Raw genomic sequence first — 114920 nt, forward strand, 5'->3', positions numbered from 1 at the left:
ATCGAGTCCGTCGCCGACGCAGAGGCGTTTTGGGAGCAAACCGGCGGCCAGGTCTGCTTGAAAGCAACCCGCGGGGGTTACGACGGCCACGGCGTGTGGTTCCCGTCCTCCCGCGAAGAGTGCGCCGCGCTGGTGGAAGACCTGCTGGGCCGCGACCTGCCGCTGATGGCGGAAAAGAAGGTGGCGTTCACCCGCGAGCTCTCCGCGATGGTGGCGCGCAACCGCTCCGGCGAGGTGCGCGCCTGGCCGGTGGTGGAGTCCCGCCAAGACGGAGGCATCTGCCGCGTCGCCATCGCCCCAGCGCCGGGGATGTCGCCGGAGCTTGCGCAGCGCTGCCAGGACCTCGCTGTGCGTGTGGCGGAGGGCCTCGGCGTCACCGGCGTGCTCGCCGTAGAGCTGTTCGAGTACGACGGCGAAAATGGCCCGGAAGTCTCCGTCAACGAGCTGGCCATGCGCCCCCACAACACCGGCCACTGGACCCAAAATGGGTGTGTGACCTCGCAGTTCGAGCAGCACCTTCGCGCGGTGCTGGATTGGCCGTTGGGCGGCGTCGACACGCTCGCGCCCGCGACGGTAATGGTGAACACGCTCGGCGGCGAGGAAGACCCGGACACCCCAATGGCGGAGCGTGTGGTGGAAGTGATGCGCAAGTACCCGCAGGCCAAGGTGCACCTCTACGGCAAGGACCACCGCCCCGGGCGCAAAATGGGCCACGTCAACGTGACCGCGGACAGCGTCGACGAGGCGCTTGCCGTCGCGGAAGACGCAGCGCACTACATCATCCACGCAACCTGGAAGGACTAACGCTATGGCGCAACCTGCTGTCGGCATCATCATGGGCTCGGACTCGGACTGGGACACTGTCGCCCCGGCCGCGGAGATCCTCGCCGAGTTCGGCATCGCGTTCGAGGTGGGCGTGGTTTCCGCGCACCGCACGCCGGACAAGATGCTGGCGTACGCCAAGGAAGCGCACACCCGCGACCTGCAGGTGATCATCGCCTGCGCCGGCGGCGCCGCACACCTGCCGGGCATGGTGGCCGCGGCGACCCCGCTGCCGGTGATCGGCATCCCGCGGGCCCTGGACACGCTCGACGGATTGGATTCACTGCTGTCCATCGTGCAGATGCCGGGTGGTGTGCCGGTGGCCACCGTATCTATCGGTGGCGCGAAGAACGCTGGGTTGCTTGCCGCGCGCATCATCGGCGCCGCCGACCCGTCTGTGCAGCGCGCGATGGTGGCCTACCAAGCGCGCATGGCGCAGGAAGTGGAGCGCAAGGACGAGGCGCTGCGCCGGCGTCAGATGGGTGAGTAACCCGATCGTCGTCTTGGGCGCGCGGGTGATCGACGGGCGCCCGTCCCGCATGCTCGAAAGCCGCCTGTGCGTGGCCCTCGAGGCGTGGGAGGCGGATCCTCGGCCGATCGTCGTCTCCGGCTACGGGGAGGCCGGCGTGATGGCCGCGTGGTTGGTGGCCCATGGGGTGCCGGAAACGTCGGTGGTGGCGGAGCCGTACGCGCGGTCCACCAACGAAAACTTGGAGCGCTCCCGGGCGTTGTTCCCCGGGGCGGGGCACTTAACGGTCGTTACCAGCGGGTTTCACGTTCCGCGCACGCGGGTGTGGGCCTGGCACCTGAGTATTCCGGTGCGGATGGTGGCGGCGCCGACCCCGAAGACATCGCGCACGAAAAACCTGTTGCGCGAAGTAGTGGCGCTGCCGCATTCCGTGACGCGGGTGGTGTGGCGTCGTGTCGTGCGCCGCGTTGTTGGCCGGTAGTAGCGTGCGGTGGCCACGGCGGTTGGCGCCTACTGGTTGTCGATGAAGCGGGTGACCTTTTCCGTTTCTGCGATCTCCTGCAGGCGCTCGGCAGAGACGAGACCTGCCACAACAACGACGGAACCGCCCGCGGCGATCGGCGCCAATACGGAGGCGGAAAATTCCTCGGTGCTGTGCCAGTCCTGCACCAGGTAGCGCTCGGCTCCGACGCCTGGCTCGGTGAACGTGGCGAGCGCGGGTGAGTCGCCGAAGTAGGCGTCGCCGTAGAACCGGACGGTGGGGCCGAAATCCACGGTGCCCACCGGCAATTCGCCGCCGGCTTCAACCACCCCGCGGCCAAACGGGTCGTCCGAGACAACAACGCAGTCCGGAACCTCGGCCCACTGGGCGGCGCGCTCGACCGTGGTGAAGACGACGTCAGGGGAGGGCTCGGAGGAGGGGGTGCCGAAGGCGTCGATACGCGGGGTGCGCGACGAGTTCACGGCGCCGATGGCGATGACCGCGGCTTGCCAGGACACGGGAAGGTCGATGGCGACTTGGCCGCCGGGGGCGAGGTCAAACTCCTCGTCCAACATGTTGGCGACTTTGCTGGCCCAGTTGTCCAGAGTCTGCGCCGAGAAATCCATGCGAACGCCGCGCGAGTCGTCGTAGACGGTCAAGCGCGGCGAGGATGGATCGGTCTGCAGCAACGGTGCGAGCATGCTCATGCCCGCCCAGTGTAGGCACTACAGGAAGATTGCCGAGCCGGGGCCGAGCGGTAGATCGAAGATGTACCAGATGAACAGCAAGATGGCCCATGAGATCCAGAACGGGATGACAAAGACGATCAAGCGCGACATCAAGGTGCCCAGGCCGGCCCTCGGCTCGTAGCGACGCAGCAGGGTGAGGATCACGATGATGTACGGGTTCAGCGGGGTGATGATCTGGGTGGCGGAGTCGCCAACGCGGAATGCGGCCTGGGTGAACGACGGCTCGAAACCGATGAGCGCGAACATGGGCACGAACACCGACGCCATGAGCGTCCACATCGAGGAGCCGGAGATGATCAGCAGGTTCAGGCAGGACGCGAGGATGATGAACGCCAGGATGGCGGCGAAGCCGGTGATGCCCGCCGATTCCAGGAGGGCTGCTCCCTTGACAGCCGAGAAGGTGCCGATGCCGGACCAGCTAAACAGCGAGATGAACTGGCCGAGGATGAACGCCAGCACCAGGAAGCCGACCATGTCGCCCATGGCCTTGGTCATCATGTCCACGATGTCTTTGATGCTGTTTACCGTGCCCGCAGCCTTGCCGTAGGCGATGCCGAGTACCAAAAAGTAGGTGAAGACGATGAAGACGATCGACTGCAGCAGCGGGGACTTCGGCAGGAACGCGCCTACCTCGTTGCGCCAGGGTGAATCCGGCACCAGCACCGCGACGAGGATGGCCACAGTGACGATGATTGTGGCGATGCCGGCCCACTTCAGGCCGCGGAGCTCCTTGTCGGTCAGGTCAACGGAAATTTCGTTGCCGTCGGCATCGCGGTTCATGCCGTCGTCGCCTTCGACCATGTCCTGTGGCACGTTGAGTTTGTGCATGCGAGGTTCGAGCACCTTATCGATGATTAGGCCGCAGATCAGGCCCAGCACGATGGAGGCGGCGATGTTGAAGTAGTAGTTCGAGATCGGGTTGACCTCGGTGGCGTCCATGTTCGGCAGGGTTTCCATCACGGCGTTGGTGATGCCAGCGAACAGGGCGTCGAGCGAGGTGGGCACGAGCGCGGTGGAGTAGCCGGCGCCCACGGCTGCGAAGCCACCGAGCAGGCCCGCGACCGGGTGGCGTCCGGCGGCCTTGAACACCATGGCGGCCAGTGGCGGGATGACCACGAAAGCGGCGTCCGCCATGATCGATCCGGTCACGCCGATCAGGCCGACCGCGTAGGGCAGGATCGAGCGGTTCGCAGATCCGAACAGTTTTCGGATTAGTGCGGAGAGCATGCCGGAGCGCTCGGAGACGCCAACGGCGAGCATGATCGGCAGCACAGTGACCAAGGGTGGGAAGCCGAGGTAGTTCTCACCGAGGGTGGTGGTGAACCAGGCAAGACCTTCACCGGTGAAGAAGCCCTTGATCACAACCTTTTCGTCCTCACCGGGAACTTCGACCTCGGCGCCGAAGTACGCCATCACCGTTGAGACGACGGCCGTAAACAGGAACAGGATGAGGAACAGGGTGAAGGGCTCGGGCAGTTTGTTGCCCACCGCTTCCACGCCGCCGAGGATGCGGTCCAAGGCGGTTTTCTTCTCCGGCGGGCTGCCGTCAGCGCTGGTGTCGGGGTCTTTTGTGCTGGTCGTGGTGGGCGCTCCGGTATCCCGTTCAGGGCTCCGGCTGTCGCCTTCGCGTGTGATCTTCGGCGTGCTCATGTATCTATGTTGTACCAGTCACACTTTGCGTGCACTAGGGTTTAGAAGAAATGCCATTCGAGCGACAGAAAATATGACAGAACGGAGAGTGAGCCCCGTGCATCCCACCCGCCCGACCGAACCGACCCCGCCGAACCCGGCGTTTCTTAACCGCATGGACGCGATTGTCGACGAGCAAATCGGCGCCGCAGCCCCCGAATTCGCCGTAGAGTCGGGGTATCCGGAACGCGAAGCAGTCTGGGCAGGCGTGGAAAAGCGGGTCAGCATCGCGCGGGCGGATCTGGAGCACATCATGCGCGACGTGCACGCCAATCCGGAGGAGGCGTTTAAAGAGTTCCATGCTCAGCAGGTCATTGCGGAGGTGCTGGAAACACACGGCTTCGAGGTCATGCGCGGCGCCCACGGTGTGGACACCGCGCTGCGGGCGCAGTGGCAAAGCGACGACTTCGACCCGGCAGTGCATCCCACCGTCGCGGTGATGTCCGAGTACGACGCGCTACCCGGCATCGGGCATGCCTGCGGCCACAACGTGATCGCGGCGTCCGGTGTGGGTGGCTTTCTCGGCGCAGTCGGCTCCGGTTCCGGCCGCATCGTCTTTCTTGGCACGCCGGCCGAGGAGGGGCACACCGGCAAGGAGTACATGATACGGGTCGGCATGCTCGAAGGTGTGGACTGCGCTGTGATGATCCACCCGTTTAGCTACGACCTTGTTTCCCACGCTTGGACGGGGCGGCGCTCGCTCACGGCCACATTTTCAGGTGTCGCCGCGCACGCGTCGATGCAGCCGTACATGGGCCGCAACGCGCTAGACGCCGCGACGCTCGCGTACCAGGCGTTCGGGCTTCTGCGTCAGCAAATGCCTCCGTCGGACCGTCTGCACGCGATTATCGCCGACGGCGGGGCGCGCGCCTCGATCATCCCGGAAGAAGCGACGCTGAACATCTATGTTCGCTCTCTCTACACCGACACGTTGATGGATCTGAGCAAGCGTATCGACGACATCCTCACCGGCGCGGCCCTTATGACTGGTACTGGCGTGGAGGTGGACTGGGACAACCACCCGATGTCGCTTCCGGTGCGTAACAACGAAACCCTGGCTGCGCGCTGGGGTGCCACCCAGCAGGCCCGCGGTCGCCGGGTGCTGCCCGGCGGTATCCTGCCGGACTCGCAGGCGGCATCGACGGACTTCGGCAACGTCTCCCAACTCGTGCCGGGCATCCACCCGTTGCTGAAGATCGCCCCGGAGGGCACCGCGCTGCACACCGTTGCTTTCGCCGACGCCGCGGTCACTCCGGCAGCGCTCGACGGGGTGGTGGACTCGGCGGTGGGCCTTGGCCAAGTCATCGCGGATGTACTCAATGATCCGCAATTGCTTGCCGACGCCCGGGCCGAGTTCGACGCCGCCGGGGGAGCAGTCTCCGTGGAGGCGTTGTTGGCCGAAGCGGAGGACACTACTGAGCAAGCATGATGGACGCGCCCGGGCCCAGCGGTAGGTCGAACTGGTACCAAATGAACAGCAGCGTCAGCCAGAACAGCCAGAACGCCACCGAGAACACGATGAGACGCGACATGAGCGTACCGATGCCGGCCTTGGGCTCGTACCGGCGCAGCTGGGTGAGGATGACGATGAGGTACGGGTTGAGCGGGGTGATGATCTGCGTGGCGGAGTCGCCCACGCGGTACGCGGCCTGAACAAACGCGGGGTCGAAACCGATCAGCGCGAACATGGGCACGAAGACCGCGGCCATCAGCGTCCACAGGGCCGAACCGGAGATGATGAGCATGTTCAGGGAGGACGCGAGGATGACAAACGCCAGGATGGCGCCGAATCCGCCGATGCCAGCGGATTCGAGTGCCTGCGCGCCCTTCACCGCCGTCCAGGTGCCGATGCCGGACCAGTTGAACAGCGCGATGAACTGGCCGAGGATGAACGCGAGGACGAGGAAGCCGGTCATCTCCTTGATGGCGGAACCCATCATCTCGGTGACGTCGGGAACGCTCTTCACCGTGCCGGCTGCGATGCCGTACACCAAGCCCATCACCACGAAGTAGAGCACCACGATAAACACGGTGGACTCCATCAGCGGCGACTCCGGCAGGAAGTTGCCCTCCTCGTTGCGCCACGGTGAGCCGGGCACCAGCACGGCGATTGTTCCAACGATGGTGAGCAGCAGCGTCGCCCACAGCGTGGCGGTCAGGCCGCGCTTTTCAGCCGGAGTGAGCTCCGCAGTGATTTCGTTGCCGTCGATATCGAGGTCAGGCGCGTCCTGCCCCTCGGCGACCTCGGTGGGCACGCCTAGCTTGTTCAGGCGCGGCTCAAGCACTTTGTCGATGATGAAGCCCGCCAGGAAGCCGAGGATGGAGGCGGAGGCGATGTTGAACCAGTAGTTGGAAACAACGGTGACCTCGTTGGCTTCAAGGCTGGGGAGGGCCTCCATGACGGAGTTGGTGATGCCGGCGAACAGGGCATCGAGTGAGCCGGGCAAGATCGAGGTGGCGTAGCCGGCGCCGACGGAGGCGAAACCGCCGAGGAGGCCGGCAACAGGGTGGCGTCCCGCGGCCTTGAACACCATGGCTGCCAGCGGAGGGATGACGATGAAGGCGGGGTCAGCGATCAAGGACGCGGACACGCCGATCACGCCCACCGCGTACGGCAGAACGGATGCGTTGGCGGAGCCGAACAACCGGCGGATTAACGCCGAGAGCATGCCGGAACGCTCCGCGATACCCACCGCGAGGATGATGGGCAACACGTAGACCAGCGGCGGGAATCCTACATAGTTCTTACCCAGGTTGACGGTGAACCAGGCCAGTCCCTCTTTGGTGAAGAAGCCGTGGATGGGCCGGACCTCGTCCGAACCCGGGACCTGCACCTGCGCCCCGGACCACGCCATGATCGTGGAGACGACAGCGGTGAGAAGGAAAAGGATGAGGAAAAGGGTGAACGGCTCGGGGAGCTTGTTGCCCACCGTTTCAATGCCGTTGAGGACGCGGTCTGCCGCGCCTGTTTTCTTTGGTGGGTCAGTGTCTTTTGTCGGCTTAGGCCGCGTTGATGGGGTCATGCACTACGGTTCTACCGCAGCGCATGTATAAATTCCCCCCAAATGAGAAAAATACCGTGAAATATATTCATGTGAGGGAGAGTGGGGTGCTGCACCCGACCTGGGCCTAGTTCACACACCGCGGGGTGTCGCCGTCAGCAGTGATCTCCGGGGCAGCCTGCGTGGCGCCGAAGTCCTCGCCCGGCGTGCCCACGGGAGCCTCCGTGTCCGTCTCCTCCGCAGAGAGCATGCCTGGCCCGGCGTAGTCTTCGGCCACAACCACGACGAGTGCGTCCTGGTCCAACGTGGCGTTTGCTACCACGGGCACCCCGCCAAGCAGGCGCGCAAGCTCCTGAGCGGCCGGGTCCTCGGGGGCGGGAGCGACCACCTGGCTCTGGGAGTACAGGCCCTCCATCGCGTTGGCGACCTCGTCCACGGTGATGCCGTCCTTGCTCAGTTCCTGCCCCACGCGGCCGGCCTGGCCCGGGACGCCACCGGCGTTGAGCACGGTCACCTGGCGGCCGCGCAGCGCGGGCGCGTCCGCGGTGGGGGAAGAGGACGTCTCGGTGTCCTTGCTCTCGTCCGCAGTGTCTTTCGCGTCCTCTGCGGGCTGCACAATGTCCCCCATGAAACGCTGCACCTGGGCAACATCGACGGTCACGATGGACTCTCCGTAGTCGCCAACGCCGTTGACCGAGGTGACCGGGATGGTGGTGAAGGTGACGTTGTCCCCGGCGAGGCCCGAAAGCTGCTGCGCGAAGCGGACGACGTCCCAGTCCTTGTCCAAAGTGACGGAGCGCTCCGCCGCATTGGACAATTCGCGCAGACGCGACGGGTTGGTCAGCGTGCCCGCGGAGAGCACGTTGCGCACCAGCGACGCCATGAACACCTGCTGGCGGACAATGCGGTCGAGATCGCCGCGCGGAAGATCGTGCCGCTGCCGGACGAACGACAGCGCCTGCGTGCCGTTCAGGGTTTGCACGCCGGCGGGGAAGCGGGCGCCAGAGAGCGGCTCGTCCACGGCCTCGTTCAAACACACGGTCACGCCGCCGACGGCGTCGGTGAGCAGGACGAAACCGAGCAGGCCGACCTGCGCGAAGTGGTCCACCTGGACCCCGGTGAGGTCCGCGACCGCGTCGATCAGGCCCTCCTGACCAGCGCGGGCGACTTGCTGCTCCAGTTCCTGCCCCTCGGGCATCCCCTCTTCCTCAACCAGCTCTTCGCGCTTGTCGGCGGCGTACGCCCCGTAGACACCGTTGATTTTGAGGTTGCCGTAGGTCTCGTCGTGGACGTATGTGTCGCGCGGGATGGAGACTGCGGTTGCCTTGGAGCCGTCTTCCGGGATGCGGACGACCATGATCGTGTCAGTGTTGATTTCGCCGTCGGCCACGCCAGCGTTCAGGCGCTCAAGCTCTTCCTCGCTCAGCGGGTTGCCTTGCGCATCCGTGCGTGAGTCCGAGCCGACAAGCAGGATGTCCACTGCGCCGTCGAGCGCGTCGTCCTTGCCCTTGGCCCGTCCCACATCGAGTTCGGAGGCAGATAACTGCCCGCCGAGGCGGCCGACGGCGAAGTAGCCGATACCGGACAGCGCGATCGCGGCGGCGGAAAGTGCAGCGAGTACCCCTTTGACCACCGGGTGGCCGGACTGCGACACGTCGCGGGTTCGCGACGGTGCCGCCTGGATGTCGCGGGCGCGCCGGCTGGGGTCAGTCACGCGGGGAAGTATACGACATCCCGCCACCACTCCCGATCGAGCGCTGTGCCGTACACCGGTTCCGTCCGTTTTGGTGGGTATGATCCCAGCCATTGTGAACGCAGACTATCCCAACGCAACGGCATCTGGCGCGCCGCTGGCCGTGGTCACGGTGACCTACTCGCCCGGCGAGCACTTGGCGCACCTCATTGCCTCGCTGGACGCCGCGACGACACAGCCGGTCCACCTCATCTGCGCAGACAACGGCTCCACCGATGGGGTGCCGCAGCGCACAGCTGCGTCGCACGACAACGTCGAGTTTCTCCCCACCGGGGGAAACGTCGGCTACGGAGCCGCCATCAACGCGGCAGCAGCGTCGCTGGCGCAGCGCCGTCGCACCGGTGCAATCCGAGACGACTACTTCCTCATCGTCAACCCCGACGTCCAGTTCGCACCCGGGAGCATCGATGAGCTACTCCACTGCATCGACGCCGCCCCACAGGCAGGAGCGGCGGGTCCGCGGATCGAGGAAGCGGACGGATCGACCTACCCCAGCGCGCGTGAGGTCCCAGGTCTGGCCACCGGCATCGGCCATGCGTTGCTCTACGGCATTTGGCCCGGCAACCCGTTCTCCCGCGCGTACCGGGCGAATGCCAACATGCACGAGCAGCGCACCGCCGGGTGGCTTTCCGGCGCATGCTTGCTGGTGCGCTGGGACGCGTTCGACGCCATCGGCGGATTCGACGAGCGCTACTTCATGTACCTGGAAGACATCGATTTCGGCGACCGCCTTGCGCGCGCAGGGTGGGAGAACCTCTACTGCCCGTCGGCAGTCATCCACCACGACCAAGGCCACGTGGCTGGCAAGTTTCGCCGTGTGACGGTGCCGGCGCACCACAGGTCCGCCTACCGCTTTCAACGCGACAGGCACCCCCACGCATGGCAAGCACCTCTGCGGTGGACGTTGTGGCTGGGGCTTCAGGCGCGGGGCGCGATCCAGCTCGGGCTGCGCGCGCCGCGCCGGGCAGCCGGTACGTAAATACACCCGAAACGAATCCCACCAATAAGAAAAGGACAGGTTATGGCAACTTCGCAGCAGGGCGGCGCCCCGCAGGAAGCCGACGAGGCGGTCATCGAGATGGACGCGGTGATCTTGGTGGGCGGGCGCGGTACGCGGCTGCGCCCGCTCACGGTGTCCACCCCGAAGCCGATGCTGCCCACGGCCGGACACCCCTTCTTGGCGCACCTGCTTGCGCGTATCCGTGAGGCGGGCATGCGCCACGTCGTGCTGGGAACCTCGTACAAGGCTGAGGTGTTCGAAGAGTACTTCGGCGACGGCGCCGCGTACGGCCTGGAAATCGAGTACGTGGTTGAAGAGGAGGCGCTGGGCACCGGCGGCGCGATCCGTAACGTCTACGACAAGCTGCGTTACGACAACGCCATGGTGTTCAACGGCGACGTGCTTTCCGGTGCGGACCTGTCGGCGATTGCCGCCACACACGTGGAAAAAGACGCCGACGTGACCTTGCACCTGGTGCGCGTGCCGGACCCGCGCGCGTTCGGCTCCGTGCCCACCGATGAGGACGGCAACGTGTTGGCGTTCTTGGAGAAGACCGAGGACCCGCCGACCGACCAGATCAACGCCGGCTGCTACGTGTTTAAGCGTTCGGTGATCGAGAACATCCCGGCCGGGCGCGTGGTGTCTGTCGAGCGCGAGACGTTTCCGGGTCTGCTCTCGGCGGGCGCGAAGGTGGCCGGCCACGTGGACTCGTCCTACTGGCGCGACATGGGCCGCCCCGACGATTTCGTGCAGGGTTCCTCGGACGTGGTGCGCGGCATTGCGTACTCGCCGCTGCTCCAGGGGCGCACGGGCGAATCGCTTGTCGACGACTCCGCGGGCGTCGCACACGGCGTGATTCTCATGGGCGGCACTGCTGTGGGCCGTGGTTGCGAGATCGGTGCCGGGTCGCGGGTGGACGACTCCGTGATCTTTGACGGCGTCACCATCGAGCCGGGCGCAATGGTGCGCAACTCCATCATTGCCTCGGGCGCCACTATCGGGGCGAACGCACGCATCACCGACAGCGTTATCGGCGAGGGCGCGCGAATCGGCGCCCGGTGCGAGCTGCAGGCGGGGATGCGCGTGTGGCCGGGCGTGGAGATCCCGGACTCGGGAGTGCGTTTCTCCTCAGACGCGTAAGCGACACGCCGAAACCCGGGATTAGTTGCTGAAATTCCGCCTGCCACTACATGTAGTACCCCCTCGCTTCACCCCCAGCAGCGCGCACGTGTGACAGATGTGACTCGTGTGACGAGCGACGTGGGAAATGCGGGGCGCGTTCCCACGAGAGGGAGATTCTGGTTGCGGCTATTTAGTGCTGCAGTGTGTAATCACAGCAGTGTCATCCGCAGTGCCCGCTCGGCGGGAGGTGCGGGCACCACTCTTTTACGTCCGACAAGCAACTAAGGAAGGTGATGGCGTGGAAAACCAGGCAGACGCCATCCTCCGTGGCGCAGCCGCAGGAGGGATGACCCTCGACGAGTTGTTCGGCGCCGTCGAGCAGGAGTGGCAGGACCAGGCGCTGTGCGCCCAAACCGACCCGGAAGCGTTTTTCCCCGAAAAAGGCGGTTCCACCCGCGAGGCCAAACGGATTTGCCAAGCCTGCGCGGTTCGGGACGAGTGCTTGGAGTACGCGCTCGAACACGACGAGCGCTTCGGTATCTGGGGTGGGCTTTCGGACCGGGAGCGCCGTCGCCTGAAAAAGCAGCTCGGCTAACCGGCCCGACTCGGCACGGCCTACCAAGGAAAGTCTGGATCGATTGTCCGCGGGTCGAGGTTGAGGTAGTTCGCCACCAGAGCGGTCAGAACCCATGTGATGAGTTCTGACCGCTCTTGCGTGTGTGCACTGCGGTGCTCGATGGGCATGCGGAACACCACAAGGCGCGCACGCGTCGGGTTGCCCCGCTTGTCTACGCCAGCTTGAAGCACCCTCCCCAGGGGCACCGGGCCATCGGCGATGATTTCGTCCGGCAGGACTGTCATGTCTGGGCTGAGCCGCATGCGCGGCACCGTGTCCACCGCCAAATCGACCCCGGCAAGCTCGTTGAAGAATTGGTTGTGCAGTGGCGCGTACGCGTCGAGGACGAGCTGGTCAAAGGCGTCCGCGCGCGTGCGGTAGCGCGGCACGCCCACCGGTAAGACGGGCCCGCGCACGCCTCTGCCGTGCCGGTTGCGGGCCGGTTGAACATGCGAGGGGCCGGTCGATGTCATGAGTGGCAAGCCTATTGCCCGGGCGCCCGGGGGTGGCGTGGGCGCGCCGCGTCGCACTGCCGAAATCTCAACATGGGGTTTAGACTTGGCGCCGTGAATGTTTACCGTCGTTGTTGCCGCCCAGGGTGCGGTCGGCCCGCTGTGGCGACGCTGATTTACGCGTACGCGGACTCGACGGCAGTAGTTGGCCCGCTCGCACCCGCCCCGGACCCTCACGCGTGGGATCTGTGCGAGCGCCACTCCGCGCATATCACCGCTCCAGTGGGGTGGGAGCTGGTGCGCGTAGAGCATGTAGAGCTTGATGGTGACGACGCGGACACCGCGGACGACACGGAAACCACTGACATCACCGCGCTCGCTGAGGCGGTGCGCGAGGCGGGGCGAGTGACTACCGGGTTGGTAGAAAGCGGACAGGATCCGATCGAGTATTCGGCGGACAAAGACTTCAACAACCCGGACACCTCCAACCACCCGGTGCACCGCACCAAGCGCGTGGAGGAGCAGATCGCGGCGCACAAAGCCGCCCGCCGCTCTCATCTGCGAGTCGTGCCTGATCCGGAGCGCGAAGACTAGGGCGAGGCACCAGGCACGTCGGAGGGGCGGGATAAGATGGCGCGCATGGCTATTGAGCACACAACGGACACGCTGAAAAGCGTTATTAAGGCGTACGACATCCGCGGCGTCGTGGGGGAGACCATCGACGAAGACTTTGTCCGCACCGCCGGAGCGGCCTTCGCCAGCATCCTGCGCGGCGAGGGGGAAGACCGCATTGCAGTCGGCCACGACATGCGCCCGTCGTCGCCCGCGTTGTCCGAAGCGTTCGCCGAAGGTGCTGCTAGCCAGGGCGTGAATGTGACGCTTCTGGGGCTGACGTCCACCGACGAGCTCTACTTTGTCGCCGGGACCCAGCGCTGTGCAGGCGCGATGTTCACGGCCTCCCACAACCCGGCGAAGTACAACGGCATCAAGCTCTGCCGCGCGGGCGCCGCCCCGGTGTCCACGGACACAGGCCTGAGCGACATCGCCCGCATGCTCGTCGAAGGGGTGCCGGAGTACGCGGGGGAACCTGGGGTCGTCGAGAAGCGCGACGCCCTCGACGAATACGCCACCTATCTGCGCGAGCTGGTACCGGTTCCGACGCGCCGCAAGCTCGTAGTAGCGGTCGATGCCGCGAACGGCATGGCCGGCATGACTGTGCCGGCGGTGCTCGGCGATTTGAGCAACGTGGATATCCGCCCGTTGTACTTCGAGCTCGACGGGACCTTCCCCAACCACGAAGCGAACCCGCTAGACCCGAAGAACCTGGTGGACCTGCAACGCTTCACCGTCGAGCAAGGCGCGGACATCGGCTTGGCCTTCGACGGCGACGCGGACCGCTGCTTCGTGGTGGATGAGCGAGGCGAAGCCGTTTCCCCGTCCGCTATCACCGCGCTGATTGCCTCCCGCGTGCTCGCGGATAACCCGGGAGCGACCGTCATCCACAACCTGATCACCTCGAAGACCGTTCCCGAGGTCATTGGGGAGCAGGGCGGCAAGGCCGTGCGCACGCGCGTGGGCCACTCGTACATCAAGGCGCAGATGGCGGAGCATTCCGCGTTGTTCGGCGGGGAGCACTCCGCGCACTACTACTTCGCCGAGTTCTTCAACGCGGACTCCGGCCTTGTTGCTGCGCTGCACGTGCTCGCCGCGTTGGCGGAGCAAGACGCGCCGCTGAGCGAAATGATGGCCGCCTACGACCGCTACGCTGCTTCCGGAGAGATCAACTCCGAGGTGGCCGACCAAGCTGCGGCGACCCAGCGTGTGGTGGACGCGTTCCGCGACCGCGCCGACTCCGTGGACACCCTCGATGGCGTCACTATCCAGCTGCGGAACTCGAAAGCGTGGTTCAACGTGCGCGCCTCCAATACCGAGCCCCTGCTGCGGCTCAACGCAGAGGCGCCCACGCGCGCAGAGGTTGACGCCCTTACTGAGGAAATCCTCGGCATCATCCGCGCCTGAGGTACCGCGCGTAGGCTCGCGCGGTATGAGCGGAATTTCCAGGGAAGAGGCCCTCTTTTTCGATGTCGCGCACGAAGGCGCCCAAATCCGCGCGGTGGGCCAGGCGGCAGAGCCGCTGGCGGCGCTGACAGGCCTGCAGCCGCGCAGCGTGGTCGTGCTAGCTACGGACTCGATCGCCGCAGCTGCAGCGCGTGCGCTCTGCGACTTCGCCAGCCCGCTCGAGATGCCGGTGGTCGTTGCCGATGTCCTTCCCGCCTATGTCGGCCCGCTCGATGTCGTTGTGGTCGTGGGCGACAACGCCGGACGCGACGAGGACCTGCGTGCGCTGGTCACGGCCGCCGATCGCGGCGCGGAGACGATCCTCGCTGGACCCGCGCAGGGGCCGTTGCTTGACGACGCACCACAGGCCACCACCGTGATCCCCGCGCTGCCCGCCGTGGCGGGCACGTCCGCCCTTCGCACCTGCGCCGTTGTCGGCGCTGTGCTGGCGGTGTTGCGCCATCCCGCAGCAGAAGTCGCAGAACGCTTCGACGCCATCGCGTCGGAGGTGGACGTGGAGTTGGAGGCCGCATCCCCGCAGCGCGACGCCGCAGTCAACCCGGCACGTGCGCTGTGTGGCCACGCCGACGGCGGCCGAGTGTTGCACACCGGTTTCGGTCGCGCGGGCAGCGCTGTCGCGGGACTGGCGGCGGCGCTGTGGTCGGTAAACGGCATCCCATCCGCGGCGGTGGATGCTGCCGAGCTGCCGGGCGCCGTTGAGCGTGCTCAACAGGCTCATCCGGCGCCGGCCGCGGACGACATCTTCTACGACCCCTACATTGACGGACCCTCGGAACTGGTAGGTTTGACAACCGTTGTTTGGTCCTGCGAGGTCGCCGATCCGGTGGCTTCGGCAGGTAGCCGGGTAGAGGCCGTGGAGACGGACTCCACCGACGTCGCTGCTCGCGCGGCCCGTCTGGTGGCCCGAGCGTACGCTGCGACGGCGCTTTCAGCGGACACGGCCGATACAGCCGACGCGGCCCAGTAGTAGAAGGAGAGTCATGGAGCACCTCGAAGGAGCTCTGCGCCCCTACGCCTGGGGCTCGCACACGTTGCTCGCAGACCTTCGCGGCGAGCCATCGCCGAGCCCGCAGCCGCAGGCGGAGCTGTGGTTCGGTGCGCACCCCGCGGCCCCGGCGACCGTGGCAGGTACCGGCTTGGACGAGATCATCGCCGCCGATCCGGCTGCGGAGCTCGGTTCCCGTGTGCGCGCCGCGTACGGTGATCAGCTGCCGTTTCTGGTCAAACTCCTCGCCGCAGACGCGCCCTTGAGTATCCAGGCGCACCCGTCGCGCGAACAGGCGGAAGAGGGTTTTGACCGCGAGAACGCGCAGGGGATCGCGCTAAATAGCCCGGACCGGAACTACAAGGACCCGAACCCGAAGCCGGAGCTGATTGTCGCTCTCACCCCGTTTCGCGCGCTTGCCGGCTTCCGCCCAGTGGCTGACACGGCTGCGTATTTTCGGGCGCTCGCCTGCCCGGAACTCGACCGCTACGCCGCGTTGCTGCCCACGGACAGCGACGGCGATCTCCGCGCGCTGTTTACCACCCTGATCTCGCTGCCAGTGCAGTCCCGGGTGGAACTGATAGAGGCGGTTGAGGGCTCGGCTCGCGCGCTCGTCTCGCATGGGGAGCACCCCGACTGGATGGTAGAGGCCGCAGCGCTCTACCTCGAGCTCAACGAGGCGTACCCGGGCGACGTTGGAGTCCTTGCAGCGCTACTGCTCAACCTGGTCACGCTCGCGCCGGGTGAGGCTGCGTTCCTGCGTGCGGGCCAACTCCACGCCTACCTGTCGGGCCTCGGGGTGGAGGTCATGGCGAGCTCCGACAACGTCCTGCGGGGCGGTTTGACCACCAAGCACGTTGACGTGCCAGAGCTCGTGCGCGTTCTGGATTTCACGACGCTTGAGAACCCGCGGGCCGAACAAGCTGCGCGCGGCGGCGGTGTTGAGTTCCAGATGCCGGTGGACAATTTCGTGGTGAGCATGCACGAGCTCGCCAGCGGTGAGGCCCTCACTATTGATAAGGACGGCCCGGCGATCGTGCTATGCACCGCTGGGCAGGTCGTGGATGGGGGGTTCACCCTTACCCAGGGCAACGCTGCTTGGGTGCCCGCGAGCGACGGTGCAGTGCGCCTCTCCGCCTCCGGGAACGCCCAAGTCTTTGTGGCGACGGTGTAGCCGGCTACTGCGTCGCCGTGCCGTCAAAGCCATCGATGACGCCGCGGGCCGTCGCAGCCTGCGTTTCGCGCGGGTAGCCAGCGACGTCTTCTTTACCCGCCACACGCGCCGGCGCTGAGCTGGTTGGTTGCTCGGCGGGGAGGGAGGACGGCGCCTGAGGCGCAGCGGGGGAGTTGGCCCCATCCTGGTGTGCTTCCTGCGTGGCGTCCGGCGCGGGCTCGGCTCCCGGATCCGGCGCGGAAGGAAGGACCGGCTCCCCCGCCTCGGACGGCTGTGTTGCCGAGCTTTCTGGTGCGGGCGTTGCGGGCGCTGCTGGCTTGGTCGCGCTGGGCAGGGCCCCGCCACTCGGCGTCTGCGGGGAAGTGGTCTGCGCGCTCGGTCGTCCGTCGGCGGGCGCCGGCTCCGCGGTAGGACGGGTGCCTCCCTGGACAGCGGTGGGCCGGGCCGGGGACGGGACGATGTTGGACGGCCGGTACACGCGGGAGGACTGGCCCGATCGCGGCGCCCGCGTCACTACGGCGTGCGGCGGCAGGTAGGGGTCGCTCGCCGCGTTGTAGTCCGACGGCGCGGATGCGGCAGTTCTCCCCGCTTCACCTGTGTCTGCCGGCTTACTGTCATGCTGGCGGCTGGTGCGAGAGTCGTCGTCGCTGCCCTGGTCGTCTGACTCGGATGGCGTCGTTTCGGCGGGCGACGCGGACGTCGAGCTCGGTTCCGCGGTCCCGGCCGCTTCGGCTGTGAATCCGGCACGGTTGTTTTGCCCCGGCGCGGAGGTGGCCCAGACGGTGACTCCGACGAGGGCTGCCAGCAATACGCCTGCGCCGAGAAACACGGCCACTCGGCGTGCGGTCCTTTCCACTGTCCCCTCCTCCCGCAGATCGCGTCCGACGTGCGTTGCATTACAACTTGGTAACGTTTCGCCTACAGCTCCGTTTATATCACGCAATCGGAGAATGCGGAACCCCGCGTAACCCCGCGGAATCCGCCGGTCGCGCGTTGTCGTGCCCCCCGGGGCGGGATATGCCGTATATAGATGGGGACAACACTTTGTGCGGGCGTTTGCTCGCGCACCATGTACGGAAGGAGCGTCGCAGTGAGTACTTGGGACGAGCAGATTTTCACGGTCGACACCAACACGGACTTCCTCGACGAGCTGGTTGACCTCGATTTTGAGGAGATCTTCGAGGCGGTCCGCGACGCCGTGCTGCTGGCAGCCAAGCAGGACGACCCCACCGAAGATGACCTGCTCAACGGCCAGGCTGCAGCGACCATCGCTGCGATCTGGGCTGGTGCGCCGTTTTCTGCCGGTGAGATCGCGGAGGCGTATCCGTTTTTCCGCCGCCGTCCGGACGAGATGGACGAGCAGCTCGTGGAGTCCGCCGCTGCGGTGCTCGAGGAGGCTAACACGGACGCGGACCTGGAGCAGTTCCTCGAGGCGCTGGCGTAACCGCATGATTGTTGCAGTCGAAGGCATTGACGGGGCGGGCAAGCACACACTGGTTGCGGCCGTGAAGGAACGGTTCGGCGCGGAGACGCTCGCGTTTCCCCGCTACGACGAATCCGTGCACGCGCAGCTTGCCAGTGACGCGTTGCACGGCCGGATGGGCGATCTGGCGGATTCCGCGTTCGGAATGGCCACGCTGTTCGCTCTGGACAGGCATGGGGCGAAACAGCTTCTCGACGGCTTCGCCGGCGCCACCGACAAGATCATCGTTCTGGACCGCTATGTGGCCTCCAACGCCGCCTACACGCGCGCGCGTACTGGGGACCCGGCTGCCGTGCGGTGGGTGCACGACCTCGAATTCGGCAAGCTCCAGCTGCCCCAGCCGGACATGCAGGTGCTGGTGGATACCCCGCCGGACGTCGCCCGCGACCGAGCCGCAGCCCGCGAGGAGCGCGACGCGTCGCGCACCCGCGACCGCTATGAACGCGACGAGGCACTGCAGGTTGCCACGTTCGAGGCGTACGCGGAGCTGGCGGAGGCGAACTGGGCGAGCCGGTGGATCCGCGCGTCGGATCCGGCGGTTATCATGCAGGAAATGAGCGAGCTGGTGCACGAGCCAGGCAGTGGCATGCAGTAAGGAGGACCCATGGCCCCGAAGATCCTTGTGGTGGATGATGATCCGGCGATCAACGAGATGTTGACCATTGTGCTGGAGGCCGAGGGCTTTCAGACCAGTTCTGTCACCGACGGGGCGGAAGCTGTGCAGACGTTCCGCTCCTTCAGCCCAGACCTCATCCTGCTGGACTTGATGCTGCCGGGCATGAACGGCATCGACATCTGCCGCGAGATCCGGAAAGAGTCCGCCGTGCCGATTGTCATGCTGACCGCCAAGACGGACACCGTGGACGTGGTGCTCGGTCTGGAATCGGGCGCGGACGACTACATCACCAAGCCCTTCAAGCCGAAGGAGCTCGTTGCCCGCATCCGTGCCCGCCTGCGCCGCACGGATGAGACCCCGGCGGATGTGCTTGAGGTGGGTGATCTGACGGTAGACGTGCCGCAGCACACCGTCACGCGCGGCAGCCAGGAAATCCAACTGACTCCGCTGGAGTTCGACCTGTTGGTCGAGATGGCGCGCAAGCCCAACCAGGTGCACTCCCGCGAGGAGCTGCTGGAATCCGTGTGGGGCTACCGCAACGCGTCCGATACCCGCCTGGTCAACGTGCACGTGCAGCGGCTGCGCTCGAAGATCGAGCACGACCCGGAGAACCCGGAGATCATCCTCACCGTCCGAGGCGTGGGCTATAAGACCGGTAAGGCGGAGGTGTAACACCTGGACGCCATACGTCGCGGCCGCGACCGGGTGCGGCACGCCTGGTCTACTCGGCTGCAGGTGCGCTTCGTCGGCACTGTACTGCTTGTCTCCACGGTCGTGATGTCCGTGCTCGGCTTGGCGCTCGCCTCGGTGGTGACCGACCGCATTACCGCGGCGAAGGTCGAGACGGCCAGCGTGGAGATCGAGCGGGCTCGAGCCACCGTGGAGTACCAGCTCGCCAACTCCGGGTCGTCGGCGTCGCTGCAGGCCCGGTTGAACGCTGCGCGCGCCGGGTTAACGCAGCGTGCCCAGGAAAGCGGCGACTCGGCGAGCTTCTACGAGCCCGTGCTGATGGTGGAGGCCGCCAATGGCTCGGTGACGTCGTCGCCCGAGGCGTACCAGATTCCCCAGCGGCTGGGGGATTACGTCATGGACGGCAACGTGGCCTACCAGTTCGCCGCGGTTGAGCGCCCGGACGGCTCGGCGTACGACGCGTTGATTGTCGGCACCCCGACCAACTCGGACATTCCCAACCTGCGCCTGTACTTGGTCATGAACATGGAGAGCGAGGCCTCCACGGTTGCGCTTATGCGCGGCATTTTGGCCTCTGCCGCGGTGATTGTGGTGGTCCTTCTGATGGGCATCTCGTGGCTGGCCTCGCAGCAGATCGTCGCGCCGGTGCGCTCGGCGTCGCGGACCGCGCAACGCTTCGCCTCCGGCCACCTCCGTGAGCGCATGCCGGTGGACGGTGAGGACGAGATGGCCGTTCTCGCCATGTCCTTCAACGACATGGCGGATGCGTTGAGCAAGCAGATCAGCAACTTGGAGGAGTACGGCTCACTGCAGCGCCAGTTCACTTCGGATGTCTCCCACGAGCTCCGCACGCCGCTGACAACGGTGCGCATGGCCGCGGACATGATTGCCGCGAACGAGGATTCCCTGGAGCCGGCGACGAGGCGGGCGTCAGAGCTGATGATTAGTGAGCTGGACCGCTTCGAAGCCCTGCTCAACGACCTGCTCGAGATTTCGCGCCACGACGCGGGTGTCGCCGAGCTGTCCACGGCAAGCGTGGACGCGCGGCAGCCGGTTGAATCCGCGTGGCAGCAAACGCACCACTTGGCGGAGGAGCTCGACGTGGACGTCGTCTTCGACATGCCGGACGAGCCACAGACGCTGGAAGGCGACGCCCGCCGCATCGAGCGGATCGTGCGCAACCTCATCGCCAACGCCATCGACCACTCCGAGGGCAACCCGGTCACCGTGCGCATGCGCTCCAACGAGGAGGCCGTGGCCATCACCGTGACCGACCGGGGCGTGGGCTTGAAGCCGGGGGAGGACGAGCTGGTGTTCAACCGTTTCTGGCGCGCGGACAAGTCCCGCAAGCGCCACTCCGGGGGCACCGGCCTCGGCCTAGCCATTGCGCGGGAGGATGCGCAGCTGCACGGCGGTGTGCTGGACGCGGCCGGCGAATTCGGCGTGGGTTCGCAGTTCCGTCTGGTGCTGCCGCGCACCCTGGAAGCCGGCTTCACGCAGTCCCCGCTGCCGCTGGAGCCACCGCGAGTGGAGCTCGCCCAGGCGACCGAGGTTGCGCAGGGTGGTGGGCAGCCGGAGGACGTCGATACGCAAGTGCCCCAGGAGGACACAGATGCACGCACGTAAACTGCTCGCCTGCGTGACGGTGGCGGCGACCGCGACGCTTTCCGGGTGCGCGTCGTTGCCGACGAACTCCGCGCCGCACGTCATCCGTTCCTTCAACCCCGTGGAGACGGAGACCCAGGCCGCGGGCCCGGAAAAAGACCAGGCGCCGGACCTGCTCCTCCGGGACTTCTACGCCGCTTCCGCCAGGCCCGACGCGGACTACGAGGCGGCGCGCGCCTACCTCACCGACGGCGCGTCGGCGGCCTGGGATCCCAGCGGGCAGAAGCTCGTGGTGGACAGCATCGGCATGACCACCCTCCCGGGGTCGCCGGTGGGTCAGCGCAGCTATTCGGTGCACGGGTCCGTGGTGGGCTCGGTGCGCCAAGGCGGTTCGTACACGCCGGAGCGCGGCACGTACGAGGCCACCATCGACATGGAGATGGTTGACGGGCAGTGGCGGATTTCCTCGCTGCCGGAGGGCGTCGTCCTCGAGCGCACCGAGCTACGCAACCAGTACCAGCCGTACAACTTGTACTTCTTCGACGAGGATGACCGGGAGCTGGTCACGGACCGTCGGTGGGTGCATTCGCAGCGGGAAACCCTGGCCAGCGACTTGATCGGGCTGCTCATGGAAGGCCCGTCGAAGCGCTTGCTCCCGGCGCTGACAAGCTCGTTGCCGTCTAGCGCCTCCTACACCGGCGAGCAAGACGGGGCCTACACGTTCACCGGTTTCGCGGGGGTGAGTGAGGATGAGCGCGCCCGCTTTGCCGCGCAGGTGGTCTGGACGCTCGCGACCGCGGGTGTGACCGGCCCCTACACGCTGGAGGCGGACGGGCAGCCGCTTCTCGACGGCGCCACGGACCTGGACACCGATGACTTCATCGCGGCCAGCCCGCTTGTGGAAACCGTCGGCGAAACCACGCTGTACGCCCTGGCCGGGGGCAAAGTAGTGCGTGTGGACGAGCGGTCGACGCAGCCGGTCGAAGGCGCGCTCGGAAGCGCAGACGACGTGACCGCGGTGGACATTGCCGGCGGCGAGTGGGCCGCGATCTTTGGCAAACCGGGAGACGGCGCGGACGACGTGTTCCGCATAGGAATGCTCGGGGGCACCGGGGAAGAGGTCATGCGCGCCGGGACGTTTACCCGCCCCACCTTCGAGCCGGCTGCCTCCGCGGTGTGGACGGTTGCCGACGGCACCCGCGTTCTACGTACCGTCGAATCTGCGGCAACCGGCACACTGACAACCGGTGAGGTGGAGGTGGAGCTGCCCGAGGGGGTGGACGGCAACATTTCGGTGCTGCGCCTGTCGCGCACAGGCACGCGGGTGGTCATGGTGATCGACGGCAGCCTCTACACCGGCATTGTGCGGCGGGAGGCCTCCGGCGAGCGATCCGTTGTCAACATCTACGAATACGCGCACGAGTTGGACGGCAGCGTCATCTCCGCGGAGTGGCGCCCGGACGGGTCCCTGTTGGTGGGCACCACCACGTCCACTCCGGTCATGCGTGTGGAGCAGGATGGGTCCTCCATGACAGCCATGTCCTCAGGCAACATTTCGGCGCCGGTGGTGGCGGTGGCGGCCTCGCCGAGCACGCTCTATGTCACCGACGCCAACGCGCTGCTGCAGGTACCGGCCTCCGGGGCGGACAATCCCATTTGGCGCGAGGTGCCCGGTCTGGAAGGTGTGCGGGCGCTGCCGATCACCTCGCGCTAGAGTTGCCATCCGAGAGGGGGAGCGGATGGGGGATGTGTTGGCGCAGATGGGGGAGCTTATCCTGCCGCAGGCGTGCGCGGGGTGCCGTCGGCCGGGTCACCTCCTGTGCCCCGCGTGCCGGTTAGGTCTCGCCGCGCCGCCGCAGCGGGTTTTTCCGAAGACCGCGCCGCACGTGCCGGTCTTTGCCCTCGGGCCGTACGCCGACCCCCACCGCGGCGTCATCCTGGCTATGAAGGAGCGCAACCACGTGGCGGTGCGCCGCCACGTCGGTGCCGTCCTGAATGCCGCACTGAGCTATCTGGAAGCGCGCGGCGATATCCCGTGTGGCACCGTTCTCGTTCCCGCCCCCACCCGGGCCCGTTCCGCCCGCGCCCGTGGCGGCGACCCGGTGGAGCAGGTGTGCCGGGCAAGCGGGAGGCGCGTGGCGCCGGTGCTGGCCCTCGACCCACACACCGCCGACCAGGCGGGGCTGGACGAGGCCGGGCGCCGGTTGAACCTTGCGGGGCGGGTGCGCATAAACGGGGTGCCTGCGGGGCGGATTGTGGTGGTGGACGACGTAGTGACAACCGGCGCGACGCTGCAGGCAAGCACCGCGCTGCTCATTTCGCGCGGCGCGGACGTGGCGGCGTGCGTCACCCTGTGCGCCGCCTAAGCAGCGGCGTAATGATTCACTGAAACGCCTGAAATTGGTCATAACCAGTTATACGGTGGAAGTGGACGCAGTTCCTACTACCGCAAGGGAGGACGCAGATGACTTCTGCAGACCGCAACCAGACCACCGCGCCGGCCGCCCCGAGCCAGGGGGAGGTGCTCAGCCCGGAAGCCCGAGTGACCATCACCGGGCGAAACGTGGAGGTTCCGGAGCACTTCCAGGAACGGGTCAACAGCAAGCTGGCCAAGATTGAAAAGCTGGACCCCACGTTGACGTCGTTCCACGTGGAGTTGCAGCACGAGCCGAACCCCCGGCGCGAATCGGAGGCGGAACGCATCCAGATCACGGCGACGGGATCCGGCCACCTTGCCCGCGCTGAATCGAAGCAGGAAAACTTCTACGCGGCGCTCGAGGCCGCAGTAGACAAGCTGGAGCGCTCTCTGCGCAAGGTCAAGGCCCGGCGCAACATTGCGCTATCCGGCCACCGCGCTCCGAAGGGCGCCGGCGTGTTGGCTGCCGAGATGGAGGCGGGTGCGAAGGCCGCCCAGCAGCGCGCTGCGGACCAGACAGGAAAATACGACGTGGACCCGTACGAGGGCCAGGTCGACGACGTGGTCCCGGGGCAGATCGTGCGCTCCAAGGTGCATCCCAACACCCCGCGCAGCGTGGACGACGCGCTCAGCGAGATGGAGCTGGTCGGGCACGATTTCTACCTCTTCATCAACGAGGAGACCAACCGTCCGGCTGTGGTGTACCGCCGTCACGCGTACGACTACGGATTGATTGAGCTCGCGCCGGAGGGCGAGACCGACTAGCCCCGGCGTGTATTGCCCGCGCCGCCCCAGATTTTCCCGGGCGGGGCGGGCAATCGTGCGTTGGTACGGGTTCTGCTGTGAGGTGCCTTAGAGGTTGTTCCCACCGGCGCTGACGTGCGTACAATGGCCCGTTGTACCACTTTGGCCCTGTCAACCAGTAGTAAAGGACTTTGCACACGTGTTTGGACTGTCAAAGCTGCTCCGTGCCGGCGAGGGGCGCACCGTCAAGCGTCTCGCAAAAATTGCCGATGAGGTAATGGCGCTTGACGAGGAGTACTCCGCGCTGACCGACGAGGAGCTCAGGGCCAAGACTGCCGAGTTCAAGGGCCAACTGGAAGGTGGCGCAGGCCTCGACGACATCCTGCTCGACGCGTTTGCCACCGCCAGAGAAGCGTCGTGGCGCGTGCTGGGCCAGAAGCACTACAAGGTGCAGATCATGGGTGGTGCCGCCCTGCACTTCGGCAACGTCGCCGAGATGAAGACGGGTGAAGGCAAGACCCTGACCTCGGTGCTGCCGGCTTACCTCAACGGGCTGTCCGGCAAAGGCGTGCACATTGTCACCGTCAACGACTACTTGGCCAAGCGCGACGCGGAGATGATGGGCCGTGTGCACCACTTCCTGGGCTTAGAGGTGGGCGTGATCCTGTCGGAGATGCGCCCGGCGGAGCGCAAGAAGGCGTACGACGCCGACATCACGTACGGCACCAACAACGAGCTCGGCTTCGACTACTTGCGCGACAACATGACGCGCTCGGTTAACGACATTGTGCAGCGCGGCCACAACTACGCAATCGTGGACGAGGTGGACTCCATCCTCATCGACGAGGCGCGTACGCCGTTGATCATCTCCGGTCCGGTGGACGGTTCGAGCCAGTTTTACACCGTGTTCGCGCAGCTTGCCCCGCGTATGCGCGAGGGCATCCACTACGAGGTGGACCAGCGCAAGCGCACGGTGGGCATCTCCGAGGAGGGCGTCGAGTTCGTCGAGGACCAGCTGGGCATTGACAACCTCTACGCGCCGGAGCACTCCCAGCTGGTCAGCTACCTCAACAACGCCATCAAGGCGAAAGAGCTCTTCGAGCGCGACAAGGACTACATCATCCGCCAGGGCGAGGTCATGATCGTGGACGGCTTCACCGGCCGTGTGCTGCCGGGGCGCCGCTACAACGAGGGCATGCACCAGGCCATCGAGGCCAAGGAGCAGGTGGAGATCAAAAACGAGAACCAGACGCTGGCCACGGTGACCCTGCAAAACTACTTCCGCCTCTACGACAAGCTATCCGGCATGACCGGCACCGCGGAGACCGAGGCGGCGGAGCTGCACCAGATTTACAAGATGGACGTCGTGCAAATCCCGCCGAACCGCCCGAACCAGCGCACGGACCGCGACGACCTGATTTACAAGACCCAGGAGGCTAAGTTCGCGGCTGTAGCGGATGACATCGCGGAGCACGTTGCGAAGGGCCAGCCGGTGCTCGTGGGCACCACCTCGGTCGAGCGCTCGGAGTACCTGTCCCAGCTGCTCACGCGCAAGGGCGTGGAGCACAACGTGCTCAACGCAAAGCACCACGAGGAAGAGGGCCGCATCATCGCCGAGGCGGGCCTGCCCGGCAAGGTGACCGTCTCCACCAACATGGCCGGTCGCGGCACCGACATCGTGCTCGGCGGTAACCCCGAGGTCCTCCTGGACGCGAAGCTGCAGGCGCAGGGCCTGGACCCGTTCGAGGACGAGGAGCGCTACCAGGAGGCGTGGAACGAGAAGCTGCCGATTGCCAAGGAGCGCTCGCAGCAGCTTGGCGACGAGGTGCGCGAGGCCGGCGGCCTGTACGTCATCGGTACTGAGCGCCACGAGTCGCGCCGCATTGACAACCAGCTGCGCGGCCGCTCCGGCCGCCAGGGCGACCCGGGCGAATCCCGCTTCTACCTCTCCATGCGCGATGAGCTGATGGTCCGTTTCGTCGGCCAGTCCATGGAGAACATGATGAACCGCCTCAACGTGCCGGACGATGTGCCGATTGAGGCGAAGATGGTCTCCAACGCCATCAAGGGCGCGCAGTCCCAGGTGGAAAACCAGAACTTCGAGATGCGCAAGAACGTGCTGAAGTACGACGAGGTGCTCAACGAGCAGCGCAAGGTGGTCTACCGCGAGCGCCAGGAGATCTTGGGGTCACGCGACATCGCCGGCCAGGTGCGCCGCATGATCGAGTCCACCATCGGCGCGTACGTGGACGGCGCGACCGCTGAGGGGTACGTCGAGGATTGGGACCTCGACGACCTGTGGAACGCGCTTGATTCCCTCTACGGCCCTAAGGTGAGCGCGCAGGAACTCATTGACGGCGACGAGTACGGGTCGCCGGGCGAGCTCACTTCGGGCCAGCTGCGCCAGGCACTTATCGACGACGCTAACGCCCAGTACGACAGCCTGGAGGAGCGCATCACGTCCATCGGCGGCGAAGACCAGATGCGCAACCTTGAGCGGATGGTCATCTTGCCCATCATCGACACGAAGTGGCGCGAACACCTCTACGAGATGGACTACCTCAAAGAGGGCATCGGCCTGCGCGCGATGGCGCAGCGCGACCCGCTGGTGGAGTACCAGAAGGAGGGCGGCGACATGTTCAACGCGATGAACGAGGCCGTCCAGGAGGAAACCGTGCGCCAGCTGTTTGCCATGCGCAAGCAGTTCGAGGACCAGGATTCCGCGGCTGTATCTTCGAGCTAGAGCACCTTGAACGAGACGAGCCTGCCCCCGTCGATCTTGGCGGCGTAGGCCCGCCTGGTGCCGTCGGCAGCCTGGACCGTACCGAAGAATTCGCCGCCCTCGCGTGTGTGGCAGGTGAGCACTTTTACCTTGCCCGCGGCGGTGGTGGCGCCTTTTTGAGAAGCGGCCAGTGCGGAGGCGCGTTGTCTCGCCCGGATGTGTGCCCGCACGGCAGGGGCAAACCGCCACGCCATCATCGACGGTTGCCGGCCCTTCCCTAAGGCTGCGGAAAGCGCCTCGACAACGACGGGCTCCACGTCCCGCCGCGGACTGTGCGGGCTGGGGCAGGGGGACGCGGGTGCGGGGGCCGACGGCGACCGGCCGCGGCTCGACGGCGGTACGAGAATCTGGACGTGCCGGTGCCCTGGGGCGGTGTAGTACATGTGGGGTGATCTCCCTCGCGTCATGCGGTGATGCCAGATGGAGGGGGACGGTGTGGCTGCGGGGTGGGTATCATTGTCCACGTTTGCAGCCGCCCGTGTAAAGGGCGTGCTCATTTAAGTGCACATCCGAAGAGCAACAAACGAAAGAGGGGTCCCGTGCAGGGCTTGATCATCGACTACGCAGGCGTGTTGGACACCGGTGCAGAGGACGAGAAGCGCTGGAAAACCCTCATCGCGGCGGTAAAGGAAAAGGACATCGCCGTAGGCATCCTCTCCAACGAGGAGGGCGACGGCGAGGCTGCAGAGAAGATCCGCGAGTGGGAGTTCAACGGCGTGGTGGATGCCGTTGTGCTCTCAGGCGAGATTGGGGTTGAGAAGCCGGAGCGCGCTGCGTTCCAAGCCGCCGCGGACGCCGTCGGGGTGGATCTGAACGAGTGCGTGATGATCGACGACGACATCATGAACGTCCGCGCCGCGGTGGAGTACGACATGATTGGCATCTTGCACACGGCCATCGACCGCACCGCGGTGGAGATCCAGTCCCTCTTCGACATCGAGGGCGAGTTCTAGTGCGCGTGTACCTTCCCGCCACCTTCGGCATGCTCGCCTCGCTGGAGGAGAACAAGCTGATTCACGCCCGAAACGGATGGGCGTTTGCGGCTACCGATGCACTGCACAATTTTTTCACCTCGGGCGATGAGGAGGAGATTGAGGCGGTCGCGTTTGACGACGCTGCGCTCGCCTCGATCCGGCTCTTAGCCATCGGCGACGAAGAGCGGCACCCGCACCGGCGCGTGGTCATCTCCGCGGATGTCACGAATGCCACCGCGGACCCGGAGATGGGCGAGTCCGTGGTGCGACTCGCTGGGCCGGTGAAGCTGGAGGACGTTGCGGCCATCCACGTCGACATTGCGGAGGCTGAGCAGGCAACGGCGAAAGCGATCGAGGTCGTTGATGCCGCCGACCTCGGCGACGAGGACGCAGAACTGACCGTCGGCGACGCCCAGGACAACTACATGGCGTTCTACGACCCGAGCGAGCTACCGGTCCTCGTCGAGCTGCTTTAACTCCCAGTCGTTGTTGGAGTGCAGGGCCGCAAGCAGGCCCCGCACAGCGGTTGCGCGCCGGCCGACGGGGGAGTCGGGGTCCAGCTCGTCCCACGCGCACTCTGGGTCTGCCGGGGGGCCAAGGTGGGTGCAGCCGCGGGGGCAGCGCTCCGCGGCCTCCGCAAGATCTGGGAACACCTCCACGATCTCTTCGGGGGCGACGTGCGCGAGGCCGAATGAGCGGATGCCGGGGGTGTCGATGATCCAGCCGCCGCCGGGCACCTCCAGCGCAACGGACTGCGTGGAGGTGTGGCGTCCCTTGCCCACGCCGGACACCTCTCCGGTCTCTCGGTCTGCCTCAGGCACGATGCGGTTGACCAGCGTCGACTTGCCCACGCCGGAGTGCCCGATGAGGGCGGAGACCCGGCCCGCAATGCGCTCGCGCAGCCGCTCCACCCCGTCCTCCACGCCGGTGCGCAACACGTCGACGCCCATCGCATCGAGTTCGCGTTCAAAGTCAGACGGATCGGCCAGGTCGGTCTTGGTCACGCACACCACCGGGGTGACGCCGCCGACGAAGGCGGCGATCAGCGCCCGTTCCACAAAACCGGTCCGGGGTGGCGGGTCTGCCGCAGCCACCACGATGAGCATGAGCTCCGCGTTGGCGACGATGATGCGCTCATAGGGGTCCGTGTCGTCGGCGGTGCGGCGCAGCACGGAAGTGCGATCCGCGCGCTTGACGATGCGGGCGAGCGTGTCTTTATCCCCTGAGGTGTCCCCGACGACGCCGACACGGTCGCCCACCTCGATGGAGGTCCGTTTCAGCTCCCGGGCGCGCGTGCACTGCAGGCGTGCGCCGGTGTCCAGCACCACGCCCCAGCGGCCGCGGTCTTTGGCCACCACGAGGCCGAACTCGGCGTCGTGGTGCGCAGGGCGCTGCTTGGACCGCGGCCGGGATCCTTTCCCGGGGCGGACACGCACGTCAGATTCGTCGTAGTCGGAAAAGCTGCGGCCCATTACTGCGCCACCACCTCCGCCCACATCTGCGCGAACCCGGGCAGCGTCTTGGACGTAGTCTCGATGTTTTCCACATCAACCCCCCGCGTTACCAACCCGATGATGGCACCGGCGGTGGCCATCCGGTGGTCGTCGTAGGTGTGCCACACGCCGCCGCGCATCCGGGTGGGGGTGATGCGCAACCCGTCGTCAAGCTCCTCACAGTCGCCTCCGAGCCCGTTGATCTCTGCCGAAAGCGCGGCGAGTCGGTCGGTTTCGTGGCCGCGCAGGTGGGCGATGCCCGTCAGCTCGCTGGGCGTGGTGGCGCAGGCGGCGATCGCGGCCACGGTGGGGGCCAGCTCGCCGATATCGCCCATGTCGAGGTGGATGCCCAGGAGGTGCCCCGGCTGCGGGCCGCGCACGCGCAGGGTGTGGTGCGCTCCGTCTGCCTCCAGCTCAACCTCGCAACCCATGCACTCCAAGATGGACAGCATGGCCGCGCCGGGTTGCGTGGTGCGCTCCGGCCAGTGGGGGATTCGCACCTCCCCGCCAGTCACCGCTGCGGCGGCCAGAAATGGCGCCGCATTGGAAAGGTCGGGTTCGATCGCCCAGTGCGTGCCCCGGATCTCCTGCGGCTGCACCGCCCACGACTTCTCGGCGGCCTCCACGTGCACCCCGGCGTCGGCAAGCATTGCCACCGTCATGTCGATGTGGGGCATGGAGGGGAGGGTGTCGCCGGTGTGGCGGATGTGCACGCCCCGCTCGAACCTCGGGGCGGAAAGCAGCAAACCGGAGACGAATTGCGAGGAACCGGAGGCGTCGATGTCCACCGGCCCGCCCTCGGCGCCGCCGGTGCCGTGCACCGTAAACGGCAGGCTCTCTCCCGTCACGTTCACGCCGAGGGCGCGCAGCGCCTCCAAGATGGTGGACATGGGGCGTGTGCGCGCGTGGGCGTCGCCGTCGAAAAGCACAGGCCCCTCCGCGAACGCCGCGACGGGCGGAACGAACCGCATCACGGTGCCCGCGAGGCCGCAGTCCACTTCCGCGGAGCGCAGCGGGCCCGGCGTGACGTGGATGGTCGCGCCGTCGCGCCGGATGCCGGTGCCCATCGCCTGCAACGCGGCCTCCATGAGGTCGGTGTCGCGCGAGCGCAGGGCGCCCGTGATGGTGGACGGGCCGGAGGCGAGCGCGGAGAGGATGTACGCGCGGTTCGTCATGGATTTCGAGCCGGGCACCTCACGGGTATGGGTGACTGGGCTGGGGTGAAACGGCGCTGGCCACATCTCGCTCATGCGGGCAATGATAATGGAGGGCATGTGCGGACGATTCGTTCTTTTCACCTCAGGCGACGATCTCACCCACGCCGTGGCGGAGCTGCCAGGCGTGCCGGCGGTGGCGGCGCCGGACGGCACCCCGCCGCCGCGCTACAACATCGCGCCGACGCAGCAAGTGCCCCTGATCAGGATCGCGGGAAACGACGCGCGTATCGACGCTGCCCGGTGGGGGCTGCTGCCCACCTGGAAGAAGGACGAGACCGGGGCACCCCTGTTCAACGCCCGCGGTGAGACCGTGGCCGAAAAGCCCTCGTTCCGCAGCGCGTTCAAGGCTCGCCGCGGCCTCATGGTCTTAGACGGGTACTACGAGTGGCGGCAGACGGAAAACGGCAAGCAGCCGTACTTCGTGCGCCCGGAGGACGGGATGCTCTTCGCGGCGGCGCTGTGGGAGACGGGGCTGGACCGCCTGTCCACGACCATGGTCACTACCGAGGCCGCCGGGAACATGGCGTGGCTGCACCACCGTCTGCCGCTGTTTCTGCGTCGGGACGAAGTCCGGCAGTGGGTCGAGGGCACGCCGGAGGAGGCCCTCGAGCTGGTGCACCCGTCGCGCGTGGCCGAGACGCTCGTGTGGAATGAGGCCGCGCAGGAGGTCGGCAACACTAGGAACGACTACGCAGAACTTATGGGGCGCTGATTGCCGCGAATTGGGCGCCGGTCAGTTCGGCGAGGTCTTGCGGGGACAGGCGGGCAGATAAGCCGCGTTGGCCGGCGGAGACGGTGACGGTGGGCAGGTCGGCCACGGAGGCGTCGATAAGCGTTGGCAGCGTGTGCAGCGTGCCCAGCGGGGAGATGCCCCCGACGACGTAGCCGGTGGCCCGCTGCGCCTTTGCCGGCTCCGCCATTTCGGCGCGCTTCCAGCCCAGCGCCTTCGCTGCGGCCTTGAGTGAGAGGTGCCCGTCCACCGGAACGCAGCAGATTGCCAGGTCGCGTTCGTGGGCAATCACCAGTGTCTTCAGCACGGCGGCCGGGTCTAAGTCCAGTTCTTCTGCGGCGTGGGTGCCGAAGTGGTCCTGGCTCGGGGCGTAGGTGAGCACCTCGTGGTCGGTGGCATGTAAAGCGGTCAATGCGCGTGTTTTCTCTGCCATGGGGACAGGGTAGCCGCGGCAACCGGTGGCCCTACAATGGCGGGCATGCCCGAAACCGAGCCTGACAACGGCGCAAGCGACGACCTGAAGACGCGCTTCAACGACGAAGCGATGCCCCTTTTGGACCAGCTCTACGGTGGCGCGCTGCGGATGACGCGGAACCCGCAAGATGCCGAGGACCTGGTGCAGGAGACGTACCTGAAGGCCTACAAAAACTTCGGCAGCTTCACACCGGGTACGAACCTCAAAGCGTGGCTGTACCGGATTATGACCAACACGTACATCAATTCGTACCGCAAGAAGCAGCGCCGCCCACTGGAGACCTCAGCCGACGAGGTGACGGACAACCAGCTCTACACCTCGAGTTCGCACGACTCGACAGGGCTGGAGTCCGCAGAGGTCGAGGCGCTCAAAGCGATGCCGAACTCACGGATCTCCGACGCGCTCAACTCGCTGAACGAGGACTACCGCATGGTGGTCTACTACGCCGACGTGGAGGGCATGGCGTACAAAGAGATCGCGGAAGTGATGGACATTCCGATCGGCACGGTGATGAGCCGGCTGCACCGGGGAAGAAAACAGCTCCGAGGGATGTTGAAGGACGTGGCACAAGAGCGGGGCATTGGACTCGACCATGCAGACATGGCTGGCGCGACCCGCGCGCACAGCACCGCACAGGACGCGAAGGAGAAGTAATGTCCACCGGGCACACCCACACCGACGCACACGGCTGCAACGCCACCCACCAACTGCTGTGTGAACTGTTTGACGCCGAAACCACCCCTGAACGCCGAGAGGCCATCACGCGGGATCTCGCGTCCTGCCCGGAGTGTCTGGCCGTCGCTCGGTCTGAACGCGACGTGCGCTCCATGGTGAAAGATTGTTGCGGCCCGGCAAAGGCGCCGGAACCGCTGCGCCGCCGGATCATCGCGTCCATCACGACGGTCACCTACACGGAGACGTACTAGGGCTCACCCCGGGCGCGTGCATCGCGAAAGCGGGCCCTTCCCCAGGTGGGAAGGGCCCGCTTGCTTGTCGTACCGCGTGCTTACGCGTTAGGACGCTTACCGCGGTTAGCGCTCTTCTTACGACGATCCTTGCGCTTGCGACCACGCTTGCTCATGGGGGCCTCCTCTAGTGATGGGTACCGGTTACAGGTGTTCCACTCTATCGCCCGGTACCCGCTGCCGGGTAATCCGCTAGGGCGTTAGGCCGAGAGGCGGGCGCGGTTGCGTGCGCGGGCCTTGTTGCGGCGCTTGAGAGCGCGGCGCTCCTCCTCGGACAGCCCGCCCCAGACGCCGGCGTCCTGGCCGGTCTCGAGCGCCCACTTCAGGCACTCGGAGGTAACGGGGCAGCGGTGGCATACCAGCTTGGCCTGGGCGATCTGGCTCAGGGCAGGTCCGGAGTTGCCGACGGGGAAGAACAGTTCCGGGTCCTCGTCGCGGCAGATAGCTTCGTGGCGCCAATCCATGGTGATTCTCCTTTGTGTGGTTTGTGTGTCGGGTCCATGTGCAATTACGTGCGCACCACAAAACACCCGGCCGAAGCGGATGCGTTGCAAACGAAGTTTGATTCCCGGCAGTGGGCGGAGCTCCCGTTGGTGGCGGGGCCGTCTTCCGTTTACCGGGCGTTAACCCTGTGGTGGCTTAGGGTTAAGGGCTGTGTAACCAGCCCGTTGTTTTTGCTACCCGGAAATAATGGCATGTTCACCTGCACCGCGCTAGGGGACCAGCCAAAATGTGACCCGAATCATAGAATGAAACGCGATTTTGGGTCTGCGAGGCGATCGTGGGCTGCCACATGGGGTGGCAAGTAGGTGCTCTGAGCTGCAGAAAAGGTGATTTAAGCAGTGTGGGCGTCCGTCAAATCGTGGAGCGTGAATGGGAGCGGCTCTGTAGCGGGCGGCGGAGGGCATAGACTAACTAGCCGTGAACACCAACTCTAAACCCGCCCAGAACGAGCTCGGCACCGTTCCCGCGATCATGCGTTTTAGCGCGGTCGTGGTGCTGGTGCAGTGCGCTGCCATCTTTATTTACGTGGCAACCTTGATCGTCTCCCAGTTCACTGACCACACGTCCACACTTGAATCCGAGTCGGCGGCGGCCAGCTACGTCAACATCGGCACGGCCGTATTTTTGCTCATCATCTTCGGGTTTGTCGGGTACGCCGCGGTATCGACGCTGAAAGGCACCCCTCGGGCGACCGGGGCAGTGGTCCTGGTGGAGGCGATTCTCGCGGGTGTCGCCGTCTACATGTTCCGCGGGGGCGCGCCCCTGCTCGGTGTAGCCACACTCGCCTCCGCGCTGCTCGCGCTGGTGGGTATCTTCCACCCGGCCACGCGGGACTACAACGAAGCGCGTTACGAGCTGCGCAAAGCGCGCCGGTAGAGCCAGGCGGCCGGTGCCTGGCGGGGAGCCGGGTTACGACGTGGTCGCGCGCATGACGACGACCTCGTCGCCGCGTTTTTCCACCACAGTCGCTCCCGCAGACGCGATGTGCACAGGGCCCGAATAGCCGCCGCGGTCAACGGGAATGACCCGCTCCGGGGCGGTGGTGTGCCAGTCCGCGACGGCGATGCCGTTGTCTGTGGCGTACAAGAGCGCGTCCCCCGCGGCGACGCCGGTGCCTAGCGCGCCCTGGAACACCCCGGTCACTTGGAGTTCGGCTGGCTCCATGAGCACGAGCGATCCGTTCTCCCAGTACGTCATGTGGTGCGGAAGATCCGCTACTGGCAGGTTCTTCACCACCCCGTCGGGGCCGAGCTCCGGGGCATCCAGCTGCGGGACGAAGGACGTGCTCGTGGTGGCGCCATCTTTGTCGTACCCCCGCACCTCAGACGTAGCGGGGTCGTACACAGCGGCCGCGTCCTGCGAGATTGCCACCAGGTAGGCGTCCTCGCTGACGGGGATGTCCGCGAGGATCTCCGGTTCGCGGGAATCTTCCGGCGTCGCCTCCTGCAGGCGCAGGAACGCGCCGTCGTCGCAGATCTCTGTCACCGCGAGCAGCTCCTTGCGCGTTAGCGCGGAGGTAATGGTGCACTCGTGCGGCTGTTGCTTCGGCTCCTGCTTCGCCTCCACCCGGCCGTACTCCACGGTGCGCACCAAGTCCGACCGCCAAAGCTCAACGCGTTCGGCGCTGGCGTAGCCAACCCGGTCGTTGGACGCGAGACGGACGACGTTGTCCGGCGCAATGGCGGAACGGGTCCCCGCGTAGCTGCCCGTCTTGGCGTCGATTGCCACGACGTCGCCGCAACCCGCGTTGTTGCGGTACGCGGCCACGACCTTGTCCCACGCCTGGTCCACCAAGCACAGCTCGTTGGGGCGCTCGTACGTCCACACCGTCTCGCCCTCCGGGGTGGTGGCGCTCAGGGTGTTGTTGTTGTAGGTGATGATCAACCCATTGGCCACCAACGGTTGGTCGCGGCCCGAGGTGTCGCGGAGGGTAAAGCCCTCGCTCAATGCGGAAGGGGCAACCGCGAGCCGGCCGTAATCCTGCTGCTCCTCCGCGGCGGGGGCAAGGTGCGCGTCGCGCGCGGGTGCGGTGAAGAATGCGGCGCCGACAAGCAACGAGGAGATGCCAGCGATGACTCCGGTAGCAATGAGATCGCCGCGGGTGCGGCGCAGGGGAGCGTTCATCGCCGATTCCTTCCTGGGTGCTTGGCCGAGGGTTTGGCCGAGGGCTTGGGCGGCCGTGCTCCGAGCACTGTACGTGGCCGGCCGACGCGCTCTGACGCCGAGTCTGGGATGTTGAGCGCCTCGCGCAATTCCGGGGAGGTAGAGAACCACTCGGGCAGATCCCGGGCACCCAGCGAGAGCTCGTCGTTAATCGCCTGCCATTTCGCCACCTCGTCGTAGCCCACCAGGGTCACCGCAGTGCCCTTCTTTCCCGCGCGCCCGGTGCGGCCGATGCGGTGGACGTACGTCATCGGGTCGTCGGGGGTCTGGAAGTTGATGACGTGGGTGACATCCTCGACGTCGATGCCTCGCGCCGCAACATCGGTGGCGACGAGAATGTCGGCGTCGCTCTGCCGGAACGCCTCGAGCGCTGCCTCACGGGCGCGCTGGCTTAAATCGCCGTGCACCGCAGCGACGGCGAAGCCCCGCTGGGCGAGGTCCTCTGCAAGTTCCGCGGCCGAGCGCTTGGTGCGGGCGAAGATGATGGCGCGTCCCCGATCATTTGCCTGGAGGATCTTGGCGACGACTGCCGTTTTGTCCATGCGGTGGGATTTGAGCGCCACCTGGCGGGTGGTGTCGTGGGTGCTTGGGGCGTCTGCGGCCTCGGCGCGGATGTGCACCGGCGTATGCATTTTCGCCCGGGCGAGGGAAAGAATCTGGCCGGGCATCGTGGCGGAGAAGAGCATGGCCTGCACGTCGTCGCGTACGGCCGCCCACAGCGTCTCGATATCCGGCAGGAACCCCATGTCCAGCATCTCGTCCGCCTCGTCCAGCACGAGGATGGCCACGGCAGAGAGGTTGAGATCGCCCCGTTGCCACAGATCGATCAGCCGCCCGGGCGTGCCGACGACCACGTCCACGCCCTGTTCCAGCGCGGCGAGCTGCTCCTCGTAGGGCCGGCCGCCGTAGATCGTGGTGACGCGCACTGGGGTCAGCGACGCCGCGTGGGCAAGATCGTCGCTCACCTGCACCGCGAGCTCGCGGGTGGGCACAATAACCAGCGCCCGCGGGGTGCCGTCGAGTTCCTCGATGTCGGCGTCGTCGAAGACACGGTCGAGCAGCGGCACGCCGAAGCCGAAGGTCTTGCCCATGCCGGTCCGCGCCTGCCCGATGATGTCCCGGCCTACCAGCGCCCTCGGCAGCGTCAGCTCCTGGATAGAAAACGGGCGCACAATGCCGCGCTGAGCGAGCGCATCGACGATTTCAGCTGCGACGCCTAACTGAGCAAAGGTTGGGGGCGGTGTCTCGGCACCCGTCGAGCCGCCGGCGTCAACGCGGGCGTGTTCACTCTCAGCTGAATAGGGCACGCGTTCATCTTAACGTCAGGCGGCTACAATGACGGCAGTGTGCGAGCGGGCTGAGACATGCCTGCCGCAGCGGCAGAGCGGGAGACCGCTGAAGCGAATGATGTAAAGGACAGTGAGCGACACCATGGATATCAAGATCGGCCTTGCAGACAGCCCGCGCGAACTGACGATCAAGCTGCCGGAGGGGCAGGAAGACATCATTTCCACCGTCGAGCAGGCCATCAGCGGCGGGCAAGCCACGCTGAAGGTGGAGGACGACAAGGGCCGCACCTACCTGATCCGCACCGACCGTATCGTGTACGTGGAGCAGGGTACTGCCGCGGCCCGAACCGTCGGTTTCATGCGCTAAATTACGCACCTATGACACAACGGCACGGGGCTCGTGGGCACGGGGCACATGAGAAGGCGCATGAACGCGGCGCCCGGGGCTCCCAAGGGGTGCGCCCCAGCCTGAGCGACGACGGCTCCCTCGGGCGGACGGGTGATCCGGAGGGCAGGCTCACTGCGTTCGCCCGCGAGTACGGGTGGCGAGCGTACGCCATCCCCGTCTTGGCGGTAATCACCGTCTTCGTCCTGATCAACATGGTGCAAAACCCTGAGGACGTGGCGCTCGAATCCGTGGTGTCGGCCGAGGGCGGTGACGGCGGTGGGGAAGGGGCCCTGGAGCCGGCCGCGATCGCAGAAGGTCACTTCGACCCAGACGACCTGCCCCCGGGTGGGCCGTACACCACCACGGGTGAGGGCACCTTTTACGAGGTCGGCGCCCCCGGCATGACTGCGGGCGACGGCACCGAGCTTGTGGTGCGCTACGCCGTCGAAGTGGAGCGGGGTGTTGACACCTCCGGCTACGGCGGGGACAACGCGTTCGCGCACATGGTGGACGCGACGTTGAGCGATCCGCGTAGTTGGACCAACGACCCGCGATTCCGCTTCGAGCACGTGAGCGTCGACGACAACCCGACGTTGAAGATTCGCTTGGCGTCGCTGGAGACCACCGCCGAGCTCTGCGGCGCCCAGCTGGGCACAGAAACCAGTTGCCGCACCCGCGTCACCGGTGAAGACAGTGTGATCATCAATGAATCGCGCTGGGTCCGGGGTGCGGTGCCGTTCCAGGGCGACCTGGGCAGCTACCGCCAGTACCTGATCAACCACGAGGTGGGCCACGCCGTCGGCTTCGCAACACATGAACCCTGCCCGGAGCCGAACGCGCTCGCGCCGATCATGATGCAGCAGACGCTGAGCTTGAACAATGCGCAGCTGCGCGAGATGACCCCGGATGGCCAGTACCCGGACAACGCCGACACGTGCCGGGCCAACCCGTGGCCATATCCGCGACCGGCTGCGCTCTAGGGGGTTGCAGGTGAGCTCACGCGCAACCGCAGCAATTCCCGGCCACGTTCTCTCTGCGTTCCAGCTCGACGGGCACGCTGGCACACCGCTTGGACCAGCATGGGACAACGGCGTGCGCTTCGGGCGGATCGTCGTGTCCCGGGCGGCTCCCACCGCGGCATGGTCAGGTAAGGCGCGGGATCGCGCCGGCGAGTTCGGACACGGCATCGCGGTCTCGCGCCCTGTGCGGGCGACGGACGGCCGCCTCGTTGTAGGCGGTTTCAAAGCTGGCGAGTTTGTGGAGGGTCGCCCCTTTTCGCGTATCGACGAGGCCGTGTCCGCCGCACTGCGCTACGACGACGCAATGGACGGGATCGACGCACCTGCGGTGGACCGGGACGATGTGTTCGCTGCCGCAGAACGGGCGGTGTGGGACGGCTACTCGGAAGAACCCGGTGATGTGGTGGCCCACGTGGATTTCGCGTCCTGCCTGCTGTACTCGGGAGATGCTGCGCCGACGCTGACCGACCTTGTGCCGTCCGCAGGCAAACGCCCCCGCGGCTTCACCGCTGCCTTAGTGATTGTCGACGGGCTTTTAAGCGGCGCGGTGGATGAAGCAGTGCTGGACAGGTGGGCGCATGTGCCCGGGTTGCGGAAGCTGGCGAACCGCGCGCTGGAATACCGTCTGGCCTGTGCTAAGAGTGCGGGATCGGACGTACGTTCGATAGCTGAGCGGGTGCAAACGATCCTCGTGTCGGAGTGAGTGACACAATCTGTCGCATGGCTTCCCGTCGATCTTCTCCCGTGCCCCCAGTGGCGCTTGAACCGAAGGCGTACCTCGTACCGCGCTCGCGGGAAAAGACCGTGCGCGAGTGGCCGATAGCGCTGCCGCAGCGCGGGCTGTACAAGGTCACCGGAGCGCCCGGTTCCGGGGTGTCGAGCTTTCTGCTGGACACCGCCGCGGAAGCGATCCGGACTCGCGGAAGCGACCTGAGCGAGGCTGACGGAGCTAGCGGCGCTGGTGGAGTGCTTGTGCTGACGGACTCCAAGGAGACCGGAGCGAGACTTCGTGCGGAACTATCGGATGCCCTCGCGGCGTCGGGGTTTATCTCGGACGAGCCGGTGGTGCGCTCTGTGCACTCGCTAGCGTTCGCGCTGGTCAGGCAGCAGCTAGACGAGGAGCTTCGACTGATCTCAGGCGCGGAGCAGGACGCGGTGATTCGCCAGCTGCTCCAGGGCCATGCCGAAGACGGCGGCGGCACCTGGCCGGCAGACCTTCGCCCCGCATTGCCGATGGTGGGGTTTGCCCGCCAACTGAGGGACTTTCTCCTGCGCGCCATTGAGCGCGGGCTAGGCCCAGACGCCCTAGTGCAGCTCGGGGAGGCGCACGGCATTCCCATCTGGTCCGCCTCGGGCGAGTTTCTGCGCGAATACCAGCAGGTGATGGCGTTGTCCGGGGTGCACCGGATGTCTGCGTCTGAGCTCATCGACGCGGCCCTCCGGGTGGAGTTGCCGCAGCGGTGGCACACCGTGATCGTGGACGACGCGCAGCACCTTGCCCCTGCGTCCGCCAAACTCGTTGAGCGGCTGCTGCGGCAGGCGGATCTTGGCGTTGTCGGCGGCAGCGTAGAGCAGTCGGTGTTTCGTTTCCGCGGAGCCTCACCCGCGTTCTTCCACGACCTCGGTGGGATGACGCATGAGGTCATCGACCTTGGAGCTTCGAAGCGGAACCCGGAACGCTCGGTTGCGATTGCAGATAGCGGTGGCACGCAGCTTGCGCTTGTCAGCGACGTGCTGCGGCGCGCCCATCTCGAAGACGGTGTGGATTACCGGGATATGGCGGTTGTTGTGCGCTCGACACCGCTGTTGGAGCCAACGCGCCGGGCCTTGCTGCGCGCCGGCGTGCCGGTGGCACTGAACCCCACGGACCTCGTGCTGGGGGAGCAGCGTATCGTGGCCGCGTTGCTGCTTGGTATGCGAGCCTTGTACGAAGAACTGCCAGCCACCCAGTGGCGGGAGCTCTTGCTCAGCCCCGTCGGCGGGGCGGACCCGGTGACCCTGCGGCGGCTCCTGCGCGGCCTGCGGCGCTGGGCACCCGATTCCCGTGCGGAAGACACATTGCGGGGGCTCCTCGTTTCCCCTGACGGGCTCCCTGATTTTGACACTGTGCTCACCGACCGCGAGCTGGATATTCTGCGGCGGGTGCGAGATGTGCTCGATGCTGGCCGCACCACTTTGGCCGACGGTGGCAGTGTCGAGGAGGTGCTGTGGGCCCTCTGGCACACCACGGGCTTGTCCAACCGGCTCATGGCGATGGCGCTGCGTGGTGGCGCAACCGGCTCGCAGGCGGACCTGGATTTGGACGCCGTGATGGCGCTGTTCGACGCGGCCGGCGATTACACGGAGCGCAGGCCGACGGCCGGTATCGAATCCTTCGTCGATTTCATCGCTGAACAAGAGTTGCCAACCGGCGTGCGCGACCGGAGAAACGCAACCCCGGACGCGGTGGCGCTGCTCACCGCGCACGGCGCAGCGGGGCGGGAGTTCCGCCGGGTCATCGTCGCCGGGGTACAGGAGCTGACCTGGCCCAGCCTGGGTGAAACAGGATCGCTGTTCAGGCAAGAGGATTTGGTCGACCTCATCGACGAGGGAGTGGACCCCGCGGTGCCGGTGTCCCACATCAACGAGCGCCTGGTCGAGGAACGCCGCCTGTTCACGGTAGCCACCAGCCGCGCTACTGAGCAGTTGCTGGTCACGGCCGTGGAGAGCGACGACGGTGACGAGGTGGAACAGCGCTCCCGCTTCGTGGAAGAGTTCTGCCGCGACCACGCCCTCGATGCCAAGCCTGCGCGCATCGCGGACTCGTTAGAAGATGCCGTCGCATCCGCCAGCACGCGGGGCGGCGATGTCGCCGCGGACGACGTGGCCGTCGTGCGCTTACTTGCCCACGACGACCTCATCGCCGAATTCCGGCGCGTGGTTACTGACCCGGAAACGGGCGAGGCGCAACGGGCGCAAGCCGCCCGGCAGCTTGCCCGCCTAGCAGACGCTGGGGTGCTCGGCGCCGCGCCGGAGCAGTGGTGGACTACCACGACGCCCTCGACTGAAGCCCGGTTGGACACCGCGCGGGCGCTATCCCCATCGCGGGTGGAGCAGTTGCTCGCATGCCCCATGAAAGCGGTGCTGGAGCGGATGTCCGGCCTCAACGAAACGCTGGAGATGGTCTACGGTTCGATGGCCCACGCCTACTTCGAAGCACTCGGTGCGGGTGCAGACGAGGAAGACGCGCTGGAAGCCACCGTGGCGGCGCGCCGGGCGGCGGGCTCGGCACCAGAATGGAAGATCGAGCGAGACATCGCGGACTTTCGCGCAATGCTGGAGCGTTCACGCGGCTGGCTGGAAGCAACCCGCGGCACCTTCGAGCAGCTCGCGGTTGAGGCGGATGTTGACGTTCAGGTCAGCGACGCCGTGCGTATCCGCGGCCGGCTGGACCGGCTGGAGCGCGATAGCAGCGGCGCCGTGCACATTGTCGACCTCAAAACGGGGAAGAACCCGCCCACCGTTGCGGCAACGGCGGATAACGCCCAGTTAGCCACGTACCAGCTTGCGTTGGCACGCGGCGAGTTTCTCAACGGGAAGGTGGTCACAGCCGGAGGAGGCGGGGAGCCTCTCGAGGTAGGCGGCGCAGTCCTCGTGTATCCCAACACGAATAAATCCTCGCTGTCCACGCGCGAGCAGGCGGCGAAGACCGATGACGAGCTTGCTGCGCTCTCGTCGAGCCTGGACAAGCTGCCGGAAGAGATCGCGGGGCCCACGCTGCTGGCGGCCACCGGGCCGCAGTGTGACCGCTGCGCGGTGCGAGCCCTGTGCCCAGTGCAACCGGAAGGAGCGACGATCCACCATGCCTAACCCGAACCCCATGTCGCCGACGCTGCTGTCGCGATACCTCGGCCAGAAGTTCCCGCCCACCGAGCAGCAGGCGGCGGTCATCGGCGCTGAGCCGGGTCCGTTGCTCGTTGTCGCGGGCGCGGGCGCGGGCAAGACCGAGACCATGGCCGCCCGTGTGGTGTGGCTCGTCGCCAACGGCTACGTCCGCCCGGATGAGGTGCTGGGTCTCACGTTTACCCGCAAGGCGGCCCAGGAGATGGGCAAACGCATCCGCGACCGTCTAGACGCACTCGCGCGAAACACCGACCTGGTGCGCCGCCTCGACCCGTCGGGGGAGCTAGCACGCAACCTGCAAGTCATCGCGCCGACGGTGTCCACCTACGATTCCTACGCCGGGCAGCTTATCCGGGAGTACGGGTTGCTTGTGCCGGTCGAGCCGGATGCCCGGCTGATCACAGACGCGGAACTGCACGCCATCGCTACAGACGTGGTTGTGAACTATTCGGGCGGGTTGCTTACCGAGCTGGGTGATAACCCGTCGCTGTCCACCGTGGTAGAGAACCTCCTTACGCTGAGCACCTCGATGGGCAACGAGCTCGCGGCCCCCGACTGGGTGCGCGAACACGCACACGACTTCTTGGCCGAAACTGAGTCGTATCCAACCGGTCCGCGTGCCCGCGTTGAGTTCACCAAGACGCTTATGGGGTGGCGTTCCAAGCAGGAGGAGCGCACGAAGCTGCTACCGCTGGTGGAGGAGCTGGATGCGGAGCTGCGCCGGCGCGGGGTGGTGACGTTCAACGAGCAGATGTCCGTCGCCGCAAAATTGGCGCGCGACCACCGGACAGTGGGGGCGTCGCAGCGCGCGCGTTTCCGGGTCGTCATGCTCGACGAGTATCAGGACACCTCGCACGCCCAACGTGTGCTTTTGCGCAGCTTGTTCGGCGAAGGCGCGGACCCCGAGCTGACGGTGACCGCTGTCGGAGACCCGATGCAGGCCATCTACGGCTGGCGCGGCGCCACGGCGGCGAACTTGGAGGCCTTCGTGGAGGACTTCCCAACCGCGCAGGGCCCCGCGCCGAAGAAGCAGTTGACCACCTCCTGGCGCAACCCGCCGGAGGTACTGGATTTGGCCAACGGCGTCTCGGACGCGGTGCTAGGCCCCGCTGAGACCCGGGCGGTGGCAGCGCTAGAGGCTCGCCCTGGCGCGGACGCGGGCGAGGTCACTCTCGGGTTTTTCCCGCACCACGATGCGGAGATCGCCTTCGTCGCGGACCGGCTTGCCCAGGAATACCGCGAGGCGTCGGGGACTGGGCGCCCATTCTCAGCCGCGGCGCTGGTGCGGAAAAACCGCCACTCGCCGGTGCTCGCTGCCGCGCTGGAAGAGCGGGGGGTGCCGTACGAGATTGTGGGCCTCGCCGGGCTCCTCGACGTTCCTGAGGTCGCCGACACCGTCGCCGTTGCAACCATGCTGGTGCGGCCAGACGACGCTGCCGCCGCACTACGCATTCTGGGCGGGCCTGCTGTGGGCTTGGGCCTCGCAGACCTGCAGGCGCTGGCTACCCGTGCAAGCAACCTGCGCGGGTCGGCGGAAGAGACCTCACTGGAGCACAGCCCGACGGATGCCACAGAGCACCTCCTTGCTCAGCTGGACGACCTGACTGCGCGCGCGGAGGAAATCTCCGCGAGCGGAGACAAACCTGAGGGGCTTACCGACGCGCTGGCTGACTTGGGGGAGCCGGAGCGCTACAGCGAGGAAGGCCTGGCCCGCATGCGTGACACCGCGGCCAAGCTGCGCTGGCTGCGCACCCACAGCTTGGGCAAACGGCTCAGCGACGTGTTCGCGGACATCATCCACGTCTTCGGCATCCGCACAGAGGTCTTGGCGCGCAGCGCAGCGTCGGGTGCGGTGCATCTGGACCGGCTGATGGAGGAGGTAGCCGCCTACCCGGGCTCAAGCTTGGACGGGTTGTTGAACTACTTCGAGCTGGCCCGCAAGTTCGAAGACGGTCTCGCGCCGGGAGCGGTGACGGTGAAAGAGGACCGGGTGCAGATTCTCACGGCCCACAAGGCGAAGGGCTTGGAGTGGGACACCGTGGCGGTGCTGCACGCTGACGCGCAAACGTACAAGGCAAAGACGGAGACGTTTTTGACCCTCACCCGGTACCTGCCCACCGAGACGTTCGGCGACCCGGATGTATATCCCTTCTTCGCCGAGGTGGAGAACCGGACGGACTTCGAAAAGGCGGGCAAGGCCTGGCTGAAGGAAGTCGCGGGCGAATTAGCCGAAGAGTCGTCGCGCCTGTTCTACGTTGCGGTGACCAGGGCTGCGCAACGCCTCATCGTCACCGGGTCCCGCCGGCGTGACGGGGTGGCCAAGGAAGCGGAGCCGTATGGGCACTTCGCCGCCATGCGTGACCGGGTGCCGGAAGCCTCCATTGTGGCGTGGGACGACGGGGCGGACGCGGAGGACGAGCAGGGCGCAGACAACGGCGACGCCGCAGCAAGTAATCCCTCGCAGGACACTGGCCGCTGGCCGCACTATGCACCGAGCCCCGACGACCTCGCCGCGGCGGATGCCGTGCGCGCGGCGATGCAGGAATTGCCTCCTTACGCCGAGGGCGAGCTCTTCTCGCTGTGGGAGCGCGACGCGACGGCGCTCATCGAGGAGCATGAGGCGGCGCAGGCGGCCGACGTGCCGGTAGTGATGCCGGGCGAGCTCACCGCGTCGGACGTGGTGGCGCTTCGGGCAGATCCGGAGCAATTCGCCCGGCGGGCGCGACGGCCGGTGCCGTTTAAACCCAACACCTACGCCAAGCGCGGCACCGCCTTCCACGAGTGGCTCGAAGACTACTACGGGGCCCGCCCGCTGCTGACGGAAGACGAGCTGCCGGGTAACGACGACGCAGAGGTCGACCGCGCAACCTTGGATCGTCTGAAACGAAACTTCGAGGCCAGCGAGTGGGCCCGGCGCACCCCGGAATATGTGGAGCACCCGTTTGAGCTGTCGCTCGGTGAAGCGGTTGTGCGCGGGCGTATGGACGCGGTCTTTGCCGAACCGGACGGCTGGGTGGTGGTCGACTGGAAAACCGGGGAGAAACCCTCCCGTGACGCGATGGAATCGGCGCAGCTGCAGCTCGCGGTCTACCGTGAGGCGTGGCGCCGGATTGCACATGACGGCAAGCCGGTGCGGGCTGTATTTTTCTACGTACGCACGGGAGAGACGTTCGCGCCGCGCTACTTGCCTGAACTTGAGCAGCTCGAGACAATGCTTGGCGGCGCCGAGACCGGGCCCGGCACGAGGCCCGGCACGAGGCCCGGCACAAGGCCAGAGAGTGGCGCAATCGTAACGGAAAGCGAGGAGCGACAGGGATGAAGCTTCGAAGCCTGTTGTCGCTGCGCGCTGACTCCACCAATCTCACCGAGATCCCGGTGCACAGCCTGCTCGACGTGGTCAGCATCCCGACCGACGCGCGCGCCACACCGTGGGCGCTGATCGCCAGGCGCTTCGGGTACGCCCTTCTGCTCATCATCGCCGTCGCGTTCGTGGCCTACCTCGACCGCGACGGCTACTCCGAACCGTTGACGTTCATCGACGCGCTGTATTACTCGGCGGTGACGCTCTCCACAACAGGCTATGGCGACATCACCCCGGTGACACAGACAGCGCGTCTGATCAACATCTTCCTCATCACCCCGGCCCGCGTGGCCTTCCTCATGCTCCTCGTCGGCACCACGTTGTCGGTGCTGACGGAGGATTCCCGCAAGACACTCCAAATCCAGCAATGGAGGAACAGCGTGCGCAACCACACTATTGTCATCGGCTACGGCACGAAGGGCCGCTCGGCCATCGACGCCCTGATCGCGGGCGGGGCAGCACCGTCGTCGATCGTCGTCATCGACCCAGACCCGGCCGCGCTCACCGTGGCGGAAAAGCGCGGTCTGATCACCGTGCACGGCAACGGCACAAAGTCCGACGTGCTGCGCGTCGCCGCTGTGAGCAGAGCACGGTCCGTGATCGTGGCGCCGTCTTCGGACGATACCGCGGTGCTGATCACCCTGTCCGTGCGCGAGATGGCGCCGAGTGCCATGATCGTGGCCAGCGTCCGAGAGGGCGAGAACCAGCACCTGCTCATGCAGTCCGGCGCGGACTCGGTGGTGGTCTCCTCCGAGACCGCCGGCCGCCTCTTGGGCATTGCCACCGTGACCCCGCCGGTGGTGGAGATGATGGAGGACCTGCTCAGCCCAGACGAGGGTTTCGCCGTCGCCGAGCGGCAGATCGCCGACGACGAAGTTGGCGCGAACCCCCGCCACCTGGCCGACATTGTGCTCGGGGTCGTGCGCTCCGGCGAGCTCTACCGCATCGATTCCCCCGAGGCGGAAACGGTGGAGCCGGGCGATCGTCTGCTCTACGTGCGCATGAACGGCGCGACCACCCAGCCGGGCTGACGCCGTGTTCTTGCTCATCGACGCCGCAGGAAGGTTCCCACTCACCCCGAACGGGGAGCCACTGCTTTTCGACGCCCCTCCGGCCGCCGCCACGCTGTCGTCCCACGTGCACATCAGCCCGGGCATAACCGCCGCGCGGGTTCACGGCGTGGATGCGGCGGAGCTGGCAGGCTCCGCCGGCGCCACAGGAGACGCCCGTTCCCACGCGGGGCACCCGCTGGCCGCACGCGCCATTGGCCTGGTCAACGCGCGGGAACGCTACCGCTTCGACCCCGTCGACGGTTCGGAGCTGACGTGGGGCGACGGCGGCATCGTCGCACGCGGCGCGTCGGGCCGTGCGATTTTTCCTCGGTTGGACCCGTCTGTCATCGGTGTGGTGGAAGACCTGGCGGGCGAGCGCATCCTCTTGGTGGAAAACGCCCGCCGCCCCGGCTATCTCAGCTTGGTAGCCGGGTACGTGGATGTGGGTGAGACCTTGGAAGCGGCGTTCGCCCGAGAGGTGATGGAAGAAACTGGGCGCCGCGCCACTGACATCGCCTACCTTCGCTCCCAGCCGTGGCCGGCGTCGGGTGCGCTGATGCTGGGGATGACGGCGCGCACGGCGGACATTGACCCGATCGCGGCGGGGGATGGGGAGCTCGCCCGCACGGTGTGGGCCACCAGAGAAGAGCTTGATAGCCTCACCCTCGCCGCACCAGGCTCGATCGCTCGCACGCTGATCGAGCAGTGGGCGCTGCATCCCACCACCCCACATCCAGACCACCTCCCGCGGAAGGAGCACACCGATGGCGATTGATCTCAGCGTGCTGGACGCGGACCAGCGCGTGGCGGCGGAAGCCCCTCGGGGGCCGGTGTGCATCCTGGCAGGTGCGGGCACGGGTAAGACCCGCACGATCACGTACCGCATTGCAAACCTCATCGACCGCGGGCAGGTTGCTCCCAACCGCGTGCTCGCAGTGACGTTCACCAAGCGCGCGGCGGGGGAGATGCGTGACCGCCTCACCGCCATGGGCATTGGTGGCGTCCAGGCGCGCACGTTCCACTCCGCGGCGATGCGCCAGCTGCAGTATTTCTGGCCGCAGATCGCCGGCGACCTACCCTGGCGGTTGCTGGATAACAAGTTTCCCATCGTCGCCCGCGCCACCCGCTCCGCCGGTCTGGACACGGGCAAGGAGATGGTGCGCGACTTGCTCAGCGAGATTGAGTGGGCGAAATCCAGTGTGATTGGCCCGGAAGACTACGTACAGCGTGTCGGCGACTCCCCGCGCACCCCGCCGGCGGACGCGAACAAGGTCGCACAGGTCTACCGCTTCTACGAGGAGGCGAAGACCAGCCCCGAGGGCATGCTGCTGGACTACGACGACCTGCTCATCCACGTCGCCGGGGCGTTGGAGAACGCGCCCGCGGTGGCGGAGGAGTTCCGCGGGCAGTACCAATCGTTCGTGGTGGACGAGTACCAGGACGTCACACCGCTGCAGCAGCGGGTGCTGGAGGGCTGGCTGGGCACGCGCGACGACCTCACGGTGGTCGGAGACGCCAACCAGACCATCTATTCGTTTACCGGCGCGACCCCGGATTACCTGCTCAACTTCTCGCGGACGTACGACCATGCGACCGTCGTGAAGCTGCAGCGCGACTACCGCTCCACCGTCGAGATCACGGACCTGGCCAACACGGTCATCGGCAAGGCGTCCGGCCGCATCGCCGGCACCCGCCTGCAGCTGGAAGGCATGCGCGGCCACGGCCCGACACCGCAGTTCAACGGCTACGACGACGAGCCTGCGGAGGCGCGCGCCGTTGCGCAGGCGGTGCGCAAGTTGCTTCACGACGGCGTCCCGGCCCGCGAAATCGCCATCCTGTACCGCATCAACGCGCAATCCGCAGCCTTCGAAGCGGCGCTCGCGGACGAGGGGATTGTCTACCAAGTCCGCGGCGGGGAGGGCTTTTTCCAGCGAGCGGAGATCCGCGAGGCGTTCGCGCAGCTGGTGCGCGCCTCCAAGCGCACGGACTTGCCGGACGACCCAGTGGTGGTCGCCCGCGCGGCTCTCGCACCGCTTGGCCTGACGCCCACGGAACCCGAGGGTGCGCAGGCGCGCGAGCGGTGGCAGTCGCTGAGCGCGTTGGTGGATCTGATTGAGGAGATCGTGCGCACCCGCGAGGCGTCGACGATGCAGGAAGTGCTGGCCTCGCTGCGCCGCCGCGCGGAGGCGAAGCAGCCCCCGGCCGTGGATGGCGTGACCCTGGCCAGCCTGCACGCCGCCAAGGGCCTGGAATGGGATGCGGTCTTCCTGGTGGGGCTGGTGGAGAAGACGCTGCCCATTTCCCACGCGATCAAGGCGGGCGACGAGCAGATCGAGGAGGAGCGGCGCCTGTTCTACGTCGGCGTGACACGTGCGCGCGAGCACCTGCATATGTCGTGGTCGCTGGCTCGCCAGGAGGGCGGCAACAAGAACCGTTCCCGCTCGCGGTTCCTCGACGGCATCGTGCCGGAGGTCGAGGTGGAGCAGCCCCCGCAGCGGCTCAAACGCGCGAAGCGGTGCCGTGTCTGCGGCAACCCGCTGGCCACCCCGGCGGACAAGGCGCTGGGCAGGCACGAGGAGTGCGAGCCCAGCTATGACGAGGCGGTCTACACCGCGCTGAAGCGCTGGCGGCTACAGGTCGCACGCGCCGCCGACCAGCCAGCATTTGTCGTGTTCACCGATGCCACACTGATGTCCATCGCGGAAGCCATGCCGGCCGATGAACGCGAGCTGCTCGGCGTCTCCGGTGTGGGCCCCGTCAAGGTGGAAAACTACGGCGCCGGCGTTTTAGGAGTGCTCGAGCAGTTCCGTTAAGCGGTGCGGGCCGCCCTTAGAAACACACCGGGCAGTCCGGGTGCGGCGGCACCGACGCAGTGGCGAGCGGGGTGGGCGCGAACGGGTCCACCACGGTGAGTTGGCCCGGCGTGGGCGCCGGGGCGGACACCCCCGGCGGATCAGGCACTCCAGCCAGGCGGCGCAGTGCCACCGCGGCGAAGGCGGCGCCGGCAGCCGCAGTCGCCGCCTCGCCGTGGGCGTTGAACGGCACGTGCTGTTCCACCACATCCCAGTTCGCGTCCCGGTCCAGCAGGTACAGGCGCGCGCACAGCGGACACGGCCCGGGTCGTGCGCACACCGGGCCGACAACCACGCGCGCATCCGCCTGCGTTACCGGCAGCACTGGGCCGTGCCGCAGCCGGGCGAGGGCGGCGAGCTCGCCGAGCTGCGCCGTCGCATTCACTGCGGCGATGGGCAGCCAGCGGTCGGTGCGCAGGAGAAACCGCGACAGCGCCTCGCCCCGCGCGGGTGTGCGAACGAGCAGCCCGGATTCGCCGAGCTGCGTGGCCAGCGACGTGGTGAGCGCACCGCAGCCCACCAACAACACGGCAGGCGTGGTCGCGGGCACGAGTATCCGGTACGACACGAGGTCGTCCACCAGGCTGCGCGCCGCGGCATCTCCTAGCCGCGCGGAAAGTTGGTCGACCACCCAGCTCACCTGGCGCGGGCGCAGTAGCGTGGCCAGCACCGTCGCGACGTCCTCGGCGTGGTCTGTGGTTACCAGCCCCGTGCGCGTGGCGTCTGCGCCAAATTGGATCACGTTCGCGGCGCGCAAAAACGGGTGTGCGCTGCCTGCGAGTTTCACCTGTGTGTGCTCGTTGATCATCCCTGCATCCACCCCCAGGGCGGGATCCTACAATGCAAGGCTATGGCTGGCAGGGAAACTGGATCCGAACCGACGCCGTACCGCGTCATCCGCTCTGCGCGAAGGACCCGGTCGGTGCAGGCAAGGCTCGTCGGCGGGGTGGCGGAGATCCGCATCCCCGCCCACTTCACGCAGGCGCAGGAGCGGGAGGTGGTCGAAGAGATGCTGGCCAAGCTGGCAAAGAAAACGCGGGCGCGCCCGCGTGACGACGCCTCCTTACGGTCCCGCGCCGAATCCCTGAACGCGAGCGTCTTGGAGGGGCGGGCGAGCATCGGTTCGATCCGCTGGGTGTCCAATCAACGCTCCCGGTGGGGATCCTGCACTGTGTCCACCGGGGATATCCGCATCAGCGACAGGCTCAGGCAGGTCCCGGATTACGTCCTCAACGCGGTGATCGTCCACGAGCTTACGCACACGTTCATTCCCAACCACAGCGCGGAGTTCTATGCGTGGGCGGATCGGGCGCCGCAGGCAGAGCGTGCCCGCGGCTACCTCGAGGCGTACCAGCGCTTCGGCGAGCCGGAAGCCCGTTTCGAAGACGCTGGCGGCTAGAGCTCGGTGCCGTCCTCGCGGCCGTCGTCTGTGCCGTCGCCGTCTTCCCGCTTGAGCTCCGGGTTGTCGCGCAGCTCCTGCTCGAGTTTGGCGAATTCGTCGTCGAAGTCGGTGTCCGGCTGGTCGTCCAGCAGCGTGTCAATGAAAGCTGCCGGGTTGTCCAGGTGCTCCGCGGTGGGGAGGAAGTCCGGGTGGTTCCACACCTGGTCGCGGCGTTCCGTGCCCACGGCGGTGTCGATGCGGCGCCACAGCTCCGCCGCGTCGCGGGTGCGCGGCGCGCCGAGTTCGATACCGACGATGTTGGCGAAGGCCTGCTCGGCCGACCCGCCGGTGGCACGGCGGCGCGCCCATGCTTCCGCCAGCTGCGGCGTGGACGGGATGCGCTCGCCGAGGGCTTCGGCCACCACCACGTCGACCCAGCCTTCAACGAGCGCAATCAGGGTCTCCAATCGAGAGGTTGCGCCCGCGTTGCGGGTGCCCACGCGCGGGGAGAGGTCCTCGCCCTGCAGGTTCTGTAGCGCTTCCTGGATCTGCTGCGGGTCGCCGCCCTCGAGGTTGAGGTTGCGGGCAATTTCTTCGATGTGGGAGGTGTCTATCTCCAAGCCCGCCGCGTATTCCTCAACGGAGGACACGACGCGCTCCACCAGCCACGGCACGTGGCGGAAGAGGCGCTGGCGCGCGGCTTCGCGGGCGGCGATGTAGACCATGACTTCCTGGCCGGGCAGATTCAGCCCCTTGGAAATCTCCGCGATGTTGCGCGGCAGCACCGCGGCGGTGCCTGCGGGCGCCACCGGCAAGCCAAAGTCGGTGCCGGTGAGCGCCTGTTGGGCGAGGTCGCCGAGGGCGTGGCCGAGCTTCATGCCAAACTGCATGGCATTCATCTGGTTCAGCATCCCGGCCATCGGGCCCATCATTTCCCGGGCCTGTTCCGGCATCGTGTCCAGCTGGGCGCGGTTCATGTGCTCGGCAACCGGGTTGACCAGCCGCTTCCACATCGGCATGGTCTGGTTCAGCCACTGCTCAGCGTTCCACGCCTGGGCCTTTGCCTCGCTCGCCGGCAGGTCGGTGGCCTCGTCCAGCCATAGCTCCACCAAACGCAGCGATTCCTCGGCGGCACGGGTGTCTGCCTCGGAAACGGGGCTGGCCCCAGCGACGCGCTGACGTGCCATTCTCGCCGCGAGGTCGAAGTTCACCGCGTCGCCGCTGTCCTGGGCGTTCATGGAAGAGCCCATGCCGGAGAGCATCTGGCCGAGCTGGTTAAACATGTCGCCCAAGCCGCCCCCGCCGGATTGGCCGCCGCCGAAACTTCCTCCGAATCCGAAAGCAGCGAACGGGTTAGAGGCGTCCCCGCGCTCGTTACCGTCACCGCGGCCGTTTCCGCCGCCCCGATTGTTGGCGTCGTTGTCGCCGTCGTCGTTGGAGTCGTTGGGGAAGGAGAAGCCAAATCCGTTAGTCATAGCCGCCAGAATACATTCAGCCTGCGAGCCCATGGGTTCGCTGATAGCCAGCACCGGTGATGTGCGCGGCCTGCGCTAGAATCTGCGCCCATGTCACAAGGCCTTGAAGCCAGAAACCGGCGGTGGTCGACCCTGGTGTGGGGATCCATCCCGGTTGTCCTGCTTGCGGGAGCGCTGACCGTGGACCACATCCCGGGCACCGACATCCGCCTGACGGTGCCGTACGCGGCCGAGGGCCCCGGGCCCACGTTCGACACGCTCGGCGAGGTCGACGGCGAGCCGGTCGTGGACATCGAGGGCGCCCAGACCCAGGACACCGGGGGGCAGCTCAACATGACCACGGTGTCCGTGCGCACGAACATGACACTCGGTCAGGCGCTCGGCCGGTGGATCGCCACCGACGACACCATCGTGCCGGTGGAGCAGATCCTGCCGCCCGATCTGGACGAGGACCAGGTCCGCGAGTACAACCAGCAGGCGTTTGTGGCCTCGGAGGCGTCTGCGACGGTCGCGGCGATGCACTACCTGGGCCGCCCGACCACGGTGGTGGTGCACGATGTGGTTGACGACGCGGCCTCCGCGGACATCCTGCAGCCGGGAGACCGCATCACCGCAATCGCCGGGCGCGAGGTTTCTACTCCGGACGAGGTGCAGGACATTGTGCGTGCCAAGCAGCCGGGCGAGACCATCGAGGTCACCGTCGAGCGAGGAAACAGCGAGCGCACCGAACTCACCGAGCCGATCGAGCTGGGGGAGAACCCGCACGAGAAGGGCCAGGCGATGCTGGGCATCCTCATGACCTCTGAGCCGGCAGACGGTGTCACGGTGAACTACAACCTCAACGACGTCGGCGGCCCGAGCGCCGGCATGATGTTCTCGCTCGCGGTCATCGACAAGCTCACCCCCGGCGCACTCAACGGCGGCACATTCGTCGCCGGCACCGGCACCATCAACGAGGCCGGCGAGGTCGGCGCGATCGGCGGCATCGAGCACAAGATCCGTGGTGCGGAGGACGCGGGCGCCGAGCTCTTCCTCGCGCCCGCCGGCAACTGCGACGCAGTCAAACGCGCCCGCACCGACCACATGACTGTGGCGAAGGTGGAAACGCTCACCGACGCTGTGCAAGCAATGGAGGATTTCGCGGCGGGACGCGACGTTCCCGCCTGCTAGCTACTGCTCCGCCAGGCCCAGGTCGTAGATGCGCTGGCGCGGATCCTCCTGGTCGGTGGAAATCAGCTGCTGCATGACCTGGCCCTCGCGGTTGTCTACCACGGTGATAATCGCCGAGGTGCCCAGCGTGGACCAGCCCACCACGCGGTCGCCGTTGTCCTCCACCACGCGCGAGGAGCGCAGCTCCGTCAGCAGCTGGGTCGTGGAAGCGGCCTTCGAGTCGGAGTCGAAGAACTGGAACTGGCCGATCCCGTCGCCGGAGCAGTCGAAGGACCCGCTCAGCCCACCGGCTACGCAGGAATCAAACTGGTCGAAGAACTCGGGCGGAGCGAGCGTCGAAAAGCGATCGCGCACGTCGCCCAGTACATTCTCGTCGCGGCTTTTCGCGCTGCTGCTTGTCGACGTCGATTCCGTCGCCCGCGTTGAGGAGGTGGTCGACGACACAGACGACACAGTCGTGGTGTCCGTCGCCGTAACCGCAGACGTCTGCGTGTCGGGGGTGGGGGACTCGGTGGAGGTGATTTCCGGCGCGGCGGTGTCGTCCGCAGCGTCGTCGGAATCGGTGGAGCAGGCAGACAGCGTCAGTGCGGCTGCAGCTGCGGCGGCGATGAGCGTGAGAGAACGGGGCCGGAAAGTAGACACGGGTGTCATATTAAACCAGCTCGTCGGGGTCCTGCTCGAGGCCGTAGCGTAGCGCGGCCAGCACGCCCGGCGCGATGCCGGGGCCGCCGCGCAGCTCGATGTCGTCCTGGGCGAACGCCCCGCGCTCCTCAAGCTCCTCGTCGGTGAGGCGCAGCTGCAGCAGCGTCTGGTCGAGGTCCTCGCCGCGCAGCACCCCGGAGAACAAACGGGCGGGGCGCGGCTGGGCATCGTCGCCGGCGGAGGCGTCCTTGAACACAATCTCCTGCGCCAAGATCACGCCCTCGACCTCGCTGGGCCAGGCGATGCGGGAGACGTACTCGCCCAATTCCTCGGAGCCCGGCAGGATGTGCTCCGGCAAATCCTGTACCACCAGGGTGAGGGGGGAGGAATCATCCAGGTCCACCAACTCGTCTACAAGCAGCTGCGTAGGCACGAGGCCGAAGAGGGTGGGCGGGGCGTCCCAGCCTTCGGCGTGGACGAACTCGACGGCCTCCATCATGGCCTTATTTAATGCTTGCTGTTCGCGCACGGGAACCCTCCGGACTGCTTGGACGTTGGAGTATTTAAGCTCGAAGCTTATCTGCGTTGCACACACTAATTCTTAAGGAGCAGGCTTGGCTACCCGCCTTAATCGGCCACAACCACGCGCCAAGAAACCGAACACGGGGCTCATGACCACCGTGGCCATTCTCGGCCTTATTCTCATCCTCCTGCCAATGGCAGTCGGGCTGTACACCGACTTCCTCTGGTTCGGCGAGGTTGATTTCCGGGGCGTGTTCAACCGCGTAATCCTGGTGCGGGTGGCGCTATTTGTCATCTTCGCCCTGCTGGGTGGGGTGGTGACTTGGCTGGCCGCCCGCTTTGCGTGGCGGGGCCGGCCCAAGGAGGACGCGGCGCCGTTCGACCAGGCCGCGCAATACCGTCAACAGCTGCAGCAGAGCGTCCGCGGTCTGCTGGTGTGGGTGCCCGTTGTGGTGGCCATCCTCTCCGGCCTGGCCGGCCAGCGGATGTGGCGCGTTTTCATGCTGTGGTTTAACGGCGGCGAGTTCGGCACCACCGACGCGGAATTCGGCCGCGACCTCGGCTTCTACGCGTTTACCCTCCCGGGCATTTCAGCGGTGGTGGACACCCTGTCCATGCTGCTGCTCGTCGCGTTCTTGGTCGGTGCCGTTGGGCACTACCTTCTGGGCGGCATCCGCATCGGCAACAAGGTGTCCGGCATTTCCGGCCAAATCAGCAAAAACGCGCGCATCCAGCTCGCCGTCACTGCCGGGCTCTGGATGCTGCTGAAGGCGGTTAGCTACTGGCTGGACCGCTACTACCTGATGTACGGGCGTAACGACATCTTCACCGGCGCGTCCTACACCACCATCAATGCGATGCTGCCGGCGAAGATCATCCTCACCGTGATCGCGGTGCTCGTGGCAGCGGCGTTCTTCGCGTCCATCGTCTACCGCGACTTCCGCATCCCGGTCCTGGCCACGGTGCTGATGCTCGTCTCGTCCGTGGTGGTGGGCAACGTCTGGCCGGCGCTGATGGAGCAGTTCTCGGTCAAGCCGAACCGTCAAGCCAAGGAATACGAGTACATCGGGCGCAACATCGAGGCCACGCGTGAGGCGTACGGCCTGACAGATACGCGCGTGGATTACATGGAGAACTGGGGCGCGGGAAGCACCTCCAACGCGGAGGTAGCGTCCGACACCGCCACGATTGCCAACCTGCGCCTGCTGGACCCGGAGATCATTTCGCCGACGTTTACCCAGATGCAGCAGCTGCGCAACTTCTACGGCTTCCCGGACCAGCTAGCTATGGACCGCTACGAGGTCGACGGCGAGATGCGCGACTTTGTCGTGGCGGCGCGCGAGATGAACCCGAACTCGCTGAGTGAGAACCAGCGCGACTGGATCAACCGCCACACCGTGTACACCCACGGCAACGGCTTCATCGCCGCCCAGGCGAACACGGTGGACGAGGCGGCGCAAGACGCTGGCTCCACCCGTGGCGGTCTGCCCATCTTCACCGTCTCCGACCTGCAGTCCAACGCCGCCGCTAAGGCCGCTGAGGACGCGGAGGAGCTGGGTATCAAGGTGGACGAGCCGCGCATCTACTACGGCCCGGTGATCTCGTCTGCGGACGACGGCCTGGATTACGCCATCGTGGGCGAGACCGGCCAGGGCCCGGTGGAGTACGACACGGACGATTCCACCTACACCTACGACGGCAAGGGCGGCGTGGACATTGGCAACATCGTCAACCGCCTCGCCTACACCGTGAAGTACCAGGAGCTGAACTTCCTGCTCTCGGACCGCGTGGGCGGGGACTCGAAGGTGCTCTACGACCGTGACCCGCGTGAGCGCGTGGAGAAGGTCGCACCGTGGCTGACCACGGACTCCAAGACCTACCCGGCCGTGGTGGATGGGCGCGTGAAGTGGATCGTTGACGGCTACACCACCCTGTCCCAGCTGCCGTACTCCACCCGCACTTCCCTGCAGGACACCACCCAGGACGCGCTGAACCCGGACGGCACCACCCAGCGGTTGATCACAGACAACGTGGGCTACATCCGCAACTCGGTCAAGGCCACCGTGGACGCGTACGACGGCACCGTCGACCTGTACGCCTTCGACGAGTCCGACCCGGTCCTCAAGGCGTGGCAGGAGACCTTCCCAGGTACGGTCCGCCCGGCGTCTGACATCTCGGATTCCCTGCGCGAGCACCTGCGTTACCCGGAGGACTTGTTCAAGGTGCAGCGTGAGCTGCTGGCCCGCTACCATGTTGATGACCCGGGCGTGTTCTTCAACAACGACGCGTTCTGGTCCGTGCCGAACGACCCGACCGCGCCGGAAGGCCGCGGCCAGCTGAACCAGCCGCCGTACTACGTGGTGGCGTCCGACCCGGAGACGGATGAGCCCTCCTTCCAGCTGATCACCCCGTTCCGTGGCCTGAACCGCGAGTTCCTCTCCGCGCACATGGCAGTGTCCTCCGACCCGGAGACCTACGGCCAGATCACCGTGCGTGTGCTGCCGACGAACACGCAGACCCAGGGCCCGAAGCAGGCACAGGACGCGCTGATGTCCTCCGACCAGGTGGCGCGCGACCGCACCCTGTGGGAGGGCACGAACGACCTGAAGAACGGCAACTTGCTCACCCTGCCGGTGGGCGGCGGCGAGATCCTCTACGTCGAGCCGATCTACTCGCAGCGCAAGGATCAGGCCTCGGCCTTCCCGAAGCTGCTGCGCGTGCTGGTGTTCTACCGCGGCCAGGTGGGCTACGCGCCTACGATCTCCCAGGCGCTGAGCCAGGTGGGCATCAACTCCTCCGCGGCGCAGGACATCGAGGTCGTGGACGAGGGCGACGATTCCAACCGTGAGGACCAGCCGGCCCAGAATGAGGGTGAGCAGGACAAGAACCAGGACGCCCCACAGGTGGGCAAGGATGAGGCGATGAACCGCATCAACGACGCCCTGCGCAACCTGGAGGGCGCACGCGACGGCTCCTTCGAGGAGTACGGTCGGGCCCTCGACCAGCTCGACCGCGCGGTGGAGGAGTACCAGCGGGCGCAGTAAGCACGCCACGCGCCAGCCCGCCACTCGAGAGTTGAAACGATAGCGCCAAACCCACTTTTACTAGGGGGTTTGGCGCTATTCGTTGGTGTATGTATAGTTACTCCACGTTGCCGGTTACGGCGACAGGCGAAAATCACATAAACGCCCGACGCGGGGTGGAGCAGCTCGGTAGCTCGCTGGGCTCATAACCCAGAGGTCGTAGGTTCGAATCCTGCCCCCGCTACCAATACCGGAAAAGGCACCCAACGCTGGGTGCCTTTTCTTGTTTTGCACTGCGGCCAGTGCATACAGGCTTACTGTCTGTCGATCTAAATCCCGCTGTAACAGGCTTCTTCGAGCCAAGCGAGATTTGCGCGGTAGTTCTCCTTCTCTCCGTCGAGATATTCGCCCTCCATATAGATGACAAAATCCACGAGATGGGCCTTCTTGTTCTTGATCCACGTGGACAAGGACAATCCGGGCTGGAGGAAGATCGTCTACGTCTTATCGGGATTGTCACCAACGCGCACTTCGGCAGGCAGTTGCGTCCAGTCGTGTTCGTCCAACTGCTTTTCGATCTCCGGTAGGAAATTCGATTCGCGGTAGTCACTTGGGAGAATCTCGGAACTATCCCAGGGTAGGCGCACCACCTCGAGTTCTCCTGTTCGTTTCGCGCCGTGATGTTGAGGTCTTGGCTATCATGTTTTCCCCTTTCAAATAGACCAAGCGGTACAGTATGTGTCTACTAACTGGTTTGTCAAGAACATGCGTTCGGCATAGTGGGTGTGCGGGTTTTACGTCTGGGAGAGGATCACGGGGTTGATAAGTACTACAGCTCAGCAAATGGGGAATTGATGATGGCTGATATTTAAAAAGAGATCGCGGAAAACGCCCCAGTGGATAGTTCGGCGCAACGTGGTGAGCTGTACAAAACCATTTGGAAGATAGCGAACGATCTTCGCGGCTCCGTAGACGGGTGGGACTTCAAAAGCTACGTGCTCAACATGTTGTTCTACCGTTTCGTTTCCGAGAATCTCAACGCGGAAGACCCCGAACTGGATTACGCAAACCTGCCAGATGAGGATGCTGAGTACGGACGTGCGGGTGTTGTCTAAGACAAGGGTTTCTCTATTCCTCCGTCGCAACTGTTCGAAAACGCGCAAGCGCGCTCACGACGATCCAAACCTCAATGAGACTATCGAGCAGGTTTTCCGCAACATCGAATCCAGCGCTGTCGGCTGACCGGGTTCGACGCGACCACGCTCAACACCTTGTTCGTGGATAAGAACTTGCGGATGCACGGGCTGATTCAGGCGTTTTCGCGCACGAACCGCATCCTCAACTCGGTCAGAACCTACGGCAACATTGTGGCGTTTCGGGATCTGGACGAGAACACGAACGAAGAGCTCGAGCTATTTGGTAGCGCGGACAACGCTGCTCAAGTGGCCATCCTCGCACCGTTTAAGGATTTCTACCGCGAGTATGAGCTCAAGGTGGAGGACTTGAAGCAGTTCTACCCAGCGGGTGAGTGGATTGCGTCCGAGAAGGCTCAGGTTGGGTTTGTGAAGCTTTACGGCGAGATCCTCAAGCTGGAGAACATCTTCACCTCGTTCGATGAGTTTCAGGACAAGAAGCTCATCACGGAGCGCGAGTTCCAAGATTACAAGTCGATGTATTTGGACTTACACGACGATTTCAAGTCTAAGCGTGACGCTGAGCGTGTAGTGGATGACTCTGGCGAGGATGAACCAGGTGATGACCAGCTCGTGCTCGAGATCGAGCTGGTCAAACAGGTCGAGATCAACGTTGATTATATCGTCATGTTGATGGGTGATTACCGCGTAAAAAGGGACAAGGCGACGAGGCAGGCGCGCATGAAACCCGCGCGGTTATTGGTCGCAACCTTGATGTATCGCCATCCTTGCGTGGCATGCGTGACCAATTCGACGAGTTCATGGATTCCGGGGAGGGGACTAGTGCGTCCACTAACACAGATGAAAGCTTCGAGGAATTTGTGGGAGTTAGGCGGGATCAGGAACTGAATCAGCTGATCGAAGAAGAAAAACTCAAGCGCGATCTGACCTATTCGTTTGTGGAGGAAGCACTACGCACGGGTGTAGTGCCCACGTCTGGGACTGCCATGACCAAGCTGCTGCCGACTACATCCAGGTTTGGGCGGCAGGCGAACCACGATGAGGTTCGTGCTCGCGTGGGGGAGAAGCTGACCGCGTTCGTGGATTGTTTCTCGATGTTTTAAAGGAGTTCGCCCTCAACCGTGTCAGATCAGGTCCTCGCCCCAACGGTTCGCTCCGCCTGGCAGCGAGTGCAGCGTGATGCCGCGCGCCGCGGCAAGGGGGTCGAACTCGTCAACAAACCGGGCTGAGCGCTTGCCCGATGCGCAGTAGACCACCACGTCGCCAGCGGGCAGCGTGCTGAGAACTTCCTCGGCACGCTCCAGCTCGCTCATCGGCAGGTTCGGACCGGGGTGGGCGATGTCTTTTAGCAGTTTCTCGTGTGGCTCGCGGACGTCGAGCGAGCTGGCGTTGCCTTCCGCAATCAGGTCGATCAGGTCTTGTCCCTCCTGCACTTCGGCGGGGCCGCTCGGCACTGCACAGACCCCCGCATAGGACCCGAGCTCGCGCACGAGGGGGCGCTGCGGATCGTGCGCAACGTTGAAGTGGCGTACAGAGGCGGTCAGGGCGTCGTACATGTGAAGGCGACCGATGCGCGTTTCACCGACGTCGGTGAGAAACTTCACTACCTCGGTTGCCATGAGGCCACCCACCACGCTCGTGGTTACGCCGAGGACGCCGGCGGTGGCGCAATCAGGCACGGAGTCCGGGTCCGGCTGGGCGGGGTAGAGGTCGCGCATGCCAACTCCGTCGCTGGGGGCGCCGGGGCCCGACCACCACAGGGCAACGTCGCCGCGGTAGCGCAGGACGGAGCCCCACACGAGGGGAGTGCCGGTGATTTCGGCGGCGTCGGCGACGAGGAATTTGGTTTGGAAGGTGTCGGAGCCGTCGATAAGCAGATCAATGCCCTGCAGTGAGTCAATGATGTTGGCTTCGGTGAGCCTTGCGTCTACCGCATGCACCGTGATGTCGGGTTGGAGCTTGCGCAACCGCTCCGCCGCTACCTCGACCTTCTTGCGGCCAACGTCGGGCGCGCCGAAGAGGATCTGACGGTGGATGTTGGACAGCGAGACAACGTCATCGTCAACAACCGTGATCGTGCCGATGCCGGTCGCTGCCAAGGCCAGCATGACTGGACACCCTAAACCTCCGGCGCCGATAACTAAGACATGGGCATCGCGCAACCGCTGTTGCTGCTCGAGGCCAAAGCCGGGCAGATTGAGCTGTCGCGCGGTGCGTGCGAGTTCTGCGTTGGGGAGCGTCGTTTCCGTCACGGCCTCCAGCCTACTTTCCCTGGAAATCATCAACTAGATATTTGATTAAAATATGCATCGTACGACTTTCAATTATTAATCACGCCAAATAGGGGGGAAATAGCATCCGTACTGTTTCCCGACTACAAATGCCACCCTTATCCCCGCTCTGGGAAACTGTGACCTGTATACCCAAAGGGTACATAGCGCTTTAGCTTACAATATGAATTGCATAAATTGCGACTCAAGGTAATTATTACGATTTTCGCTCTCTGTATTGGTGTCACCATACAAGTTATCTACTGTGAACCCCATGTAACATCATCAGTAAATAGTGTGGCGGGTGTCCGGACGCCACCACCGGTCAAACCGGTGTCTCACGGCAAAGCTCTGGCGGTGCTTGTTCTCGGTACCGCATTCCTCGCCTCAACGCCTCTGTTGGTGAAGGCTGCCAACATGGACCCGGCCAGCCAGGCCTTCCTCCGTGTGTCTATTGGCTTCCTTATCCTCCTCCCGTTCGGCATTTGGGAGATCAAGAAGAAGGAAGGCCTGACAAAGAGGAGCATCATGTACTCCGTGATCTCCGGCCTCTTCCTCGGTGTTGACTTCACCGCATGGAACTACTCGATCTTCTACATCGGCGCGGGTGTCGCAGCTATTCTGCTGAACCTCCAGGTGATCATCATGCCGACGCTGACCGCGATCTTTGACAAGTACAAGATCCGGCCTGTCTTCCTCGTGCTGGTTCCGATCATGGCGGTCGGCGTGCTGCTGACCGGTGGCGTGTTCGACTAGACCGCAGAGGCAACTGGCCCCGACACCATCTACGGCATTAAGACCGCGACCCTGGGTACCGCCTTCGGTCTGACCTCCGGTATCTGCTACTCGTTCTACCTCTACTTCTCGCGCAAGGCTGGTACTTCGGCCCGCAAGGATCTCTACATCCAGCCGATGATGTACACCGTGGCTGCACAGATGGTCGCCCTGACCATCATTGCCCACACCTTCTCCGCTCGCGGCGGCTTCGACTTCAAGAACGGTGTGCTTATCGACGGCGTGCTGCCCATCGTCAACCCGGAGACCACGCTGGGTGACCCGCTGACCGCTGGTAACTGGATCGCCCTGATTTCGCTGGCAATCTTCGGTCAGGCCCTCGCATGGACCTTCGTCCAGTACGGCTCCGTCTGGCTCGACCCGACGCTGTCTGCCGGTATCCTGCTGCTGTCGCCTGTGACCTCAGTCATCATCGCGGCGCCGCTGTTCGGTGAGATCCCGTCGCTGCTGCAGATCATCGGTGTGCTGATGATTCTTGCAACTGTGGCATATCAGAACGGTTTGTTCGCCATCCTGTTTGGCAAGAAGAAGGCCGACGGAGAGAACCCCGACACGAATCTGTCGGATCAGCTATAAAGGGGGGGACTGGCTCCTGGCCACTCGCCGGAGGAAGTTCCGAACAACCCTAACAAGCTGTAACTAGTTACCGATCCCCGGCGAGCAGTAGCTTGCCGGGGCCGTCGAAATATAAGGAGCAAAAATGAAACTGACCAAGCGTGAGCAGGAAAAGCTTCTCATCGTGGTTGCTGCAGATGTCGCTCGTCGTCGTAAAGACCGCGGCCTCAAGCTGAACCAGCCGGAGGCTGTGGCCCTGATCTCCGAGGCGATCCTCGAGGGCGCGCGCGACGGCAAGACTGTTGCCCAGCTGATGAGCGAGGGTGTCGAGGTGCTCAGCCGCGACGACGTCATGGAGGGTGTCCCCGAGATGATCTCCGACGTGCAGGTTGAGGCAACCTTCCCCGACGGCACCAAACTGGTCACCGTTCACAACCCGATTCGCTAAGAAAAGAGAGTTTCCATGATCCCTGGTGAGTACTTCATTTCTGACAACGGGCCACTGACCATGAACGAGGGCCGCGAGGCAACCACCCTTGAGGTGACGAACCGCGGCGACCGCCCCGTCCAGGTTGGTTCCCACTTCCACTTCGCAGAGGCCAACGCCGATCTGGAGTTCGACCGCGAAGCTGCGCGCGGCAAGCGTCTGGACATCCCGGCCGGCACCGCTGTGCGCCTGGAGCCGGGCGATAGCCGCACTGTCCAGCTCGTCGACTTCGGTGGTCGCCGTGAGGTTTACGGCTTCAACTCCAAGGTCAACGGCCCGCTCGACTAAACACAAGGCACCAAAGAGAAAGGCATTTAATCATGGCATTTGAGATGGAGCGTAAACAGTACGCCGAGCTCTACGGCCCGACTACCGGTGACGGCGTCCGCTTGGCGGATACCAACCTTGTGGCGCGCGTTGAGAAGTCCCTGACCCACTACGGTGAGGAAGTCACCTTCGGTGGCGGCAAGGTCATCCGCGACGGCATGGGCCAGAACAGCCGCTGGGTAGGCGACGAAGAGGTTCCCGATGTTGTCATCACCGGCCCGCTGATCATCGACTACACCGGTATCTACGTCGCTGACATCGCCATCAAGGACGGCAAGATCATCAAGATCGGTACCGCCGGTAACCCGGACGTCCAGGACGACATCGACATCGTTATCGGCGTGAGCACTGAGGTTATCGCTGGTGAGGGCAAGATCGTCACCGCTGGTGCGATCGATACCCACATCCACTTCATTTCCCCGGAGCAGGCACGCGTCGCGCTCGACAACGGCACCACCACCATGATCGGTGGCGGCGTTGGCCCGGCCGATTCCACCAATGCGACCACCGTTACCGCAGGTGCGGCCAACATCACGCGCATGATCGAGGCCACCCGTGACTTCCCGGTCAACGTCGGCTTCCTGGGCAAGGGCCACGCGTCCGAGGCTAACCCGCTGCGTGAGCAGATCCGCGCCGGCGCTATCGGCCTGAAGGTCCACGAGGACTGGGGCGCGACTGCGAACTCCATCGACACCGCGCTCTCCGTTGCGGATGAGATGGACATCCAGGTCGCGATCCACACCGATACTTTGAACGAGGGCGGCTTCGTCGACAACACCATCGAGGCAATCGGCGACCGCGTCATCCACACCTTCCACACCGAGGGTGCTGGCGGTGGCCACGCTCCGGACATTGTGAAGGTTGCAGGCCTGAGCAACGTGCTGCCGGCGTCGACCAACCCGACCCTGCCGTACACGGTGAACACCCTGGATGAGCACCTTGACATGATCATGGTGTGCCACCACCTCAACCCGGACCTGCCGGAGGACGTCGCGTTCGCTGACTCCCGCATCCGCCGCGAGACCATCGCCGCCGAGGACGTGCTACACGACCTGGGTGTGATGTCGATTACCTCGTCTGACTCCCAGGCCATGGGCCGTGTAGGGGAGGTTGTCCTGCGCACCTGGCAGGTTGCTCACCGTATGAAGGAGCAGTTCGGTGCGCTCGAGGACGACTCCGAGGGCAACGACAACAACCGCATCAAGCGCTACGTGGCGAAGTACACCATCAACCCGGCAATCGCTGCTGGTGTTTCACACGCGATTGGTTCCGTCGAGGAAGGCAAGATCGCCGACCTAGTCATCTGGGACCCGGCATACTTCGGTGTCAAGCCGAACACCGTGCTGAAGAGCGGCTTCATTGTCCGCTCCGTGATGGGTGACTCCAACGCTTCGATCCCGACCCCGCAGCCGCGCACCATGCGCGACATGTTCGGCGCGTACGGTCACGCCGCTGCGCGTACCTCGGTCACGTTCCTGTCTTCGGCTGCATTCGAAGCAGGCGTTCCGGAGTCGCTGAGCATCGGCCGCAAGTACGTCGAGGCGAAGAACATGCGCAACATTTCCAAGAAGGACATGAAGCACAACGACGCTACGCCGCACATCGAGGTCGATCCGGAGACCTACGAGCTGACCGTCGACGGCAAGAAGATCACGTCTGAGCCGGCGGAGGTTCTGCCGATGGCACAGCGTTACTTCCTGTTCTAGTTAGACCTTGCTGTCGCAACAAGCTAGTCTGAACTAGAAACGCGCGTGAGCGGAGAGGCCTGGGCCACTCCGCTTTCGTTTTTGCAAAGGAGTTGAACATGATTGTTACTGAACTTCGCGGTAACGTTCGCGACTTGGACGCCAGCACCAAGGTCGCTGACCGCGTGGTTTTCGACAACGAGAGCCGCGTAAAGCGTATCCAGCGCGTCACGACCGAAGGCGGAACCGAGCTTGGCCTGAAGCTGGACAAGTCGGTCCGCGAGCTGGAGGACGGCGACATTCTCGCCGAGACTGACCAGGGCGTGATCGTGGCATCCATGGCGCCGCTCGATGTGCTGGTGATCCAGCCCGCATCGATTGAAGAAGCGCTCAAGGTCGCGCACTCGCTGGGCAACCGCCACCTGCAGGCGCAGTTCTTCGGCACCGATAGCGAATTCAAGGCCGAGGTCATGGTTGTGCGGTACGACCACACGGTGGAGCACCACCTTAACCACGTCGGCGTGAACTACCACCGTGGGGACTACGTAATGCCGAGGGCTTTCCGTCATGCAGAACATACCCACTGACGTCCGTGCCAGCCTGGTTGTCTGGCACATCACCGATTCCGCACTACCCACCGGCGCGTTCGCTCACTCCGCGGGCATGGAGTCTTTCATCCAGCGCGATGAGGTCAGCGATCCGGATAGCTACCTTCAGTGGCTGATCGGTTACCTGCGCCAGGCCACCTTCGGCGAGGCTCTGGCAGTCTTGTTGGCTGTCCGGCTGCAGGCAGCCGGCTTGCAGGCCGAGGAGGCGGTCGAGGAGCTTAAGCTTCTCGACGAGCTGTGCCACTCAACCCAGACCCCGGTCGAGCTACGCGCGTCGATGCAGGCGATGGGCAAGCGCATGGCGAAAGTCTCGCGCATTATCGACAGCACGGATGCACTCGTGGAGGAGTACGAAGCTGGGCTTCGTGAGCGTCGCTACTACGGCAACCCGGGCATCGCCGCGGGTCTCGTGCTCGACGCCGCCGGCGTCGACGAGCTCACCGCAGTGCGCGCCTACTTGATGCAGATGGCAACCTCGATGACGCAGAACGCAATCCGCGCGATCCCGCTCGGCCAGGACGCAGGCCAGAGGATTCTTATCGACGTCTACGAGTATCTTCCCGGCTTCGCCGAGGAGACGCTCACCCACGACGTACCAGATCTCGGCGTTTCCTTCCCCCGGTTGGAAATCGCCCAGATGCAGCACCAATACATGCGCTCGCGCATGTTTATGTCCTAAAAGAAAGGAAGAAATTTCACTATGGCAACGATCAAGGTTGGAATTGGCGGCCCCGTCGGTTCGGGCAAGACGGCGCTCATTGAGCGCATTACCCGTGCTCTTGACGGTGAGGTGTCGATGGCCGCAATCACCAACGACATTTACACCACCGAGGACGCGAAGATCCTCGCCCGCGAGGGCATCCTGCCGAAGGACCGCATCGTCGGCGTCGAGACCGGCGGTTGCCCGCACACCGCGATTCGCGAGGACACCTCGATGAACGAGGCTGCGTACGAGGACCTTGTTGCCCGCCATCCAGACCTGAAGCTCGTCTTCGTTGAGTCCGGCGGCGACAACCTGTCCGCCACCTTCTCCCCGGAGCTGGTTGACTTCTCCATCTACGTCATCGACGTGGCGCAGGGCGAGAAGATCCCGCGCAAGGCAGGCCAGGGCATGATCAAGTCCGACCTGTTTGTGATCAACAAGACCGACCTCGCTCCGCACGTTGGTGCAGATCTGCAGGTTATGGCGGATGACTCCAAGCAGTTCCGCGGCGACAAGCCGTTCGTTTTGACCAACCTCAAGACCGATGAGGGTCTTGATGAGGTGCTGGACTGGATCCGCCACGACGTGTTGATGCAGGACATCGATCGCTAGTATGTGGTCGATTCCCCCAGAGCGGATTGACGGCGACGCCGACAAAGCCGCCACTGGCACGCTCGAACTCGGGATCAGTGTCAGCGGCGGTCGGTCGGTAGCAACGCGTCAGTACCACGCTGGAGCTCTCAAGATCATCCGTCCCCACTACCTGGACGAGACCGGGCAGGTGTACTACATCACCGCCAACCCGGGTGGCGGCTACGTCGGAGGCGACTCGTACCGGATTGCGGTCGATGTCGCCGACGGGGCCTCCATCTTGTTCACGGATCAGTCCGCGACGAAGGTCTACCGCACCCCGGAATCGTTTGTCTCGCAGAAGATCGACTTTCATGTTGGGGCGGGCGCTGTCCTCGAATACGTGCCCGACCAGCTCATCTTGTACCGAGATGCCGATTTCCGTCAGCACATGACGGTGGATTTGGACCCGGAGGCAAGCGCGTTCCTGTCGGACATTGTCACCCCTGGGTGGTCGCCGGATGGCGGCCAGTTCCGCTACCGCCAGGCGCACCTGCGCTCGGAGGTTCGGGTAGGCGGCAAGCTCGCGCTGGTGGACAACATGCGCATCATGCCGGAGCGCGACGCCGAGACCCTCCACTCGCCGACGTTCCTCGGGCAGAACACGCACTTCGCCACAGCCCTGTGCTTCGATCCGGGTATTGATGAGGACCTCATTGAAAACGTGCGGGCGGCGCTGGCCGAGATCGAGCAGATCGAGGCGTCCGTCACCGCCTGCGACGTCCCCGGCTTCGTTGTGCGCGCCGTGGGTAGCCGCACCGAACACCTCATGGAGGCGGTGCAAACCGCAGCCAACATTGTCCGCTCCACACTGCGTGGGCAGGGCAAGCTGCACATGCGCCAGTACTAAAACACGGTAAACAACGTCAAAACCGCAGTCTCCACACCGTGGGACTACGGTTTTCGTCTTTGAGTGGTTACTCGCTGTAGGCGGCGGCCCAGTGCAGCAACCGGTGGATCCGTTCGTCGGCGATGGCGTAGAAGATCGTCCGGCCCTCTCGTACCGAGGTGACTGTCCCCATCTTCTCCATGGCGCGAAGCGCCGCTGAGGCTGTTGCCACCCGCGTGCCGGTGGTCTCGGCGAGGTCCGTCACCGTGAGCTTGTTGTCACCGGCATCGTGGATCGCGTCGAGCAGCGAGAGACGGGTAGTGTCACCCAGGATTTTGAACACCGCGGCCCATCTCTCGTGATCAGTCATACCCAGTAACCTTAGCGTGCCGTAACCGGGCCATGCACGACCAAGGAGGGCTCGCCAGCAATCACGGAAAGTGTTGCGTCCACGCCGAAGGTGTCGCGCAACAGGCTCTGGGTGAGCACTTCCGCGGGGGCGCCAAGTGCTGCGACGTGGCCGTTTTCCAACACGAGGACGGTGTCGCAGTAGCGGGCGGCCAGCGCCAAGTCGTGCAGCGCTACAACCACGGTGGTGCCGTGATCTCTCACCACGTGCTCGAGCATGTCCATCAGTCGGTACTGGTGGTGCAGGTCGAGGTGGTTTGTCGGCTCGTCTAAAAGAAGGTACTTCGAGTCTTGGGCCAAGGCTCTCGCGGTCATCGCCCGTTGCACCTGGCCGCCGGAGAGGGTCCGAAGCGGACGGTCGGCAAGGTCGATGAGGTCTGAGTGGATGAGGGCCTCCTCGATTATCCCGGCATCCCCGTTGGACTCCTTCCAGAAGATGCCGTGCCCAGCTGTTTGCCCCATCTCCACAAGTTCCCGCACCGTGAGATCCGGCAGCGTGCCGTGGCTTTGGGCGACGTAGGCAAGTGTGCGCACGCGCTTGGCGCGGGGCAGGGAGGAAAGCGACGTGGCGTCGAAAAGAATGCTCCCGGTGAAGTCGTTGACTCCGGCCATGGAACGAAGCAGCGTCGATTTGCCGGAGCCGTTAGGCCCGACGATGCCGACGATGCCGGAAGACGGCAGCGTTGCCTCGACCTTCAGCTCGAAATTTCGGACCTTGGTTGCGACGTTGAGATCAATCACCTGGCGATCCTTTTCAAGATGACGAAGAAAACGGGCACGCCGATAAGCGCAGTGATTACGCCGACGGGCAGCTCCTGCGGTGCGAACAGCACGCGCGCGATCGCGTCCGCAATCACAAGGAACAAGGCGCCGACGATGGCGGAGATCGGGATCAGTCGCTTGTGCAGCGGGCCGATGACCATGCGCACCGCATGCGGCACGATCAGGCCGACGAAGCCGATCGCGCCGACGGACGCGACCGTTGCCGCGGTGAGGAGGGAGACTACAACCAACACCGTGTAGCGCACGGCGACGACGGGAACGCCCATGGTGTGGGCGGTGGCGTCGCCAAGCGTAAGCGCATCGAGGTGGCGCGAGAGTGCCCACAGCACGGTAACGCCGATCGCCCCGGCGATGGCGACGACCACCAGCGTTCCCCAGCGCGCGGCGGAGAGGACGCCGAGCAGCCAGAACATGATGCCGCGGGTGGATTCCGCGTTGCCGGATGCCGTGACCACGAGCGACGTGATCGATTGGAAGAGGTAGCCGATCAGCACACCCGTGAGCACCACGCGGGTTGCGTCCGCTCTGGTGTGGCGCAGAAGCGTCATGAGCAGTAGGAACGAGACGAGGCCACCGATGGCGGCGCCGACGATAACGCCGAACTGCCACGTGGAGAACATGATCGCGATCACCGCGCCAGTGGAGGCACCAGATGAGATGCCGAGCAGGTACGGCTCAGCCAGGTCGTTGTGCGTGATCGCCTGCATCGCCACACCGCACACCGCGAGGATCGCGCCGACGCAGGCGGCCATCAGGACGCGCGGCAGGCGGAGTTCGGTGATGATGGATCGCTGCAGCGGTGAGAGGTTATTCAAATCGCTCAGCGTGATACCGCTGGAACCCAGCGGTAGAGAGATGACAATTGCGAGGGCGAGGGCCGCCAGGGACAACAGCCCGAACGCGATAGAGCGTTTCAACTGTCTAGCCTGCGATGCCGTTGCCGATAGCGTCGGAAATCTGCTGCAACCCCTGGTAGGAGCGTGCGGACGGGGAGGTGGTCACGCCGTTGATGATGATGTAGCGCTCATCCTTCACCGCCTGGAGGTTCTTGGTACCCGGCGTGGTTTTCAGCGTCTCAGCCTTCTCCTGCCAGGTGTCGCCCGGCTCGCCGCGAACAGGCAAGTCCGCCAGGATGATCACGTCCGGGTTGGCTTCCGCAACGGCCTCCCACGACACTTGCGGCCACTCCTCTTTGAGGTCGCCGAAAGCGTTCGTCATATTCACGGCGTTGCCCATCTCGGTGACTATCGACGGCCCGCCCGCGACGTACGGCGCGCCGCCGATGGAGGAGTAGATCAGGACGAACGTCGTGCCGTCCGGTGCCTGGTTCGCGTTCTTCACAGTCCCGCGCAGCTTCTCGTTGACTTCGGTCGCCTCAGACTCGCGGCCGAAGATCTGGCCCAGCTCGGTGATGTCCTTCTCCAACAGGTCGAAGGTAGTCTTCCCCTTGTTGTCGCCGTAGTCCTGGCACTCCACGTTGGACTGGTAGGTGCGTACGCCAAGTCGGTCCCACTCTTCGCGGGTGCCGGCGGAATCCGCCGTCCACACGAGGGCGAACGGCGAGTAGACGAAGTCCGCGTCCACCGCGCGGATCTGCTCAGCGGTGGGGATCGCCTGGGCGATGATATTCGGCGTTTCGTACCCATCCGGCGGGTTGTCCTTCTGGTGGCCCACACCGGCGATCTGGTCGCCTGCACCGAGCATGAGCAGGGTATCGGACGCGCCTTGCTCGAGCGCGACTGCCCGCTCGACCGGCGGCTCAACCGAAATCTGAACACCGCAGTTGTCGATGGTGCCCTCCGCGGCGGCGCTGGTGCTGGCCGCGTTGGGCCCGGTGGATTCGGTGGTGTCGTTGGTGTTGGCGGTATCGGCGCAACCAGTCAGGAGCAGAGCTGCGGCGAGGGGCAGTGGGAGTATGCGGCGCATGGCGACCTTCTTTCAAACAATCAATGTATCGTTTGAATATAGCGCATGTGGTGATCGTGTCACCATTGCCCCGTTTATAGTACGGAGTCCGCCCAGCTCGCCAGCCCCTCGAAGGATGAAGATGCAACGGCGTGCTCGCGTTTCGGGATGCGGCCCGCCATCCGGGACAGGCGGCCAGCCTCGACGGCGTGCTTCATCGACTCCGCCATCGCCACCGGGTCCTGGCAGCGGTTCACCGCGCTGGCCAGCAGCACGCCGGAGCACCCCAGCTCCATGGCCAGGGCGGCGTCGGAGGCGGTGCCCACGCCGGCGTCGATAAGCACCGGCACCTCGGCGCGCGAGCAGATCAGCTCGATGTTATGTGGGTTCAAAATGCCTAGGCCGGTGCCAATCGGCGAGCCCAGCGGCATCACCGCCGCCGCGCCCAGGTCCTCGAGGCGCTTGGCGGCCACCGGGTCGTCGGAGGTGTAGGCCAGCACGGTGAAGCCTTCGTCGATGAGCAGCTCGCAGGCGTCGACCGTCTCCACCACGTCCGGCAGCAGCGTGCGATCGTCCGCGATGACCTCCAGCTTCACCCAATCCGTGCCCAGCGCCTCGCGGGCGAGCTTCGCGGTAATCACGGCGTCGCGCGCGGTGCGGCACCCGGCCGTGTTCGGCAGCGGGGCGATATTCAGGCGCTTGAGCAGGTCGAATACACTCTCCCCGCCACCGGTCGTGGCGGCATGGCGGCGCATCGCCACCGTGGTCAGCTCGGTGCCGGACGCCTCCAGCGCCCGCTCGAGCATGTCGAAGGAGCTCGCCCCGCCCGTGCCCATGATCAGGTGGGAGCCAAACTGCTTGCCCGCAATCTCCAGCACGTTTAGCCTCCCTGGACTGCGGTGAGGATGTCGGCCACGGCACCGTCGTGGAGCTTCCGCCCCCACTGCGAGCGCGGCACGACCTCGCCGTCGATGGCTACCGCGGTGCCGTCGGCAGGAGCGCCCACCTCCGCCACAAGCGCCTCGACGGTGGCCGCGTCGGTTGTGGTTGCTGCTCCGTTGAGTGTGATGTTCATGAATGCCTCCTCGGGTCGCACGCTGACAAGTCTATTGCGGGCTCCTGCCTATCGACGAGCTCCGCCCCAACCCGCGCCCCCAACGCCGCCAACAAGATCCCATGCCGGAAGTAGCCGGTGGACACGACGGTCCGCTCGTCTATCCGGCCCAGATACGGCAAGTCGTCCGGCGTGCCGGGGCGCGCGCCCGCAGTGGCTTCAACGAAGTCGCACTCCTCCACGGCCGGAACGAGCTCGATGGCGTCGCGCAGCAGCTGGTGGACGCCCTGCACCTGGGGCTGGTCGCGCCCGTCCTCGCGGGTGGTCGCGCCGATGGTCAGCGTGCCGTCCTCGCGAGGGATGAGGTAGACGGGGCGGTCCTCCACAAACCCGCGTACCACGCGCGTGAGCAGCGGGTACTGGTGCTGTGGCACCCGCACGCGCAGCACGTCGCCGTAGACCGGGCGCAGGTCAAGACCTGGCACGAGTGCACTGGCGCCGAGGCCGTTGGCCACGACGACCTGGTCGCCTTCCAGGGCGTCCAGCGAATCCACGTGGTTTCCGGTGAAGGTGACGCCGGCGGACCGGCAGGCGTCGAGAAGCGCGCGCATGAACAAGCGCGGCTGCACCTGGTGGTCGCCGTCGATGGCCACCGCGCCGTTGATGGCGGGGGAGAGGGCGGACTCGAGCTTCCGGGCCTGGCGGACGGTGAGCTTGTCCACCGCCATACCGTGCCGGGACTGGTACTCGCTGAGTTCGCGCAGATGCGTCTTGTCCGCGATGTCCCGCGCTACCACGAGCGTGCCGTCGGTGCGGTACCCAGTGGGTAGGTCCGTGTATCTGGCCGTGAGCGTGATCAGCTCCGGGTACCACTCGGCGGACGTGCGCATCAGCGGGAATAGCGGGTCCTGCTTGTACACCACCTCTGCAGTGGGCGCGAGCATGCCGCCCGCGTGGTGGGAGGCGCCGGAGGCCGGGGCTGGGTCGTGGACGGTGACCGAGTGGCCGCGGTCCGCGAGTGTCAGTGCTGTGGTGAGTCCGATGATGCCCGCGCCGACGATGTCTACCTGCATGCCGCCACACCCCGCTCGAATTCGGCGACGACGCGCTCGCAGTACGCCTGCGAATCGTCTGCGTGCATGATGCCGCGCACGATGGCCAGCCCGTCCACGCCCTGCTGCGCGAGGTCGTAGGCGTCGTCCGCGGTGACGTCACCGATGGCCACCATCGGCAGCTCGGAGGCGGCCACCAACTCCGGGTAGCCGCGCAGGCCGATCGGGGCGCGGCCCGAATCCTTCGTCGGGGTGGCGCGGAACGGCCCGCAGCCTACGTAGTCGATCACGTCCTTGTGGTCGTTGGCGGCCCGGACCAGCTCGAGCGTGCCGGTGGTCAGGCCGATGATCGCGTCCGGGCCGAGCAGCTCGCGCACCACGAGCACGTCTAGGTCGTCTTGGCCCACGTGCACGCCGTCGATGCCGTGGCCCTGGAGGGCGAGCGCGACGTCGACGCGGTCGTCGATAAGCACGTGTGCATGGGGGTTTGCGGAATGCACAGCCTCGGCGACGGCGAGCGAGAGCGAGTAGAGCTCACGCGCCGAGATCGGCTTCGAGCGCACCTGGATCACGCCCGCGCCGCCTGCTGCGGCTTGGCGCGCGCGCTCGATGATGTCGGGGCCTTGCCCGGTGACGAAGTAGCAGCGCAGGTCGAGAGCTTGTTTAGTCACGCAGCGCCTCGATCAGTTCGTCCTTGGTCATCCCGGAGCGGCCCTCGATGTCGAGCTCCTGGGCGCGTTTGTACAGCTCTTCCTTGGTCCAGTCCTCGTAGGAACCGGCCTCGCCGCCGCGCTCGCCGACCTTCGAGCGACCGTCGCGCGCCGCGGCGTTGGCGATCGCGGCGGCCTTGGATTTGGAGTTGCCCTCGCGCACGAGGGCCTCGTACACCTCGGGGTCCTTGATCGAATCAGCCATGGTTGTCAGCCTAGGCGCTGCCGCGGGGCCGTTCGGGTTTTCTTTCCCGCGGCGGGGTGAGCGGATCTGCTAGGAGCGCGGAGGCACCACTAGCAGATGACGCTGTTACCGAAATTCGTTTCCAACACCACCTGGGAAAACGCAAACCTCGACCGCTGATCTGCTAGTGCCCATCCACAAACGGCGCGCAGTAACTAGCAGATCCGCGCGTCCCTACATTTCCAGGGGGCCAGTGCGGGTGGGGTGCCCCAGCGGCTCCACGTGCACGATGGTTTCTGCGCTGCCGAGGGCGTGCGCCATGCCTTCCTCCACGGCGTCGGCGTGGTCGTGGGCGCGGTCGACAGTCCAGTCTCCGGGAACCTGCATGACCAAGCTGACGGTGCGCTGGCGGCCGGCGGCGGCAGTGCGCACGGAGGTGAAGGTCACGCCGTTCGCGGCGGCGTAGTCGTCCAAGAACGCGTGGACCACTGCGGTCTCTTCCTGCGGCAGCGCCTCGGAGAGCAGGCCGAGCATTGCGCCCTTAAGCAGGTTGTAGCCGGTGAACAGAATGTTCAGGCCGACGACGAGGGCGACGATCGGGTCCAGCGGCTGCCACCCGGTCAGCCATACCAGCGCCATGCCGACAATGACGCCGACGGTGGTCCACACGTCCGTGAGCAGGTGGTGACCGTCGGCGTCCAGCGTGGTGGAGCGGTACTTCCTGCCGGCGCGGATGAGCACAATGCCCACGGCTCCGTTCAGCGCCGTAGCGACGATGGAGAAGGCCAGGCCGATGCCGACCTGCTCCACAGGGGCCGGGTTAATCAGCCGGTCAATGGCGGTGAAGATGATGGCCACTGAGGCGAGGAGGATCAGCGAGCCTTCCACCTGGGCCGAGAAATACTCGGCGCGGGCGTGGCCGAAGTTGTGGTTCGCATCCGCAGGCTTGGCTGACAACTTCAGTGCCCACAGGCCCACGGCGGCGGCGATGAGGTTGATGCCGGATTCGATCGCGTCGGACAAAAAGCCCACGGAGCCGGTCACCCACGCCGCCGTTGCTTTGAGCACGATGGTCAGCACAGTTGCGCCGATGGAGAGCCACATGAAGCGCTCGAGGAGTTTCTGCTCGTCAGCAACCACGGATTTCATTCCTCTCAACCCCGTTTTCCGGTGGGCAAGCCTAGCATACCGGTACCGTGGTGCGAACGAGCCGCATATTCACCGCATTCGCACATAGTTAGGTAGGACCCCGCATGGCGCGCACCCGTCGCTTGCACTCCGACCCGCTCATTTTCTTTACCGCGCTGGGCTTCATCCTGGTGTTCGTCGCCGCCACGTTGGCGTTCGGCGACCAGGCGCGCGAGACCTACGCGGCTATCTCCGGCTGGCTGATGGACCACTTCACGTGGCTCTACATCGGCGGCGTATCCGCCACCCTGGTGTTTCTCATCTGCGTGTTTGTCTCCCGCTACGGCAACCTGCGCCTTGGCGACGATGACGACGAGCCGGAGTACTCCTACCCGGTCTGGTTCGCCATGCTGTTCGCCGCCGGCATGGGCGCGACCCTGATGTTCTGGGGCGCGGCAGAGCCGCTCAACCACGCCTACAACCCGCCGCGCGGCGGATACGACTCGATGAGCCGCGACGCGATCATCCAGGCCTTCGAGTTCACCTACTACCACTTCGGCATTCACATGTGGGTCATCTTCACGCTGCCGGGGCTGGCCGTAGGGTACTTCGTCTATAAGCGGAAGATGCCCGCGCGCATGTCGTCGATGTTCGCGCCGCTGCTCGGCGGCAAGGTGTACGAGGCGCCGGGCAAGCTTCTCGACGCCCTGGGCATCATCGGCACAGTCTTCGGCCTCGCCGTCTCGGTGGGTTTGGGCGTGCTGCAGATCTCCGCCGGCATGAACATTCTGTGGGGCGTGCCGCTGGTCACCCCGGTGCAGATCGCCATCATCTGCGCCATCACCATCGCCGCCTCCATCTCCGTGGCCACCGGCCTGGACAAGGGCGTGAAGATCCTGTCCAACCTCAACATCGCCGGCACCATCGCGTTGATGATCTTCGTGCTGCTCACCGGCCCCACCCTGAAGCTACTGGGGCAGATCACGGAGTCCTTCGGCATCTACGCCCAGTCCCTTCCGGAGCTGATGTTCTGGGTGGACTCCTACAACGACAACCCCGGCTGGCACGCCACCTGGACCGCCTTCTACTGGGCCTGGACCATTTGCTGGTCGCCCTTTGTGGGCATGTTCTTCGCCCGCATTTCCCGCGGCCGCACCGTTCGCGAGTTCATCGGCGGCACGCTGCTTTTGCCCACCGCGTTCGACCTCGTGTGGTTTTCCATCTTCGGCCGCGCCGCCATTGACATGGAGGAGCAAGACCCGGGCGTGCTGACCACCCCGGTGGTGGAGGAGGGCGACACACCGCAGGCGCTGTTTTCCCTGTTGGCCGAGTACCCGCTGTACGCCATCACCGGCACCGTGGCGCTCGTGGTGATCGTGTTCTACTTCGTCACCTCGATGGACTCCGCCGCCATGGTGATGGACATGTTCGCCTCGGGCGAGGAGAACAAGTCGCCCACCTATTACCGCGTGGGCTGGGTGGTCGCGGTCGGCCTGGTCACCGGGGCTCTGCTGTTTATCAACGATTCCGGCATCGACGCCCTGCAGCAAGTGGTGATCATCATCGCCCTGCCGTTCTTCTTCATGTACTTCGTCATGATGTACTCGCTGGTCAAGGCGATGAACGACGACTCCGCGGCTGCGCGCAAGACACGGTCGCGCACCTGGGAGAAGACGGACACCGCCGAGAAGCTCGAGCAAGGCGAGAGCAAGCCCGCGCCGGGCTACGACGCGCAAGGAAACGAGGTCGAGCGCCCCGAGCTGGAGTACGACGCAGAGGACGACTCGTGGAAGTTCCCCGAGGGCTTCGTGCTGGACCGCAGTGAGCGCAGTGAGCGCACCTAGCCTATCGACGAGCTCCGCGTGTCAGACGCATGGCGCGGTGGGGGACGCCGGTGTCCAGAAACTCTTCGCCCTCGGCCACGAAGCCGAACTGGGAGTAGTAGCCCACCAGCCCGGCCTGGGCCTCGATGACGAGGTCGCCGGGGAATCGCTCGGTGCACTCGATGCCGGCACGGACGATATCCGGGCCCAGACCAGAGCCGCGGTGGCTGGGGTGGACCACGAAGCGGCCGAAGCGGGCCCCGTTCTCGGTGGGGAAGACGCGGGCGCAGCCGACGAGCGCCTCGCGGTCGAAGGCGAGGATGTGGCGGGTGTCGGGGTCCGCGTCTTGGTCGTCAATCTCGTTGTAGGGGCAGTGTTGCTCGGCGACGAAGACGTCCACGCGCAGCTTGTACAGCTGGTGGACCTCAAACGGGGTCATCTCAACCAGCGACTTGAACGTGATCATATTTCGGCTCAATCCTTCCTGTAGTGCCGTAGGAGAGGTGGCGGTGCGCCCACTCAAAGGGGCCCTGCTTGCCCGCGCGGTCCAGCACGACCGCGAGCAGGAGGGTGATCGCCCAGACCAGCAGCCCGAGCAGTAGCTTGCCCGTGACTGAGGAGTCCAGACCGATTCCCAGGAACGCGGGCGTGCACAGGAGGACGAACAAGAACGACTGGGCGAGGTAGCCGGACATGGAACGCTTGCCCAAGGCCACGAACGCGCGGGCCCAGCCGGGCACTTGGTTGTGCAGGCTGTCGGTGGCGAGCGCGAGCGCGGCTAGGATGCCCGGGCCGGTGAGGTAGCCAACGGCCTGGTTCAGCACGAACAGCGGCATCTCCCACTCGGCGGGCAGCACGCCTGCGGCGCTCAGCCCCCACGGCAGGCCGACACAGACGATGACCAGCCCCGCGATGACGGTCCAGGTGATGAGGGTACGGCGGTGCGAAGCGACGTCGATAAGCACCCGCTCCCGCGCCCACACAAAGCCGATGATGCTGAGCGCGCCGAGCTGGAGTGCGGCGAACGGCTGCATGGCCAAGAGCCCGAGCGCCATTTGAGTGTTCGTGCTGAAATATGCGCCTAGGCTGTCCAGCGTGGCGGTAGGGGCGGACTCGATGATGCCGGCGCCGGCGTCGAAGTACAGGGACGCGAACGCGCCCATCACGCCCATCGCCGTGAAGATGACGAGGATGACGTAGGCGATGATGCGAAGCGTCTTCGAACTGAGGGTGAGCATGGCTGCGAGCAGGATGCCCACCAGCCCGTAGGTGAGCATGATGTCGCCGAAGAAGAGCAGGAACATGTGCGCCAAACCGAACAGCGCCAGAATGCCGTAGCGGCGCCACAGCACGCGCCGGGCCTGTTTGGCCGGGTAGTGCTTGCGGTAGAGGCTGGCGGCCACGAGGCCGAAGCCGAAGCCGAGCAGCGTGGAGAACATTGGCAGGCCGCGCACGTGGATGAACATGGCGGCGAAGATGGCGCTGAACTGGTCGACGACGCTGTCGGGGCGCACGCCGCCGACGGACCAGCCGACCCGGGACTGGTCCTCGGACCAGTCGTTGATCACCCACGCCTGGGCAGCGTTGGCCATCGCGATGCCCAGCAGCGCGGTGCCGCGGGCGAGGTCAGGGACGATCAGGCGTTGCTGTTGGGGTCGGCTGTCCTGCATGCGCTCAACGTACCCCGTCAGTTCCGCATCAGCCACGGGGAGATGCCGGCCAGGATTGCGCGGGTGGACAGGTCCAGCACCGGGTCCAGGTCCGGGGCGAACTTGGGCGAGTGATTGTAGGGGGCGTTCGGGTTGTCGCTGCTGCCCACCACCCAGTAGTAGTACGGCGCGCCCCAGGCGTTGGCGATGGTGGGGAAGTCCTCGGAGCCGGACAGGCGGCCGAAATCGCTGGTCTGGTCGCCGAACTGCTCGCGGAATGCCGCCAGGACGGTTTCCGCGGTGTCCTCGTCGTTCCAGAACTCGGGTGCGCCGCCGACAACCTCGAACTCCGGCTCGCGCTCGCACCCGGCGATGGCGCACTCGCCGCGGACGATGCGCTCGATGTCGGCGTTGAGCTTGTCGGACATCTCGTCGGTGTAGGCGCGGGTGGACACCTTCAGCTCCACCGAGTCGGGGATGGTGTTAGGAGATTCACCCCCGTGAACCGCACCGACGGTGACCACCGCGAGCTCCTGTGGGTTGACCTGGCGCGAGACAATGGTTTGCAGGCTGAGGATGATCTTGGCGGCAAGCACCACAGGGTCGATGCCGGTGTGCGGCATGGACCCGTGGGAGCCGGAGCCGTACAGCGTGATCTTGGTTTGCACGCACGCTGCGAAGACCGGGCCGGCCAGTGCGCCCACGCCGTAGCCTTCCATCATCGTGCCCACGTGCTGTCCCAGCACCACGTCCGGTTTCTGGATTTTCTCCGCCAGGCCGGCATCCGCCATGTCCTGGGCGCCGGCGCCCGTTTCCTCGCCGGGCTGGAACAGGGCAATGAACGTGCCGGACCATGCGTCCTTGTGCTGCGCGAGCGCCTCGGCGGCGCCCAGCAGGGCAGCGGTGTGCATGTCGTGCCCGCACGCGTGCATGCGCCCGAGCTCTGGGTCGGCGGCGTAATCCAGGCCGGTGGCTTCGGTGATTGGCAGTGCATCGAAGTCCGCGCGGAAGCACACCACAGGGCCTTCGCCGTTTTCTAGGACGCCGACCTTGCCGGTGCTCCCCACCGCGGTGACGTTGTAATCGAGGGCGGTGAGCTCGTCCTCGATGCGCTTGGACGTCTCCACCTCTTCCATGGACAGCTCCGGGTGCTGGTGGAGCCACTTGTACAGGGCCTCGCGCTTGTCGCGGGTGGCGTCGATGGTGGGCTCGAACTGGGCGAGGTGGCCAGAAAGCTTCGGGGAGTGCGTCATGGACTCACTCTAACCGCGTTCAACCCCTCCCGTAGCAGGAAAGGATGTGGTTGAATGTTTCCGTTGATACTGAAGTTGCCAATGTGATTGGGGATCCCATGCGCCGACTGTCCGCCGCCCGTTTGTTCGCCGTCGCGATGTTGTGTTTCACCTCGGCGGTCACGGGGACGGTTACGGGCAGCACGCCTGCGCACGCGCAGAACGCCGAGGCACCGGTGGGGGACCTGCAGAACTATGTGTGGCGCACGGACCCGGTGTCCAAGGTGCTCGCCGGAAAACCCGCGGCGGATAAGGTGCTGTACCGCGTGCCCGGCTCTTTCTTCGACGCGCCGCGCACGCCCCCAGAGGCAGAGGACGCCCTGCGGCGCGGCCGCGCGCTCTACGGCCCCAGCACCCCGCTCTACGTCGGCTCCGTGCCCGGCCAGGAGGTCATTTGCACCACTACCGTGGCCGGCTACAACGACCGCGGGCAGAAGGTCGCCATCACGGCCGGCCACTGCGGCGAGGTGGGCGATGCCGTGCAATCAGCGGATGCCCCGCAGCTCGGCCGCACCGGGATGATCACCCACGTCAACCACGATCTGGACTACGCCGTGATCACGTTGGCCCCCAATACCGAGGTCACGCGCAGCTACAACGGCGTCACCGTCAACCGCCTCGGCGGCGCGCCGGTGCCCGCAGGCGGTGTGGTGTGCAAGACCGGCGTGGCGTCGGGCACCACCTGCGGCTACACCATCAACGATGGGGGCACCCGCAACACCAACCACGTGTGCGCGATGCAGGGCGATTCTGGCGCGCCCCTCATGGAGGGCGACCGTGTCATCGGCATGATCAACGGCGGCATCTGGGGCCCGCCGTTTAACGTGTCCTGCAGGACGCCGCTGCAGGGCCCCGTCCACGCGCCGACAGGCTCGTTGCGTATGGACGCCGCGCTCGGCGACATGCCGGGCGGTTTCCGTCTGCCCTAGCGGGTAAACCGGCCGGAGCTAGCCGCGGAGCCTGCCCGCGATTTCGTCGACCACCTGCGGGTTGCCCGCCACACACCAGGTCACCCCGCCGGCGTCGACCTCGACGCACCGCCCGCCCGCGGCCTCGACAAGCGCCTTGCCCGGCAGCCAATCCCAATCCGGCACCGTGTGCTGCAGCCACGCGCCCATCTGTCCGGATGCGAGGTTGGACAGATCCACAGACCCCGCGCCCTGCATGCGCAGGGTGGCGGCGCCGGTGACCACGCGCAGCCATGTCTCCCGCACCTCGTCGTCGGCCAGGGACGTGGGGTGCAGGTAGGTCACCACGGCGCTCTCGCTTAGCGACGCCTCCGGCAAGCCCCCAAGCTCCACCCCGTCACGCGTGGCGTTACCGTGCGCCGCCAGCCAGGTCGTGCCCGTGGCGGGGCGGTGGACGGCGCCGATGGCGGGCGTGTGGGCGGAGCTGGCGTCGATGAGCGCAAGCGCCGAGCAGAAGTAATCCGAGCCTTGCGAGAAGTTGTAGGTTCCGTCCACCGGGTCGATCACCCAGGTGCGGCCCGTGGCGGACGGACGGTTCGCGCCCTCCTCGCCGAGGACGCCGTCGTCGCCGCGCAGCTCAGCGAGCACATCGGCCACAAACCGCTCGGCGGCGCGGTCCGCATCGGTCACCACGTCCGAGATCGACGTCTTGAAGTCGGTGCCGACGCCCTCCGCGCGCATGCGGAGGGCGAGCTGGCCGGCGTGCTCGACGAGCGCCGCGGCCAGCTCGGCATCGGTGGATGCGCGGTGGGCCTCGATGAATGCTGCAGTGCTGGTTGCTTCCGTCACGCAGCCATTATTGCGCAGACGGGGTGGCGGTGCCTGCCGCGTCTGCGGCCTCGTCGTTCTCCTCGAGGTAGACGTTGGAACCCAGGTCGCGGAACTCACGCGCCATCTCCTGCTCGCCCTCGCGCGCGGCCGGGCCCGTCACCGGGTCGGGCGTGGCGTCGAAGTCGAAGGTGGGCATGCCCAGGTCCGCGATCTGGTCGCCGAACTCGTCGCGGATGTCCTGGCTGATGCGCATCGAGCAGAACTTCGGCCCGCACATGGAGCAGAAGTGCGCCGTCTTCGCGGGCTCCGCCGGAAGGGTTTCATCGTGGTAGGACTGCGCGGTCTCCGGGTCGAGGGAGAGCGCGAACTGGTCATGCCAGCGGTACTCGAAGCGGGCCTTGCTCATCGCGTCGTCCCAGTCGCGCGCGCCCGGGTGGCCCTTCGCCACGTCGGCCGCGTGCGCGGCGACCTTGTACGTGATCACGCCCGTCTTCACGTCATCGCGGTTGGGCAGTCCCAGGTGCTCCTTGGGGGTGACGTAGCACAGCATGGCCGTGCCGCCCATGGCGATGTTGGCCGCTGCGATGGCTTTCAAGGCCGATGCGATCCACCCCGGATACGGCTGTTGCGCGGTCGTATCTAGTAACACCGTGGTGAGTATCGAGTAACGCATTGGTGAGCATCCAGTAACAGTCCGGGGGAGGATTCTGGTGACCGCGTGACTTCAGGGCACGCGGCGTTACCAGAGGAGTCTGATTGTGACTGACTACCGGGCGGTAATGGATCAAGTGCTCAAAGGCTGGTCTGTCCGTCAAATCTGTTCGAGTTCGCGGTGCTCGCACACCACCGTGCAAAAGGCTCGCGATGCGCTGGTGGAACACAACATCACAACCCGTGAGCAACTTCGTGGGGTTGCGGATCATGAGCTGGCGGACTGGTTCGTCGACGGGCGCAGCCATGCTCAGGGGGATTTCGTCCCGATCGATTTCGACGCTGTCGCCAAGGCGCGCACCGGGCGCAACAAGGTGACCCTGCAGGTGCTGTGGGGCCGCTACACCGCACAGCCTGCGGGCACAGGCCAGCGGTACTACAGCTACGAGCGGTTTCGCCAACTTGTGGCTCAACACGTCGATGCAGCCGGGCTGACCGCCAGAATCACCCATCTCCCAGGCCATACGATGCAGGTGGACTGGGCAGGCACGAAGATGCGGTTGTTTGACCCCACCGGCGGGCAAGGCTTGAAGGTCAGTATCTTTGTCGCCTCGCTGCCGTATTCAGGGATGGTGTTCGCCTGCGCGTGCGCGGATGAGCGCCAGGACGCGTGGCTTGCAGCTCATATCCGCGCGTTCGAGTACTTCGGCGGGGTTGCCGAGGTCATCGTGCCGGATAATGCCTCAACGGCTTCGAATGCGATCAGTGCCGCGGACAGGAATCGCCGGGTCAACTCCACCTACGAGGAGTTTTTGGAGCACTACAACACCGCCGCGTTGCCGGCTCGGGCGAAACGTCCCAAGGATAAGGCCAGCGTTGAAGCTGCAGTCAAGATTGTCACCCAGAACGTTATCCACGCACTCGATGGCCACCAGTGCGCCGGAATAGACGAGCTCAACGCAAAAATCACCGTCCTAGTCGATGGGATCAACGCTGCCGAACCGTTTCGCGGCAATGCGACGAGCAGGCGCGCATTGTTTGATCAGTTCGAACGCGACGTGCTCACCGCGCTGCCTGAAACGCCGTGGCAGCGTACCGAATGGAAACGCGCCAAAGTCGCGCCGAACTTCCACATCAGAGTGCACAACGCGCATTACTCGGTGCCCAACCAGCTGGTGGGCCGCACCGTGGATGTGCGTATCACCGGTGACAGTCTCGCCGTCTTCGACGCCGGGCAGCGTGTGGCCACCCACCAACTCGCACGTGCCCGCGGGGTGTATGTCACCGACACCGACCACATCCCGGCGAACATGGGTGACACCCGTGGGTTGTGGACAAGCGAGTACTTCCTGCGCGAAGCCGCCAAGATCGGGCCGGCCACCCGCCAGGTGATTGCCGAGCTCATCGAAGCCAAAGCGATCCCTGCCCAGGCGTACCAAGCGTGCCGCAACGTGCTCAGCATGGGCAAACACACCAACAAGCCAATCCTCGAAGAAGCCTGCAGGCGGTTGGTGTCCACCGACGGTGCTAGGCGTGCTGTGTCGTATACCGCGGTGAAAAACATGATGGCCGCCGTGCGCAAAGACACCTCCACACGGCCTACAGGCACTGACCTGCCAACCGATCAACCAACCGGCAGACCCGCTGACGGCGCGCCTGCGCCGACAGCGCGTGACACCCGCGGCGCCTACCTCGGTGGTGCTGCCCAGTTCAGCCTCGAAAACCTCACCAAGAAGGGATCTGCATAACCCATGCCCCACCCACAGCCAGCATCAGCATCTGCCCGCTTCCTCGATGAATCAGTCCTGCCGGTCTTTACCGACCTGCGCATGACCGCCTTCGGACAAAGCGTCATCGACATCGCCGCCGATCCCGCCTTCGACGATTGGAGCTTTTCCGACAAGGTGCTCTACGCACTCGACAAAGAGGTAGCGGCCAAGCGTGAGAGGCGAGTCAACAAACTGCTCAAAGCATCCCGATCGCCAAATCCCGATGCTTGTATCGAAGACATCACCTACACGCCCGGCCGCACCATCAACAAAGAGCAAATCACCCGACTCGCTCACTGCCAATGGTGCCAAAGCGCACAAAACATTGTCATCCTGGGCAAATCCTCCGTCGGCAAAACCTACCTCGCCCAAGCACTACTCACCGCGGCGTGCCGAAACGACTACTCCGCACGCTTCTTCCGCACCGACACACTTGCCAACCACCTCGCCGTGCTCAAACACGACGACCCAGCCCGCATCACATTCCTCGAAGACCTCCACCACACAGACGTGTTAGTCCTCGACGACTTCCTGACCACCCCAATCGATGCCGTCACCGCACACCAACTGCTCAACATCCTCGCAGAGCGCGAACCCCGCGGATCCACCATCGTGACATCCCAGTTCACACCCGACGAGTGGTACAAATCCATCCCCGATGCCGTCATCGCCGAATCCATCCTCAACCGACTCGTCGCCGGCGCCGAAATCATCACACTCGAAGGCACCAACATGCGACTGGCCCCATAACCCCGCCGAAACCCCAAAACGCCCGGGTGTTACTCGATACTCACCCGGGCGTTACCCGATACTCACCACACCGTTACTAAACACGTGGTCTAAACATACGGCTTCCTCTCCGAAAAGGCCGACTTCGTCAAAATGGTGGAGGAAGAAAACATCGGTTTCGTCGGCCCGTCGTCGGAGCACATCCGCCGCATGGGCGACAAGATCGAGGCGAAGAAGATCGCGCAGGCGGCGGGCGTTCCCACGGTTCCCGGCTCCGATGGCGTGGTTACCGAGTACGAGGAAGCTTTAGACGTCGCCAAGCAAACTGGCTTCCCGCTGCTGATTAAGGCAGCCGCTGGCGGCGGCGGGCGCGGCATGCGCGTGGTGGAGTCCGAGGACACCCTGGAGAAGGACCTCAACGAGATCATGAACGAGGCGCAGTCCGCGTTCAACGACTCGTCCGTGTACATCGAGCGCTACCTCACCGACATCCGCCACATCGAAATCCAGGTGCTGGCGGACGGCGAGAACGCCATCGCGCTCGGTGAACGCGACTGCACTTCGCAGCGCCGCAACCAGAAGCTCATCGAGGAAGCGCCGTCGCCTGCGATTGACGGCGAGCTCCGCGTGGGCCTCCAAGAGGCAGCCATCAACCTGTGCAAAGAGGTGGGCTACAAGAATGCGGGCACCGTCGAGTTCGTCTTCGACAACATCGAGCGCAAGTATTACTTCATCGAGATGAACACCCGTATTCAGGTGGAGCACCCGGTCACCGAAATGATCACCGGTGTGGATCTGATTCAGGAGCAGTTGCGTATCGCTTCCGGGCAGAAGCTGCGCCTGACCCAGGACGACATCGAGATCCGGGGCCACGCGATTGAGTGCCGGATCAACGCCGAGGACCCGAACGAGAACTTCGCGCCGCGTCCCGGCAAGATCGAGCACTACCGCGCACCCGGCGGCTTCGGCGTGACCACTACCCGGGACTTGACCGGAAGGAACCCAAAACAGCCTACGTCACATAGGAAAATGAGGCTTCATTCTCTTTAGAAGTCCATTCTGAGGTCGAGATACTGTATCGGGGCAGTCCTTTGAGGCGTTGTTGGATTCGGTTGTTCTGAAAAAGGGCTGCTCCCCCATCAGCAGGCAACTAACGGGGGAGCAGTGCAGAGAACGTAGATTAACAGTCTTAAACGGTAGATTGTCCGGGAAGTTCAGGCCGGATCACTTTGCCCATCGGGTTGCGCGGGAAATCGGCCACAAAGAATACATCTCTCGGTGCATGAGCATCTGAGAGACCAGCCGTCACGATTCGTCGCACTTCCACGTCGTCGAGTTCGTTTGCGGTTACCCCGTCCTCACGAATTACGTAGGCTCGCAGAGCTTGCCCATAGTGAGGATCTGAGACACCATGAACATGGACATCGTCAATCCTTTCGTCCCGAACGAGGAGATCCTCAATCTCCGAAGGGAAGATTTTCTCGCCATACTGTGTGATTACAAGGTCATCTGCTCGACCTTTAACGTAAAGCCGATTACCGCGTCGATAGCCGCGATCACCCATTCGCAGAAGATTGTTGTTGGTCTTGATCTCGATTGAAGGGTCAGTGTAGCCAACAAACATATCGTATGCGCCGGCGAAAATTTCGCCGATTTCACCGTCCGGTAGAAGAGTGCCGTCGTCATCACGAATTTCGATAACTGAACCGGGGTGAATAGTGCCTGTGAGTGTCGGATCTGCGGCTAGCTCATCAGCATCGGAGATGGCTAACCCTGAGGTCTCGGTTGACCCGTAGCAGTTGTGGAAAACTTTTCCGAACTTCTCATTTACTTTCTCGACCTCGTATGAGGTTAGCGGGCTACCGGAAGAAGTGATGAATTCTAGACCGTCTACTCGGTCGATTGCGTTCCGGTCGAGGTGAGCGATCATCTCTCGTAAACGAGAGGCTGAACTGATCCAAGCATTGATGTCGTACTTTTCGAACTGTTCAAGAGCCTTAGAAGAATCGAAGTTCCGCTGCGTAACGATTGTTGAACCGGTGAAGATGCACAGGAGCATATTGCCCCACCCGTAAAAGTGGAACAGCACCCCGGTTAATAGAACGGACATACCTCTCCGCCACGGGACGGTTCCAAGCACGGGTCCGATCCCTTGGGGCGACTTCAGCTGCCTTCGGACTACACCCTTAGGCATGCCCGTCGTTCCTGATGTCATTACCACATGCTGTGACCTAGTAGGTTTTTCAGGTAGAAGATCGAGATCTGTGGAACCGCTCTCGATGACCTGGTCCATTGTAAGGGCATCTGCTGGAAGCATTCCGGGGTCGTCGATATGCCCGATGATGACGGTGCAGTTCTCTTTGGTCTTGTCGGTGAGCCGGTCGTAGAAACTCTGATCGACAATGAGGGTTTCCACCTCGTGGAATTCTAGAACCCGTTCGATCTGGGGTCCAGAACTATTAGCGTTGATCATGAAGATGTGATAGCCGACGAACTGGCGGGCGCACAGTGGGAAAATGGAAGCACGACCATTCAAAGCCAAGACGGCTAGGTTACCTCCATCGCGGACCCCATTTTGCATCAAACCAGTAGCCAGCCGTACCACACGGTCATAGAACTCGTAGTAGGTCAGCTCTCCGTCGTCATCTACAAGCCCCAGGCGTTCTGGATGACGCCGAGCGGTGTTGGCAAGGCCGCCGCTTTCAAGCGAGCCAAAACGCTTAATGGTTCTAGCATCTGCTTTGACATCGGCGACAGAGCCGAGCTCGAAGATGTTGTTCTTTCGGATGACGTTCAAGAAGTAGAAAAATTGACGTATGACTTCCTTTTTTGGTACCCCGTGGTCGGTATCGGGGTGAAGAGTGTATTTAGACATGTGCGCTTCCTTTCAGTAGCGGGGTGTGCTCGATTAGGTGAATGCCTCTGTTACATAAGTAAAGAGTTCCTGCTCCATATTTCTGACTTCTGCAGCAGCCTGTTGCTCATTGAAGCCTCGGTGCTCCGAGATTATCTTTGCGAAAGTCTTACGAACCGCTGGGGCCATCCGCTTGGCATCTCCGCAAACGAGGGTCTTCGCTCCTTTCTCGAGAAGAYTGAACACATCATTGCGATCCGAATAGAGGCGGTCCTGAACATACTTAATGTCCGTACCGCTTTCGCTTCGACTGTGGTGACGTGAGAACGCGGTGCGAACATCGATTACRCCATCCTTCTCCCACTCATGGAGTTCCTCGCTATATAGGAAGTCGGATTCGGGGCCGTGGCAGCCATAGAAAAACAAAGATTTAGCTGGTGTGATGCCTTCATTCTGGCAACGTGTTGCACGTTCCTCGATGAATGCACGGAGGGGAGCGATCCCAGTACCAGCGCCGATGAGAATCATTGGTATGGATGGATCTGGCTCCACTTGGAAATGTYTATTTCCGGGCACTACCGAAACCAAGATCTTAGAACCGGCCTGCTGTTTCGCTAAATAATTGGAAGAAACGCCAGTGAAGGTTCCACGGCCTGACCATGCAGGAGATTCGATGCGGGAGAAGGTCAAAGAAGGCTTTGTCGGTTCACCGAGAGCAGACGACGAGATTGAGTAGCGACGAGCTCGGAGCGGCTCAAGCATTGAAATGAACTGGCCGAAGGTGAAGTCTACAGATCGGAAAGTTTCGAGGAAATCTAGGAGCGAGGTCCGCTTCTCGAGCAGCTCGTTGAAAGTTTCGGTTTCAGCGAGTTGCGATAGTTGAGCTTTTTCGGGTGGGCATTGACACTGTGCAACTGCTAGATCCAGGTGCCGCTTGCTCAACGGTGTTGCAAGCTCAACGTAGTTTTCAAGTAGATCATTAATTGTCAATACTTGGTCTATGGGCAGGAACGTGGAGCAACCGGAAAGCTTTATGCGATCTTCCCCTGCTAGTTGGAAATGGTCCAACACGCGGTTGACACCGGATGACGAGTTCTTCGGGAGTACCTCTAAGTAATCGCCTGTCGAGTATGAAACCCCTTCAGGAAGTTCAAGAACAGCCTTGAATTTCTCGTTCATGGCCCCATCAACGTCTGTGGATAGCTTTTGAACGCTGGTGACTACTGCTTCGACGAATGGGCCGTCTGTCTCGGCTACCAACATATTCTGACGCCCAGCATCAACTACTGTGACCTCGACGAAGTCTGACTTGCTGTGATCATCGAACGAAAGATCGAGATCGGCTGCGAGTTTTGACCAAAGTCGTTTTGACCAAGATTCGAAGTCGGCGAAATAGTCTCCCTTCATGTCAATTACACCGCGATCAATCAATCGTATGGCTCCGCGAGATTCCATGGCCTCGTCGATCTCGGCTGGAACGCGTTGGAACGTCTCTGCCCAGTCTGAGTTACCGCTGCCAAGCACAGCAAATTTCACACCTGTTAGTGACGGTGCTTCCTTGCCTGTTATCCAATTGAAGAAACGCTTTGCATTATCCGGGGGGAAACCTTCATATGAGCTGGTAGCTACGATTGCAATGTCGCCCGCCTGCAAAGAATTGACGGCATCATCGAGATCAGACATGTCGACTTCGAAGCCTTGTGTTTTGGCAAARGCCGCTAATTCTTCAGCGTGACTACGAGAGGTTCCGGCRTTAGARCCTACGAGCAGGCGCAGCTTATACCCGTTCGGAGGAGCATCGACCTTTGTGATTGGTGTCTCTTCTGTCGTGGGAGCGTCAGCGTGAGGCTCGTCGTAGCGCTTGGGTCCGAGGTACGGATATTCTTCCCTCGGTTGGATAGTGACGAACAGGTCTTTCGGTTTCGAAGTTAGGCCGTCAAGCATTTCCAGTTCATAGCTTGGATTTGCGAAGTTGAAATCCAAGTGTTGAACAATCAACGCAAGCATCATKGTGGCTTCTTGGAGCGCGAAGAAGCGGCCGAGACACGATCGTTGCCCATTTCCAAATGGTTTCCACGCATTATGAGGTATWAATTTGGCATTCTCAGGATCGAACCGTTCCGGTCTGAACTCTTCGGGATTATCCCATACGGCCGGATCACGATGCATGTGTCCGAGGAGAACCAACAGCGTGTCTCCAGGGTTAACAGTTACAGGGGTTCCTCCTGTGCCACCGTTCTCACCAATCGTCGTAGTTTCAAAAGGTGTTACTGCATATGCCGGAGCAGTGGGGTAYTTCCTTAGACCTTCACGAAGTACTTGATCAATGTAGTTTAGATCTTTGAGATCTTCATATTGAGGGAATCTACCGTTGAGGACCGAATCGGTGTTTTCGCGTGCCTTGGCTAAGACTCGGGGATTACGCATCAATTCGTAGAGAACGAAACTGAGCAGCCCAGAAGTTGTCTCGTGGCCTGCAATTAGAAACGTAATCAACTGATAGCGTAGGTTTTCGTCGGTCAGACGCCCCCCAGTCTCAGGATCGGTTGCATTCATCATGACATCGAGAACGTCTTCATAGCCCTCTGGGCTAGGATTCCTTCGTCGTTCCCTAATCAAACTATCGACGGTGTCCTGCATGACCGAGACATCGTTCTTGAACTGGTGATTGCCAATAAGACCAAGAGTCTTCTGAATCTTCAAAGCATGGGCTCGCTTGCCGGCATGATTCAAGCCACGACCCATTGCGTCGATAAAGGGGTGAAAGCCTTCCGTATAGAATGAATTGAAGCGAAATGTAAATGAGCAGAGCGCAATGGTGTCGAGCGTCAATCTAGTGAAGTCACCAGCGACATCAATTTCTTCATCGGCTCGTGCTCTCGACCACTTAAGCATAAGCTGGTCTGCGATGTCTGCCATGCGGTGGTACATTCCGCGCAGAGCGACTGGGCTGAAAGCGGGCATAAGAATTCGATGTGCTTTACCCCACTCCGGATCGTCGAACTCGGCGGTAAAAAGGCCGTTACCAGAGAATCCGCTTACTTCTTGGAGGGCGGGGTGGACGACCTTATGAAAACGGGTTTCATCTGAGAGCTCATCGACCAAGGCGAAAGAGGTCACCACGTAGAACGGTGCAGAGCCGGGTATCTCTTGTCGATAAAAACGCCCGTGTTTTTCAGCTAATCGCGTTCCGGACTGAACGATGTTGCGTGGATCGAGTGAATAGGCGGTTCCGATTAGCGGGTACGATTTCGGCCCGGGGATAGCGGTGTCAGGGTTAACGCTCGATGAGCCCAGCCCAGGGCGTTCGGAGTTTTTGGACGTCATGATGATTCCTTAGACCGTTAGAAAGTCGCTAATGGATTCTAGAATTTAGGTAGAGCGTTAACGGCTACCTGAAATGAAAGTTCTAAAGATTGCTTAACGCTTGGCCAGGCGTTAAGAGTTCTCCCCCAAAAATTTTCGATGGTTGGAAAACCGGTGAGGTGTATCAGTGGAGTGGTCAACGGATACTCCCTGATAAGCATAAGGGCGAATTCGGGTGTCATGTGTATCAACCTTTCTGTATCTAGCTGCCTACGCAGAGGGGGATGGACTGGTTAACTGAAGTATGTTTCAGTAATGCGCTTAGCGTAGTAGACGTGTCCGGCATCGGTTAGGTGGCCTGCGAGCTTGTGTGAGGCATCGTCTGCAATGGAAGCGCCGTAACGGCCCGGATCGTTCGAGCAACCATTCTTTCCGCTTTCTACGGAAATTTCGGCAACCATGTCAAGAAACTCGCTATTCGTATCAGCGGCAGCTCGTCGCTGCTGCTCGCGAATTTCGTCTTGGTAGTAGGCTACCAACGGAAAGTACCAGTGACTGGTAACGTTTAAAAGATTAGATCCACAGGTGTGGTTGAAACCATCTGTCTCATCGGGAATCCCGAGGATGATCACCTTGGCGCTAGGCGCGGTTTCCTTGATGCGATTAATTGCTCCCACCATCGCCTCGTTGAAGCGTTCCATCCGTTGTTCCTGGGTGGTTTTTGAAGGGAAGTTACTGGGCTGGTAGGTGTCGTTCACGCCAGCGCTGATGGTGACCAGCCGGGTATTGGAATCAAGACTGCCATCCCTGATGGCTCGTTCAACTTGCTGACGAACTGTGTCATGTGGAATCGAATCATTTTCCGTAGGTTCTACATAAGCAGTGGCACCGGGGCACGAGTAGTCTTCTAGGCGCAGACCGGTGCTTCGCGCGGCCTGAGCTGCAAAATTGTTGGGGTCCTGCGCACAAAAACCTTCTCGGATCGTCGGCCATTGTATCGAGGGGTTTTTCAGCTTCGCTCGGTAGACGGTGACATCCAAGGCGGTCGGATTCGCACCTACTGAGTCGCCAAAGCTGACGTAGCTTTCCTTGACGTGGCTATTGACTGGTGGGGCCGGCTCTAATTCTTCAAGCTGGGGAACGTTAGGCGCAGGAAGGTTAGGAACTTGAGGAAGGTTAGGCGCGGGAAGGTTAGGGACTTGGGGAAGGTTAGGCGCGGGAAGGTTAGGGACTTGGGGAAGGTTAGGCGCGACGGGTGCCGAGAGTTCAGGCAGATTAGGCGCAGCATCGGCAACTGGGAGCATAGCGCCACAGGCCAATGCGGTCAGGAGAGTAGCACCAAATTTATAAAACCTCATGTGTTCCTTTCCGGCGATATTCGTGTCGCCTAGTTGTACTTAAGCCCTCCAAAGGGTTTCCGAAGATAGTAGCTCATCCAGATCCAGCCGCCATCTTTTTGCAGCTTTAGTCATATCTGGCCAACAGGTGACGTACAGAGTTTTACTATCTTTGAAGGGAATCTCGTCTTAAAATTCAACAGATGGAACAGGTGGAACGAAGGGAGCTAGCATGACTTCGCCATTGCGCATCTTCAGAATCTTCCTCCGCCTCGGCTGCACCTCGTTCGGCGGGCCGACGACGCACCCGGGGTATTTCCGCGACGAATTCGTGGAGAAGCGGAAGTGGTTTTCGGACAAGCAGTACGCCGACCTGGTGGCGCTGTGCCAATTCCTGCCCGGGCCGGCGTCGAGCCAGGTGGGTATGGCGATCGGCCTGCAGCGCGCCGGGTACCTGGGCATGTTCCTGGCGTGGGTGGGCTTCACGCTGCCGTCGGTGCTGCTCATGGTGGCGTTCGCGCTGGGCGTCGCGTAGTTGGGCGATATCAGCGAGGCAGGCTGGCTGCTCGGTCTGAAGGCTGCGGCTGTCACTGTCGTGGCGCAGGCTGTGTACGGCATGACGAAGAACCTGGTCACCGGCAAGATTCACGCCGCGATCGCCGTGGCTGCGCTGGTGCTCGTTCTGCTCGTGCCGCACCCGCTCATCCAGGTCGGGGCGATCGTGCTCGGCATTGTTGCTGGTCTGGCGTTCCTGCGCGTCAAGAAGGAGGCGGACGACCAGCCCCAGGCTGAGAGCGGGTCGCGCACCTTCGGCATCGTCTGCCTGGTGCTGTTCTTCGCGTTGCTGTTTGTGCGGGCGCCCTCGTCTTCGGCGGCGGCCACGTGGTGCTGCCGCTGCTGGAGACCGTCACGGTCGGCCCCGGGCTCGTGGACCACGACACCTTCCTCGCCGGCTACGGCGCCGCCCAGGCCATGCCGGGCCCGCTGTTCACTTTCGCGTCCTTCCTCGGTGCGAGTGCGCAGGGCATGAACTGGGCGTTGGGGGCGACGATTGCCACCGTCGCGATCTTCCTGCCCGCGGCGCTGCTCGTCCTCGGCGCGATCCCGTTCTGGGAGCGCCTCCGCACGATGTCGCGCGCGGGTGCCGCTTTCGCCGGCGCGAACGCCGCAGTGGTGGGCATTCTCGGTGCTGCGCTGTACACCCCGGTCTTCACCGCCGGCATCACAGGCGTGGTCACGCTGTCCATCGCTGTGGTCTGCTACGCCGCGCTGACCTCGTGGAAGGTCCCGCCGTGGGCCGTGGTCATCGGTGCGGCCCTCGTCGGATGGATCGCGCTGTGAACCCGCTCTTCGAGGTTTCCGACATACCGCACTGGCAGCTCCCCGGCTTCCAGCGCACCTTCCGGCCGGGCGAGCTCACCTTCGGACTCGCCTTGCCCATCGAGGAAGACGCAGAGGAGAACCCGCTCGACAGCCTGGACAACCAGCTGCGCCTCATCCGCAAGGCCGAGGCTGGGGGAGTGGCCGCCATCTGGGTGCGCGACATCCCGCTGCGCGTCGAGACGTTCGGCGATGTCGGCCAGGTCTACGACCCCTGGATGTACCTGAGCTACATAGCCGCGGACACCTCTTCGATCGCGCTCGGCACCGCCGCCATCGTCGTGCCATTCCAGCACCCGCTGCTCATGGCCAAGCGCGCCGGAACCATCGACCGGCTTTCCGGCGGCCGCTTCCTCATGGGCGTGGCCACGGGCGACCGCCCCGAGGAGTTCCCCGCGTTCGGCCAGGACAAAGGCAAGCGCGACGAGGAATTCCGCGAAAGAATCGCAGCTTATCGACGAGCCACCCTCACCACCCACACCCCCTGCTCGAGGGTGCGGCCGTTTCGCGACGCAGTACCGTTGTCCGCGACCCACGTCGTGGCGAGTGCGGGGCAGTGAACGGCGCTGGCCAAAATACGCGCCGGGTCGTGGACATCGCCCTCGACGAGCGCGAGAGCAGAGCAGAAATAATCGGAGCCCGACGCGAAGTTATACGTGCCGTCCACCGGGTCGATCACCTACGTGCGCCCACTTGTCGACGCCTTCGCCGCGCCCTCTTCGCCCACGATCCCGTCGTCGGGGCGCAGGGCCTCGAGTGCTCCCGCGACGAAGTCCTCGGCTGCCGTGTCGGCGTTGGTGACAACGTCGGACACCGAGGTCTTTTGGCCGGTCTCGAGGCCCTCGTCGCGCATGCTCAGCGCTAAGCCCCCGGCTGTCTCGACGAGGGCTTGGGCGAGCTCGGCGTCGGTGGAATTACGGTGCGATTCAATGAAAGCTGCGGTAGACACAGCCGCCATTACTCCTGAACGTAGACATTCGAGCCGAGCTTGTGGAATTCCTTGGCCATTTCGCGCTCGCCGCGGCGGTAGTCGGTGCCGCCGGCGAAGCTCGGGATGCCCAGATCGGTGATGAGCCTCTTGTTCTTGTCGTCCAGTGCCTCATCGATCGCGTCGCCGAATTCGTCGCGGATGTCCTGGCTGATGCGCATCGAGCAGAACTTCGGCCCGCACATGGAGCAGAAGTGCGCCGTCTTCGCGGGCTCCGCCGGAAGGGTTTCATCGTGGTAGGACTGCGCGGTCTCCGGGTCGAGGGAGAGCGCGAACTGGTCGTGCCAGCGGAACTCGAAGCGGGCCTTGCTCATCGCGTCGTCCCAGTCGCGCGCGCCCGGGTGGCCCTTCGCCACGTCGGCCGCGTGCGCGGCGACCTTGTACGTGATCACGCCCGTCTTCACGTCGTCGCGGTTGGGAAGTCCCAGGTGCTCCTTGGGGGTGACGTAGCACAGCATGGCCGTGCCGCCCATGGCGATGTTGGCCGCGCCGATGGCTGAAGTGATGTGGTCGTAGCCCGGCGCGATGTCGGTGACCAGGGGGCCGAGGGTGTAAAACGGTGCGCCGCCGCACCATTCCTCTTCCTTCTCGTTGTTCACCTGGATCATGTTCAGCGGCACGTGGCCGGGGCCCTCGATCATCACCTGGACGTCGTACTCCCAGGCCCGCTTGCACAGCTCGCCGATGGTCTTCAGCTCGGCGAACTGGGCCGCGTCGTTGGCGTCGGCCACGGAGCCGGGGCGCAGGCCGTCGCCAAGCGAGAATGCGACGTCGTACTGCGCGAAGATCTCGCAGAGCTCGTCGAAGTTTTCGTACAGGAAGGACTCCTTGTGGTGCGCCAGGCACCAGCCGGCCATGATGGAGCCGCCGCGAGAAACGATGCCGGTGACGCGCTTCGACGTCAGCGGCACGTACGGTAGGCGCACGCCAGCGTGGACGGTCATGTAATCCACGCCCTGCTCGCACTGCTCGATGACGGTGTCGCGGAAGATCTCCCATGTCAGGTCTTCCGCAATGCCGTTGACTTTTTCCAGCGCCTGGTAGATGGGCACGGTGCCGATCGGCACGGGCGAGTTGCGCAGGATCCACTCGCGGGTGGCGTGGATGTCGTCGCCGGTGGACAGGTCCATCACGGTGTCCGCGCCCCAACGGGTGGCCCAACGCAGCTTGTCCACCTCCTCGCGGATGGAGGAGGTCACTGCGGAGTTGCCGATGTTGGCGTTGATCTTGGTCAAAAACGCGTTGCCGATGATCATCGGCTCGCTCTCCGGGTGGTTGACGTTGTTCGGGATGATGGCGCGCCCCGCGGCGACCTCTGCGCGCACCTTTTCCACGTCGCAGTGCTCACGCAATGCCACGAACTCCATCTCGCGGGTGATCTCGCCGCGCCGGGCGTACGCCATCTGCGTCACTCGCTTGCCGTTTTTGGCGCGCAGTGGTTTGCGTGATTCGCCCCGCCACTCCTCACTGGCGCTGCCGCGTTTGAGGGCGGAGCGGCCGTCGTCAAGCAGGTTGCGCTTGCGACCCGTGTACTCTTCCACGTCCCCGCGGGCGGTGATCCACTCGCCGCGCAGGTTGGGCAGGCCCACCTCCGGCTCCGCGTACGGGCCGCGGGTGCGGTAGACCTTGAACGGCGCGTTCGGGCCGGTGGGGGAGTCATCCAACTGGATCGCGGTCTCCGGCACCTCCAGCCCGTTGTGCGTGATCGGGGCATAGGAGTGCTTCGGGTGGATTTCGTTTGCGTACAAGTCGGCATGCGTGTGTGGCACGACCTTCTCCTTAACTTCCTTCGCTGGTGCTAACCAGACAGGTTCGAACGGTGCTCGCGCTGGCGTCAGCGCGATCTCAGCCCGGTGCCCCGGGCGCCCGTGTGGGGTCTCGAGCTACCTTATCCCGTCTTGGCTGTTTCGTCAGCCTGTTCGCTAGACTTCCCCCTTATGCAGCCGGAGACTCACGCGCGGATCAAGGACTTACGCTCCACCCTTTCCACCATTGAGAAGGTGATGGACCTCGACGCCCTCCGCGAGCGCGCCCGCGAGCTCGAGGCCCAAGCGGGCGACCCGTCCCTGTGGGACGATCCGGCTCACGCGCAGAAAGTCACCACGGAGCTGTCCAACGTGCAGGCGCGGCTGAAGAAGGTCTCCTCGCTGCGCTCGCGTATCGACGACCTGCCGGTCATGTACGAACTGGCCGAAGAAGAAGGCGACGCGACGATGGCCGACGAAGAGCTGGCAGACGTCGCCGCGCAGATCGATTCGCTGGAGGTGCAAACCATGCTCTCCGGGGAATACGACCAGCGCGAGGCCGTGGTGAATATCCGCTCCGGCGCCGGTGGCGTGGACGCGGCGGACTGGGCAGAAATGCTGATGCGCATGTACACCCGCTGGGCGGAAAAGGCCGGCCACAAGGTGGATGTTTACGACATCTCCTACGCCGAAGAGGCCGGCATCAAATCCGCCACCTTCGTCGTGCACGGCGAGTACCTGTACGGCCAGCTCTCGGTGGAGCAGGGGGCGCACCGGCTCGTGCGCATCTCGCCCTTTGACAACCAGGGCCGCCGCCAAACCTCTTTCGCCGAGGTGGAGGTGCTTCCTGTGGTGGAGCAGACCGACCACATCGACATCCCGGACTCCGACATCCGCGTGGACGTCTACCGCTCCTCCGGCCCGGGCGGGCAGAGCGTGAACACCACCGACTCCGCGGTGCGCATTACCCACCTGCCCACGGGCATCGTGGTGACGTGCCAGAACGAGAAGTCCCAGATTCAGAACAAGGCCTCGGCGCTGAACGTCTTGCAGTCCAAGTTGTTGGAGAAGAAGCGCCAGGAAGAAAAGGCGGAGATGGAGGCGCTCGGCGCTGGCGGCAACGCAAGCTGGGGCAACCAGATGCGTTCCTACGTGCTGCACCCGTACCAGATGGTGAAGGACCTGCGCACCGAGTACGAGGTGGGCGACCCGCAAAAGGTGTTGGACGGCGACATCGACGGCTTCCTCGAGGCCGGCATCCGCTGGCGCATGGCCCAGCAGCAGGAGGCGTAGGGGCGGCGGTTGTGACAGATCTGCCGTCCGCCCCTGCAGCGACCTGGGGAAAGTGACAGATGTGCCGCGCCGCGCTTTGTGTCAAGTGGTTGTGAACGGGTTTGGGTGTTAGATCGTGATGGGTTGTGGGGGTGGGGCGGTTTGGGTGGTGGTGCGGATGATGCTGACTTCTGCTGGAAGGCTTGTGCCGGCTTTGGTGTCCGGTAGTTGTGTGATGGCGCCTTGGCTCAGTGCGGTTCGCATCGCTTCTTCACGTTTGTGCTGCAGTTGTATCCAGGTGCCGTCGAGGACTGCTTGTGGTGGGTAGTAGTTGATCCCGCTGTGCGGGGTGGCGTTGTAGACCGGCACCCAAGCGCTGACCCAGGCGTTGGCTTCGCTCAGCGTGGTAAAGGTTTTCGGATAGTAAGTCCTGGTCTTTAGGGTGTGAAACACCGACTCGGCGTGCGGGTTGTCGTTGCTGGTGTGCGGCCGGTTCAACGAGCGGGCCACACCGTGTTCGGCGAACAGTTTGCCGAGTCGTTTGCTGGTCATCGCAGCACCGTTGTCGGAGTGCACGGTGTGCACATCGGGAAAACGAGTGAAGATGTCGGCGAACATCGCTGCTGCAAGTTGGCTGTTTTCTCGTTCGGCGACGACGAACCCGACGATGGCACGCGAGTACAGATCGATCACCATGTGCAACGCGAAGGTTTGCCCGTAGTACTGGCCAGGCAAAAACGTAATGTCCCAGCACAACACCTGTCCGGGGGCGGTGGCGTGCACATGCGGCGGCGCGGCGGTGTGGCGGCGTGTAGCTTGTCTGGCTTTGGTGTTGTGGCGTTGGTGCAACAGTTTGCCATGGGCTTTGGCCACTCGGTAAAAGCTGCGCAGACTCGCCAGATAGATCCCGTTGTTCAACGCGGCGTAAAACACCTGGTCCACCCCGCAATGCGGATTGCCATCTAGTATTTCTACGATGCGTTTCACAGTGGCATCCGGCAACCGGTTGATCCGGCGTTGGTGATGCGGAATCGGGTTGTCGGTGCGTGGGCGCGGATTGGTTTCGTAGAAGACCCGGCTGCGCGACACGCCGATAATGCCCATTGCTTTCGTTTTGGAGTAACCGACGGAAACAAGCTGGTTGATCAGCGTTTCTTCCGCTTGCCGTCCTTGCTCGTAGAGGCGTTGTTGGGCGTCGGTGAGGACTTTTCCTCCGCGTCTGAGTCCACGCCAGGTGCTCCTGGCATGGACGCTAAAGCTTTTCCCAACACGTCAGTGGCCAACTCAGCCCGCTCTGCCCTTTCCGTCGCCTTATCCAGGGCACGCTGCATTGCTTCTTCCCGGCGTTTCGCGTCGAGTTCCAGCTTGCGCTTGTCCTGCGTTAGCGCGGAAATTTCCTTGCGCAGCTGCTGAATTTCAGCGCATTCATCCATCGTCAACGTTCCAACCCTCCTTGGCCTTGTGCGTGTCGGCAGATCACCGTCCGCCACCATTGCTGTCCAGCGTCGCACGGTGTGAGAGCCAAGTCCATGCGCAACCAACCACGCTTCTTTCTGGCCATGCGGTACTAACCCGTACTCGACAACCACCTCACGGATGTATTCCGCACTAGGTTTGCCCAGGTAGGCAGCATCCGCCAAGTGTTTGGCACGCTCGGCACCGCCAAGGCCGTCATCAGTGGTTTTCGATTTCTGCAATGCGCGGGCCCAACGCTTGATATTGAGGTATTGGATTCCCTGCCGAGCACACCACAGGCCCTTCGTCCCATAGGGCAACACGTTGTAAATCGTGATCATCTGCCGCTGCTGTGCTGGATGAAACCAACTACCGGAACCGGTCGTGCGGTACGGGGAGAACACGAACGCCACCGACTCAGGCGACGCTAACGTCTCATCATCGAGCACTTCCCCCACCGCCAGCACACGCGGCGGCATCGCCAAGATCTCCTCGACTTCCTCACGCGACGTCTTAGGCTTGACCTTCCGGGCAACCACCGGGACCTCAACAGCCGGAGCCGACGTCAACACCGACGGCACCAACTGAGGCAACTGCGAATCGGTCATGAACAAAACCTCCTACGGTTCGTCGTTCACAACCACTTGACACAAAGCGCCGGCTGCAGCATCTGTCACCGTGGCCGCGGCCCTAGACGTCGCGCAGGTCGATGCCCTTCGTCTCCGGGAGGATCTTCATGCTGATGAGCGTGAGCACGCACAGCACCACAACGTAGATGCCGGAGATGTGCGCCAGATCGTGCGACGTGAACCATTGGAAGATGTAGGGCGCGGTGCCGCCGAAGACGGCCACGGACAGGGAGTACGCAAAACCGATGCTGCTGGTGCGTTGCGAGGTGGGGAAGACTTCCGCCATCACCGGGGCCAGTAGCGCGCCGCCGGCGGCGACCGCCACCACGGCAATGGTCGCTGCGACCAGCATGGTCCACGGGCGCGAATCGATCATGCCCATCAGGGGGATCTGCAGAAGGCCCACGGAGATGGCGAAGGTGTACATCACCGGCTTGCGGCCGATACGGTCAGACAACGCACCCCACAGCGGCAATGCGATCAGGCCGCAGGTTTGCGCAAACACGGACACCCAGTACGCGCCTTGGGTGGACATGCCCTCGTGCGTGATGGCGTAGGTGGAAACGTACGAGGTCCAGGTGTAGTGGGCGGCCGTGACGCCGGAGACCATGCCGACGACCAGCAGGATGTTCGCCCAGTTCGATCGGACCGGGGTGTGCGGCCGGGTATCGGAAAGGTCCTCGTAGGATGCGGCGCCGCCGTCCTGGATCTCGTTGAAGTGCTCGGATTCCTGCATGTGGCGGCGCAGGTAGAGGGCAACGAACGCCGCGACGGCACCCAGCCAGAATGGGATGCGCCAGCCCCACGCGCCGATCTGCTCGTCGGTAAGCAGAAGCGAAATGATGCCGCCGAGCGTGTACGCGATCACCGAGCCGCCGAAGATGGACATGTAGACCATCGAGCCCCACTTTCCGCGGCGGTCCCGCGGGGCGATCTCCGGGATGTAGCTGTTGGCCGTGGCGGATTCGCCGCCGTGCGCGAAGCCCTGGATGACGCGCACGAGCAGCAGCACCACCGACGCCCAGATCCCGATCTGCTCGTAGGTGGGCATGACGCCGATGATGACGGCGGACAGCGCCATGATGATGATGGTGATCATGAGGACGTTCTTGCGTCCGACGCGGTCGGCGACACGGCCGAAAATGATGCCGCCGAGCGGGCGGACCAAAAAGCCGACCGCGAAAACGCCGAACGTGGCGAGAAGGGCGGAGGTGGGGTCGGATTTGTCGAAGAAGGCTGCCGCGATAAACGGGGCGAAGACGGCGTAGGAGCTCCACTCGAACCACTCGAGTAGCTGGCCGATGAGGCTGGCGCCGAGCGACTTCCTGTCGGCGGGGCGTTCGGCTTGGATGTGGGTCGTGCCAATGTCGATGGGATGTGTCGTACTCACGGATCCTCCTTGGGGTTGGGCGTTTCAGCCGAAATGTATTGCTTGGATCACGTTGTCGGGGTGTAAATGGCCGAAAACACTGCAGCAGCGGCTTGACATACAGCGATTCACGTCATTCTGGCTGCTACAAGCCACTTACCTTGGGTAATACCATTGGCGGGTTGTTCGCAGAGTGAACGTATGTGCTGTGTGTGCACCCTAAATTGGGGGGAGTAACAGCATGGGACGTTGGCCGTTTAAGGTGGGGTTTCACAACTTTGAGCCGGAATGCGTCGCGCGCCACACTTTCGCATGCGTACATTGAGCGCAACGGTGGCTTGCCACTCGGCAACAGCCCCGGTCTGGCGTTTCTAAGGAGGAACAATGGCTGCTCTCAGTCCAGAAGAACTGAGCACGGAGAGCCTCGCTGAGATCTTCGCTGCGGGTGGTCGGCCCGCTGACAGCGAGCGCGAAATCAAGATCATCGATACAACGTTGCGCGACGCGCACCAGTCCATCTGGGCTACCCGCATGCGCACCGAGCACATCATGGAGCTGCTTGACGACGTCACCAACGCCGGCTTCGAGCACGTCGACCTGGTTGCCCCGATCCAGTTCGACGTGCCAGTGCGCTACCTGCGGGAAGACCCGTGGGAGCGCGTGCGCAGGGTCCACGAGGCCGCACCGAACACGAAGTTCCGTTCCATGGTGCGCTCCCGCAACCTGGCGTCCTTCGACTTCCTGCCCGACGACGTCATCCATGCATGGGTGGAGCGGCTGTACGCCAACGGCTTCCGCGTGATCGGCGCCTTCGACGGCCTCAACGACATCGACAACATCGCCGACACCCTCATCCTGGCCAAGGAACTCGGCGCCGAGACGTACGGCTGCCTGTCCTACTGCCTGAGCCCGGTGCACACCGACCAGCTCTACATTGACAAGGCCCAGGAGCTTGTCGAGCGCACCGACGTCGACCGCATCATGCTCAAGGACGCCGGCGGCCTGCTCACCCCGGACCGCATGAAGACCCTCATCCCCGCGATCCGCAGTGCGATTGGCGACGAGCTGCCGCTTGAAGTCCACACCCACTCCCTCACCGGCCTTTCGCCGCTGACGTACATCTACGCTGCGGAGCTTGGCGTGGATTCGATCCACACCTCCATCGCTCCGCTTGCCAACGGCCAGGGTCAGCCCGCCACTCAGGCGCTCGCGCGCGACCTGCGTGCGCTGGGCTACACCGTGAACATCGACGACGAGCGCGTGGACAGCGCCAGCAAGAAGATCCAGGAGATTGCGGACCGCGAGGACAAGCCCGTGGGCAAACCTCGCGCGTTCGACGGCGTGCATTTCATGCACCAGCTGCCGGGCGGCATGCTCACCAACTTCGAGTCCCAGCTCGCCACTGCCGGCCTTTCCGACCGGTTCGAAGACCTGCTCTACGAGACAGCCCGCGTGCGCGAGGAGCTGGCGTACCCGATCATGATCACCCCGTTCGCTCAGTTTGTGGGCACTCAGGCAGTGATGAACGTGATCTCCGGAGAGCGCTACTCCGTGGTCCCCAACGAGATCAAGAAGTACGCGCTGGGCCACTACGGTGAGCCCCTCGCGCCGATCGACCCGGACGCGCTGGAGAAGATCAAGGCCAACGGCTCCTCCGAGATCACGGAGGGACGCCCCGAACTTGAACCGCGTCTGCCCGCGCTAAAGGAGCAGTACCCGGACGACGACATCGACACATTGCTGCTGCGCGCCAACATCCCGGGCAACAACGTCGACGAAATGCGCCGCTACGTCGCCGAGGGGCGCGCAGGCCAAGGCGAAGGCGTGCCAGGCGGTGAGCTGACAAAGCTCGTGCAGAAGATCTACGACACCACCGCCTCCGGCGAATTCCACCTCAAGACCGACGACCTCGAGATCAACCTGACCAAAAAAGGAGAGCAGTAACCATGTCTGACACCACCAACTTCAACGAGCTGAAATCCCTCCTTGACTGGGTCAACCAGTCCGGCGACATCGAAGAGCTGAGCATCAAGTACGGCGACATCGAGCTCGCGCTGTCCAAGACTCCGGGCGGGTTGAACCACCTCAAGGCGGCACCGGCGCCCGCTGCTCCGGCCCCTGCCCCCGCTGCACCGGCCGCTCCGATGCCGGCCCCGGAAGCCCCTCAAGCTGCGGCGCCGGCCCCGGCACCCGCTGAAGCGCCTGCCCAGGAGGCTGCAGCCCCGGCCCAGGAGCCGAAGGCGGATGCCGCTGCCGCGGGCTCGGGCAATGGCGTCGAGGTCAAGTCCCCGATGGTGGGCACGTTCTACGCCTCCCCGAAGCCTGGCGCGGACCCGTTTGTGAAGGTCGGCGACACCGTCGAGGTCGGCCAGGTGCTGGGCATCGTCGAGGTGATGAAGCTGATGAACAACATCGAGGCGAAGACCGCCGGCACCGTCACCGAGATCCTCGCGGAAAACGAGGACGCCGTCGAGCACGGCCAAACGCTGATGATCATCGAGCCGAAGTAGGGACCCATGGCTACATCCGAAAAGCTGCTGGACAGCGTCTTAATTGCCAACCGCGGCGAGATTGCCCTTCGCGTTATCCGCGCCTGCAAAGAGCTCGGGATCAAGAGCATCCTCGCGTACTCGGAAGGCGACCGTGATTCCCTGCCGGTAAAAGAGGCCGACCAGGCGGTCTGCATTGGCCCCGCGAACGCCGCGAAGAGCTACAACAGCCCGGAGCTGATCGTCTCCGCTGCGATGGCTTTCAAGGCCGATGCGATCCACCCCGGATACGGCTTCCTCTCCGAAAAGGCCGACTTCGTCAAAATGGTGGAGGAGGAAAACATCGGTTTCGTCGGCCCGTCGTCGGAGCACATCCGCCGCATGGGCGACAAGATCGAGGCGAAGAAGATCGCGCAGGCGGCGGGCGTTCCCACAGTTCCCGGCTCCGATGGCGTGGTTACCGAGTACGAGGAAGCTTTAGACGTCGCCAAGCAAACTGGCTTCCCGCTGCTAATTAAGGCAGCCGCTGGCGGCGGCGGACGCGGCATGCGCGTGGTGGAGTCCGAGGACACCCTAGAGAAGGACCTCAACGAGATCATGAACGAGGCGCAGTCCGCGTTCAACGACTCGTCCGTGTACATCGAGCGCTACCTCACCGACATCCGCCACATCGAAATCCAGGTGCTGGCGGACGGCGAGAACGCCATCGCGCTCGGTGAACGCGATTGCACCTCGCAGCGCCGCAACCAGAAGCTCATCGAGGAAGCGCCGTCGCCGGCGATTGACGACGAGCTCCGCGCGGGCCTCCAAGAGGCAGCCATCAATCTGTGCAAAGAGGTGGGCTACAAGAATGCGGGCACCGTCGAATTCGTCTTCGACAACATCGAGCGCAAGTACTACTTCATCGAGATGAACACCCGTATTCAGGTGGAGCACCCGGTCACCGAAATGATCACCGGTGTGGATCTGATTCAGGAGCAGCTGCGTATCGCTTCCGGGCAGAAGCTGCGGCTGACCCAGGACGACGTCCAGATCCGCGGCCACGCCATCGAGTGCCGCATCAACGCCGAGGACCCGAACGAGAACTTCGCGCCGCGCCCCGGCAAGATCGAGCACTACCGTACCCCGGGCGGGTTCGGTGTGCGCATGGACACCCACATCGAGACCGGCTACACCATCCCGCCGTTCTATGACTCGATGGTGGGCAAGCTGATCTGCTGGGCGGAGACCCGCGACGAGGCCATCGAGCGCACCCTTCGCGCCCTGGATGAGCTGAAGGTGGACGGTGTGGTGACCACCGCGCCGTTCCAGGCGCAGCTGATCAACAGCGACAAGTTCCGCTCCGGCGAGTTCAACACCGGCTACGTGGCAAAGATGCTGGAAAAGATAGACACGATCCCGACGGACGAATAAACGTCGCGTAGTCACCACAGGCAGCCGGGAGCGTTTCGCCCCGGCTGCCTGTTCGGCTTGAGGAGGCTTACTTGTTTCTTGTCCTGGCCATGCTGGTTGGCGCCATCGTGCCCGTCCAGACCGCGATCAACACGCGCCTTCGCATAAGCGTCGGCTCGCCGATCGCCGCGACCTTCCTCTCGTTCGTCGTGGCCGCGGTGGTCTCGTCCGTGATGGCGCTCTTGGCGACTGGCGAGCTGGTGCCCAACTTGACGGTAGCCACTGCGCAGCCCTGGTGGGCTTGGTTAGGCGGCTTCATGGGCGTGATGTTCATCGCCGGCAACATCGTGCTCTTTCCCAAGCTCGGCCCGGTGCAAACTGTCATCCTGCCGATCTTGGGCCAGGCCATCATGGGTCTTCTCATCGACCGGTTCGGGCTTTTCCAATCCCCGCATGTCGCGGTGGGCGCGCTGCGGCTTTTGGGCGCGCTCATTGTCGTCCTGGGCATTGCCATGGTGCTCGAAGTCGGGCGCCGCCCCGCCAGCCGGGGCACCGCAGATGGCCCCACGGTGTGGTTGCTGCGGGGCTTCGGTGTGCTGATGGGCATGGGCTCGGCCACTCAGACGGCCGTCAACGGCCACCTCGGCCGCGCGCTATCCAGCCCGGTTCAGGCAGGGCAGATCTCCCTCGTGGTTGGCCTGCTACTGCTGTTTGCCATGTCGGTCCTGCTGTCGGGGCCAAGACGGGCGCTTACCAGCGGTGTCGCACCCGGCCCGTGGTGGATGTGGCTCGGTGGCGTGCTCGGTGCCTTCTTTGTGTTTGGCGGTGCCGCGCTGTCGCCGATTTTGGGCACTGGCACCACCGTCATCGCGGCCTTGGTCGGCAACATTCTCTGCGGCCAAGTGCTCGAGTCTCTCGGTGTGGGTACCGGCAGGCACCGTGCCTTGCCCACGGCGTACCGCCTCACGGGTCTCGCTGTCGTCCTCGTGGGGGTGGGAATGGTGCGGCTGCTGTAGCCGTGCTTTACGCGCGCAAGTTTCTCCACCGCTCCAAGGTGAGCGTGGGGGACAGCGAGCGCGAGACGCACGTGGCGAACGCGCCGTTTTCGTGCTGCTCCTCCGTGAAAATGCTGTCGCGGTGGTCCGGCGTGCCGTCTGTCACCCGCATGATGCAGGTGCCGCAGGTTCCCTCCTCACACTGCGACAGGATCGGCACGTCTTCGTCTTCCAACACGCCCAAGACAGATTCGCCCTCGGGGACGGTGTAGGTGGCGCCGTTCAAGATCACCTGGAACGCACCGTCCGCATCGTGGTTGCCGGCAAGTGTTTCCTCGGTCGCTCGAAACATTTCGAAGTGGATGTTCGCGGCGGGAAGGAATTGGGAGGCGACCTCAATCACGCCGTCCATGAACCCTTGAGGCCCGCAGACGTACAGGTGGGTCTCGTCTGGCGGGGTGGGGGAGGCGGTGAGCGCTTCCTCGATGTAGCCAGCCTGCTTGTCCCGCTCGCCGCTGGCGAAGATGCTCTTGGTCTGCCCGCTGAGGTACGTGTCGATGAGGTGGCGCATGAGGGCGCGCTCCTGGCTGGATGCGAAGTAGAGCACCGTGTAGTCGGCTTGCTGTATTTGTAGCTCCCGGGCGAGCGAAAAGATCGGGGCGATGCCCACGCCTGCGCCTATAAGGACGGAGCGCTCGGCCTGCGCAGCCAGGCCGAAGTTGTTGCGGGGCGGTCGGATTCGCACAGTGTCGCCCGGCTGGATGTTGTGCGCGGCGATGGAGCCGCCGCGGGAATCGTCCTCCAACTTCACTTCGATGCCGTACACGGCGTCCCCGCCGGCATGCTCGGTGCCGAGTCGGTGCATGGGAAACAGGGAATACTGTCGCACCAGTTCGCTGCCGTCCTGGGCACGGAGGATGAAGTCGGCGTGGCAACCGGGCTCGTAACCGGGGATGGGGGAGCCGTCCGCGGCCTTCAGCGTAATCAGGGCGACGCCGTGGGCGCGCTCGACGTGGATCGCGGTGAGCTCAATGACCCCGGCGCCACCGGCATCACCGGCGCCACGAGCGCCACCAGCGTCCTGGTCGCTGCGCTGTTTACGTTGCGCCAGGGCGGCCTCGCGGTCGGCGGCATTCGGATCTGGGCTCTTTCTCCGGCCACCGAAGATCGCGCTCAAACCGCTGAGTCCGTTGTTCTTACCCACGTAGGCCTCCACTTGAAACGTTGTTGCAGAAACTGGTTGCTGGTCACCTTTGTAACTGTTAGTATAAACGCACGCAAAAGTGATCGAGAACACACTGAGGTGTGATTATTGCTCAATCAACACCAGGATGTGGTGAACGAGGACACCTCTTCTGTCTTTTGCGGCACGGCAACAATGATTCGCTGCCCTGTACTCGGGCCGTAACTGCTTGGAAAGTGATGCAGATGACCGTCAGCACTAACGCCCGCGAGGGCAGTCAGTACCAACATCCGGTGCATCCGGACATCCTCCCGATGTCGGACAACCCCTACGAGGACTTCCGGTACTTCTACCGTGACGGGATGCCGCTTCGTCCCGCGCCGAAGCGCCGCACGCAGCGGCCCGGGTGGTCCACTCTCCGCCACAACCTCTTTGACAGGTGGCACACCGTGGCCGACGAGTGGGAGGGCTACACCAGCTTCCAAACCAAGCTGTTGGACGACCACATGTGGCAAACGGACGAGACCGGCGCCCGGCTCGCGGAAGCATTCAAGCGCGACGGTGCGAAAAAGTCGCGCGCCGATTTTGAGACGGCGCTGAACGAGGGCATTGACAAGGTCGCCGATCCGTCCCCGGAACTGGTTGACTTCTTCGCCGAGGTGGACAACATCCCGGACTGGATCGACCTCGAGGCCGCAGAGCGCGGACGCGTTGCGTATTACAACGTCACGCCTTCCGCGGAGCTGCTTTCCATCGGCTTCGCCTACTGGGCCACCACGATGGAGGACCGCACCTCCGCCGCCACCGGTGAGACCGCCATGTTCGAGATCGAGTCTTTCACCCGGATCATCGAGACGGTGAAGTTCTTCGTCGACTTGGGCAAGAAGGGAGTGTTCGACCGCTACAGCGACGGGCTGAAAGCTGCCGTGCGCGTGCGGCTGCTCCACGCCCAGGCCAACCGGGGGTTGGAAAAGCTGTGGGGCCCGGACCACTACAACGAGTTCGGCTATCCCATCGGCTCGTCCTTCCTCGTCTCCGGTGAAGGCTGGTTCGCGCTCATGCCGATCGGGGTGGACGAGTTCTTCGGCCGCCCGCACTCCGGCGAAGAGTGGGACGACGTGGCCATGTACTGGGCTTGGGTGCTCTACCTGATGGGTGCGGAGGAGCGCCTCATTCCGAAGACCGGCGATGAGATGCGGAAGATGACGGACTTCATCTACGCCAACGGCGGGTACTCATCGTCCTACCACGTACGCGTGGCTACCGCGCTGATGGGCATCTTGGAGGACCTGGACCCGAAGATGCCTGCCCAGGTGCTAGGGGCACTGTCGTTGATCATCGGCGACGAGGACACGAAGTTCATGGTGAAGGGATCCCGGTTCGAGGGCACGCGGTACCTGCACTGGAAGATCGGCTTCCTACTGAAGGCCAAGGCTGAGGCGGTCGCTTACCGCGTGCGCGACAAACTCCCCGGCGCCTACGCGGCGAAGGTGAAAAAGGCTGGCGACGGCAAGCCACCGTGGTCCGGCGTGTTCAAGCAGATTGAGGACTACATCGCCGAGAAAGCCCCGCACGTCAAGGCCGAGTACAAGCTGCACGACGAATCCAAGGAAGGCCTGCGCTAACCGGCGCGGCGCCCACAACGACACAAGGAGCAGGACCATGACACAAACGTTTACCGAGAACCCGCTGGCGCAAGACCACTACAACCGTGCGGACTGGCCGACGGCGCGCGGCAGCCGCGAAGCATTCGTCGAGAAGTTCGGCGAGGAGCGGGCCGAGCGGTTCCAGCAGGCCTTCTGGGCCATGGACCCCGTCGCTGACGCGCTCTACACCAGCGGCAACAAATCCAAGGTCGTGATGCCGAACCTGCGGCAGGCCCTTGCGCGGGGCGAAGCGGACGAGGACACGCTGCCCGAGGTCAAGGCGCTCATCGACGACATGAATGCCGCCCTCGATGGCGTGGACTGGGAGCGCATCGAGCGCGGCCAGCGCGCCGCGTTGGCTATCCCCGTGCTTGCGCAGAACCTCTCGCTTGGCCCGGGCGCGCTGATCCACACCTATTCCGCCCCCTCCATCGCCGATATCCTCGCCAACACCGGCGAGCTCACCGAGGGCGCGGTGCACCGTCTGGCATACACCACCAACTGGATCTACTCGGTGTACCTCAAAGACGGCTTGCGGCCGGGCAACGTCAGCTACATCCACACCGGCATGGTCCGCGCCATGCACGCGCACGTGCGCCGGGTGCAGACGCAGCTCGGGCTCGACTACTCCGAGTGGGGCGCGCCGATCAGCGAGTTGGACATGTTCCGCACCTGGTTCGACTTCACCTACATCGCGTTTACGTACCTGCGGAACTTGGGCTACCGCCTCTCGCTGGAGGAAGAGCAGGACCTGTTCTACCTCTGGCGGGTAGTCGGCCGCATGCTGGGTATCCCGGGCGATATTTTGGAGCCGGAGACGGACATCGACGCCTCGTAGGAGACCATCGACGCAATCCACTTCGTTGACGGCGAGCCGAACGAAGCCTCGCATGCGCTGGTGGAGGCGCTGTTTAGCGGCTTCCGCACCAACGTGAAGGCCCTGCTGCCGTTCCCGGACGAATCCATCGACGACTGGATGTACACCGCGACCCGCCTCATGCACGGCGACGAGGTTGCTGACGTTTACAACGTGCCGCACGCGGTGTCCCGGCCGTTCGCGGAGCTCGAGCTGCCGCTGACCCAGCAGCGATTCGACCTGCTGCGCGCCAACCCCGAGGCGCTGGAGCGGGAAGTGGAGCAGAACCATCAAACGCTTCTCGACGCGCTGACGCAGGAAACCTCCTACATGGGGCAAGACCAAGGCATCAAAATGAGCGATGGAGCTTACAGGCCGGGCGCTTAGTGATAGAGTTCACAAGCGTTGTATTACGTGCCAACCACTTCCCGAAAGGAACACATCACAATGGCTAACCAGTACCGAGTGCAAAACCCCGTGACCAACGAGGTCGTGGAGACCTTCGATTTCGCTACCGACCAGGAGATCCAGGACATCCTGGACCGTTCGGAGGAGGCGTTCAAGACGTGGCGCACGACGTCCTACGAGGAGCGCGCAGCAATCGTCGGCAAGGCAGCGCAGCTGCTGAAGGAGCGCGCTACCGAGCTGGCGCAGATCGCGGCGGAGGAGATGGGTAAGCCCATCCCGGAGGGTGAGTGGGAGATGAACTTCTCCGGCGACATCCTGCAGTTCTACGCGGACAACGCCGCAGAGCACTCCGCGGACAAGAAGGTCGACGTGCCGGGCGGCAAGGCCGTGGTCCGCCGCCTGCCGCTGGGAACGCTCCTGGGCATCATGCCGTGGAACTACCCGATCTACCAGATCGCACGCTTCGCCGGCCCGAACCTGATGAACGGCAACTGCATCATTCTCAAGCACGCCGAGATCACGCCGAAGTCCGCCGCCGCATTCGAGCAGGTGCTCAAGGACGCCGGCCTTCCCGACGGCGTGTACATCAACGTCTACGCCACCCACGATCAGATCGAAACGATCATCGCCGACCCGCGCGTGCAGGGTGTCTCCCTGACCGGCTCCGAGCGCGCTGGCAAGAAGGTCGCGGAGACCGCGGGCAAGAACCTGAAGAAGGTCGTGCTTGAGCTCGGCGGCACCGACCCGTACGTCATCCTCGACGCGGCCGACGTGCGCGCGGCCGCCCAGGAGGCGTGGGACAAGCGCGTCCACAACGCCGGCCAGGCCTGCACCTCCAACAAGCGCATCATCGTCATGGATGACATCTACGACCAGTTCGTGGACGAGATGGTGGCCATCGCCGAGGGCTACTCCAAGGGCGACCCGGCCAACCCGGGTGAGAACGAGTACTTCCCCATGTCCTCCCGCCAGGCCGCGGAGACCCTGGACGACCAGGTCAAGCGCGCCGTCGCCCAGGGCGCAACCCTGCGCACCGGCGGCGAGATGGACGACACCTCCGCGTATTACTCCCCGGCGGTATTGACCGATCTGCCGGTGGGCTCCGACGTGTACTACGAGGAGTTCTTCGGCCCAGTGGCGGAGATCTACAAGGTTTCTTCCGAGGCTGAGGCCGTGGAGCTGGCCAACAACTCCTACCAGGGCCTGGGTGGCGCGGTGTTCTCCGACGACACTGACCGCGCCATCAAGGTCGCGGACCAGATTGAAACCGGCATGATCCACGTCAACTTGGGGCAGTACTTCTCCGCGGTTCTGCCGTTCGGTGGCGTCAAGCGCTCCGGCTTCGGCCGCGAGCTCTCCGTCTTCGCGCTCGACGAGTTTGTGAACAAGCAGTACCTCTACGTCAACGACTAAACCGCTGACCCGCAAGCGCTGAGCAATCCCGCCTTCCCCAAGGCGGGATTTTTCATGCGCGGCCGTGACAGGCTACCGCGCGCCGGGTGAGCAGTTATTACCCCGGCAAAATTCACTGTCGCCACATGCGTGACAGGTAAGGTGGGCCGCGTGATCCGATTCGACCATGTGACCAAGTCGTACCCGACGTCCGCGCGCCCCGCGCTCGACGATGTCACGCTCGACATCCCCGACGGCGAGTTCGTGTTCCTCATCGGCGCGTCCGGCTCCGGCAAGTCAACGTTCCTGGAGCTGCTGATCCGTGAAGAAAATGTCTCCGCGGGGGATATCTACTTCGACGACTTCCACGTCAACACCCTCACCGGGAAACAGGTGAACAAGCTACGTCAATCTATCGGCTACGTGTTCCAGGATTTCCGCCTGCTTCCCAGGCTCAACGTCTACGACAACGTGGCGTTCGCGCTTGAGGTCATCGGCAAACCCAAGGAGCGCATTGCCAAGCTCGTCCCCGAGGCGCTTGAGCTCGTCGGCCTCGCATCGAAGGCGAAGCGGATGCCCCAGGAACTGTCGGGCGGTGAGCAGCAGCGCGTGGCTATTGCGAGAGCGTTCGTCGATAAGCCGAAGCTCATGCTTTGCGACGAGCCTACGGGCAACCTCGACCCAGGCACCGCCGACGAGATCATGGCCCTGCTGGCGCGCATTAACCGCATGGGCACCACGGTGATCATGTCCACCCACAACGCGCGCGCGGTGGACGACATGCGCAAGCGCGTGATCGAGCTGCAGCTGGGCAAGATCGTGCGCGATGAAGACAACGGCGTCTACGGGGACGTGAGGAGGTAGCTATGAACTGGGGATTTATCGGTAGAGAAGGCGTCAAGGGCCTCGGGCGCAACCTCACCATGACCATCGCGCTGATCATTACGACCGCGCTGTCGCTGGTTCTCGTAGGTGCGGGTGTGCTGATTTCCAAGGCGACGACGCAAACCAAAGACCTGTACCTGGACCGGGTGGAGGTCATGGTCGAGCTGAACGAAGACATCTCCGCGAACGACTCGGACTGCTCTTCCGAGGCATGCAGGCAGGTCCGCGACACGCTTCAGGCCGACGACCGCGTGGAGCAGGTGACCTTCCGTTCGCGGGAGCAGTCGTACGAGCGCTTTAAAGAACTGTTCCAGGATGCGGAGCCCGAGCTGGTGCGCGAGACCACCCCGGACGCGCTGCCTGCTGCGCTGCACGTCCGCCTGACGGATCCCACGGACACCGCGCCGTTGGACGCCATCCGCGACATGGAGCAGGTGGAGGTCATCTCCGACCAGGCGGACACGGTGCGCTCCGCCGCGGGCACCCTGAACACCTTCCGCAACGTCGCGTTCGCCGTCGCCGCAGCTCAGGCGCTTGCGGCCGTGTTCCTGATTGCGAATATGGTGCAGCTGGCGGCGTACAACCGCCGCGAGCAGATTGGCATCATGCGCATGGTGGGTGCCTCCCGCTGGTTCACGCAAGCTCCGTTCGTGCTCGAGGCCGTGCTGTCGGTGCTTATCGGCGCCGTACTGGCCACCGTCGGCGTGTGGGCGGGCAAGCAGTTCATTGTGGACCCGCTGCTGGGCGACCTGTACGCCTCCCAGCTAATCGCGCGCGTGCCGGATAGCACCGTGTGGGCTGTCATGCCGTTGGTCGGCCTGGCCGCGGTGGTGCTCGGCGGCCTCGCCGCGCAGGTGGCGCTTCGCTCCTACGTGCGCAAGTAGTAGGCTTAACCCTCTTATGTCCAAGAAGAACAAGAAGACGAAGCTCTCCAATACCGGTGTGCTTGCCACCAACCGGAAGGCTCGGCACGACTACACCATCTTGGACACCTGGGAGTGCGGCCTCGTGCTGCAGGGCACCGAGATTAAAGCCCTGCGCGAGGGCAAGGTGTCGCTCGTGGAGGCGTTCGCCACCGTCGACAACGGCGAGGTGTGGCTGCGCAACATGCACATCCCCGAATACTCCCGGGGCCACTGGACCAACCACCCGCCGCGCCGCACCCGCAAGCTGCTACTGCACCGGCGCGAGATCGACTCGCTGCAGGGCAAGGTTCGCGACGGCAACCGCACGCTGATCCCGTTGTCGCTTTATCTCAAAGACGGCCGCGCGAAGGTGGAGCTCGGCCTTGCGCAAGGTAAGCAGGACTACGACAAGCGCCGCGATATCAAGCGCCGGACGGAGGACCGCGAGATCACCCGCGACCTCGGCCGCAAGCTCAAGGGGATCAAGGCCTAACTCCGGATTTGAGTACGGTGGGTGCCTATGAAGAAGGCACTTATCACTGGAGCATCTCGTGGCATCGGCCGCGCCATCGCCGAAGAGCTGGGCAAAGATCACCACATCTACGCCGGGGCGTCGAAGGACGCGTCTGAGGTAGTGTCGGCGTTGCCCAGCGCCGATCCGTTCGAGGCGGACCTCACCGACACCGACGCGATTCTGCGCGCGGCCTCGCAGATCGAGGAGCTGGACGTGCTCGTCCTCGCCGCAGGCGTGATGGACCACGGCCCGCTGGAGGAGCTCACGGATGAAAAGTGGCGGGAAATGATGGAGGTCAACCTCTTCGCCCCCGTCACCCTGACCCGCGCGCTGCTTCCCGCTTTGCGACGTTCCTCCGGCCTCATCATCACCATCAACTCGGGCGCCGGCTTTCGGGGTTTCGCCGAGAACTCGGCCTACTGCGCCTCCAAGTTCGCGCTCCGTGGCTTCACCGAGTCCCTGCAGGAGGAAGAGGCAGGCAAGGTCCGCGTGACCTCACTGCACCCGGGCCGCACCAACACCGACATGCTCGCGGGCGACAACGGCCGCCCGAAGATGGATGCCGTCGAGGTGGCCAAAGCGGCTCGGCTGGCCGTCGATGCCGGCCCAGATGCGGTGGTGGAGTTCCTCCGCGTGCGCCCCGCACGCACCTAAATCGGCCGGGCTTGCGGTGGGGGAGTGTGGGGTGTAGAGTCACATCTCCTACGGTTCCCGTAGTTGACGGGGTCGATTCTGGTTTCGACTTCATCTACTTAGCCAGGGGAAGCGTGCCGGTGCAGGCAGGAGACCACCGCAAGCGTCGCTGTAAAACAATAAACGCAGAGAAGAACTCTCAGCGTGACTACGCCCTCGCTGCCTAATTAGAATAGGTTCAGCGACCTGCGTGTCCGTCAGGCCGGGGATGTCCCCGCCCCGGTACCTGGCGTCGACTTAGGGGACTTGCCTTCCGGCCCTGTCAGTGGGGCCTTGGAAGGGACATTTTCCACTGACTGGGCCCGTCATCCGGACATGTTCGCCTGATCCGGAGGGTCGAGGAGAGACAGTGTGCGAACTGCGCACGGAGAAGCCCTGGCGCGGTGGTGAAGGACCCGGGTTCAATTCCCGGCGGCTCCACCGAGGGGAATCCCCAGGTCATTGTTGGCCTGGGGATTCTTTCGTTTCCGCAGCGTGTGGCACTATTCCATAGTAGACACGAGTAGACACACGCGGACATGAAACGACTTACGGAAGGGAACGCAAGGGGAACGCATGGCCCGGAGAAGAACCTGGGGCAAAATCACCAAAAAGCGGACACGCTTCTACGCCGAATACACCGGCCCCGACAGCAAACGCCACACCCCCGGCCACAGCTTCGCAACCCGGGGCGACGCGGAGGGCTGGCTCGCCCACGAACGCCGCCTAATCGACCTCGACGCATGGGAGCCCCCCACAACCCGCGCAGCCAAGGCGGAGGCGGACGGCATAACCGTTGGGGAATGGCTGGAAACCTACCTCGAAATCCTGACGTCACGGCTGAAGCCGTCGACGCTGCAAAGCTATCGGAGGGAAGTACACAACCGCATTCTCGCCCCACTCCCGCCCGGGGACAGTGACCCACGGGTGGTGGGGCTGAAAAACATTCCCCTCACCCGCCTCACAACAGCGGACGTGTACAAGTGGTGGGACGGCCTGCAAGCCGCCTACCCCGACGCGAAG

At 64.3% G+C, this 114920-nt stretch carries 105 protein-coding genes, 1 tRNA gene, 1 other RNA gene and 7 pseudogenes (2 of these 114 cut by a window edge); 71 read left to right on the forward strand and 43 right to left on the reverse strand.

The annotated features are described in order from the left end of the window. The 3 genes in view from CUREI_RS02265 to CUREI_RS02275 are tightly spaced (at most 4 nt apart) and all read left to right on the forward strand, a layout consistent with a single transcriptional unit that may run on beyond the window. Positions 1-804: the 3' portion of a 5-(carboxyamino)imidazole ribonucleotide synthase gene (locus CUREI_RS02265; RefSeq protein WP_269077734.1), read on the forward strand. Its footprint begins 378 nt before the window's first position; the window shows 804 of its 1182 coding nt (coding positions 379-1182); the start codon falls outside the window, past its left edge; it ends in the stop codon at positions 802-804. A 4-nt stretch (positions 805-808) separates the two neighbouring features. Beyond that, entirely contained in the window at positions 809-1312 is a 504-nt protein-coding gene (gene purE, locus CUREI_RS02270) for a 5-(carboxyamino)imidazole ribonucleotide mutase (RefSeq protein ID WP_038609965.1), read from the forward strand. After that, the gene (locus CUREI_RS02275) at positions 1305-1772 is read left to right on the forward strand and encodes a YdcF family protein (RefSeq protein WP_038609968.1); all 468 of its coding nucleotides are present in this window, start codon (positions 1305-1307) and stop codon (positions 1770-1772) included. The genes purE and CUREI_RS02275 overlap by 8 nt, the downstream gene beginning before the upstream one ends. A 29-nt stretch (positions 1773-1801) precedes the next feature. Here CUREI_RS02275 and CUREI_RS02280 read toward each other — a convergent pair whose 3' ends face one another. Then, entirely contained in the window at positions 1802-2479 is a 678-nt protein-coding gene (locus tag CUREI_RS02280) for a TIGR03089 family protein (protein ID WP_038609970.1), read from the reverse strand. Positions 2480-2497: 18 nt separating this feature from the next. Then, a complete protein-coding gene (locus tag CUREI_RS02285; protein WP_084768100.1) occupies positions 2498-4171 on the reverse strand; it encodes an AbgT family transporter in 1674 nt (557 codons plus the stop codon). A 154-nt stretch (positions 4172-4325) separates the two neighbouring features. Between CUREI_RS02285 and CUREI_RS02290 the strand changes: the two genes are divergently transcribed. Beyond that, a complete protein-coding gene (locus CUREI_RS02290) occupies positions 4326-5639 on the forward strand; it encodes a M20 family metallopeptidase (RefSeq protein WP_144242475.1) in 1314 nt (437 codons plus the stop codon). Here the strand turns inward: CUREI_RS02290 and CUREI_RS02295 are convergent. Further along, the gene (locus tag CUREI_RS02295; RefSeq protein WP_084768103.1) at positions 5623-7233 is read right to left on the reverse strand and encodes an AbgT family transporter; all 1611 of its coding nucleotides are present in this window, start codon (positions 7231-7233) and stop codon (positions 5623-5625) included. The two genes, CUREI_RS02290 and CUREI_RS02295, sit on opposite strands and share 17 nt — an antisense overlap. Before the next feature lie 106 nt (positions 7234-7339). Beyond that, positions 7340-8926, reverse strand: a complete 1587-nt coding sequence (locus tag CUREI_RS02300) for an LCP family protein (RefSeq protein WP_038609974.1) — start codon at positions 8924-8926, stop codon at positions 7340-7342. 79 nt (positions 8927-9005) lie between these two features. Between CUREI_RS02300 and CUREI_RS02305 the strand changes: the two genes are divergently transcribed. From CUREI_RS02305 to CUREI_RS02315, 3 genes are all read left to right on the forward strand, one after another. Continuing rightward, a complete protein-coding gene (locus tag CUREI_RS02305) occupies positions 9006-9944 on the forward strand; it encodes a glycosyltransferase family 2 protein (protein WP_051952143.1) in 939 nt (312 codons plus the stop codon). A gap of 42 nt (positions 9945-9986) precedes the next feature. Next, positions 9987-11105, forward strand: a complete 1119-nt coding sequence (gene manB / locus CUREI_RS02310; protein ID WP_038609977.1) for a mannose-1-phosphate guanylyltransferase — start codon at positions 9987-9989, stop codon at positions 11103-11105. A gap of 328 nt (positions 11106-11433) precedes the next feature. After that, the gene (locus CUREI_RS02315) at positions 11434-11682 is read left to right on the forward strand and encodes a WhiB family transcriptional regulator (RefSeq protein WP_201773350.1); all 249 of its coding nucleotides are present in this window, start codon (positions 11434-11436) and stop codon (positions 11680-11682) included. Between the two features lie 20 nt (positions 11683-11702). Here CUREI_RS02315 and CUREI_RS02320 read toward each other — a convergent pair whose 3' ends face one another. After that, the gene (locus CUREI_RS02320) at positions 11703-12176 is read right to left on the reverse strand and encodes a metallopeptidase family protein (protein WP_038609983.1); all 474 of its coding nucleotides are present in this window, start codon (positions 12174-12176) and stop codon (positions 11703-11705) included. A 72-nt stretch (positions 12177-12248) separates the two neighbouring features. Between CUREI_RS02320 and CUREI_RS02325 the strand changes: the two genes are divergently transcribed. The 4 genes from CUREI_RS02325 to manA are packed head-to-tail and all read left to right on the forward strand — an operon-like array spanning position 12249 to position 16393. Further along, positions 12249-12749: a DUF3499 domain-containing protein gene (locus tag CUREI_RS02325; protein WP_084768105.1), complete on the forward strand. Its 501-nt coding sequence runs from the start codon at positions 12249-12251 to the stop codon at positions 12747-12749. 45 nt (positions 12750-12794) lie between these two features. Beyond that, entirely contained in the window at positions 12795-14174 is a 1380-nt protein-coding gene (locus CUREI_RS02330) for a phosphomannomutase/phosphoglucomutase (RefSeq protein ID WP_038613754.1), read from the forward strand. Between the two features lie 25 nt (positions 14175-14199). Next, positions 14200-15201 (forward strand): hypothetical protein, encoded by a 1002-nt coding sequence (locus tag CUREI_RS02335; RefSeq protein ID WP_038609989.1) that lies wholly within the window; start codon positions 14200-14202, stop codon positions 15199-15201. A 13-nt stretch (positions 15202-15214) separates the two neighbouring features. Continuing rightward, entirely contained in the window at positions 15215-16393 is a 1179-nt protein-coding gene (gene manA / locus CUREI_RS02340) for a mannose-6-phosphate isomerase, class I (protein WP_038609992.1), read from the forward strand. Between the two features lie 4 nt (positions 16394-16397). On the opposite strand, the gene CUREI_RS02345 is transcribed toward manA, so the two are convergent. Then, positions 16398-17249: a hypothetical protein gene (locus CUREI_RS02345; RefSeq protein WP_144242391.1), complete on the reverse strand. Its 852-nt coding sequence runs from the start codon at positions 17247-17249 to the stop codon at positions 16398-16400. A gap of 234 nt (positions 17250-17483) precedes the next feature. On the opposite strand from CUREI_RS02345, the gene CUREI_RS02350 reads away from it, so the two are divergent. From CUREI_RS02350 to secA, 8 genes are all read left to right on the forward strand, one after another. Continuing rightward, a complete protein-coding gene (locus CUREI_RS02350) occupies positions 17484-17837 on the forward strand; it encodes a DUF4259 domain-containing protein (RefSeq protein ID WP_038609998.1) in 354 nt (117 codons plus the stop codon). A gap of 4 nt (positions 17838-17841) precedes the next feature. Continuing rightward, positions 17842-18471, forward strand: a complete 630-nt coding sequence (locus CUREI_RS02355; RefSeq protein WP_038610001.1) for a dTMP kinase — start codon at positions 17842-17844, stop codon at positions 18469-18471. A 9-nt stretch (positions 18472-18480) separates the two neighbouring features. Then, positions 18481-19164 carry an MtrAB system response regulator MtrA gene (gene mtrA / locus CUREI_RS02360; RefSeq protein WP_038610004.1) on the forward strand — a complete coding sequence of 228 codons (684 nt, stop codon included), beginning with the start codon at positions 18481-18483 and terminating at the stop codon, positions 19162-19164. Positions 19165-19197: 33 nt separating this feature from the next. Continuing rightward, a complete protein-coding gene (gene mtrB, locus CUREI_RS02365) occupies positions 19198-20808 on the forward strand; it encodes an MtrAB system histidine kinase MtrB (protein WP_236627246.1) in 1611 nt (536 codons plus the stop codon). Beyond that, entirely contained in the window at positions 20795-22501 is a 1707-nt protein-coding gene (gene lpqB / locus CUREI_RS02370; RefSeq protein ID WP_038610008.1) for an MtrAB system accessory lipoprotein LpqB, read from the forward strand. Before mtrB ends, lpqB begins: the two co-directional genes overlap by 14 nt. Positions 22502-22526: 25 nt before the next feature. Beyond that, positions 22527-23153 (forward strand): ComF family protein, encoded by a 627-nt coding sequence (locus CUREI_RS02375; protein WP_051952144.1) that lies wholly within the window; start codon positions 22527-22529, stop codon positions 23151-23153. Between the two features lie 98 nt (positions 23154-23251). Then, entirely contained in the window at positions 23252-23968 is a 717-nt protein-coding gene (hpf, locus tag CUREI_RS02380) for a ribosome hibernation-promoting factor, HPF/YfiA family (RefSeq protein WP_051952145.1), read from the forward strand. A gap of 178 nt (positions 23969-24146) precedes the next feature. Next, positions 24147-26690, forward strand: a complete 2544-nt coding sequence (gene secA, locus CUREI_RS02385) for a preprotein translocase subunit SecA (protein ID WP_038610011.1) — start codon at positions 24147-24149, stop codon at positions 26688-26690. Here the strand turns inward: secA and CUREI_RS02390 are convergent. Then, entirely contained in the window at positions 26687-26986 is a 300-nt protein-coding gene (locus CUREI_RS02390; RefSeq protein WP_051952146.1) for a hypothetical protein, read from the reverse strand. The genes secA and CUREI_RS02390 overlap by 4 nt on opposite strands. Positions 26987-27268: 282 nt before the next feature. On the opposite strand from CUREI_RS02390, the gene CUREI_RS02395 reads away from it, so the two are divergent. Together CUREI_RS02395 and CUREI_RS02400 are read left to right on the forward strand one after the other, a co-directional pair. Then, entirely contained in the window at positions 27269-27682 is a 414-nt protein-coding gene (locus tag CUREI_RS02395; protein ID WP_038610017.1) for an HAD-IA family hydrolase, read from the forward strand. Continuing rightward, positions 27682-28179 carry a DUF6912 family protein gene (locus CUREI_RS02400; RefSeq protein WP_038610019.1) on the forward strand — a complete coding sequence of 166 codons (498 nt, stop codon included), beginning with the start codon at positions 27682-27684 and terminating at the stop codon, positions 28177-28179. Before CUREI_RS02395 ends, CUREI_RS02400 begins: the two co-directional genes overlap by 1 nt. Here CUREI_RS02400 and rsgA read toward each other — a convergent pair. Then, the gene (rsgA, locus tag CUREI_RS02405) at positions 28153-29175 is read right to left on the reverse strand and encodes a ribosome small subunit-dependent GTPase A (protein ID WP_038610022.1); all 1023 of its coding nucleotides are present in this window, start codon (positions 29173-29175) and stop codon (positions 28153-28155) included. The genes CUREI_RS02400 and rsgA overlap by 27 nt on opposite strands. Beyond that, positions 29175-30446, reverse strand: coding sequence for a 3-phosphoshikimate 1-carboxyvinyltransferase (aroA, locus tag CUREI_RS02410; protein ID WP_038613760.1), 1272 nt, complete (start codon positions 30444-30446; stop codon positions 29175-29177). The genes rsgA and aroA overlap by 1 nt, the downstream gene beginning before the upstream one ends. Positions 30447-30468: 22 nt before the next feature. On the opposite strand from aroA, the gene CUREI_RS02415 reads away from it, so the two are divergent. Then, the gene (locus tag CUREI_RS02415; protein WP_038613762.1) at positions 30469-31125 is read left to right on the forward strand and encodes an SOS response-associated peptidase; all 657 of its coding nucleotides are present in this window, start codon (positions 30469-30471) and stop codon (positions 31123-31125) included. Here CUREI_RS02415 and ybaK read toward each other — a convergent pair. Continuing rightward, the gene (gene ybaK / locus CUREI_RS02420) at positions 31112-31576 is read right to left on the reverse strand and encodes a Cys-tRNA(Pro) deacylase (RefSeq protein ID WP_038610025.1); all 465 of its coding nucleotides are present in this window, start codon (positions 31574-31576) and stop codon (positions 31112-31114) included. The two genes, CUREI_RS02415 and ybaK, sit on opposite strands and share 14 nt — an antisense overlap. Positions 31577-31621: 45 nt before the next feature. Between ybaK and CUREI_RS02425 the strand changes: the two genes are divergently transcribed. Together CUREI_RS02425 and CUREI_RS02430 are read left to right on the forward strand one after the other, a co-directional pair. Beyond that, entirely contained in the window at positions 31622-32272 is a 651-nt protein-coding gene (locus tag CUREI_RS02425) for a sigma-70 family RNA polymerase sigma factor (protein ID WP_051952377.1), read from the forward strand. Then, on the forward strand, positions 32272-32544 hold the full coding sequence (locus CUREI_RS02430; RefSeq protein WP_038610028.1) for a hypothetical protein: 273 nt from the start codon (positions 32272-32274) through the stop codon (positions 32542-32544). Before CUREI_RS02425 ends, CUREI_RS02430 begins: the two co-directional genes overlap by 1 nt. A gap of 80 nt (positions 32545-32624) precedes the next feature. Here CUREI_RS02430 and CUREI_RS12840 read toward each other — a convergent pair whose 3' ends face one another. Both CUREI_RS12840 and CUREI_RS02435 read right to left on the reverse strand, forming a co-directional pair. Further along, positions 32625-32699, reverse strand: a complete 75-nt coding sequence (locus tag CUREI_RS12840; protein ID WP_100227335.1) for a 50S ribosomal protein bL37 — start codon at positions 32697-32699, stop codon at positions 32625-32627. A gap of 84 nt (positions 32700-32783) precedes the next feature. Then, complete coding sequence (locus CUREI_RS02435; protein WP_038610031.1) at positions 32784-33047, reverse strand: WhiB family transcriptional regulator; 264 nt, start codon at positions 33045-33047, stop codon at positions 32784-32786. A 457-nt stretch (positions 33048-33504) separates the two neighbouring features. Between CUREI_RS02435 and CUREI_RS02440 the strand changes: the two genes are divergently transcribed. Next, entirely contained in the window at positions 33505-33963 is a 459-nt protein-coding gene (locus CUREI_RS02440) for a hypothetical protein (protein WP_051952147.1), read from the forward strand. Positions 33964-33996: 33 nt separating this feature from the next. On the opposite strand, the gene CUREI_RS02445 is transcribed toward CUREI_RS02440, so the two are convergent. Continuing rightward, complete coding sequence (locus CUREI_RS02445; protein ID WP_038610034.1) at positions 33997-35211, reverse strand: Rv3212 family protein; 1215 nt, start codon at positions 35209-35211, stop codon at positions 33997-33999. Beyond that, positions 35208-36452 carry a DEAD/DEAH box helicase gene (locus CUREI_RS02450; protein ID WP_051952378.1) on the reverse strand — a complete coding sequence of 415 codons (1245 nt, stop codon included), beginning with the start codon at positions 36450-36452 and terminating at the stop codon, positions 35208-35210. The genes CUREI_RS02445 and CUREI_RS02450 overlap by 4 nt, the downstream gene beginning before the upstream one ends. Before the next feature lie 229 nt (positions 36453-36681). Here CUREI_RS02450 and CUREI_RS02455 point away from each other — a divergent pair, with 229 nt between their 5' ends. From CUREI_RS02455 to CUREI_RS02490, 8 genes are read left to right on the forward strand one after another with little or no spacing between them, the layout of a single operon-like run. Next, a complete protein-coding gene (locus CUREI_RS02455; protein WP_038613772.1) occupies positions 36682-36906 on the forward strand; it encodes a DUF3107 domain-containing protein in 225 nt (74 codons plus the stop codon). Positions 36907-36917: 11 nt separating this feature from the next. After that, complete coding sequence (locus tag CUREI_RS02460; protein WP_084768110.1) at positions 36918-37907, forward strand: DUF3152 domain-containing protein; 990 nt, start codon at positions 36918-36920, stop codon at positions 37905-37907. Positions 37908-37917: 10 nt separating this feature from the next. Continuing rightward, entirely contained in the window at positions 37918-38649 is a 732-nt protein-coding gene (locus CUREI_RS02465; protein WP_084768112.1) for a hypothetical protein, read from the forward strand. A 17-nt stretch (positions 38650-38666) separates the two neighbouring features. Next, on the forward strand, positions 38667-41795 hold the full coding sequence (locus CUREI_RS02470) for an ATP-dependent DNA helicase (RefSeq protein ID WP_038610040.1): 3129 nt from the start codon (positions 38667-38669) through the stop codon (positions 41793-41795). Beyond that, entirely contained in the window at positions 41788-45147 is a 3360-nt protein-coding gene (locus CUREI_RS02475; RefSeq protein WP_084768115.1) for an ATP-dependent helicase, read from the forward strand. Before CUREI_RS02470 ends, CUREI_RS02475 begins: the two co-directional genes overlap by 8 nt. Then, positions 45144-46220 carry a potassium channel family protein gene (locus tag CUREI_RS02480; RefSeq protein ID WP_038610042.1) on the forward strand — a complete coding sequence of 359 codons (1077 nt, stop codon included), beginning with the start codon at positions 45144-45146 and terminating at the stop codon, positions 46218-46220. Before CUREI_RS02475 ends, CUREI_RS02480 begins: the two co-directional genes overlap by 4 nt. A gap of 4 nt (positions 46221-46224) precedes the next feature. Continuing rightward, entirely contained in the window at positions 46225-47016 is a 792-nt protein-coding gene (locus CUREI_RS02485; protein ID WP_051952148.1) for an NAD(+) diphosphatase, read from the forward strand. Then, complete coding sequence (locus tag CUREI_RS02490; RefSeq protein WP_038610045.1) at positions 47006-49054, forward strand: ATP-dependent DNA helicase UvrD2; 2049 nt, start codon at positions 47006-47008, stop codon at positions 49052-49054. The genes CUREI_RS02485 and CUREI_RS02490 overlap by 11 nt, the downstream gene beginning before the upstream one ends. Positions 49055-49070: 16 nt before the next feature. Here CUREI_RS02490 and CUREI_RS02495 read toward each other — a convergent pair whose 3' ends face one another. After that, positions 49071-49901, reverse strand: coding sequence for a hypothetical protein (locus tag CUREI_RS02495; RefSeq protein WP_038610048.1), 831 nt, complete (start codon positions 49899-49901; stop codon positions 49071-49073). A gap of 42 nt (positions 49902-49943) precedes the next feature. Between CUREI_RS02495 and CUREI_RS02500 the strand changes: the two genes are divergently transcribed. After that, on the forward strand, positions 49944-50492 hold the full coding sequence (locus CUREI_RS02500) for a M48 metallopeptidase family protein (RefSeq protein WP_051952149.1): 549 nt from the start codon (positions 49944-49946) through the stop codon (positions 50490-50492). Here the strand turns inward: CUREI_RS02500 and CUREI_RS02505 are convergent. Next, complete coding sequence (locus CUREI_RS02505) at positions 50489-51949, reverse strand: zinc-dependent metalloprotease (protein WP_038610051.1); 1461 nt, start codon at positions 51947-51949, stop codon at positions 50489-50491. The two genes, CUREI_RS02500 and CUREI_RS02505, sit on opposite strands and share 4 nt — an antisense overlap. Before the next feature lie 90 nt (positions 51950-52039). Here CUREI_RS02505 and CUREI_RS02510 point away from each other — a divergent pair, with 90 nt between their 5' ends. Then, positions 52040-53119, forward strand: a complete 1080-nt coding sequence (locus CUREI_RS02510; RefSeq protein WP_038610054.1) for a YlbL family protein — start codon at positions 52040-52042, stop codon at positions 53117-53119. Here CUREI_RS02510 and CUREI_RS02515 read toward each other — a convergent pair whose 3' ends face one another. Beyond that, positions 53120-53770 carry a hypothetical protein gene (locus tag CUREI_RS02515; protein WP_038610057.1) on the reverse strand — a complete coding sequence of 217 codons (651 nt, stop codon included), beginning with the start codon at positions 53768-53770 and terminating at the stop codon, positions 53120-53122. It abuts the gene before it with no gap. A gap of 1 nt (position 53771) precedes the next feature. Further along, the gene (locus CUREI_RS02520) at positions 53772-54260 is read right to left on the reverse strand and encodes a PPA1309 family protein (protein ID WP_051952150.1); all 489 of its coding nucleotides are present in this window, start codon (positions 54258-54260) and stop codon (positions 53772-53774) included. A gap of 172 nt (positions 54261-54432) precedes the next feature. Here CUREI_RS02520 and CUREI_RS02525 point away from each other — a divergent pair, with 172 nt between their 5' ends. The 5 genes and pseudogenes from CUREI_RS02525 to CUREI_RS12845 all read left to right on the forward strand — a co-directional run bounded on the left by CUREI_RS02525 (position 54433) and on the right by CUREI_RS12845 (position 59563). Beyond that, positions 54433-57327: a UPF0182 family protein gene (locus tag CUREI_RS02525; protein WP_038610063.1), complete on the forward strand. Its 2895-nt coding sequence runs from the start codon at positions 54433-54435 to the stop codon at positions 57325-57327. Positions 57328-57476: 149 nt separating this feature from the next. Continuing rightward, positions 57477-57553: transfer RNA gene (locus CUREI_RS02530), tRNA-Met, on the forward strand. 649 nt (positions 57554-58202) lie between these two features. After that, entirely contained in the window at positions 58203-58421 is a 219-nt protein-coding gene (locus CUREI_RS12585) for a type I restriction-modification system subunit M N-terminal domain-containing protein (protein ID WP_069202878.1), read from the forward strand. A gap of 180 nt (positions 58422-58601) precedes the next feature. Next, positions 58602-59147: pseudogene (locus CUREI_RS02540) on the forward strand (type I restriction endonuclease subunit R, EcoR124 family); the annotation flags it as partial. Positions 59148-59227: 80 nt separating this feature from the next. After that, the gene (locus CUREI_RS12845; protein ID WP_407919149.1) at positions 59228-59563 is read left to right on the forward strand and encodes a type I restriction endonuclease subunit R, EcoR124 family; all 336 of its coding nucleotides are present in this window, start codon (positions 59228-59230) and stop codon (positions 59561-59563) included. 21 nt (positions 59564-59584) lie between these two features. Here the strand turns inward: CUREI_RS12845 and CUREI_RS02550 are convergent, their stop codons facing one another. Further along, complete coding sequence (locus CUREI_RS02550) at positions 59585-60742, reverse strand: ThiF family adenylyltransferase (protein WP_051952151.1); 1158 nt, start codon at positions 60740-60742, stop codon at positions 59585-59587. A 285-nt stretch (positions 60743-61027) separates the two neighbouring features. Here CUREI_RS02550 and CUREI_RS02555 point away from each other — a divergent pair. The 8 genes and pseudogenes from CUREI_RS02555 to CUREI_RS02590 all read left to right on the forward strand — a co-directional run bounded on the left by CUREI_RS02555 (position 61028) and on the right by CUREI_RS02590 (position 67370). After that, positions 61028-62101, forward strand: a pseudogene (locus CUREI_RS02555) (DMT family transporter). Between the two features lie 124 nt (positions 62102-62225). Beyond that, positions 62226-62528 (forward strand): urease subunit gamma, encoded by a 303-nt coding sequence (locus CUREI_RS02560; protein ID WP_038610075.1) that lies wholly within the window; start codon positions 62226-62228, stop codon positions 62526-62528. A 15-nt stretch (positions 62529-62543) separates the two neighbouring features. Continuing rightward, on the forward strand, positions 62544-62855 hold the full coding sequence (locus CUREI_RS02565) for an urease subunit beta (protein WP_038610077.1): 312 nt from the start codon (positions 62544-62546) through the stop codon (positions 62853-62855). Between the two features lie 32 nt (positions 62856-62887). After that, complete coding sequence (ureC, locus tag CUREI_RS02570) at positions 62888-64600, forward strand: urease subunit alpha (RefSeq protein ID WP_038610080.1); 1713 nt, start codon at positions 62888-62890, stop codon at positions 64598-64600. A 98-nt stretch (positions 64601-64698) separates the two neighbouring features. After that, a complete protein-coding gene (locus CUREI_RS02575; protein WP_038610082.1) occupies positions 64699-65166 on the forward strand; it encodes an urease accessory protein UreE in 468 nt (155 codons plus the stop codon). Further along, entirely contained in the window at positions 65147-65866 is a 720-nt protein-coding gene (locus CUREI_RS02580) for an urease accessory protein UreF (protein ID WP_038610085.1), read from the forward strand. Before CUREI_RS02575 ends, CUREI_RS02580 begins: the two co-directional genes overlap by 20 nt. Positions 65867-65887: 21 nt before the next feature. Continuing rightward, positions 65888-66502, forward strand: coding sequence for an urease accessory protein UreG (gene ureG, locus CUREI_RS02585; RefSeq protein ID WP_038610088.1), 615 nt, complete (start codon positions 65888-65890; stop codon positions 66500-66502). Position 66503: 1 nt separating this feature from the next. Beyond that, positions 66504-67370 (forward strand): urease accessory protein UreD, encoded by an 867-nt coding sequence (locus CUREI_RS02590; RefSeq protein WP_051952152.1) that lies wholly within the window; start codon positions 66504-66506, stop codon positions 67368-67370. Between the two features lie 67 nt (positions 67371-67437). Here CUREI_RS02590 and CUREI_RS02595 read toward each other — a convergent pair whose 3' ends face one another. From CUREI_RS02595 to CUREI_RS02640, 10 genes are all read right to left on the reverse strand, one after another. Further along, positions 67438-67719 (reverse strand): ArsR/SmtB family transcription factor, encoded by a 282-nt coding sequence (locus CUREI_RS02595; protein ID WP_038610090.1) that lies wholly within the window; start codon positions 67717-67719, stop codon positions 67438-67440. 11 nt (positions 67720-67730) lie between these two features. Further along, positions 67731-68498, reverse strand: a complete 768-nt coding sequence (locus tag CUREI_RS02600) for an ABC transporter ATP-binding protein (RefSeq protein ID WP_051952153.1) — start codon at positions 68496-68498, stop codon at positions 67731-67733. Beyond that, positions 68495-69457 (reverse strand): FecCD family ABC transporter permease, encoded by a 963-nt coding sequence (locus CUREI_RS02605; protein ID WP_051952154.1) that lies wholly within the window; start codon positions 69455-69457, stop codon positions 68495-68497. Before CUREI_RS02605 ends, CUREI_RS02600 begins: the two co-directional genes overlap by 4 nt. A 4-nt stretch (positions 69458-69461) precedes the next feature. Further along, a complete protein-coding gene (locus CUREI_RS02610) occupies positions 69462-70466 on the reverse strand; it encodes an ABC transporter substrate-binding protein (protein ID WP_038610092.1) in 1005 nt (334 codons plus the stop codon). A 74-nt stretch (positions 70467-70540) separates the two neighbouring features. Then, entirely contained in the window at positions 70541-71323 is a 783-nt protein-coding gene (locus CUREI_RS02615; protein WP_038610094.1) for a thiazole synthase, read from the reverse strand. A gap of 2 nt (positions 71324-71325) precedes the next feature. Then, a complete protein-coding gene (thiS, locus tag CUREI_RS02620) occupies positions 71326-71520 on the reverse strand; it encodes a sulfur carrier protein ThiS (RefSeq protein ID WP_038610097.1) in 195 nt (64 codons plus the stop codon). Next, on the reverse strand, positions 71517-72572 hold the full coding sequence (gene thiO, locus CUREI_RS02625) for a glycine oxidase ThiO (protein WP_038610099.1): 1056 nt from the start codon (positions 72570-72572) through the stop codon (positions 71517-71519). Before thiO ends, thiS begins: the two co-directional genes overlap by 4 nt. Next, on the reverse strand, positions 72563-73222 hold the full coding sequence (locus CUREI_RS02630) for a thiamine phosphate synthase (RefSeq protein ID WP_038610102.1): 660 nt from the start codon (positions 73220-73222) through the stop codon (positions 72563-72565). Before CUREI_RS02630 ends, thiO begins: the two co-directional genes overlap by 10 nt. Further along, positions 73215-73466, reverse strand: a complete 252-nt coding sequence (locus CUREI_RS02635; protein WP_038610105.1) for a DUF7218 family protein — start codon at positions 73464-73466, stop codon at positions 73215-73217. The genes CUREI_RS02630 and CUREI_RS02635 overlap by 8 nt, the downstream gene beginning before the upstream one ends. Positions 73467-73679: 213 nt before the next feature. Continuing rightward, complete coding sequence (locus tag CUREI_RS02640; protein ID WP_038610108.1) at positions 73680-74594, reverse strand: cation diffusion facilitator family transporter; 915 nt, start codon at positions 74592-74594, stop codon at positions 73680-73682. Between the two features lie 104 nt (positions 74595-74698). Between CUREI_RS02640 and CUREI_RS02645 the strand changes: the two genes are divergently transcribed. Continuing rightward, positions 74699-76417: a BCCT family transporter gene (locus CUREI_RS02645; protein WP_051952155.1), complete on the forward strand. Its 1719-nt coding sequence runs from the start codon at positions 74699-74701 to the stop codon at positions 76415-76417. Between the two features lies 1 nt (position 76418). Here the strand turns inward: CUREI_RS02645 and CUREI_RS02650 are convergent, their stop codons facing one another. From CUREI_RS02650 to CUREI_RS02660, 3 genes are read right to left on the reverse strand one after another with little or no spacing between them, the layout of a single operon-like run. Further along, positions 76419-76862 carry a GNAT family N-acetyltransferase gene (locus CUREI_RS02650; protein ID WP_038610111.1) on the reverse strand — a complete coding sequence of 148 codons (444 nt, stop codon included), beginning with the start codon at positions 76860-76862 and terminating at the stop codon, positions 76419-76421. After that, positions 76837-78066, reverse strand: a complete 1230-nt coding sequence (locus tag CUREI_RS02655) for a DUF418 domain-containing protein (protein WP_038610114.1) — start codon at positions 78064-78066, stop codon at positions 76837-76839. The genes CUREI_RS02650 and CUREI_RS02655 overlap by 26 nt, the downstream gene beginning before the upstream one ends. A 17-nt stretch (positions 78067-78083) precedes the next feature. Beyond that, positions 78084-79298, reverse strand: coding sequence for an amidohydrolase (locus tag CUREI_RS02660; RefSeq protein ID WP_084768120.1), 1215 nt, complete (start codon positions 79296-79298; stop codon positions 78084-78086). Between the two features lie 98 nt (positions 79299-79396). Here CUREI_RS02660 and CUREI_RS02665 point away from each other — a divergent pair, with 98 nt between their 5' ends. After that, positions 79397-80266: a S1 family peptidase gene (locus CUREI_RS02665; protein ID WP_038610117.1), complete on the forward strand. Its 870-nt coding sequence runs from the start codon at positions 79397-79399 to the stop codon at positions 80264-80266. 18 nt (positions 80267-80284) lie between these two features. Here CUREI_RS02665 and CUREI_RS02670 read toward each other — a convergent pair whose 3' ends face one another. Both CUREI_RS02670 and CUREI_RS02675 read right to left on the reverse strand, forming a co-directional pair. After that, positions 80285-81094, reverse strand: a complete 810-nt coding sequence (locus CUREI_RS02670) for an inositol monophosphatase family protein (RefSeq protein ID WP_038610120.1) — start codon at positions 81092-81094, stop codon at positions 80285-80287. Between the two features lie 7 nt (positions 81095-81101). After that, positions 81102-81665 (reverse strand): annotated as a pseudogene (locus tag CUREI_RS02675) (phosphomethylpyrimidine synthase ThiC); the annotation flags it as partial. Between the two features lie 169 nt (positions 81666-81834). Here CUREI_RS02675 and istA point away from each other — a divergent pair. The 4 genes and pseudogenes from istA (at position 81835) to CUREI_RS02690 (ending at position 85275) form a co-directional block, all read left to right on the forward strand. Further along, entirely contained in the window at positions 81835-83475 is a 1641-nt protein-coding gene (gene istA / locus CUREI_RS02680; protein WP_084768122.1) for an IS21 family transposase, read from the forward strand. A gap of 3 nt (positions 83476-83478) precedes the next feature. Continuing rightward, positions 83479-84246, forward strand: a complete 768-nt coding sequence (locus tag CUREI_RS02685; protein WP_038610129.1) for an ATP-binding protein — start codon at positions 83479-83481, stop codon at positions 84244-84246. A 108-nt stretch (positions 84247-84354) separates the two neighbouring features. Next, positions 84355-84417 (forward strand): annotated as a pseudogene (locus CUREI_RS12745) (hypothetical protein); the annotation flags it as partial. Between the two features lie 18 nt (positions 84418-84435). Continuing rightward, on the forward strand, positions 84436-85275 hold the full coding sequence (locus CUREI_RS02690; protein ID WP_269077755.1) for an ATP-binding protein: 840 nt from the start codon (positions 84436-84438) through the stop codon (positions 85273-85275). 139 nt (positions 85276-85414) lie between these two features. On the opposite strand, the gene CUREI_RS02695 is transcribed toward CUREI_RS02690, so the two are convergent. From CUREI_RS02695 to CUREI_RS11895, 3 genes are all read right to left on the reverse strand, one after another. Next, complete coding sequence (locus CUREI_RS02695; RefSeq protein WP_038610132.1) at positions 85415-87100, reverse strand: AMP-binding protein; 1686 nt, start codon at positions 87098-87100, stop codon at positions 85415-85417. Between the two features lie 33 nt (positions 87101-87133). Further along, positions 87134-90406 carry a bifunctional cytochrome P450/NADPH--P450 reductase gene (locus tag CUREI_RS11775; protein ID WP_084768126.1) on the reverse strand — a complete coding sequence of 1091 codons (3273 nt, stop codon included), beginning with the start codon at positions 90404-90406 and terminating at the stop codon, positions 87134-87136. 272 nt (positions 90407-90678) lie between these two features. Next, entirely contained in the window at positions 90679-91425 is a 747-nt protein-coding gene (locus CUREI_RS11895; RefSeq protein ID WP_158407444.1) for a GDSL-type esterase/lipase family protein, read from the reverse strand. A gap of 529 nt (positions 91426-91954) precedes the next feature. Between CUREI_RS11895 and chrA the strand changes: the two are divergent. Both chrA and CUREI_RS02715 read left to right on the forward strand, forming a co-directional pair. Next, a pseudogene (chrA, locus tag CUREI_RS02710) lies at positions 91955-93063 on the forward strand (chromate efflux transporter). After that, positions 93048-93587 (forward strand): annotated as a pseudogene (locus CUREI_RS02715) (LLM class flavin-dependent oxidoreductase); the annotation flags it as partial. The pseudogenes chrA and CUREI_RS02715, both read left to right, overlap by 16 nt. A gap of 32 nt (positions 93588-93619) precedes the next feature. Here CUREI_RS02715 and CUREI_RS02720 read toward each other — a convergent pair. Next, positions 93620-94060 (reverse strand): annotated as a pseudogene (locus CUREI_RS02720) (inositol monophosphatase family protein); the annotation flags it as partial. Then, the gene (thiC, locus tag CUREI_RS02725) at positions 94060-95859 is read right to left on the reverse strand and encodes a phosphomethylpyrimidine synthase ThiC (RefSeq protein ID WP_038610138.1); all 1800 of its coding nucleotides are present in this window, start codon (positions 95857-95859) and stop codon (positions 94060-94062) included. The gene thiC and the pseudogene CUREI_RS02720, both read right to left, overlap by 1 nt. Positions 95860-96027: 168 nt before the next feature. Between thiC and prfB the strand changes: the two genes are divergently transcribed. Further along, positions 96028-97128 carry a peptide chain release factor 2 gene (gene prfB, locus CUREI_RS02730; RefSeq protein ID WP_038610141.1) on the forward strand — a complete coding sequence of 367 codons (1101 nt, stop codon included), beginning with the start codon at positions 96028-96030 and terminating at the stop codon, positions 97126-97128. 108 nt (positions 97129-97236) lie between these two features. Here the strand turns inward: prfB and CUREI_RS02735 are convergent, their stop codons facing one another. The 3 genes from CUREI_RS02735 to CUREI_RS02745 form a co-directional block, all read right to left on the reverse strand. Further along, positions 97237-98256, reverse strand: a complete 1020-nt coding sequence (locus CUREI_RS02735) for an IS3 family transposase (protein ID WP_236627273.1) — start codon at positions 98254-98256, stop codon at positions 97237-97239. Next, a complete protein-coding gene (locus tag CUREI_RS02740) occupies positions 98253-99170 on the reverse strand; it encodes a hypothetical protein (RefSeq protein ID WP_038609203.1) in 918 nt (305 codons plus the stop codon). Before CUREI_RS02740 ends, CUREI_RS02735 begins: the two co-directional genes overlap by 4 nt. Positions 99171-99252: 82 nt before the next feature. Continuing rightward, the gene (locus tag CUREI_RS02745; protein ID WP_051952158.1) at positions 99253-100581 is read right to left on the reverse strand and encodes an MFS transporter; all 1329 of its coding nucleotides are present in this window, start codon (positions 100579-100581) and stop codon (positions 99253-99255) included. A 363-nt stretch (positions 100582-100944) separates the two neighbouring features. Between CUREI_RS02745 and CUREI_RS02750 the strand changes: the two genes are divergently transcribed. The 4 genes from CUREI_RS02750 to CUREI_RS02765 all read left to right on the forward strand — a co-directional run bounded on the left by CUREI_RS02750 (position 100945) and on the right by CUREI_RS02765 (position 105457). Continuing rightward, positions 100945-102504: a pyruvate carboxylase subunit B gene (locus tag CUREI_RS02750; protein WP_038610144.1), complete on the forward strand. Its 1560-nt coding sequence runs from the start codon at positions 100945-100947 to the stop codon at positions 102502-102504. 2 nt (positions 102505-102506) lie between these two features. Further along, positions 102507-103070: an acetyl-CoA carboxylase biotin carboxyl carrier protein gene (gene accB, locus CUREI_RS02755; RefSeq protein WP_038610147.1), complete on the forward strand. Its 564-nt coding sequence runs from the start codon at positions 102507-102509 to the stop codon at positions 103068-103070. Positions 103071-103076: 6 nt separating this feature from the next. Then, a complete protein-coding gene (gene accC, locus CUREI_RS02760; RefSeq protein ID WP_084768133.1) occupies positions 103077-104462 on the forward strand; it encodes an acetyl-CoA carboxylase biotin carboxylase subunit in 1386 nt (461 codons plus the stop codon). A 71-nt stretch (positions 104463-104533) separates the two neighbouring features. Then, on the forward strand, positions 104534-105457 hold the full coding sequence (locus CUREI_RS02765) for a DMT family transporter (protein WP_051952159.1): 924 nt from the start codon (positions 104534-104536) through the stop codon (positions 105455-105457). 7 nt (positions 105458-105464) lie between these two features. Here CUREI_RS02765 and CUREI_RS02770 read toward each other — a convergent pair whose 3' ends face one another. Further along, the gene (locus CUREI_RS02770) at positions 105465-106640 is read right to left on the reverse strand and encodes a PDR/VanB family oxidoreductase (RefSeq protein WP_144242394.1); all 1176 of its coding nucleotides are present in this window, start codon (positions 106638-106640) and stop codon (positions 105465-105467) included. 224 nt (positions 106641-106864) lie between these two features. Here CUREI_RS02770 and CUREI_RS02775 point away from each other — a divergent pair, with 224 nt between their 5' ends. The 10 genes from CUREI_RS02775 to CUREI_RS02810 all read left to right on the forward strand — a co-directional run. Next, positions 106865-108244 (forward strand): oxygenase MpaB family protein, encoded by a 1380-nt coding sequence (locus CUREI_RS02775; protein ID WP_236627248.1) that lies wholly within the window; start codon positions 106865-106867, stop codon positions 108242-108244. Between the two features lie 37 nt (positions 108245-108281). Beyond that, positions 108282-109103 (forward strand): oxygenase MpaB family protein, encoded by an 822-nt coding sequence (locus CUREI_RS02780; RefSeq protein ID WP_236627249.1) that lies wholly within the window; start codon positions 108282-108284, stop codon positions 109101-109103. 60 nt (positions 109104-109163) lie between these two features. Continuing rightward, a complete protein-coding gene (locus CUREI_RS12590; RefSeq protein ID WP_236627250.1) occupies positions 109164-109508 on the forward strand; it encodes a hypothetical protein in 345 nt (114 codons plus the stop codon). Between the two features lie 60 nt (positions 109509-109568). Continuing rightward, on the forward strand, positions 109569-110942 hold the full coding sequence (locus tag CUREI_RS02785) for an NAD-dependent succinate-semialdehyde dehydrogenase (protein WP_038610153.1): 1374 nt from the start codon (positions 109569-109571) through the stop codon (positions 110940-110942). A gap of 150 nt (positions 110943-111092) precedes the next feature. Continuing rightward, positions 111093-111785 (forward strand): cell division ATP-binding protein FtsE, encoded by a 693-nt coding sequence (ftsE, locus tag CUREI_RS02790; protein ID WP_038610156.1) that lies wholly within the window; start codon positions 111093-111095, stop codon positions 111783-111785. A 2-nt stretch (positions 111786-111787) separates the two neighbouring features. After that, positions 111788-112690, forward strand: coding sequence for a permease-like cell division protein FtsX (ftsX, locus tag CUREI_RS02795; RefSeq protein ID WP_038610159.1), 903 nt, complete (start codon positions 111788-111790; stop codon positions 112688-112690). 16 nt (positions 112691-112706) lie between these two features. Then, positions 112707-113204 carry an SsrA-binding protein SmpB gene (smpB, locus tag CUREI_RS02800; protein ID WP_038610163.1) on the forward strand — a complete coding sequence of 166 codons (498 nt, stop codon included), beginning with the start codon at positions 112707-112709 and terminating at the stop codon, positions 113202-113204. A 27-nt stretch (positions 113205-113231) separates the two neighbouring features. Continuing rightward, complete coding sequence (locus CUREI_RS02805) at positions 113232-113879, forward strand: SDR family oxidoreductase (protein ID WP_038610166.1); 648 nt, start codon at positions 113232-113234, stop codon at positions 113877-113879. Between the two features lie 68 nt (positions 113880-113947). Beyond that, positions 113948-114341: a transfer-messenger RNA gene (gene ssrA, locus CUREI_RS11780) on the forward strand. A 132-nt stretch (positions 114342-114473) separates the two neighbouring features. Further along, a protein-coding gene (locus tag CUREI_RS02810) for a tyrosine-type recombinase/integrase (RefSeq protein ID WP_038610169.1) crosses the window boundary here: on the forward strand, positions 114474-114920 show its 5' portion. Its footprint extends 780 nt past the window's final position; only the first 447 of its 1227 coding nucleotides appear in the window; its start codon is at positions 114474-114476; the stop codon falls past the right edge of the window.

It is taken from the genome of Corynebacterium ureicelerivorans (assembly GCF_000747315.1).
GTDB classification, from domain to species: Bacteria; Actinomycetota; Actinomycetes; order Mycobacteriales; family Mycobacteriaceae; genus Corynebacterium; species Corynebacterium mucifaciens.

Excerpts from the sequence above, each read along its gene's own strand:
- purE (WP_038609965.1), top strand. The coding sequence starts at position 809 with ATGGCGCAACCTGCTGTCGGCATCATCATGGGCTCGGACTCGGACTGG.
- CUREI_RS02280 (WP_038609970.1), bottom strand. The coding sequence starts at position 2,479 with ATGAGCATGCTCGCACCGTTGCTGCAGACCGATCCATCCTCGCCGCGC.
- CUREI_RS02285 (WP_084768100.1), bottom strand. The coding sequence starts at position 4,171 with ATGAGCACGCCGAAGATCACACGCGAAGGCGACAGCCGGAGCCCTGAA.
- CUREI_RS02290 (WP_144242475.1), top strand. The coding sequence starts at position 4,326 with ATGGACGCGATTGTCGACGAGCAAATCGGCGCCGCAGCCCCCGAATTC.
- CUREI_RS02295 (WP_084768103.1), bottom strand. The coding sequence starts at position 7,233 with ATGACCCCATCAACGCGGCCTAAGCCGACAAAAGACACTGACCCACCA.
- CUREI_RS02305 (WP_051952143.1), top strand. The coding sequence starts at position 9,006 with ATGATCCCAGCCATTGTGAACGCAGACTATCCCAACGCAACGGCATCT.
- manB (WP_038609977.1), top strand. The coding sequence starts at position 9,987 with ATGGCAACTTCGCAGCAGGGCGGCGCCCCGCAGGAAGCCGACGAGGCG.
- CUREI_RS02315 (WP_201773350.1), top strand. The coding sequence starts at position 11,434 with ATGACCCTCGACGAGTTGTTCGGCGCCGTCGAGCAGGAGTGGCAGGAC.
- CUREI_RS02320 (WP_038609983.1), bottom strand. The coding sequence starts at position 12,176 with ATGACATCGACCGGCCCCTCGCATGTTCAACCGGCCCGCAACCGGCAC.
- CUREI_RS02325 (WP_084768105.1), top strand. The coding sequence starts at position 12,249 with ATGGGGTTTAGACTTGGCGCCGTGAATGTTTACCGTCGTTGTTGCCGC.
- CUREI_RS02330 (WP_038613754.1), top strand. The coding sequence starts at position 12,795 with ATGGCTATTGAGCACACAACGGACACGCTGAAAAGCGTTATTAAGGCG.
- CUREI_RS02335 (WP_038609989.1), top strand. The coding sequence starts at position 14,200 with ATGAGCGGAATTTCCAGGGAAGAGGCCCTCTTTTTCGATGTCGCGCAC.
- manA (WP_038609992.1), top strand. The coding sequence starts at position 15,215 with ATGGAGCACCTCGAAGGAGCTCTGCGCCCCTACGCCTGGGGCTCGCAC.
- CUREI_RS02355 (WP_038610001.1), top strand. The coding sequence starts at position 17,842 with ATGATTGTTGCAGTCGAAGGCATTGACGGGGCGGGCAAGCACACACTG.
- mtrA (WP_038610004.1), top strand. The coding sequence starts at position 18,481 with ATGGCCCCGAAGATCCTTGTGGTGGATGATGATCCGGCGATCAACGAG.
- lpqB (WP_038610008.1), top strand. The coding sequence starts at position 20,795 with ATGCACGCACGTAAACTGCTCGCCTGCGTGACGGTGGCGGCGACCGCG.
- CUREI_RS02375 (WP_051952144.1), top strand. The coding sequence starts at position 22,527 with ATGGGGGATGTGTTGGCGCAGATGGGGGAGCTTATCCTGCCGCAGGCG.
- hpf (WP_051952145.1), top strand. The coding sequence starts at position 23,252 with ATGACTTCTGCAGACCGCAACCAGACCACCGCGCCGGCCGCCCCGAGC.
- rsgA (WP_038610022.1), bottom strand. The coding sequence starts at position 29,175 with ATGGGCCGCAGCTTTTCCGACTACGACGAATCTGACGTGCGTGTCCGC.
- aroA (WP_038613760.1), bottom strand. The coding sequence starts at position 30,446 with ATGAGCGAGATGTGGCCAGCGCCGTTTCACCCCAGCCCAGTCACCCAT.
- CUREI_RS02415 (WP_038613762.1), top strand. The coding sequence starts at position 30,469 with ATGTGCGGACGATTCGTTCTTTTCACCTCAGGCGACGATCTCACCCAC.
- ybaK (WP_038610025.1), bottom strand. The coding sequence starts at position 31,576 with ATGGCAGAGAAAACACGCGCATTGACCGCTTTACATGCCACCGACCAC.
- CUREI_RS02425 (WP_051952377.1), top strand. The coding sequence starts at position 31,622 with ATGCCCGAAACCGAGCCTGACAACGGCGCAAGCGACGACCTGAAGACG.
- CUREI_RS02430 (WP_038610028.1), top strand. The coding sequence starts at position 32,272 with ATGTCCACCGGGCACACCCACACCGACGCACACGGCTGCAACGCCACC.
- CUREI_RS02435 (WP_038610031.1), bottom strand. The coding sequence starts at position 33,047 with ATGGATTGGCGCCACGAAGCTATCTGCCGCGACGAGGACCCGGAACTG.
- CUREI_RS02445 (WP_038610034.1), bottom strand. The coding sequence starts at position 35,211 with ATGAACGCTCCCCTGCGCCGCACCCGCGGCGATCTCATTGCTACCGGA.
- CUREI_RS02455 (WP_038613772.1), top strand. The coding sequence starts at position 36,682 with ATGGATATCAAGATCGGCCTTGCAGACAGCCCGCGCGAACTGACGATC.
- CUREI_RS02460 (WP_084768110.1), top strand. The coding sequence starts at position 36,918 with ATGACACAACGGCACGGGGCTCGTGGGCACGGGGCACATGAGAAGGCG.
- CUREI_RS02470 (WP_038610040.1), top strand. The coding sequence starts at position 38,667 with ATGGCTTCCCGTCGATCTTCTCCCGTGCCCCCAGTGGCGCTTGAACCG.
- CUREI_RS02475 (WP_084768115.1), top strand. The coding sequence starts at position 41,788 with ATGCCTAACCCGAACCCCATGTCGCCGACGCTGCTGTCGCGATACCTC.
- CUREI_RS02480 (WP_038610042.1), top strand. The coding sequence starts at position 45,144 with ATGAAGCTTCGAAGCCTGTTGTCGCTGCGCGCTGACTCCACCAATCTC.
- CUREI_RS02490 (WP_038610045.1), top strand. The coding sequence starts at position 47,006 with ATGGCGATTGATCTCAGCGTGCTGGACGCGGACCAGCGCGTGGCGGCG.
- CUREI_RS02495 (WP_038610048.1), bottom strand. The coding sequence starts at position 49,901 with ATGATCAACGAGCACACACAGGTGAAACTCGCAGGCAGCGCACACCCG.
- CUREI_RS02500 (WP_051952149.1), top strand. The coding sequence starts at position 49,944 with ATGGCTGGCAGGGAAACTGGATCCGAACCGACGCCGTACCGCGTCATC.
- CUREI_RS02505 (WP_038610051.1), bottom strand. The coding sequence starts at position 51,949 with ATGACTAACGGATTTGGCTTCTCCTTCCCCAACGACTCCAACGACGAC.
- CUREI_RS02510 (WP_038610054.1), top strand. The coding sequence starts at position 52,040 with ATGTCACAAGGCCTTGAAGCCAGAAACCGGCGGTGGTCGACCCTGGTG.
- CUREI_RS02515 (WP_038610057.1), bottom strand. The coding sequence starts at position 53,770 with ATGACACCCGTGTCTACTTTCCGGCCCCGTTCTCTCACGCTCATCGCC.
- CUREI_RS02520 (WP_051952150.1), bottom strand. The coding sequence starts at position 54,260 with ATGATGGAGGCCGTCGAGTTCGTCCACGCCGAAGGCTGGGACGCCCCG.
- CUREI_RS02525 (WP_038610063.1), top strand. The coding sequence starts at position 54,433 with ATGACCACCGTGGCCATTCTCGGCCTTATTCTCATCCTCCTGCCAATG.
- CUREI_RS02550 (WP_051952151.1), bottom strand. The coding sequence starts at position 60,742 with ATGATTTCCAGGGAAAGTAGGCTGGAGGCCGTGACGGAAACGACGCTC.
- CUREI_RS02560 (WP_038610075.1), top strand. The coding sequence starts at position 62,226 with ATGAAACTGACCAAGCGTGAGCAGGAAAAGCTTCTCATCGTGGTTGCT.
- CUREI_RS02565 (WP_038610077.1), top strand. The coding sequence starts at position 62,544 with ATGATCCCTGGTGAGTACTTCATTTCTGACAACGGGCCACTGACCATG.
- ureC (WP_038610080.1), top strand. The coding sequence starts at position 62,888 with ATGGCATTTGAGATGGAGCGTAAACAGTACGCCGAGCTCTACGGCCCG.
- CUREI_RS02575 (WP_038610082.1), top strand. The coding sequence starts at position 64,699 with ATGATTGTTACTGAACTTCGCGGTAACGTTCGCGACTTGGACGCCAGC.
- CUREI_RS02580 (WP_038610085.1), top strand. The coding sequence starts at position 65,147 with ATGCAGAACATACCCACTGACGTCCGTGCCAGCCTGGTTGTCTGGCAC.
- ureG (WP_038610088.1), top strand. The coding sequence starts at position 65,888 with ATGGCAACGATCAAGGTTGGAATTGGCGGCCCCGTCGGTTCGGGCAAG.
- CUREI_RS02590 (WP_051952152.1), top strand. The coding sequence starts at position 66,504 with ATGTGGTCGATTCCCCCAGAGCGGATTGACGGCGACGCCGACAAAGCC.
- CUREI_RS02595 (WP_038610090.1), bottom strand. The coding sequence starts at position 67,719 with ATGACTGATCACGAGAGATGGGCCGCGGTGTTCAAAATCCTGGGTGAC.
- CUREI_RS02610 (WP_038610092.1), bottom strand. The coding sequence starts at position 70,466 with ATGCGCCGCATACTCCCACTGCCCCTCGCCGCAGCTCTGCTCCTGACT.
- thiS (WP_038610097.1), bottom strand. The coding sequence starts at position 71,520 with ATGAACATCACACTCAACGGAGCAGCAACCACAACCGACGCGGCCACC.
- thiO (WP_038610099.1), bottom strand. The coding sequence starts at position 72,572 with ATGCAGGTAGACATCGTCGGCGCGGGCATCATCGGACTCACCACAGCA.
- CUREI_RS02635 (WP_038610105.1), bottom strand. The coding sequence starts at position 73,466 with ATGGCTGATTCGATCAAGGACCCCGAGGTGTACGAGGCCCTCGTGCGC.
- CUREI_RS02640 (WP_038610108.1), bottom strand. The coding sequence starts at position 74,594 with ATGAAATCCGTGGTTGCTGACGAGCAGAAACTCCTCGAGCGCTTCATG.
- CUREI_RS02645 (WP_051952155.1), top strand. The coding sequence starts at position 74,699 with ATGGCGCGCACCCGTCGCTTGCACTCCGACCCGCTCATTTTCTTTACC.
- CUREI_RS02650 (WP_038610111.1), bottom strand. The coding sequence starts at position 76,862 with ATGATCACGTTCAAGTCGCTGGTTGAGATGACCCCGTTTGAGGTCCAC.
- CUREI_RS02655 (WP_038610114.1), bottom strand. The coding sequence starts at position 78,066 with ATGCAGGACAGCCGACCCCAACAGCAACGCCTGATCGTCCCTGACCTC.
- CUREI_RS02660 (WP_084768120.1), bottom strand. The coding sequence starts at position 79,298 with ATGACGCACTCCCCGAAGCTTTCTGGCCACCTCGCCCAGTTCGAGCCC.
- CUREI_RS02665 (WP_038610117.1), top strand. The coding sequence starts at position 79,397 with ATGCGCCGACTGTCCGCCGCCCGTTTGTTCGCCGTCGCGATGTTGTGT.
- CUREI_RS02685 (WP_038610129.1), top strand. The coding sequence starts at position 83,479 with ATGCCCCACCCACAGCCAGCATCAGCATCTGCCCGCTTCCTCGATGAA.
- CUREI_RS02690 (WP_269077755.1), top strand. The coding sequence starts at position 84,436 with ATGGGCGACAAGATCGAGGCGAAGAAGATCGCGCAGGCGGCGGGCGTT.
- CUREI_RS02695 (WP_038610132.1), bottom strand. The coding sequence starts at position 87,100 with ATGTCTAAATACACTCTTCACCCCGATACCGACCACGGGGTACCAAAA.
- prfB (WP_038610141.1), top strand. The coding sequence starts at position 96,028 with ATGCAGCCGGAGACTCACGCGCGGATCAAGGACTTACGCTCCACCCTT.
- CUREI_RS02740 (WP_038609203.1), bottom strand. The coding sequence starts at position 99,170 with ATGACCGATTCGCAGTTGCCTCAGTTGGTGCCGTCGGTGTTGACGTCG.
- CUREI_RS02750 (WP_038610144.1), top strand. The coding sequence starts at position 100,945 with ATGGCTGCTCTCAGTCCAGAAGAACTGAGCACGGAGAGCCTCGCTGAG.
- accB (WP_038610147.1), top strand. The coding sequence starts at position 102,507 with ATGTCTGACACCACCAACTTCAACGAGCTGAAATCCCTCCTTGACTGG.
- accC (WP_084768133.1), top strand. The coding sequence starts at position 103,077 with ATGGCTACATCCGAAAAGCTGCTGGACAGCGTCTTAATTGCCAACCGC.
- CUREI_RS02775 (WP_236627248.1), top strand. The coding sequence starts at position 106,865 with ATGACCGTCAGCACTAACGCCCGCGAGGGCAGTCAGTACCAACATCCG.
- CUREI_RS02780 (WP_236627249.1), top strand. The coding sequence starts at position 108,282 with ATGACACAAACGTTTACCGAGAACCCGCTGGCGCAAGACCACTACAAC.
- CUREI_RS02785 (WP_038610153.1), top strand. The coding sequence starts at position 109,569 with ATGGCTAACCAGTACCGAGTGCAAAACCCCGTGACCAACGAGGTCGTG.
- ftsX (WP_038610159.1), top strand. The coding sequence starts at position 111,788 with ATGAACTGGGGATTTATCGGTAGAGAAGGCGTCAAGGGCCTCGGGCGC.
- smpB (WP_038610163.1), top strand. The coding sequence starts at position 112,707 with ATGTCCAAGAAGAACAAGAAGACGAAGCTCTCCAATACCGGTGTGCTT.
- CUREI_RS02805 (WP_038610166.1), top strand. The coding sequence starts at position 113,232 with ATGAAGAAGGCACTTATCACTGGAGCATCTCGTGGCATCGGCCGCGCC.